General features: G+C 63.1%; 91 protein-coding genes, 1 pseudogene and 1 riboswitch (2 of these 93 cut by a window edge). Of the genes and pseudogenes, 40 read left to right on the top strand and 52 right to left on the bottom strand.

Going from position 1 to position 115,343, the window contains the following annotated elements; genetic code table 11:
• Positions 1-550, bottom strand: partial view of a hypothetical protein gene (locus tag WK25_RS20485; protein ID WP_069242590.1) — the 5' portion only. 20 nt of this gene lie to the left of the window's left edge; only the first 550 of its 570 coding nucleotides appear in the window; it begins with the start codon at positions 548-550; its stop codon lies off the left edge, out of view.
• Positions 551-809: 259 nt separating this feature from the next.
• On the opposite strand from WK25_RS20485, the gene WK25_RS20480 reads away from it, so the two are divergent.
• Positions 810-2,255: a hypothetical protein gene (locus WK25_RS20480; RefSeq protein ID WP_069242589.1), complete on the top strand. Its 1,446-nt coding sequence runs from the start codon at positions 810-812 to the stop codon at positions 2,253-2,255.
• 88 nt (positions 2,256-2,343) lie between these two features.
• On the opposite strand, the gene tnpC is transcribed toward WK25_RS20480, so the two are convergent.
• From tnpC to tnpA, 3 genes are all read right to left on the bottom strand, one after another.
• Positions 2,344-3,918 (bottom strand): IS66 family transposase, encoded by a 1,575-nt coding sequence (gene tnpC / locus WK25_RS20475; RefSeq protein WP_069240767.1) that lies wholly within the window; start codon positions 3,916-3,918, stop codon positions 2,344-2,346.
• A 63-nt stretch (positions 3,919-3,981) separates the two neighbouring features.
• Positions 3,982-4,329: an IS66 family insertion sequence element accessory protein TnpB gene (gene tnpB / locus WK25_RS20470; protein ID WP_080938779.1), complete on the bottom strand. Its 348-nt coding sequence runs from the start codon at positions 4,327-4,329 to the stop codon at positions 3,982-3,984.
• A complete protein-coding gene (gene tnpA / locus WK25_RS20465) occupies positions 4,317-4,700 on the bottom strand; it encodes an IS66-like element accessory protein TnpA (protein WP_069240768.1) in 384 nt (127 codons plus the stop codon). The genes tnpB and tnpA overlap by 13 nt, the downstream gene beginning before the upstream one ends.
• Before the next feature lie 594 nt (positions 4,701-5,294).
• Between tnpA and WK25_RS20455 the strand changes: the two genes are divergently transcribed.
• Together WK25_RS20455 and WK25_RS20450 are read left to right on the top strand one after the other, a co-directional pair.
• A protein-coding gene (locus tag WK25_RS20455) for an IS3 family transposase (protein ID WP_135801118.1) occupies positions 5,295-6,505 on the top strand; the annotation gives its coding sequence in 2 pieces (ribosomal slippage) (positions 5,295-5,610 and positions 5,610-6,505; 1,212 coding nt in all).
• Between the two features lie 96 nt (positions 6,506-6,601).
• The gene (locus WK25_RS20450) at positions 6,602-7,381 is read left to right on the top strand and encodes an H-NS family nucleoid-associated regulatory protein (protein ID WP_069242588.1); all 780 of its coding nucleotides are present in this window, start codon (positions 6,602-6,604) and stop codon (positions 7,379-7,381) included.
• Positions 7,382-7,922: 541 nt separating this feature from the next.
• Here the strand turns inward: WK25_RS20450 and WK25_RS30680 are convergent.
• Together WK25_RS30680 and WK25_RS32130 are read right to left on the bottom strand one after the other, a co-directional pair.
• Complete coding sequence (locus WK25_RS30680) at positions 7,923-8,135, bottom strand: BPSL0761 family protein (RefSeq protein ID WP_083253059.1); 213 nt, start codon at positions 8,133-8,135, stop codon at positions 7,923-7,925.
• A 623-nt stretch (positions 8,136-8,758) separates the two neighbouring features.
• Positions 8,759-9,361 (bottom strand): DUF6471 domain-containing protein, encoded by a 603-nt coding sequence (locus tag WK25_RS32130; protein WP_226209460.1) that lies wholly within the window; start codon positions 9,359-9,361, stop codon positions 8,759-8,761.
• Between the two features lie 721 nt (positions 9,362-10,082).
• Here WK25_RS32130 and WK25_RS20435 point away from each other — a divergent pair.
• Genes WK25_RS20435 through WK25_RS20425 form a run of 5 tightly spaced genes read left to right on the top strand, consistent with a single transcriptional unit; the run spans position 10,083 to position 17,811 of the window.
• The gene (locus WK25_RS20435) at positions 10,083-11,444 is read left to right on the top strand and encodes a hypothetical protein (RefSeq protein WP_156789076.1); all 1,362 of its coding nucleotides are present in this window, start codon (positions 10,083-10,085) and stop codon (positions 11,442-11,444) included.
• Positions 11,437-12,909, top strand: coding sequence for a TniQ family protein (locus WK25_RS31375; RefSeq protein ID WP_156789075.1), 1,473 nt, complete (start codon positions 11,437-11,439; stop codon positions 12,907-12,909). Before WK25_RS20435 ends, WK25_RS31375 begins: the two co-directional genes overlap by 8 nt.
• Positions 12,910-12,918: 9 nt before the next feature.
• Positions 12,919-14,541 (top strand): TniQ family protein, encoded by a 1,623-nt coding sequence (locus WK25_RS30670; protein WP_083253057.1) that lies wholly within the window; start codon positions 12,919-12,921, stop codon positions 14,539-14,541.
• Complete coding sequence (locus WK25_RS31370; RefSeq protein ID WP_156789074.1) at positions 14,517-15,518, top strand: hypothetical protein; 1,002 nt, start codon at positions 14,517-14,519, stop codon at positions 15,516-15,518. The genes WK25_RS30670 and WK25_RS31370 overlap by 25 nt, the downstream gene beginning before the upstream one ends.
• A gap of 34 nt (positions 15,519-15,552) precedes the next feature.
• Positions 15,553-17,811, top strand: coding sequence for a DDE-type integrase/transposase/recombinase (locus WK25_RS20425; protein WP_156789073.1), 2,259 nt, complete (start codon positions 15,553-15,555; stop codon positions 17,809-17,811).
• Positions 17,812-18,688: 877 nt separating this feature from the next.
• On the opposite strand, the gene WK25_RS20415 is transcribed toward WK25_RS20425, so the two are convergent.
• The gene (locus tag WK25_RS20415; protein ID WP_226209456.1) at positions 18,689-19,270 is read right to left on the bottom strand and encodes a hypothetical protein; all 582 of its coding nucleotides are present in this window, start codon (positions 19,268-19,270) and stop codon (positions 18,689-18,691) included.
• Between the two features lie 303 nt (positions 19,271-19,573).
• The gene (locus WK25_RS20410) at positions 19,574-20,464 is read right to left on the bottom strand and encodes a hypothetical protein (RefSeq protein ID WP_156789072.1); all 891 of its coding nucleotides are present in this window, start codon (positions 20,462-20,464) and stop codon (positions 19,574-19,576) included.
• A 260-nt stretch (positions 20,465-20,724) separates the two neighbouring features.
• Between WK25_RS20410 and WK25_RS20405 the strand changes: the two genes are divergently transcribed.
• A complete protein-coding gene (locus WK25_RS20405; RefSeq protein ID WP_156789071.1) occupies positions 20,725-24,237 on the top strand; it encodes a hypothetical protein in 3,513 nt (1,170 codons plus the stop codon).
• Positions 24,238-24,908: 671 nt separating this feature from the next.
• On the opposite strand, the gene WK25_RS20400 is transcribed toward WK25_RS20405, so the two are convergent.
• Positions 24,909-25,679, bottom strand: a complete 771-nt coding sequence (locus tag WK25_RS20400; protein WP_156789070.1) for a hypothetical protein — start codon at positions 25,677-25,679, stop codon at positions 24,909-24,911.
• A gap of 160 nt (positions 25,680-25,839) precedes the next feature.
• Positions 25,840-26,655, bottom strand: a complete 816-nt coding sequence (locus tag WK25_RS20395) for an AraC family transcriptional regulator (RefSeq protein ID WP_069242578.1) — start codon at positions 26,653-26,655, stop codon at positions 25,840-25,842.
• 119 nt (positions 26,656-26,774) lie between these two features.
• On the opposite strand from WK25_RS20395, the gene WK25_RS20390 reads away from it, so the two are divergent.
• Both WK25_RS20390 and WK25_RS30665 read left to right on the top strand, forming a co-directional pair.
• Positions 26,775-27,428, top strand: a complete 654-nt coding sequence (locus tag WK25_RS20390) for a glutathione S-transferase family protein (protein WP_069242577.1) — start codon at positions 26,775-26,777, stop codon at positions 27,426-27,428.
• A gap of 558 nt (positions 27,429-27,986) precedes the next feature.
• Positions 27,987-28,790 carry a fimbrial protein gene (locus WK25_RS30665; protein ID WP_167432662.1) on the top strand — a complete coding sequence of 268 codons (804 nt, stop codon included), beginning with the start codon at positions 27,987-27,989 and terminating at the stop codon, positions 28,788-28,790.
• Positions 28,791-29,262: 472 nt separating this feature from the next.
• On the opposite strand, the gene WK25_RS20380 is transcribed toward WK25_RS30665, so the two are convergent.
• The 4 genes from WK25_RS20380 to WK25_RS20365 form a co-directional block, all read right to left on the bottom strand.
• Positions 29,263-31,839, bottom strand: a complete 2,577-nt coding sequence (locus WK25_RS20380) for a fimbria/pilus outer membrane usher protein (RefSeq protein WP_069242575.1) — start codon at positions 31,837-31,839, stop codon at positions 29,263-29,265.
• A 113-nt stretch (positions 31,840-31,952) separates the two neighbouring features.
• Entirely contained in the window at positions 31,953-32,699 is a 747-nt protein-coding gene (locus WK25_RS20375) for a molecular chaperone (protein ID WP_069242574.1), read from the bottom strand.
• Between the two features lie 95 nt (positions 32,700-32,794).
• Complete coding sequence (locus tag WK25_RS20370; protein ID WP_069242573.1) at positions 32,795-33,382, bottom strand: fimbrial protein; 588 nt, start codon at positions 33,380-33,382, stop codon at positions 32,795-32,797.
• 487 nt (positions 33,383-33,869) lie between these two features.
• Positions 33,870-34,532 carry a response regulator transcription factor gene (locus tag WK25_RS20365; protein WP_269466031.1) on the bottom strand — a complete coding sequence of 221 codons (663 nt, stop codon included), beginning with the start codon at positions 34,530-34,532 and terminating at the stop codon, positions 33,870-33,872.
• On the opposite strand from WK25_RS20365, the gene WK25_RS31785 reads away from it, so the two are divergent.
• Positions 34,515-34,805: a hypothetical protein gene (locus WK25_RS31785; RefSeq protein WP_167432659.1), complete on the top strand. Its 291-nt coding sequence runs from the start codon at positions 34,515-34,517 to the stop codon at positions 34,803-34,805. The genes WK25_RS20365 and WK25_RS31785 overlap by 18 nt on opposite strands.
• Entirely contained in the window at positions 34,802-37,204 is a 2,403-nt protein-coding gene (locus WK25_RS20360; RefSeq protein WP_156789069.1) for an ATP-binding protein, read from the top strand. The genes WK25_RS31785 and WK25_RS20360 overlap by 4 nt, the downstream gene beginning before the upstream one ends.
• 49 nt (positions 37,205-37,253) lie before the next feature.
• On the opposite strand, the gene WK25_RS20355 is transcribed toward WK25_RS20360, so the two are convergent.
• Positions 37,254-39,299 (bottom strand): ATP-binding protein, encoded by a 2,046-nt coding sequence (locus tag WK25_RS20355; protein WP_269466030.1) that lies wholly within the window; start codon positions 39,297-39,299, stop codon positions 37,254-37,256.
• Positions 39,300-40,040: 741 nt separating this feature from the next.
• Positions 40,041-40,334, bottom strand: coding sequence for a hypothetical protein (locus WK25_RS32125; RefSeq protein WP_226209464.1), 294 nt, complete (start codon positions 40,332-40,334; stop codon positions 40,041-40,043).
• Positions 40,335-40,355: 21 nt separating this feature from the next.
• Between WK25_RS32125 and WK25_RS20350 the strand changes: the two genes are divergently transcribed.
• The 6 genes from WK25_RS20350 to WK25_RS20325 all read left to right on the top strand — a co-directional run bounded on the left by WK25_RS20350 (position 40,356) and on the right by WK25_RS20325 (position 49,163).
• On the top strand, positions 40,356-42,980 hold the full coding sequence (locus WK25_RS20350; protein ID WP_236857846.1) for a type VI secretion system Vgr family protein: 2,625 nt from the start codon (positions 40,356-40,358) through the stop codon (positions 42,978-42,980).
• Positions 42,981-42,998: 18 nt separating this feature from the next.
• Positions 42,999-45,311: a hypothetical protein gene (locus tag WK25_RS20345; RefSeq protein ID WP_083253055.1), complete on the top strand. Its 2,313-nt coding sequence runs from the start codon at positions 42,999-43,001 to the stop codon at positions 45,309-45,311.
• Positions 45,308-46,789, top strand: a complete 1,482-nt coding sequence (locus tag WK25_RS20340; protein ID WP_413464102.1) for a virulence factor — start codon at positions 45,308-45,310, stop codon at positions 46,787-46,789. Before WK25_RS20345 ends, WK25_RS20340 begins: the two co-directional genes overlap by 4 nt.
• Before the next feature lie 72 nt (positions 46,790-46,861).
• On the top strand, positions 46,862-47,119 hold the full coding sequence (locus tag WK25_RS20335) for a PAAR domain-containing protein (RefSeq protein ID WP_069242568.1): 258 nt from the start codon (positions 46,862-46,864) through the stop codon (positions 47,117-47,119).
• 18 nt (positions 47,120-47,137) lie between these two features.
• Complete coding sequence (locus WK25_RS20330; RefSeq protein ID WP_059546294.1) at positions 47,138-47,446, top strand: TrfB-related DNA-binding protein; 309 nt, start codon at positions 47,138-47,140, stop codon at positions 47,444-47,446.
• A 232-nt stretch (positions 47,447-47,678) separates the two neighbouring features.
• Positions 47,679-49,163 carry an aminotransferase class V-fold PLP-dependent enzyme gene (locus WK25_RS20325; RefSeq protein WP_069242567.1) on the top strand — a complete coding sequence of 495 codons (1,485 nt, stop codon included), beginning with the start codon at positions 47,679-47,681 and terminating at the stop codon, positions 49,161-49,163.
• A 368-nt stretch (positions 49,164-49,531) separates the two neighbouring features.
• Here WK25_RS20325 and glyA read toward each other — a convergent pair whose 3' ends face one another.
• Both glyA and WK25_RS20315 read right to left on the bottom strand, forming a co-directional pair.
• Positions 49,532-50,779, bottom strand: a complete 1,248-nt coding sequence (gene glyA / locus WK25_RS20320; RefSeq protein ID WP_069242566.1) for a serine hydroxymethyltransferase — start codon at positions 50,777-50,779, stop codon at positions 49,532-49,534.
• Between the two features lie 451 nt (positions 50,780-51,230).
• Entirely contained in the window at positions 51,231-52,175 is a 945-nt protein-coding gene (locus WK25_RS20315) for a LysR family transcriptional regulator (RefSeq protein ID WP_059549052.1), read from the bottom strand.
• A 139-nt stretch (positions 52,176-52,314) separates the two neighbouring features.
• Here WK25_RS20315 and WK25_RS20310 point away from each other — a divergent pair, with 139 nt between their 5' ends.
• The 3 genes from WK25_RS20310 (at position 52,315) to WK25_RS20300 (ending at position 55,485) form a co-directional block, all read left to right on the top strand.
• On the top strand, positions 52,315-53,079 hold the full coding sequence (locus WK25_RS20310; protein ID WP_040139099.1) for an SDR family oxidoreductase: 765 nt from the start codon (positions 52,315-52,317) through the stop codon (positions 53,077-53,079).
• A 75-nt stretch (positions 53,080-53,154) separates the two neighbouring features.
• On the top strand, positions 53,155-53,946 hold the full coding sequence (locus tag WK25_RS20305; RefSeq protein WP_040139098.1) for an SDR family NAD(P)-dependent oxidoreductase: 792 nt from the start codon (positions 53,155-53,157) through the stop codon (positions 53,944-53,946).
• Between the two features lie 543 nt (positions 53,947-54,489).
• Complete coding sequence (locus WK25_RS20300) at positions 54,490-55,485, top strand: hypothetical protein (protein ID WP_069242565.1); 996 nt, start codon at positions 54,490-54,492, stop codon at positions 55,483-55,485.
• 116 nt (positions 55,486-55,601) lie between these two features.
• Here the strand turns inward: WK25_RS20300 and WK25_RS20295 are convergent, their stop codons facing one another.
• The 4 genes from WK25_RS20295 to WK25_RS20280 form a co-directional block, all read right to left on the bottom strand.
• Complete coding sequence (locus WK25_RS20295; RefSeq protein WP_069242564.1) at positions 55,602-55,841, bottom strand: hypothetical protein; 240 nt, start codon at positions 55,839-55,841, stop codon at positions 55,602-55,604.
• A 17-nt stretch (positions 55,842-55,858) separates the two neighbouring features.
• Positions 55,859-56,284, bottom strand: a complete 426-nt coding sequence (locus WK25_RS20290; protein ID WP_226209188.1) for a 2-oxoglutarate dehydrogenase — start codon at positions 56,282-56,284, stop codon at positions 55,859-55,861.
• A 57-nt stretch (positions 56,285-56,341) separates the two neighbouring features.
• Positions 56,342-58,192, bottom strand: coding sequence for a S10 family serine carboxypeptidase-like protein (locus WK25_RS20285; RefSeq protein WP_069242562.1), 1,851 nt, complete (start codon positions 58,190-58,192; stop codon positions 56,342-56,344).
• A gap of 832 nt (positions 58,193-59,024) precedes the next feature.
• On the bottom strand, positions 59,025-60,836 hold the full coding sequence (locus tag WK25_RS20280; RefSeq protein ID WP_069242561.1) for an ExeM/NucH family extracellular endonuclease: 1,812 nt from the start codon (positions 60,834-60,836) through the stop codon (positions 59,025-59,027).
• A 341-nt stretch (positions 60,837-61,177) separates the two neighbouring features.
• Positions 61,178-61,314: riboswitch (yybP-ykoY riboswitch) on the top strand.
• 121 nt (positions 61,315-61,435) lie between these two features.
• Here WK25_RS20280 and WK25_RS20275 point away from each other — a divergent pair.
• Together WK25_RS20275 and WK25_RS20270 are read left to right on the top strand one after the other, a co-directional pair.
• Positions 61,436-62,446, top strand: coding sequence for a sodium:calcium antiporter (locus WK25_RS20275; protein WP_040139093.1), 1,011 nt, complete (start codon positions 61,436-61,438; stop codon positions 62,444-62,446).
• Positions 62,447-62,620: 174 nt separating this feature from the next.
• A complete protein-coding gene (locus tag WK25_RS20270; RefSeq protein ID WP_040139092.1) occupies positions 62,621-62,989 on the top strand; it encodes a hypothetical protein in 369 nt (122 codons plus the stop codon).
• A gap of 83 nt (positions 62,990-63,072) precedes the next feature.
• Here the strand turns inward: WK25_RS20270 and WK25_RS20265 are convergent, their stop codons facing one another.
• The 3 genes from WK25_RS20265 to WK25_RS20255 all read right to left on the bottom strand — a co-directional run bounded on the left by WK25_RS20265 (position 63,073) and on the right by WK25_RS20255 (position 66,103).
• A complete protein-coding gene (locus WK25_RS20265; RefSeq protein WP_040139091.1) occupies positions 63,073-63,993 on the bottom strand; it encodes a LysR family transcriptional regulator in 921 nt (306 codons plus the stop codon).
• Between the two features lie 135 nt (positions 63,994-64,128).
• Positions 64,129-65,589: an NAD(P)/FAD-dependent oxidoreductase gene (locus WK25_RS20260; RefSeq protein ID WP_069242560.1), complete on the bottom strand. Its 1,461-nt coding sequence runs from the start codon at positions 65,587-65,589 to the stop codon at positions 64,129-64,131.
• 169 nt (positions 65,590-65,758) lie between these two features.
• The gene (locus WK25_RS20255; RefSeq protein ID WP_040139089.1) at positions 65,759-66,103 is read right to left on the bottom strand and encodes a cupin domain-containing protein; all 345 of its coding nucleotides are present in this window, start codon (positions 66,101-66,103) and stop codon (positions 65,759-65,761) included.
• 198 nt (positions 66,104-66,301) lie between these two features.
• Between WK25_RS20255 and WK25_RS20250 the strand changes: the two genes are divergently transcribed.
• The 3 genes from WK25_RS20250 to WK25_RS20240 all read left to right on the top strand — a co-directional run bounded on the left by WK25_RS20250 (position 66,302) and on the right by WK25_RS20240 (position 69,807).
• A complete protein-coding gene (locus tag WK25_RS20250; protein WP_059549038.1) occupies positions 66,302-67,189 on the top strand; it encodes a helix-turn-helix transcriptional regulator in 888 nt (295 codons plus the stop codon).
• 155 nt (positions 67,190-67,344) lie between these two features.
• Entirely contained in the window at positions 67,345-68,295 is a 951-nt protein-coding gene (gene speB, locus WK25_RS20245; protein WP_069242559.1) for an agmatinase, read from the top strand.
• Positions 68,296-68,325: 30 nt separating this feature from the next.
• A complete protein-coding gene (locus WK25_RS20240; RefSeq protein ID WP_069242558.1) occupies positions 68,326-69,807 on the top strand; it encodes an aldehyde dehydrogenase family protein in 1,482 nt (493 codons plus the stop codon).
• A gap of 67 nt (positions 69,808-69,874) precedes the next feature.
• Here WK25_RS20240 and WK25_RS20235 read toward each other — a convergent pair whose 3' ends face one another.
• The 3 genes from WK25_RS20235 to WK25_RS20220 form a co-directional block, all read right to left on the bottom strand.
• The gene (locus WK25_RS20235; protein WP_069243478.1) at positions 69,875-70,687 is read right to left on the bottom strand and encodes a class I SAM-dependent methyltransferase; all 813 of its coding nucleotides are present in this window, start codon (positions 70,685-70,687) and stop codon (positions 69,875-69,877) included.
• Between the two features lie 433 nt (positions 70,688-71,120).
• Positions 71,121-71,321, bottom strand: coding sequence for a hypothetical protein (locus WK25_RS20225; RefSeq protein WP_069242556.1), 201 nt, complete (start codon positions 71,319-71,321; stop codon positions 71,121-71,123).
• A gap of 30 nt (positions 71,322-71,351) precedes the next feature.
• Complete coding sequence (locus WK25_RS20220; protein WP_040139084.1) at positions 71,352-72,680, bottom strand: DUF3422 family protein; 1,329 nt, start codon at positions 72,678-72,680, stop codon at positions 71,352-71,354.
• Positions 72,681-72,842: 162 nt separating this feature from the next.
• Between WK25_RS20220 and WK25_RS20215 the strand changes: the two genes are divergently transcribed.
• Entirely contained in the window at positions 72,843-73,718 is an 876-nt protein-coding gene (locus WK25_RS20215; protein ID WP_040139083.1) for a LysR family transcriptional regulator, read from the top strand.
• Between the two features lie 30 nt (positions 73,719-73,748).
• On the opposite strand, the gene WK25_RS20210 is transcribed toward WK25_RS20215, so the two are convergent.
• Both WK25_RS20210 and WK25_RS20205 read right to left on the bottom strand, forming a co-directional pair.
• Positions 73,749-74,315, bottom strand: a complete 567-nt coding sequence (locus WK25_RS20210; protein WP_059549033.1) for a hypothetical protein — start codon at positions 74,313-74,315, stop codon at positions 73,749-73,751.
• A gap of 113 nt (positions 74,316-74,428) precedes the next feature.
• The gene (locus WK25_RS20205; RefSeq protein ID WP_409995340.1) at positions 74,429-74,782 is read right to left on the bottom strand and encodes a hypothetical protein; all 354 of its coding nucleotides are present in this window, start codon (positions 74,780-74,782) and stop codon (positions 74,429-74,431) included.
• A 447-nt stretch (positions 74,783-75,229) separates the two neighbouring features.
• Here WK25_RS20205 and WK25_RS31780 point away from each other — a divergent pair, with 447 nt between their 5' ends.
• Positions 75,230-75,817: a class I SAM-dependent methyltransferase gene (locus WK25_RS31780; RefSeq protein ID WP_040139080.1), complete on the top strand. Its 588-nt coding sequence runs from the start codon at positions 75,230-75,232 to the stop codon at positions 75,815-75,817.
• A gap of 45 nt (positions 75,818-75,862) precedes the next feature.
• Here WK25_RS31780 and WK25_RS20195 read toward each other — a convergent pair whose 3' ends face one another.
• From WK25_RS20195 to WK25_RS20185, 3 genes are all read right to left on the bottom strand, one after another.
• Positions 75,863-76,453: a class I SAM-dependent methyltransferase gene (locus WK25_RS20195; RefSeq protein WP_069242555.1), complete on the bottom strand. Its 591-nt coding sequence runs from the start codon at positions 76,451-76,453 to the stop codon at positions 75,863-75,865.
• Positions 76,454-76,710: 257 nt separating this feature from the next.
• Entirely contained in the window at positions 76,711-78,432 is a 1,722-nt protein-coding gene (gene poxB / locus WK25_RS20190) for a ubiquinone-dependent pyruvate dehydrogenase (protein WP_069242554.1), read from the bottom strand.
• Between the two features lie 269 nt (positions 78,433-78,701).
• Positions 78,702-79,202 carry an Lrp/AsnC family transcriptional regulator gene (locus WK25_RS20185; RefSeq protein ID WP_069242553.1) on the bottom strand — a complete coding sequence of 167 codons (501 nt, stop codon included), beginning with the start codon at positions 79,200-79,202 and terminating at the stop codon, positions 78,702-78,704.
• 193 nt (positions 79,203-79,395) lie between these two features.
• Between WK25_RS20185 and WK25_RS20180 the strand changes: the two genes are divergently transcribed.
• Positions 79,396-80,412, top strand: coding sequence for a 1-aminocyclopropane-1-carboxylate deaminase (locus tag WK25_RS20180; protein ID WP_040139077.1), 1,017 nt, complete (start codon positions 79,396-79,398; stop codon positions 80,410-80,412).
• A 692-nt stretch (positions 80,413-81,104) separates the two neighbouring features.
• Here WK25_RS20180 and WK25_RS20175 read toward each other — a convergent pair.
• From WK25_RS20175 to WK25_RS20135, 9 genes are all read right to left on the bottom strand, one after another.
• Positions 81,105-83,774: a fimbria/pilus outer membrane usher protein gene (locus WK25_RS20175; RefSeq protein ID WP_052110950.1), complete on the bottom strand. Its 2,670-nt coding sequence runs from the start codon at positions 83,772-83,774 to the stop codon at positions 81,105-81,107.
• Positions 83,775-83,865: 91 nt separating this feature from the next.
• Positions 83,866-84,606: a molecular chaperone gene (locus WK25_RS20170; RefSeq protein ID WP_040139076.1), complete on the bottom strand. Its 741-nt coding sequence runs from the start codon at positions 84,604-84,606 to the stop codon at positions 83,866-83,868.
• A 116-nt stretch (positions 84,607-84,722) separates the two neighbouring features.
• Positions 84,723-85,307 carry a fimbrial protein gene (locus WK25_RS20165; RefSeq protein ID WP_040139075.1) on the bottom strand — a complete coding sequence of 195 codons (585 nt, stop codon included), beginning with the start codon at positions 85,305-85,307 and terminating at the stop codon, positions 84,723-84,725.
• 816 nt (positions 85,308-86,123) lie between these two features.
• Positions 86,124-89,144 (bottom strand): hybrid sensor histidine kinase/response regulator, encoded by a 3,021-nt coding sequence (locus WK25_RS20160; RefSeq protein WP_069242552.1) that lies wholly within the window; start codon positions 89,142-89,144, stop codon positions 86,124-86,126.
• A 79-nt stretch (positions 89,145-89,223) separates the two neighbouring features.
• A complete protein-coding gene (locus tag WK25_RS20155) occupies positions 89,224-89,883 on the bottom strand; it encodes a response regulator (protein ID WP_040139073.1) in 660 nt (219 codons plus the stop codon).
• Between the two features lie 337 nt (positions 89,884-90,220).
• Entirely contained in the window at positions 90,221-90,418 is a 198-nt protein-coding gene (locus tag WK25_RS20150; protein WP_059549020.1) for a hypothetical protein, read from the bottom strand.
• Between the two features lie 110 nt (positions 90,419-90,528).
• Complete coding sequence (locus WK25_RS20145; RefSeq protein ID WP_069242551.1) at positions 90,529-93,612, bottom strand: ATP-binding protein; 3,084 nt, start codon at positions 93,610-93,612, stop codon at positions 90,529-90,531.
• Between the two features lie 425 nt (positions 93,613-94,037).
• Positions 94,038-94,865: a hypothetical protein gene (locus tag WK25_RS20140; protein ID WP_040139070.1), complete on the bottom strand. Its 828-nt coding sequence runs from the start codon at positions 94,863-94,865 to the stop codon at positions 94,038-94,040.
• A gap of 119 nt (positions 94,866-94,984) precedes the next feature.
• Positions 94,985-95,572, bottom strand: a complete 588-nt coding sequence (locus tag WK25_RS20135; RefSeq protein WP_040139069.1) for a tetratricopeptide repeat protein — start codon at positions 95,570-95,572, stop codon at positions 94,985-94,987.
• A 356-nt stretch (positions 95,573-95,928) separates the two neighbouring features.
• On the opposite strand from WK25_RS20135, the gene WK25_RS20130 reads away from it, so the two are divergent.
• The 3 genes from WK25_RS20130 to atsR are packed head-to-tail and all read left to right on the top strand — an operon-like array spanning position 95,929 to position 99,176.
• Complete coding sequence (locus tag WK25_RS20130) at positions 95,929-96,810, top strand: response regulator (protein WP_059549016.1); 882 nt, start codon at positions 95,929-95,931, stop codon at positions 96,808-96,810.
• Positions 96,811-96,854: 44 nt separating this feature from the next.
• Positions 96,855-97,355, top strand: coding sequence for a molybdopterin-dependent oxidoreductase (locus tag WK25_RS20125; protein WP_040139067.1), 501 nt, complete (start codon positions 96,855-96,857; stop codon positions 97,353-97,355).
• 9 nt (positions 97,356-97,364) lie between these two features.
• Positions 97,365-99,176: a hybrid sensor histidine kinase/response regulator AtsR gene (gene atsR, locus WK25_RS20120; RefSeq protein WP_069243477.1), complete on the top strand. Its 1,812-nt coding sequence runs from the start codon at positions 97,365-97,367 to the stop codon at positions 99,174-99,176.
• A gap of 49 nt (positions 99,177-99,225) precedes the next feature.
• Here the strand turns inward: atsR and WK25_RS20115 are convergent, their stop codons facing one another.
• Both WK25_RS20115 and WK25_RS20110 read right to left on the bottom strand, forming a co-directional pair.
• The gene (locus tag WK25_RS20115) at positions 99,226-99,645 is read right to left on the bottom strand and encodes a secondary thiamine-phosphate synthase enzyme YjbQ (RefSeq protein WP_069242550.1); all 420 of its coding nucleotides are present in this window, start codon (positions 99,643-99,645) and stop codon (positions 99,226-99,228) included.
• Between the two features lie 10 nt (positions 99,646-99,655).
• Positions 99,656-99,982: a thioredoxin family protein gene (locus tag WK25_RS20110; protein ID WP_040139065.1), complete on the bottom strand. Its 327-nt coding sequence runs from the start codon at positions 99,980-99,982 to the stop codon at positions 99,656-99,658.
• Positions 99,983-100,223: 241 nt separating this feature from the next.
• Here WK25_RS20110 and WK25_RS20105 point away from each other — a divergent pair, with 241 nt between their 5' ends.
• Complete coding sequence (locus WK25_RS20105) at positions 100,224-100,928, top strand: flavin reductase family protein (protein ID WP_069242549.1); 705 nt, start codon at positions 100,224-100,226, stop codon at positions 100,926-100,928.
• Positions 100,929-101,128: 200 nt separating this feature from the next.
• A complete protein-coding gene (locus WK25_RS20100) occupies positions 101,129-101,461 on the top strand; it encodes a DUF2322 family protein (protein ID WP_040139063.1) in 333 nt (110 codons plus the stop codon).
• A 443-nt stretch (positions 101,462-101,904) separates the two neighbouring features.
• Here WK25_RS20100 and WK25_RS20095 read toward each other — a convergent pair whose 3' ends face one another.
• Both WK25_RS20095 and WK25_RS20090 read right to left on the bottom strand, forming a co-directional pair.
• Positions 101,905-102,474: a hypothetical protein gene (locus WK25_RS20095; protein ID WP_040139062.1), complete on the bottom strand. Its 570-nt coding sequence runs from the start codon at positions 102,472-102,474 to the stop codon at positions 101,905-101,907.
• A gap of 213 nt (positions 102,475-102,687) precedes the next feature.
• On the bottom strand, positions 102,688-103,146 hold the full coding sequence (locus WK25_RS20090; RefSeq protein ID WP_040139061.1) for an Lrp/AsnC family transcriptional regulator: 459 nt from the start codon (positions 103,144-103,146) through the stop codon (positions 102,688-102,690).
• A gap of 124 nt (positions 103,147-103,270) precedes the next feature.
• Here WK25_RS20090 and WK25_RS20085 point away from each other — a divergent pair, with 124 nt between their 5' ends.
• From WK25_RS20085 to surE, 3 genes are all read left to right on the top strand, one after another.
• Entirely contained in the window at positions 103,271-104,008 is a 738-nt protein-coding gene (locus WK25_RS20085) for an AzlC family ABC transporter permease (RefSeq protein ID WP_069242548.1), read from the top strand.
• Complete coding sequence (locus WK25_RS20080; protein WP_040139059.1) at positions 103,998-104,300, top strand: AzlD family protein; 303 nt, start codon at positions 103,998-104,000, stop codon at positions 104,298-104,300. The genes WK25_RS20085 and WK25_RS20080 overlap by 11 nt, the downstream gene beginning before the upstream one ends.
• A 229-nt stretch (positions 104,301-104,529) precedes the next feature.
• Entirely contained in the window at positions 104,530-105,309 is a 780-nt protein-coding gene (gene surE, locus WK25_RS20075) for a 5'/3'-nucleotidase SurE (RefSeq protein WP_069242547.1), read from the top strand.
• Between the two features lie 149 nt (positions 105,310-105,458).
• Here the strand turns inward: surE and WK25_RS20070 are convergent, their stop codons facing one another.
• From WK25_RS20070 to WK25_RS20055, 4 genes are all read right to left on the bottom strand, one after another.
• Positions 105,459-106,280, bottom strand: coding sequence for an SDR family NAD(P)-dependent oxidoreductase (locus tag WK25_RS20070; protein ID WP_059549010.1), 822 nt, complete (start codon positions 106,278-106,280; stop codon positions 105,459-105,461).
• Positions 106,281-106,348: 68 nt separating this feature from the next.
• Positions 106,349-106,816 (bottom strand): cupin domain-containing protein, encoded by a 468-nt coding sequence (locus WK25_RS20065; protein WP_069242546.1) that lies wholly within the window; start codon positions 106,814-106,816, stop codon positions 106,349-106,351.
• Between the two features lie 276 nt (positions 106,817-107,092).
• Positions 107,093-108,445, bottom strand: coding sequence for a pyridoxal phosphate-dependent decarboxylase family protein (locus WK25_RS20060; RefSeq protein ID WP_069242545.1), 1,353 nt, complete (start codon positions 108,443-108,445; stop codon positions 107,093-107,095).
• Positions 108,446-108,465: 20 nt separating this feature from the next.
• Positions 108,466-108,765, bottom strand: coding sequence for an ArsR/SmtB family transcription factor (locus tag WK25_RS20055; protein WP_040139054.1), 300 nt, complete (start codon positions 108,763-108,765; stop codon positions 108,466-108,468).
• Positions 108,766-108,974: 209 nt separating this feature from the next.
• Between WK25_RS20055 and WK25_RS20050 the strand changes: the two genes are divergently transcribed.
• Together WK25_RS20050 and WK25_RS20045 are read left to right on the top strand one after the other, a co-directional pair.
• Positions 108,975-109,979 carry a hypothetical protein gene (locus WK25_RS20050; protein WP_069242544.1) on the top strand — a complete coding sequence of 335 codons (1,005 nt, stop codon included), beginning with the start codon at positions 108,975-108,977 and terminating at the stop codon, positions 109,977-109,979.
• Positions 109,980-110,192: 213 nt separating this feature from the next.
• A pseudogene (locus WK25_RS20045) lies at positions 110,193-111,003 on the top strand (TlpA family protein disulfide reductase).
• A 255-nt stretch (positions 111,004-111,258) separates the two neighbouring features.
• On the opposite strand, the gene WK25_RS20040 reads toward WK25_RS20045, so the two are convergent.
• Together WK25_RS20040 and WK25_RS20035 are read right to left on the bottom strand one after the other, a co-directional pair.
• Complete coding sequence (locus tag WK25_RS20040) at positions 111,259-113,802, bottom strand: filamentous hemagglutinin N-terminal domain-containing protein (protein ID WP_083253052.1); 2,544 nt, start codon at positions 113,800-113,802, stop codon at positions 111,259-111,261.
• Positions 113,803-113,907: 105 nt separating this feature from the next.
• Positions 113,908-115,343, bottom strand: the 3' portion of a protein-coding gene (locus tag WK25_RS20035; protein ID WP_069242542.1) for a ShlB/FhaC/HecB family hemolysin secretion/activation protein. 235 nt of this gene lie beyond the right edge of the window; the window shows 1,436 of its 1,671 coding nt (coding positions 236-1,671); the start codon falls outside the window, past its right edge; it ends in the stop codon at positions 113,908-113,910.

The raw sequence follows: 115,343 nt of genomic DNA, 5'->3' as shown, positions 1-115,343 counted from the left end.
ACTTGGAATCGTATAGTGCTACTGCCGTCCCGACGACCTCGTCGATGTAAGCATCTTCGCTGAGCCCGCCAAAATCTCGCGTGGAAGTGACGTCGATACGATGAATGATGTGTCCGAAGCGCGCAGCTGCTCTGAGCGACATCTCGGTGCTAGGCGTTTGACGCATGGCACCAAGCACTACATAAATTGCCAGCTTTAGTTTGGCGCGAATGTTCTTCATAAACGCATCAACAGCAACACGGCCCTCAGAAGAGTTGAGAGAGAACCGCGGCTCCAACAATAGCCTGTGAATGAAAACGTTGCGCATCTCAAGAAGCGAGTCGAAATCCGGAGCAAAGTGCTCCGGCAGTGCTGTTCTTGTGGACAACTCCTTGAGTAATCGTCCCAATGTCTCCTTGTTCCGAAGGAGTAACTGCTCAAGTTTTTGGTCTGCCTCGCTCTCCGATACTGTGGACAGCAGGAACGCGACCAGCAACTGTTCAAATGCTTGAAGCGATACCAAAGTCTCGCCGATTAAACTACAAATATGTAAGCGCGATATCTGCTCCATGCTGCCTCCGCCCGTAGTCGGCTATGTTGATGTAGCAATTGAATATCATAAATCACAGCTTGTTGGCGGATACGCGGGATACGGTTGCAGCCGCGGGGGCACTTGAGCAGCATATACCTTCCGGCGACATCCATTGGAAAGTATGTTCGCCATGTTGGGGGGACAAGCTCACAGAATCCGCACGCTCACTCAATGGCGACGTGCAGTGAGCTTTCGCCGAGCCGGAGGATGTACAAGCGCTACAAATCAGGGAGGCAGCATGCTCGTTTCGAACATCAAACCGCCGATAATCCCCCTCGACACGCTGAGGGACCTTATCGCGCAGACGATTGCGGCCGCGAAGGCTTACGACCTTCCGGATGTTTGCGTTCGGCTTGGGATTCAACAGGCTGTCGAACCCGACGATGGCCAAGAGGCCTTCAGTAGCAAGCGGCAGTATGTGCGGCGACGTATCCTCACCTGGGACGAACCGGCCCTCCTTGACCTTGCGGCGCGAGCGCTTCGTGAGTACCCGTCCGAGGACCTCGCGGACGCCTTCAACGAAATGACACTCCACGCCGAACATCGCGTGAGCCAGCTTGTTCGCCGTGACGTGCTCAAGGCCCTTAGTCCCTTGGCGTCCTTGTTTGGTGAACTTCCGCTGATTGAGAGCCTGCAGGAGATATTTGGCATAGCTGTTTTGGAGGCTGGCGCATCCTGGTGGATTGAAAACACCAGCTTGCATGCACAGATTGTGCAGCACTGCCTGCACAACGACGACTGGTCGCACGAAGAGTTGTTGACGCAATGCGGTGTGCTGACGTGCAGTCAGGCGCGCTTTTTCGCGCTGCTCGCCAAGCTTCTGCACCCGTTGACTCGCCGCGACGCAGAGCAGGCCGAGCTGGCCACCGCCATTGGCAATGCGCTTAAACGCGACGGCTTCACGGTGCGGCAAACGTCCGTCGAGTCAGGATATGCCATCTACGGTGTGGTTCGTGCGCAGGCCGGCGTGGCCGGAGCAATGAAGAATCTGATTTTCGCGTCGACTGGCGAAAAGCCTGAGCTGGTCTTTCGTGACGCGCTCAACAATGACGTCGAAATCACTAAGCACGCAGACAAGGTGCTCGTCTTCGACCGCGCGCTGCCTAGCTCTGGCCTTCTGCTGTGGAAGGACCTCCGGGACTGGTATGCCGAACTTCAATGCATTAGCGACATGGGCAGCGCGAAGGACCAGTTGTTCCGGCGGCTACGCCAGTCCGTCGTCGGCACGCACTCTCCCGGCGAGTTTGCGCTGTTTCAGGGCTATTACGAGCGCTATGGGAAAGAGCTCGGCGACCGGCTGCCGGCGTTAATCCCGCAGGTATACCTGCATTACGACCCCTACACGCGCCGCGAGCGCGGGGACGAACAGTTTCTGGCACGGCAGCGCATGGACTTTCTCTTAATGCTGGACCAGGGCGTGCGAATCGTCATCGAAATTGATGGCCGACATCACTATGCAGTGGCAGACCGTAACGTGCCCGAGCTCTACATTGCGAACGCTCAGCGCTACGCCGAGATGGCGACCGAGGACCGCCGGCTGCGGCTGATGGGCTACGAGGTATACCGCTTCGGCGGGCACGAATTCCTTGATGTCAATCTTGAACAACGGAATGTCGGCCCGAAGGCACTGCAATGTGTCACGGAATTCTTCGACAGGCTGCTGACCAGACATGGCGTCCGATAGTCGGATAATCCGTTGGTCGGCGGGTATTCCGTCGCAGTTGACGACGCTTGTTTGTAAGCGACCAGCCAACCCGTCTTGACGAGCGAGTTTAGGCGGCAGTCGAGAGAGGTTGCCAACGATGCGGCAGTAGCGCGTCGATGTCGTTGGCCTTGTGGGTCGGCAAGCGTGTGAGGACGTCCTTCAGATAGGCGAGCGGATCGAGCCCGTTCAGTTGCGCCGATCGAATCAAGCTCATGATGGCGGCCGCGCGCTGACCCGCACGCAGTGATCCGGCGAACAACCAATTGGACCGGCCGACTGCCCACGGTCGGATCTGGTTTTCGACCCAGTTGTTGTCGATCGGCACATTGCCGTCATCGAGATAGCGCGTGAGTGCGTCCCATCGTTTCAGGCTGTAGTCCAGCGCCTTCGCAATCGCCGAGCCGTCCGCAACGAGTTTGCGCTGCGCCATCAACCATTCATAGAGGGCGTCGCACACCGGCTTGGCCCGACGCTGTCGAAGCCGCTGCCGTTCGTCGACATCCAGTGCTGCGGCCTCGCGTTCGATGTCGTAGAGCACGGTAAAGAACGGCAGGGCCTGCCCCGCAACATGGCTGCTGTGGTTGGCATGCAATTCAAAGAACTTGCGTCGAGCATGAGCCGCGCATCCGATCTCGGTGATGCCGTGCTGGAACGAGGCCTTGTACCCGCTGTAGTCGTCGCATACCAGTTTGCCGTGCCAGCCCGTCAGGAACGTGCGAGCGTGCGCACCGGCGCGGCTCTCGGCGAAGTCGTAGACCACCGCGCGCAGTTCGCTGAACTGAGTCGACGTATACGCCCACAGGTATGCCCGGTGCGTTTTGCCCTTGCCGGGGCTGAGCATTTGCACCGGCGTCTCGTCGGCGTGCAACACCGCCTGTTGCCGGATGGCCTGGCCGAGCGCGTCGACCAACGGCTGCAACTGCACGCCACACCGGCCCACCCAGGCACCCAGCGTGGATCTCGGGATGGCCAGTCCCGCACGACCAAAGATCTGTTCCTGGCGATACAGGGGCAGGTGGTCGCCGTACTTGGCGACCAGCACCTGCGCGAGCAACCCGGCGGTGGGCATGCCCTTGTCGATCACATGCGGTGGAACCGGCGCTTGGATCAGCGTCTCGCACGCTTTGCACACCCACTTGCCGCGGATGTGCCGTTCCACCGTAAACACGCCCGGCGTGTAGTCCAGCTTCTCGCTCACGTCCTCGCCGATCCGTATGCGTTCGCAACCGCACTGGCATGTTGTGCTGTCCGGTTCGTGATGGACGTCGGTGCGTGGCAGTTGCGGCGGCAGTGGTGCCCGTTTCGGCTGCTCGCGTTGCCGTTCAGCTCGCGTAGGCTCGAGTTGCTCGAGCTCCATCTCGATGGCAACCAAGTCGCCATCGATCGCCTCGTCGAGCAGGTTCATCTGCTCGCTGTTGAGCTGTTCGCTACGCCGGCCGAACTGCTGGCGCTTGAGGATCGAGATCTCATGGGTAAGCTGGTCGATGCGGGTCTGCTTGTAGCGGAGTTCCCGATCTCGTTCACTGGCTTCCCGCTCCTTCTCGTGGATCGCCTGGTCCTTCGACTGGACCTCTGCAATCAGTTGCGCAGTCAGGGCGCGCAACTGTTCCGGGGTGAGTGCGTCGAGGTCAGCGGGATTCATGCAGGCCAGTCTGCCAGAACGCTGTAGGCGGTGGAAGCTGAACTGTTTACGCCTCCGTCGTACTCAGACGACACGGATCACGCCACTCTCGCCAATGCGTTGCCACGGCAGGCCCAGCACCAGGCCGGCCAGTTGTTCGTGCGTCAGTTCATGCTGCTTCGGTTCGCTGCCGGCGTGCGGCCAGGCAAATTGCCCCTGATTCAGACGTCGTGCTGCCAACCAAATGCCGATCCCGTCGTGGATCAGGACCTTCATGCGGTTGGCGCGGCGATTGGCGAACAGATAAGCATGGTGCGGGTGCGCGGCACCGAATACCTTGACCACGCGCGCCAAGGCCGTGTCGAAACCGGCACGCATGTCCAGCGGATCGGTCGCCAGCCAGATCTCGTCGACGCGGATCACCGCATCCACTCGCGCAGCCAGGCGGCACACTGGGCGGCTTCGGACACGGGCCAACTGACCGTGATCGACTGATCGCCCCGCCGCACCTCGATGCGGATCTCTGCCGAGTGCGGACTCGGCGCTCCCAATGGCACCGACACAAAGGCTGGCAGCGACGGTGGCGTGGCCGGTGGACGACCCAGCGGTCTCTTGGGAAGTCGCCCCTCCGCCTGATCGATCCAGCGCCGCAGCAGATTCGCGTTGAGCCGGTGTTCCAGCGCGACCGCAGCAACCGATACGCCGATTCCCTGGCACGCAGCTACCACCTGCGCCTTGAACTCCTCGCTGTACCGTTGCCGGCGACGACGCTCGGGGAATGCTTCCGATTCGATAGTGTTCACGTGTCCGCTTATTCGTTAGGTGGACACGATACTCCCAAGAGCTTTACCCCAACTCAAGACGGGTTGCCCGGCCGCTTACGCTTGTTTGTCGGATTGCCTCGCTACAGACTTCGCGCGGCCGATTTGCGCGCTGGATGGGCTATGCCATACCAGACGTGCGCAGAGAGGACGGAGGGGATACTCGGCGTGGAACTCTATTGCTGCCTTTCGGGCTGCGAGCACCGAGATGACTAGCGGGAAGCCGCGACGGCTTCGTATCAGGGAAGGGGCAAGACGTCAGCTGGCTGCCTTTTCGGAAGCAGGCCTATCCCATCACGGTGCGCCGCCATCTCGTTCAGATAGGCAACCACAAAAAACAACCTGATGAGTAAGACGGCTTTAACGATGCCGTTATCTCATCGCTTACTTTGGCGTCGCCCCGGTGTACAACACCCTTAAGCTTACCTTCGGTTGGTTGATGAGGACGTCGCTGCAAAATCTTCCCTTTTTGAACGCCGCTTTGGAGCAGCCCCCTGAAACACCGGACATAGCCTCTCACTTAAACTAGCGGGTAGGCATAAGACTGTGTTTTTGACTAACACCAGGCAGGAAGTGATGGAAGTGTTGACGGGCCCGGAGCGTCGGCGGCGCTGGACGGCGGAGCAGAAGCTGGCGATGGTTCGCGAGAGTTTCGAACCGGGGAAGTCGGTTTCGATGGTTGCGCGCCAGCACGGCGTGAACCCGAACCAGCTGTTCCACTGGCGCAAGCTGTACCAGGACGGGAGTCTGTCGGCGGTCAAGGCTGGAGAGGAAGTGGTCCCTGCATCAGAGCTGGCCGATGCCCTCAAGCAGATTCGTGAGCTGCAGCGGATGCTCGGCAAGAAGACCATGGAGAACGAGATTCTCCGCGAAGCAGTCGAGTATGGCCGAGCAAAAAAATGGATAGCGCACTCGCCCTCGCTGCCGGAGGACGACCAGTGAAACTGGTTTGTGAAGTTCTCGGCGTGTCGCGCTCGAACGTATCGGCACGACTGTCGCGTCCGGTGACGTGGCGCGATGGCCGTCAATCGCGGCAGACGGACGATGCGAGCGTGGTCGAGGAAATCCGCCGAGTCGTCGGCGATTTGCCCAGCTATGGCTATCGCCGGGTGTGGGGCTCGCTGCGCAATGAACGCATTGCTGCCGGACAGGTGCCGTTCAATGCGAAGCGCATCTATCGCATCATGCGCACTCACGGTCTGCTGATGCAACGGCGTCCAGCCCCGCCTCGGCCGCAACGTCGGCACGATGGCAAGGTGGCCGTCGCGCGCAGCAATCAGCGATGGTGCTCGGACGGCTTCGAGTTCCGCTGCGACAACGGCGAGCCGCTTCGAGTGACATTCGCGCTTGACTGCTGCGACCGCGAAGCGATGAGCTGGGCGGCTACGACGGCAGGTCACAGCGGCGACATCGTGCGCGACGTCATGCTGGCAGCAGTGGAAAATCGGTTTGGCAACGAGCTGCATACACCGTCCGAAATCGAGTGGCTGAGTGACAACGGTTCGGGCTATACGGCCGACGATACACGCCGGTTTGCAGCGGCCATCGGCCTGAAGCCATTGACCACGCCGGTGTGCAGCCCGCAAAGTAACGGGATGGCCGAGAGCTTCGTGAAGACAATGAAGCGCGACTACGTTGCCTTCATGCCAAAGCCGGACGCAGCGACTGCTGCACGCAACTTGGCCATCGCGTTCGAGCATTACAACGAGAAGCATCCCCATAGCGCGCTGAAGTACCGCTCGCCTCGCGAGTTCCGGCGCTCAATGGATTCAGCAACCTTAGTGTGACGCTGTGTCCGGGATTACAGGGTCAACTCCACGCTTCTGCACTACAGCCATTCCGTATGGCATAGTGCGCCCATCATTCACGCATAAGGAAAGCCAATGGCTACGCTCGAAAACATACAAGCGAAAATCGCGAAGCTGCAAGCTCAGGCGGAAGCTCTCGCCCAAAAGGAGGCTTCCGGCGCACTCGAAAAAATCCACGGACTGATGCAAAAGCACGGCATTACGACGGCAGACATTCAGTCGTTTATCAGCGCAAAGAAGCGTGGTCGCAAATCGGCAAAAACTGCCACGCCGAAGCAAGGAGTAGCCGCTGCGAAGTATCGAGACCCCAAGACCGGTGCAACATGGACTGGCCATGGGCGCGCACCGGCGTGGATTGCGAATGTGAAGGACCGGACGAAGCTCCTCGTCGAGGCGGCGCCTGCAAAGTCGGCTCGTGCCGGTTCGGCAATGGTGAAGCCCGGGAACTATGTAAGAGGCCCGCAGCGTCCGAAATATCAAGACCCGAAGTCGGGAGCGACCTGGAGCGGCCGCGGTCGCGCGCCAGCATGGCTCGCTGGCGCGAAGGACCCCTCAAAGTTCTTGATTGACGGTGCTGACGAAGCAACCTTGACTGCGAAGCCGACGGCCGCGAGGAAAAGCGCGGCTAGCAAGAATGCAGCGGTCAAGAAGGCGGCAGCCTCGAGGAAGGTACCAATCCAAAAGCCGGCAACGAAAACTCCCGTTCAAACCTCGAAGAAGGCGCCAGCGAAAAAAGCCTCATTGAAGAAGGCGCCGGCTAAGCGGGTCGCTCGCAGGGCGACACACAGCGCGGTGACCGAGGCGGCTGAAATCGCAAATGTAGCCGTCGCGACCGAGGGCGCCGAGGCCACTTGAGTGCCTTCGAATGTGAGTTGACAGGGGTTTATCGCGACACTACCTATGCTTTGGGGAGAGCGGTTGGCTCCTCGAAGCAATCGACTACAGTGAAGTGGTCGACACTTCCCCGCGACGCATGTGACGATGGGCAATCACCTTGCCGTTAGAGCGTCGACCTCACACCCTTCGCCTTCGACACGAGCTATCCGTTTCTGCTCCTCCTGGCCACGTGACCGGGTCAGATTCGCACGAAGAATCCGTCCTCCACGAGAAACTCAACGTTTTGCCCGAGCGGCAACTGCATGCGGCGGAAACCCGGTGTTACCACCCAAGCGGCTGGATTGAGGGCCGGTGCCTGGCATGCCACGGCGAGGCCGACAGCGGCCGGGAGCCGAGGGCCGACGAAGACTTTCGCAACTACATGCGGATACTGGCATAAACTGTCGTCGGTGCACCGGGAACGCAAGTGGTCACAATGTCGCTCGGAAAATCTCCCGGCACGTCAACCACGCCCATCTCGACGGCCTTTCACTCGGTCTGGTTCCCAGTCCATATCAAATTAATCAATATATCGACCCCGGACCGGCTTGGACCAGAGTCCTGGCAGCGCTACAGCAGATGTCGCGATATCAACTTCGAGCGGATAATGCCGCAGCAGACGAAGCGCCAACGCTCGCATCTCACTAGACGCGTCGCTGTCAGCAGCAGCGAGCATCGTCAGAAACTCGCGCGTAGCAATCACCGCGCTTGTTCGCTCAACGGCGGTCGTCATCTGCCACTCTTGCGAGAAACTCGTTGGTGACGTCCGAGAATGATTCCACCTCGGCCCCATCGCACCAACATTGCCAAACATAGTCAGCGTTATCCGACCGTCCTGGTTGGCCAACGAGCTGATAGACGCGCCCCGACTGCGTCTTGCCTCGCAATGTGCAATGGTCGAACGCAACAATCGGAGAACTCACGCGGCCAGTGAAGTCACGTGTATCCGCTCCGACGAAATGCCGTGTCCCGTCATCGATTTCGAGAACTCGCCACCTGACAATGGAAACCTCGGGTTCAGCGGTTATCGGACCAATCCTCCAAAGTGCCATGGCTTGATGCCTCCCGATGCGTTCGATGTCGCTCGAACACGGTCTTGGTTGCGGCGCTCTCCGCAAGATGGTGCAGGAAGGTCCCGTCCGCGCATTTGCGAACTGCGTGTACGGAAAAACACATGCGTTCAGTCTCGGACGCCATAGTCCGCAAATCCGTGCACCACCGCCAGGCAATGCTGGCGAGACTAGGTCGTTCGGCCCGCGTGGCCGACCGCATCTCGCTTACAAAAAAGCAATAAAAATCGCTGTTTTCATTCTAGATGACCAACCGGAAATGACAAGGCGAAAAGTTGGCCGCCGCTCACGCGAGCGGCGAGGCGGATGGCACCTCAACCGCGGCAACGAGGTCTTCGTAGTCGATGAAACGCTCCATACTTGAACTGCCCAACGCCACCACGCACTGGAGAAACTCGGGAAGCGATACCGTTCCGTCCAGGAGATGGGAGGCGAGCGTCCGTTCAGTGAGGTCCGCACCGAGCCGGACCATTCTCTGCGCCAGCTCTTGGACTGTAACTGTTGGGTGCCGAGACAACTCAGCTTCGATAACCCCTCTGGCTCTATCCTCCCAAGTTCCTGGGAGAGACGCAGGCTGGAGCCACAACCGTGGCATCTTGGCACGAGTCACGGAAAGTATCTGTAGAAGGAGCCCGAGCTTAATCCTCCCTCGCGATACTCGTGACGCGAGAGACCTCTCACTTTCGTTTACGCCCACGGACGTCAACGCGCAAGCAAGTTCCGCGTAGCTCACCCCCTTGCGCGCAAGCACCGCGCGCACGACACGCGAGGCCAAACCGGTCCAGGGTGTGTCTACTTCGCTCACAAGGCTCCTTGCTTCTTTGGACACGCGAACTACACTAAAATGACAGTAAAAATCGCCGCTTCTGACTTGAACCCGACGCCCCATTCTTGAACCCGCAGCCAACCAAGAGGGGCTAGCGTCGAGGAGATTGTACTGTGAGAGGGCGCCCCAGATACCGGCGAAAACTAACAGCATTGACAACAGCAATGAACTGACTGAAAGACATGCTTGCGCACCGCAGGCAACGCGCAGCAAGCGAGCGGAACGCAGCAAAAGGAAAGCTGGGAAGAGTGAGAACAAGAAGGGAAGAAACGCCGGAACACGCCCTCTTGCCTAGGACGAAATAGTCCCGTATGATATCTGACCCGATTATATAGAAGAAATCGAATTTGTCAAGCGACTGACGGCCTCAGGCATCGGTCGACGACTCACCGACGTTCGCACGGAGGCGACGACGATTTAGATTTAACGCATAGATAGCCCTTCAAATGAAAACGGAGGCTTTGGGTTGCAGCCCAAGCCTCCGCCGGATGGTGACCCCTAGAGGCCTCCAACGCTTTCGCGCGCGTATGGTCTCACACCGGGTTCGCCATGTCAATTCCTGCCCACTCGATTATTCGTCGGCAGGAGGCGCCTTGCACTTGATTACCGAACTGTGAGACTTCGATGACCACGCATCAAATCGACGCGGCAGCCCTTCGCCCGTCCGGCCACGTACACGCGTTCCTCCCCTGCTTCCAACGCGGCACCTGCCGTTGCCAGCCGGCGCCCCACGCCCATACCCGCAGCGCGCCACCGCACGCTACTACGGCTGACGGGCGGTGACATGGAAATCGAACGAGCATCCGCATGGCGGCCAATCGTGCGCCGCGGACTAGTCGTGGCATCCGCAAGCAGTATCGAGTCCTATTACAACCAAACGTCGGAATTGCCGGAGTTTGTCCACGCACCCAGCAAAACTGCGGTAAAAGAAAGGTTGCGGAACAGGCTCGTGCGCAACGACCCGGACCTTTGGAAGGCTAGCCCTGAGGCCAAGGTACAAGCCTTGGTCGATTTCGATAAGGGATACCTGCCGACCGAAGAAGCGTTACGGTTCACGGTTAGCCTCGTAGCGTCCTACGTCGACTGCATGCGTAGCCGAGACATTCATAACCCGCGGTATCGCCGCTATTTCTACTCCTTCAAAGAGGCGTTGCAAGGACGTGGACCGATGCCGAGTCGCGAAAGCCTGGAGACCCTTACAGGTGTCAGCTATATCCTGGCCGGTAGTGTGCATCAATGCCGCACAACGTTCATACAACGACTTCGAAATCTGTTCGGCGAGCCATTTCGAGTCGAGGGCCCGTCGTTAAGTGACATCAATGCGGTCTGGTATTTTCCCATCGTTGTCTTGCGGTGGCCCACGTGCGGAACCCTGAAAGGGTTGCTCGAGCAATTTCGAGACCGGTTGGTGTCCGAACTCAAAGACCCCGCCGACTCGGGGCCGATTCTGAAACGAGTGCGTGGCAAGAATGCTTCGTCCGCGCTAATTGCAGCGTCTGTACTGCTAAACGTTGGAATGCTCGTCGTCGATGGTGCCTTGGCAGAGAGCCTCAGAGGGGAACTCCGTGACATCCTCGCTTTCCTCGGTGACCTACAGAGTTATGCCAATATCCCCGTGCTGTTCTCCTGCAGCGACGCATTTCTAAACGGCGCCGAAATACTCGGGCGCAAGGTCGAGAACGTGCTTCTCGGCCAAACACTGGCATTCGAACCACTCGCGCGCCCAGTTCCGGGCGCGAGCAAGCGTGGTCTTTGGCATCAACACAATCAATGGCTTTGGTCAGCCGGACTTCTGCCTCCAGTACTTGAGATGCCGTGCGACCTGCCGTTCTGGACATGGGAAATCTGTCTCGGCCGAGTCGACTGGCTGGTCAACGGCTTTCGCGCGCTTCACGAGCGTTTGGCTTGGGAGCCCTGTCTGCTGATAAATGGTGGCCCATCGCGCGACGTAGTCGCAGAAGCGTTCAAGCTTCGGCTTCGAATTTTGAGCGGCCCTCGCAGTTTCATCGAGGCGTACGGCAGCAAGTCCAAGTTCTTGCAGCGAAAGGACTTCCTGCAGCACGTCGACTATCTCCCATTTAACGACATTTCCGAACTATTGGACGTACGCCAACGGCCTGCACGACTGGGAGTGGAATATGCTTGAACCTCGTGATTCGCTCACGCTCGTGACGCCGTTTCCGGACGGCGAAACAGTGAATTCATTGCTAAGTCGGCTCGCCGATTTTCGCAACGACTGCTCCCTGAGAACGATGAGCCAGCAACTGCTAGCCCGCGGTGCAGGCCTCGATGATATGCCGAGCCGACTGAACAATTTCTACACCCACATCGGGCATCTCTTTGGCGACCGAAGATTGTTGGAAGAAAGGCACACGTTGCTTCAATATGGGCTCCTCGGACTGCCACCGGAAAAGCACGCGATGCAGCGCGCTCGACTATGGTCGCAATGCTCCGGACCGATTCGTCTTGCTCGCCTTCCCGTTATGTTCGCGCCGTCAGACGGACTGCTTCTGGTGTGCCCGGAATGCGCAGAAGAAGCGCTCGACCAATACGGATTTGCGTTCGTCCATCGCCGCAACGTTGCTCCTTTTGTGCACACATGCCCGCTCCACTTTTGCGAGATGCGCTCTACAGCCGGACAAGCCTCGTTGTTCGACGTACTTTGCCGGTTACACAGCTCGCGGCGCCAGTTTCGAGACACTGTCGAGTTCGCAGTCCGGTCAACATCGTGTGTCGAGGATTCGAACTCTACCTCCCGTTACAGCAAAGCGGCCGTCATTGCCACCCTGCGTCAATCTCAATGGCTAAACGAAAACGACCGCGTGCGGGTTACGGAATTTATCAGGACGTTCGTATCGTTTTTCCGTAACCGTTTCGACGACCGCCGGCTTGAGGCTTTGGTCTCGGGGCACGAATACGTAGCGGCCGCACTCCGCGCGTTGATGCGCAACGACCGCGCCTTGCATACGGTCTGGTGCATCTTGTTCGCCTGGTTCGCCGAGTATTGCGAATGCCATCGCGCGCAACGCGTGCGCGGCCCGGAGCCCGAAAGAAAACCCCTCCGGAGGGAACAGCAAAACACGATATCAGAGGCCACACCCAAACCGGCGCTACACGGGCAGAGTGTCAGCCGGGATGACACCGCGTGCGGGCCGGCATCTCGCAAAGGCTCCCTCCCACCGATGCCAGAGAGGGTCCTGAAATTTCGTCGTGATATTCCCGAACGGTCGAACTACCAAAAACCGCAGCTGAAGTCCCGCCGTATGCGGCTGAGGCAACGACGTTCAGAGGCGCTACTGACCGTACTCTGCCATGCGGTCGATAAAGCAGCGGACAACCTCGATTCTCTCGCCTGCCCGCCAACTCGGCATAGCGGCTATCGACTGCGAGAGATGTTGGGCATCAGCGAATACGCACTGAATTCTTCGCTACCAGCGTCGGTTTTAGGGGCATTCAAGCAAACCCATGATGAGTACATCTCACGGCGCATACGATGGGCTGCAGACCACGGAGCTCCGCCCAACTCTCAAGAGTGGCACATAGCGCGCGTTGCACGTCTCCGGCAGACAACACTGCAAAACCAGACAAATGGTCGACGAAAACAAGCATAGAAAAAGCAGATGAAAAAGGTAACTGTACTCGTTGCAGCTAGTATCAAAGAAGAGGAGGACTTCACGGGTTTCGTTGTGAGGCAGTGTGAGATGAGTAATGTCGACAGTCACCGAGGCTTGATGTCGCTGCTAGGGAAACACACGCACCGTGCGGCATTTTTGCATCCATCTCGCATTGAAGAAATCTCCGCTCTCTTCCCGAGTTTTCTGCCGGACTGGAAGCGCATAGTCATGCACCATACCAGATACCCACTCTATAGCGCGTTCCTCAATCAAGCTCGCAGAAAAAGACTGCTACTACACCACCGAAGCGGACGAGATACTTCGGCACATCGCCTCATAGGAATGAATCAATTACTTCTTCGCGGCCGACTCGGCATCTGCCTTAGCTGCGTCGCTTCCGACCTCGAGCTGCATGGTTTCACATTCTGGCGCCGTGCGCATCTCATGCCATCCATACTTTACTGCCCAACGCATGCCGAACCGCTGATGACTTTCTGTCAACACTGCGAGTTGGGGCATCGGCGAGCACGTCGGACCTGGTTTCCCAGGCCCAGTTGCCTGTGCGGTCAACCGCTTAGACAAATCGCCTCCTTAGCGAGCAGCGATAGCATAGCGGCCGCCATTGCTATTTCGAAGATGGCAGATGACGTACTTCGGGGTCGAATCGACACATCGATATTCGCGGAGAACGCCGCCCCGGTAGTTCGGGCGCATCTGCAACGAAACCTCAATGCCCGACTAAGCGACTACAGCCGACGAGCAAATGAGTATTTGCAATTCCGCCTCGGACCTGAGTTATGTTCGGCGCTTGGCTTCAGCGCATATACGTTTAAGCGGGCCACCGGATTGAAAACGTGCGATGGGCCGTTGACCAATCCTATCCAGAATATCGCAACAATTTGGAGCGTATTCGAAGGATGGACGACCTTCCTTCGCGAGATACAGTCTCGTCAGGAAAACAATTCGGCATACGATGCAAGTGCCAGACCAGTCCCCGTTCGTATCCACAAGAACGCTAGGAGAGGTAGACGTACAAAGTCATTGAATCAAATTTCCAACTTGAGTGCCGTCGAACTTGAATCCTATCGAAAGCATAATCGAGAAGAAATTCTTAAGGTAATTTCCACTCAGCCAAATCTCTCGCGGACAGGCCTCTGGAAATATCCTAAAGGCGAGAAACTTCATTTTTTCGCAACAAACTTCGACATCCAGTGGTTAGACAAAGTGCTGCCGAGCCGACTGCGTGGTTTTCAGTCTACGCCGGACCGTCTGCATATGCAGACATTGAGCCGAGAAGAAGCTGCACTCGTGCAGTGTCGTTACGAGCAATCCATACGACGGAATCCTGAGCGCTTCATTACCCGCTCGTTCCTGCTGAGCGGTACTGCGAATGAGAGCATATATAGGAGTTGCCGGAAGCAGCCCGAACTCGAGGCCATGCTGGCCCGATGTGTAGACACTTTCGAGACGTGGTCGCTGCGCCAGATTGCCAACGTGAGCTCGTTGGCGCGAACAATCGCCCCCGAGTCGAAATGGGCAGCGCGCGAGACCTTTGAAGGACTCAATCGAAAACGTCTGAGTCAACGCCTCTATCGAGCAAGAACATGGTTAAAAAAGCAGCAAGGTTAATTGGCGACTGCTCCCATCTCTCATTCTCCCGAGCGAAAGGGAACCTGTTGCGCGGCGAGGCCATCGCAACCGGCCTGCGAGAGACGGAGTGGCATCCATGGTCAGTTCACGTCGCCTTACCCAAGGTTATCGACAGCGACTTGCCGGGTGGTGATGACGATGCGTCGGGCGGTGATGGCCTTCGACTCCGAACCCTGAAGGGCTTTCCGGTGCTTCAATGGCCAATTGTTCTTCCAGAGCGTGACCCGCGCGGAATTCTTAGCGCGGACAACTTCGACTGCTGGAAAAAAGCAAGCGCAAGTCGGATTGGAATAGCCGGATATCACTACAGTTTCAAAGCCGGGGGGGCGGTCGCATGCCATTCGAGTCTAGAGGCTCGACTTCTAGCTTACTTTGAGATGTGTCCCTTCGTCGTGGAGATTCGAACACAGTATCCACAATGGAATCGCGAATCATTCATCGCATACTGCAACGCTGGCGAGCCGTTCCCTCGCAGAGAGCTAGCTACTATCGACTTTATGCTAACGCTTCAAATTCCAGGAATCCGGCATCGAATCTATCACGGTGTTTCCGCTAAGCCCGACGCGCAAGTTGAACTGAAGAGCGTCCGCGCTAGGCACAAGCGCGAAGCGGCTGGCCAGTGGGAATGGGGCTCCACGCATGAGGTCATGACAGAGACGACGGTGACGGATGTCGAATATCAGAGCTACCGCCGCATGTTCGAGCATATGAAGTATGCGGAGGCCGAAGAAATCACGGCTCTGGCAGCGAGCGCCCAAGAACTCTCGACTGCGCTCCTGTCGACACAAGCACGAGGTGATGCTGCGCGGGTCGTCAGCATGGTTGGAAAGCGTTTCGGATGGGACAGAAAAAAATCGTTTCGATTGCTGGCGATTGCATTGTTCCTTGGTTATCTGAGATGGGATGTTGAACACCTATACGCCAGCACCCATCCCCTTTGCTTCATCAGGCCATAGCCAGGCTTCTTGAAAAATTCGCAGGTTACTAATCATGAATAATACGCACTCCGATACATATCATGCAAAGATGTTTCCGAAATTCTGCAACTTGGCAGAGGTCGTTGGCAGAGGCAAACAACTTATTTTTCGATACCTTGGCCAAGACTACGAGTACGTGTATCTCGTCGAAATCGGGTCTACTACAAACGAAATCGTAAAACTTAACCCCAACCCTAGCAACAAGAAGTATCGGTCAAAGAGACCCGTAAGCGAGGTTCGCAGTCTGGTGAATCGCGAGCTAATCAAGCGAATCGCCGAACGAGGCCTGCCAGCAGCGATGACGATGCTCTCACCCGATGAGGCAGTCAAAAAGTCGCTGGCTGAAAAAAGGAAGGTCGTCGACTACATCACCCGCGTCTACGGCGACGAGACATTCATGCGGCCCAAAATGTATGCAGATGCAATATCAGACGCGGTCAAGATTTTCGGACTAGATGCGAAGACTGTCCGTAAATACTATGAGCGTCACCTGTTCTATGGAGAGCACGAGTTTGCCTTGGCAGACCACAATTGGGAAAAGGGGGCGCCCGGAGTTTCACGGCACGGAGCGAAGCACGCTGACGGAACACTTATCGAGTCTGGACGGAAGACCTACGCGCAGACGCTCGACCGCTCAAGCAAACTCCGGCGGAAGATGTTTCCAGAAAGACTGCGAGCGAGCCTAACGAAATTCATCCGCGCCAATGCTCACGACCCCGGCGCCACAGCTACCGCACTCGTTCGACGCTTTTATGGCGGATTACGAGGCTACAACCGTGCAGCCGATGGCAGTATACAGAGCTCTCCCGTCGACCCAAGGAACCTACCGCCGGAGGCGAACGCCGTACGTATAGCAACGCCAATCCTAAAAGAGGAACGCGCTCGCCTGGCTGTACTCAAAGACTCCGCACGTGGGAAGGGCTACTCCGCACAAATTGCGAATGGCGACTTCAACGTGGTCGATATCGATGGCACTGTCGCAGATTGCTTCTTGCGGTACGGCGATTCGAGGATTGAAATCGATGGAGTCTTGAAGCCCACTGTTCTGTTAGCAATTGACCGTTCCAGTAGGGCGATAATTGGGTGGTATGTGACGTATCGCATGGAGAATGCCGACGCGTACCTGGCCTGCGTCTTCAGTGCCTGTACGGACAAAGAGTCCGAACTGGCGAGGTGGCAAGTATCGCATCTAGATGGCATGGTGTATGGATGTCCGAGTGCGATATTCGTGGACCGAGGACCTGGAATCTCGGAGAAGGTGCGAAACGCCGTGGTCACTGGAATGAGGATGCGGCAATTGATGGCCGCGCCTGGCAGCCCGCAATCGAAGGGCGATGTCGAGCAGGCGATGGATTTTTTCCAGGAGGAAGTCGCCAGAATCTCCGGCTCGACGTACGGTGAGCCGGTAAAGGGAAAGGGGCCTGATAAGGATGCTGCGAGGAAACGGAATCGGACGAGACTGAGGCGAGCGCCGGGCACTGCTATCCTCACGTTGGCGGAGTTCATGAAGGCGCTTCTCACTGCCATAAGCAAACACAACTTGACTGCGGATGTGACAAGGCTACGGACCGACCTCATGCTGGAAGGCAATGTGCCTCCCGTTCCAAAGCAAATGTTTCTTTTTAACCAGGCAATGCGTGACGGCGACGCGGCCTGGGATATGACGGAAGAGGAAGTGATACGTCGACTTGCCAAACCATTCTATGGGCGTGAAGCGCCGGGCGGAATCGTCACCTTCGGGAACATGAGCTTTACCTCAGATGAGCTTCGTAAGAGCGCCATTGCATTCGAAGCCTATAACAATGGGCGTACCCTGACCATCAATGGCTTCGAACTGTTCACCTCCGATTTGCATGCGCTCTGGGACGACGACGGTCATTTGGTAGAACTTCAAGGGACACCGTTGACGAAGAAAAGGTACGGTCTCACCTACCCTGACATATGTGACTACATCTCAATGCGGGGCGTGTCAGACCTTGCCAAGGAACGGGACAAGCATCGTAAACATCCAACAGCAGAACAAGCGGTCAAACACGACCGAGTCTCACAATCCATGCAGAAACAAATGGAGGCAGCTGAGGGCGTGAAGCGCACCGTCAACAATCGAAACGTTCGTAAAGCTGCCGTCGAAGAATCCGGCACGGCTGACACGCGGGCTCTGTTGGGTGTCGTTCGCGGCGCGCTGGCAGCAGCTTCGACACCGAGCTCAAACGTACGCGTTGAGGGAGCGATTTTCGTAGACGACGAGCTAGAAATCGACATCGATTTCTAGCGAATTCACCGCTCGCCGGGTGCGACTGGGTCAAGCATTTTTGTCTCGCGTTGCGTAACCCGAACAATATTTGAACTTACAGTCGCGCCCGCTCCCGCGTCGCGGGCTGCAAAGTGGACCTCGTCGTACAGGCGTGGCTCTTGTTCAGAAAGAAAGAATCATTAGGGATTTGGGGTAGACCTCGTGCTCTTTGGATGCAGAACGTGCGCGACACGATGAGGGTCAAACACACGGAACCGAGTCGCCACGACTACCTATTTGCGTTGAAGCATAGTTCGTCCATACGAATGTGTAGGATGAGAACCCCGCAAGATGCTCTATCTCACCCAAACGGGAACGTGGTATCCGTTCTGCCCTTTTGATTCCACTCGTATGCACGGAGCGGTCCTGCCATCGGAGAGTGGGCAACTGCGCACGTCTAGCTGTCCGCCCTGGCTGTAAAGGTAGTTCACTTTCTGTTGGAGGTTCGTCTTCTCCTGCTCCAGTTGGTGTACGAAATATGCGGTGACCCCGTACCAGATGACCATAGCCAATGCAGTAACTAACGCCGCCGGGACAAATACGAAGAGGGTCGCTCGCTTCGTCGCGCGTCCAAGAGCATCCGCCGCCCGGTCAGCCTCTAGGTTCGCATTCCTAACTCGTTGGGTCAGTGTATCGGCTGCAGCATCTATCGCTTCCCGGAGTTCGTTGTTGACGGCAGAAGCGACAACCACAGGCAAATGACGGCATTGCTCAGAAAACTTGCTTGATGTGCGATTCATCGACGCAATTGCGTCGCTTGTAAGCTTCTGGTCTCGGACAGCCGCCTCGAGCAGTGTCCCAAGGACATCATAGGAGTATTTGAGACCTTCAGAATTAGAGCGTTGCTCCATGGTAGTTATCTTCCCCTTCCTCGCGACAGTCTCCTTTCCCTCACGGCCTGTTCTCGACTCAACTCCATTGCCTGTTGCCTCATTCGCTCGAAGTAGGCTTCTCGGACCAGACGATGGTCTAAAAGTAGGTCCCGAATATCAGCCACCAACGCATAGCGAAGACCATCCTTCTCACTATAGTTGACGATTAGTCCACCCGATGCTCCCTGCAACCCTCCGTGGGAGACAGCAACCAAATTCACGTACTGCTCGTATGCCGCTCGTGTCTCTGCATCAATCTCGTTCGCGACGGCGTCAGCGGCCATCGAATCGGTGAATCGCTCGATGCTCGTCGTCGGTGCTTGCGGGTCGGCGAAATCGAGGTACGGCACGACTCTCGAAACCAGATTCATCGCGCTCTCCGATGTCTCGATGTACCAATGAATCTCTCGTGAAATCGGCCGTAGATGTGGCTTTCCGGTCAATGCCCGCGATAGCAGCATCCGCTTTGTCTCTTCCTTTTCCGATGGATTCCTCTCACGTTTGAATTCAATCAGCCGTGTTACGCCGGCATTTGCAACCATCAGGTCGCCAAGGGCATGGTCCATCGGGGACTGCTGGAGCAAGTTGACGCACATCGGGCGCACATCCTCTACGCTCAGCTGTCCAATACAGAGCCCTAAGCTATAGAGAAAGTTACCAATAACTATGTTTTCGTACGGGTCCATCCATCTCCCTTGCCCCAAGGCGCATGCTTGCGACTTTCCGAGTCTTGCTGTCCGTAGCGCTGCACGCCGAGTCTCCGGACGTAACGGCGGCGATGGGCGCGTTCTATAGACAAATATTCTGACAATCCCACGTCAACCCGACTTTTCCAGATGGGCTGCGCGCTGCAACTGATAGCGCAAGGCTTACTCGCTTGCATCAGGACTCTCAATACGAGCCCTGGCGCAGGCCCTAGTGACGGCCGCCGCAGCCAGCGTGAGTAGAAATGTGGCGTCTGCGCGCCCATAGCACTCGGTATTCCCTCGGTTATCGACATGATGCGCGAGGTTTGCATAATGCCGGACCGTTTCAAGAATCACGTGCTCACGTTGAAGCGAAGACATGCCCTCTCGACTCGACTTGTCTCTCCGGTACAGCGTCATTGCTTCCTTTGTAGGCTCGCTGTCGTCAAAGGCCGCTTGAACACTCTCTACAGCTTGCCGGCAGCGCGCAACAACAATGTCATATTCCCCGTTCACGAGGTAACGATTGGCTGTGTGCAGCAACTCAATCGCCGAACGCAGACGAGCACCATTCGGCCCGTTCGGAAGCTGCACGCCCAGCACAATGATGTCGCCGTGACCGAGTTCGCGCAGTAGGCGAGCCCACTCGCTTAGCGGAACTCTGTAAGAAATGTTGTCGTTGATAACCTGATGGCCGTACTCACCATGCCCGCCGGCAATGAGGTTCAGCACCAGTTCGACACTCCCCCCTTTTCGTGCCTCTTCGACAGCGAACATCTGTGCGTCGTTCAAACTAATCGAGAACGTCTGATGCACCGTGGTCCCGCGCGGACCTGACTTCAAAATCAGGGGACTGTCAGGGCAAGCACGTCCCAGCTCGCCACCACCGGAATCTGTTCGCAAACTCAACACGGCGGAATGTATTGCAGCTGAGGCCTGACCGGTTCCTGCTTCCCAAGCTGGTTGCTGAAACTCAACGTTCATTCGAAGCAGACTCGAGCCCAAGGCTTTTGCACCGCTCACGTATGTGATTCGAGCATCCGCAATAATGCGCGCACTGTAACTGAGACTCATGTCGGTCCTTACTTTCAATAACGAGGCCATAGCCGACCTCGTGCCTATTGCTCATCGCGTGACGTGAAAGTGACGCCTCAACAAGTCAGCAGGTTACAAGTGCTGATTGCAGTTAAGCCGACGACCGAGTCACACCGGTAGCGACTAGAATACCATTGCATCACCCGGCCGCTTCAGGGCATAGACAGCGCAGAAAACCTACAGCTACGGGGTGTCGTGGGAGACCGAACACGAGCTGCAAAAAAACGAAGGAGCGTGCAGTGAGCGAGACATTCGACAAAGCACTTGCGATAGCGCGGACGGTCAAGACGGACGTCAAAGCGCGAATAACGGAGACTTGCCGATTCGTGGTCGACTCCGCCTCGTTCCACTTTTCCATCGTCCGAAAGCTTTGCGTGGTGCCATGGTCGATTCGACGCATCGTTCGTCGCGACGTTGCAGACTGGCGGTTGACCAACCAGTATCTCAGGAATCTCGCTCAATCCCGGTGGACTCGACTATTGATGCACGCCGGGGAGCATCCCGCATGGTTCTGCCTATCTTTACCTATCGCTTTCTGTGCAGGCCTACTGGTCGCTCATGAGCTCCCTGAGGATTGGATTCCGGGCGGCTGGGCAAAATGGGCTGCGTCGGAGCAACTGAGCTACTTCTCAACCCTATGGTCCGTTCAAGCCACGATTGCCGCGCTCGCATACCCGATTGTCATCGCCTTCGTGGCCGTGTTTTTGCAACGCAGACCTGCGTCGGACAGCGTGATGCACCTATACATGCTGAATTCGGGCGCTCTTGCCGCCGGCCTTTCCTCGCTCGTCCTGGTCGTTGTCATGGGGGTTCAATACGCCGCCATGCCTTACTTCGGTGCGTCGGTATTACTTCAGTGGGGGGCCTTGGACGCACTATGGTTCGTGGTCAACGCAGCACTCACCGCGAACTTCTTATACAGGACGGTGGAGTTCCTCCGGCCAGACGTACAGCTGGACGTCGTCAGAAGATACGTAGCTAGCGTCGCGCTGCCTCACGATGTTAATCGGCTCTATCCGTTTCAAGTATTCGCGCAGTCACACTCCAAAGGATGGATTCCAGCCCCAGACTATCTGGACGATAAAAACATGGATGGGCCGAAGGTTCTCCTGACTCGGTATGGTTTTGGTCGGGGGGCACCACAAGGCACGTTAAACCTCAGAGTGCCGTCGCGCCTTGTCAACGTCCGCCTATGGCCACTGGCGCTGGTTATCGCGGCGTGGGCAAATTCTGCTTCCAAATGGCCGCGCCCCCCCGAGCAACATGGGCACCGTCGACCAGTATGGCCAATGTTGTCGATACCCATTACGCCGGGGACGGAGTATCACGAGGCCGTCCATCTAGCGCAGATAGAAGCTGGTCCAAACCTTACCACCCTGCAACGGTGGCTGTTACGTTGTGCGTTTTCCTTCGCTCCGTTAAGACGCGAAAGGTACAGGGTCAGAGTTAAGTCGATTATCGACGAGTTCGAATTGGATGCGCGTACCGCTGCTCAAAAACCTGATGCCAAGGACTTTGAGCGCGCCTATAACGCCCTTGTCGGCCTGCATGAGCTTCTGCTGGGCGTATCCCAGGTAGTGAACGAAGACGGGTCAGCGGGAAGCTGGGCATTACTGCCCGACTTCGACGAATTCTTTGACACGCGTATGCACGTATTGTGGAACGACGCGTACCGCTCCGTATTTACGGCTGCAATAGAGTCGATGACCATCGACAGCAGCCCGATTCGCCGCCTTTGCCATGTCGCTCAGCACCTCGGTGGCAAGGAGCTGCAAGATTCTCCCGTGGAAATCCGAGAAGCTATTCTGGACCTTCCGATGCTCTTGATGTACCAACTCGGCGGTTGGTGGGCACGCCGCATTGAGGAGCAAGGAGTGCAGGAGCATGGTGCTAATCGCAGCTCAACGCTTGCCCCGCCATTGTTTCGCCTCTACGAAGACGTCGTGGGTACTTTCATCAGCGGCTGGGAGAATGCAAGAACGCACATTGCGGAAATTCCTGACGCATCCGACGCATTCGAATGGCGAGCAGCAGCCTCGATAGCACGTATGCAAGCAACGCATGTTCAGGGCACAGCGAAGTTGCTGATTGCGGCCGTTGCCCGCGGCGATAAAACTGCTGCGGAATGGTTTGCAGACTCACTGAGCAAATGGTGGGGGGACCGGCTTTATGACCATCAAGCGATGTCTCTGTATGACAAAACGGACTTCGTCACAGTGGACCTTCTTACAGACGACTGGACTCTTGTGGAAGCCGCTCTTGGCCTCACGGAGGATGATGAACAATTTATGGGGGAGCGTCGCACAGATGTACAGCGTGGGGTACTTCTCGCTTCGCTACTCAACCTTTGGACGGACATCCGGCTCGTGACCCTCGAGCTGCTCCTATCTTTCGCGTGTCGACAAACTGCTAGCGGTCTTGACGATTCGTTAGCCATGGAAATCGCCACCGGAATGCTCACCGGGAAACAATGGCGGGCTGGCGCAATAGCCTCGGAGTCGTTGCACGACATGGCGGCTCCTGACTACTTTGCGGCAATGGTTCGTCAGTTTGCGTCAGATGGTCGTTATCGAGGGAGATACGTCGGGCGTCTCAGCCTGTTCGTGGAAAGAGTGAAAGATGCTCAACAGGAGAATATGATTAGCTCCCGCTCCTACTCGTCAACTGGCGTCGATGGCCTTGAGTCACTGCAGGAGCAAGTGCTAATTTTAATGGCGGGTCGTTCGACAAGGCAGTGGACGCCAGGGCCTGCGTTGCACCGGCAATTGGACGTGTGGATGATTGGGCAATACGCAAGCATCGAGCTCGTTCGTAGTTGCCTGAAAGCATGGCTCGACAGGCTAAATGACCCTGCCGAGTTATATCCGCAGGTACTTGAGCGCCTCCTTACGCTGACTGGGAATACCGTTGACGCGCCCACTGCGCGCACGAACCTAAAGGTCAGCCTTGAGTCGATAGCGGCCTCCCTGGAGGAGAAGAGAAGCGAGGCACTTCGTAACGAGCCTGTAGACGAACAAAGGCTCGCAGAAATTTCGCGTTTCGCCTCACGTACTGCGTTCGATTCGTCCTTAGGGGCTTTTCCTCTTCAGCTATTTGCAAATGTTCTCCCTACAAACGACACACTGCAAGATTTCACCCTCAATATGCTCAAGGTAAAAAAGGGAGAATTAACCCGAAACGAAATGGACCAAAGGGCGATAAACGAAGCCGAGTATTGGGACGAAACAATGCGAGACCGTGTAGGGGCTCTTGTGCTGTCTGACACACTACGTGGCTGCGAAACGAGGGACCACGCAGTCCCTGACGCGGACTCTTACTGGTCAACGCTGCGGTCAGAGTCGGAGCGAATGATGGCTCAAGGCCTGCACCCTATTCTTCTTCTGGAGAATCCGACGAAGCCGAACTGGGCTTGGCAATGGCAGCACGCTGACGTTCGACTCGGCTACCACAAACCAGACGACCTACGCGTATGGCAAGCAAGCGATAAGGGGCGGAGATACGTCTGCAACTTCAATGAAGTGGAAGTCTACAGCGCCAACCTCCCCCCGGGACAGTCGATACTTCTTGCGAAAGAGGCGTTCAGTGCTCTTCATTTTCAGACGTTTGCTGACGATTCAAATGTCGAGACAACTTATACGGCGCGAGACGATGACAACAGGCTTGTCGACCTGCATCTGAAATTTTCGCGGCGAGTCGATGTTGGACACAATGAAGCAGTTCGACTGCTCTACGCCGTAGATGCGAACGCTTAGCCTGGACGAGGCGGTCAGTATGATACACACGTGATACGTCAAAAAATTCAACGCTTGGAACAACGCGGCGAGATGCAACAAGGCTGCGCAACGCGAATTCCGCAGCCGCTCGCTCTCGTGCCGTCGAAGAATCCTGCACGGCTGACACGCTGGCTCTAGTGGGCGTTGTCCGCGGCGCGCCGGCCGTGGCTCCGACACCGAGCCAAAACGTACGCATTGAGCAGGCGATTTTCGCAAACGACGAGCAAGAACTCGACATCAATTTCTAGCGAAATTGAGGCTCGTGCGGGGCAATCAGGCTGAACATTTTTCCCTCACGTAGCGCACATCCCCGTCCGGCAAGGGTTCCGCTGTAGAAGAAGCGTCCCGAGGGACGCTTTCATTTTTTTGGAGCACCGCGGTACGAATTTTTGCAGCGTTAGGGGTCAACCCGGACCAAATTTCGCGGTTGCTTCAGGCGCGAAGCCACGCCTGCCAAGGACTTGACCTCGGCGAGAATCGTCCTCCGGGACGCTTTCATTTTTCGCGAACACTTTGCCAACTTCGAACAGCCCCCCTTCAAGCAATGCGCAACGTTTCGCCTGACGCCCGATGACGCTGCGGGAGGCGGCCGCCTCGCGAGAACCGGTCCGGCGCACCGCCGGACGGAGCACTTTGAGCGCGGCCCGCCCCTACTTCGACAACCGCACCTTTCTCGACAACACGACACCGCTCGACGGACTCACGAGCGAAATGGCGTCGATATCCATATGCAGCGTGGAGACCCGAGTCGTAATGTCCGTCGGCTCGTCGATGCTCGGTTCGACATGCTCCGTTTCTTCAGTGAGGTAAGGCCGCACCAGCCGCCCGGAAAAAACGAGCGCGAAGTCGCCATGCGTTTGCGCATACACAGCCGGCGCAACCCGCACGTTGCTCCGAACGGTCGTCTTTTTCCCGTGGCCCGACTCGAGCTCGATGATATCGACCTGCTGGATATATCCCTTCGCCTTCGCTTCCGGCGCAATCACGAGCCCTCGTCCTCGACGCCCCGTCGTCACCTTTCTGAGCAGGATGCCCGTCCGGTCGTCACGCTCCGCATCGAACAGATCGACATCGATCGTCAACAGCCGCCGCTTCGCCTGGTACCGCACGCCGTAACGCAACGGCACCACGAACGTCACGTCGCGATCCAGATCGACGGCTGCAAGTTCGGGGTTCGGACCATGCCGGACGGCAGCGCCGGGAACCAGACCACGAATACGGGCACTCAATGAAGGCGTGCCGGTGCTGGTGTGTTGCTTCGTGAGCGCATCGCGAATCGCAACCGGATCGTCGCCGACGATCGGCTGCGCGGGCGACGTGTCGCGGCTGACGGCGGACGCGACGCGCATCGTGCCGCCGACAGCGCCCTGCCCCTGCGCGGCGAATGGCGCCAGCATCACGGCGACGGCAACGGCACGCATGAACGTCGAGCGGGGCAGCCTGGATTTCCGGTGCAACACAATAAGCTCCTGATTCTCTTGCAGATCGGTCAACGACGAGCACTATAGGGTGGAATCATCGGCAACGCATCCGCTGTGCAAAATTCGTCTACGGCGCCCCGTCGCCCGACAGGACTTCCCGTCACACCTGCCGATCGTCCCGGCGATACTCGGCCGGCGCCTTTCCCACCAGCTTCCGAAAATCCCGCGTGAAATGTGCCTGATCGAAGTAGCCCAACGATTGAGCCAGCCCGGCGAGATCGACCGGCTCGCCGCCTGCGAGCTTGTCCGCGGCTTCATGCAGCCGGTATCGACAGATCACCCACTTCGGCGTCACACCCACATGGTTCGAAAAAAGCTGCTGCAGCGTGCGCTCGCTCATTCCAGCGCGCTCGGCCAGATCACGCACCTGCGTAAGCCGAAGATCCTGCTGCAACACCTGCAGGATCGCGTGAATGCGCTCGACCTGCGGATCGGGCGGCGGCAACACGCGCATCAGCAGCGTCTCCGCGGCGGCCACCATCCCGGCGTCATCGTCCGCACCGAGCACCGCGTCTTCGGCTTCGGCCTCGCTACAGTCGAACAGCGTCGACACCGGCAACACCTTGTCCGTCATCAGGTGCACGGGCTTGCCGAAGAACGCCCGAAACGCGCCCGGCCGAAACCGCAACCCGATCACCCGTCCAGCGCCCGTCAGCGTCGTCTCGAATGCGCCGGACACCACACCGAAAATGCCGGTCTGCCGGCGATCGAACACCAGGTTCACGCACGGATACGGCAGCGTGCGCTGCACGTACGGCGGCTGGTCGCGCAGGTCCCATTCGACGATCCAGTGGTGATCGAGCACGCAGGCCAGCTCGGCGCGCGGGTAGTAACGATTCAGGCGGAAGCGCTGATTGAAGGCTTTCGGGCCGACGACGCCTTTCGGCGTGTCGGTCACGTTACGCAAGGCGGCCATGGTGACGAACCGATGAGGCGACGGGGAGATGATGCACCGCCGCAGCGGGTTTTTCCAAGACGACGGCACGTGTGTCTCCTATAGTGGAAACCCTGTCCCGAACGTCCCCGGAGCCCGCGATGCCGCAAGACCGTCACCTGACCCTGTACCACTCCCCGCGAAGCCGCTCGGCCGGCGCACGGATGCTGCTCGAGGAACTGCACGCCGACTACGCGGTGCATGCGTTCGATCTGTCCACCGGCAAACACCACGAAACCGACTACCTCGCGATCAATCCGATGGGCAAGGTGCCGGCGCTGCGCCACGGCGACGTGATCGTCACCGAACAGGCGGCTGTCTACATGTACGCGGCGGAGCTGTATCCGGAAGCGGGCCTGTCGCCGGCGGCGGGCGATTCGCTGCGCGGACCGTACCTGAGCTGGATGACGTTTTACGGTTCCTGCCTCGAGCCGGCCGTCATCGACCGTTCGATGAATCGCCCACCTGCCGCGTACTCGACGTCTCCGTACGGCGACTTCGACGCCGTCATCCGCACGATCGACGCGCAACTCGCAAAGGGTCCGTATCTGCTCGGGGAGCGCTTTACGGCGGCCGATGTGCTGTGGGGCTCGGCGCTGAACTGGACCACGATGTTCAAACTCATTCCCGAAACGCCGGTCATTCGCGCATATATCGATCGCGTGCTCGCGCGCCCGGCGATTCAGCGCGCGCAGGCGGCAGACGCGGCCCTCGCCGCCGAGCAGGACAAAGCCAAAGCGGCAGCAGCGAAGTAGGTCGGTGGCGGGCGCCTGCCCGCCGCCGCGCCGTCGGCTTGAATCGGTAGCCGACCGGCAAACTCATCGTAATCACATAACGTCGGGCACGGTGCACAGCACCGGTTTCGGTCAGAAGGCGAATCGCACCACCGACGCGGCTTCGCTCGAATCCGTTTCACCAACGACGCATGCAGGTGCCAACGTTCCGGTTATCTCGCTGTCCGAATTGGCGAGACCACCTCCGCGAATCGACTGACGCGAAAGAACATGTGCGCCACATCAATTGAAAAATAGGCCTATTCCTATCTTCAAGAATGGCCGAATGTGTTTCCATATACTGTTCGACAATGATGAAAGGAGTACGATATGCGCATCAGGTGTGCTCATGTGGCCGCATCCCTAATATTTATTTCGTCAAAGGGCGCCTTGGCCTTCACGTGCAAAACCGTCACGAATAATACGACTCTCCCGGCGAAAACCTTCGCCCTTCAACGCGACCTGCCTGTCGGCTCGCTCATTGGTCAAATAGAATCGGATATCGTTAAAACGTATAATTGTTCAAACGAATCACCGTCCTTGACATACCAAGAATACGGGATAAAAGCATTTGGCTCTTACAAAGCCACCATTGACAATAAACGCGTTTACGCGACCAACATCGAAGGAATCGGATACGCAGTCGGCATTAAGACCGTGGCGTCCTCTCCATGCGGCGCGGATGTAGAACGATGGGTCAATGGAACCAACGTGGACAACGTGAACCATTATATATATTGCGCCATCAATGGCATGTTCTCGATTCAACCCCTTCAGGCCAAGGCGCTAATCAACCTCTACAAGACGGCGACGACCACCGGTGCTGGAGTAATCTCTGTCAGCAACATTGGCAGTTTCATTTTGAGAAACAATAAAAACGCCTGGATGGGGCCAGAATCATTCTTCAGCTTCGGCAAGGTCGAAGTTACAACCTTGTCATGCACGCTCGGCAGCGCGTCGATCGATGTTCGGATGGGGGAGGTGCCTGTTGGCGCATTCAAGGGGGCGGGTACATCGCCATCCGATGTCCGAACAAAATCATTCAGCATTCCGCTTACCTGCGCCAAAGGCACAAGTATCAACTTGAAACTGGACGGCACCGCTCACGACGCCACTCAGGGGATGCTGAAAGTTAGCGGGGATGCAGGCAGCGCAACGGGTGTTGCCATTCAGGTGCTTTACGATGACCAACCTGTCAAATTGGGCACCACGTTCAAGTGGAAAACCGCCGAATCCGAGGGCACATATTCTATTCCGCTCAAAGCGCGCTACGTCCAGACAGGCAACAGTATCGTGCCCGGGGTAGCGAACGGCGCCGCGACATTTACGCTCACCTATCAGTAACGCGTCACGTTTTTTCAGAAACTTTCCCGGTGATTTCTGAATCGCCGAGCTCGCCGCAATGATCGAGCACAACGTGCGTACGCTCCACGCTATTCCTGCTCGTTCATTCCACACCGGCGCAATGCATGGTGTCGAACGATCGCGCCCGGATAAGCACGTCTATCCACCCGCCTTCACGTGCCGAAGCCGAGCGCTTCGGAGCACTTTCCCGTATAACGGATAACGGTCCAACGTGAACATTACGAAGTGTCGACGTCTGGCGGGCAGGTGCATCCTGCATGCTTCGTCTGCCTTGCGAATCCGAACCAATCTGGGCGCGATTTTTTTGCCACACTTGGCCCTGAGCTAGGTGCTCGATTGCCATCGAACGGAAGCGCGTCTCGTTGATCGCATTCGATCACCGCCGGTTCAACGGCGGGTCGCTGTCGTCGACGTGATATGTACGTCGCTACCCCCGCACACCCGTATTCCGTCATCGGCAACGGACCACCTCTCTCACATAATTCCGCCCCGCCGCAACCTTGCGCAATGCGTAAGGCGCCTGGCACCGACCATTCTTCCACTTCACAGTCAGGACGCCTTGATCCTGACTGAGCAGCACAAACGCATTCCCGTTCGGGTCCGCAATGGCGAGGTGCCGGCCGGTCCGGGCGTCCTCCACGCTGGCGCCGAACGGCACCGGCGTGCCCTCGGCTTGCTGGAGCGCAAACTGCGCGCGCTGCCCGCGGTAACCCGCGAACGTCGCTTGCACGATGGCTCCGCGACGCGGTACCACCTGCTTGACCGTGTCTTCCAGTTCCACGTCGGCTCCGACGTCGCGCGTGTCGAGACTCAAATTGTTCAGCCGGTACGGCTGCGCGTACGTGGCGACCGCATATCCATTGCGGCCGAACGGTGTGCCGCCGTCCGTCTTCAAGCTCGTCCCTTTGAGCCCGTCTGCCTTCAGCAACGCAAACGTGTCGCCCACGGAGCGGCTCAGATTGACGCCACCACGATGCAGTACCAGTGCTCCGGTCGCGCCGATGCTTGCAGATTGATAATCTCTCGCAACGTTCACGCTTGCATTGAGTTGCCCCACATCCGTATCGCGCGTGATGCTTGCGCCACCCGTCGCATTGCCCGTGGCGCTCGCATAGCCGGTCTGTATCGCGTACGACAACTTTTCGCTGACGAAGCCGTTCAGGCCGCTTTGAACGTTGATGCGCCCGCCGCCGTCATGGCTGACGTTGGTATAAGCGCGAGGCGATCGTAGCTTGCTGCCGAGCGGTATCGACAACGTCAACATGACCTGACTGTTGTTCGCTTCGCTAAACCGGGTGTCCCGAGTCTGGCTCAGGTTCATGCTGTAGCTCAACTGCTTCCAGGCGCCACCATAGCCAATGCTGACGCTGCGGCTTGCGCCGGGCCGCCCCCAGAACGTCTGGTGAGTGACGTTCAGATAAACGCTGCCGTATTGCCGCGCTGCGCCGCCGAAGTCCTGACTGGTCGTCAAATCGATACGTGATCGACTGCGACCGGCTCCGCCTCCCGTGGCTGCGAGCAGGCTCCCGCCTTCCCTGTTGGCCAACTCGTTCACGTGATCGCCGAAGGTGCGGTAGCCGGACGTGGAATAGCGATAGGCGGCGAGCGTGAAGTTCGTGTTCGTGCGCGTGAAGGTCTTCGCATACAACACGCGCATACTCTGGCCGGTGCTGCGCTTTCCTCGAACTCGGCTGCTCGATTGAGTCACGTCCACCGACAACGCGCCGATTGGGGTATTGGTACCTACGCCGACGTTCAGCGCCTGAAAATCGCGTGCGAGCTGGACCCCGCCCGCCACGGTGCTGTTGTCGGTGAGGCCGTACACGATCGAACCGCTCGTGAGCACGGGAGACGGCCCATCCCCGCCCTGGTACGTTCCCGCGGCGAAGCTGTACTTGAAGCGCCCGCGGCGCAACATCAACGGCAAGCTGGAAAATGCCTGATGGGTGACGTGCCGGCTACCGTCGGCTTCAATGACAGTGATCTCCAGATCGCCGTTCGAGCCCGACGGAAAAATGTCGGTTAACTGAAAAGGCCCGGGCGGCACGTTGGCGCGATAGAGCACGTAACCGCTCTGACGCACTTCGACCACGGCATTCGTGGCCGCCTGGCCCCGCACCACGGGCGCATAGCCGCGCTCGCTGTCGGGCAGCATCGCGTCGTCGGACGCGACTTGCACGCCACGAAATCTCACGCTGTCGAACAGGGTTGAGTCGGAGTACTGCTCGCCCAGCGTCAACTGGCCCTTGATCGAATCGACGTCTCGTTGGACCAGCGTGCGATTGCTCGTGAAGCGGGTCGGCATCCCGTTGCCGCCGACGACTGTCGACTCGTTGCGCAAGCGCCACCGGCCGATATTGACGCCGTTTTGCAGACCGACGAAGTATGTGTTGCTGTCCCGACCGCCGCGGCTGTGGCCGTAGTCGCCGCTGAACTGGTAATTCACGTAACCGGCGTTGACGCCTTGATCCCACAGCGCCGGGTCGACATAACCCCGCGCGGAGCGCGACAGATACGCCTGCGGAATACTCAGGTTCAATCGAAGACGGCCGGAATCGAAATCGGCGGCCGCGTGGTCGAGCAGACGCGGCAGATCCACGCATGCGTGGCTGGCGGTATCCGCGCGCGGTGCGACGGCGTCCAGATCGACACCGAATTCTTTTAACATCTGCGGCGTCAGGCACGGACTCAGTTTGCCGTTCTCGCGATCCTGCTGGAAATCGATCTCGCGGCGGCCGACGAGGTCGCCGTTGACGTTCACTTCGACGCGATACGTGCCGGGCGGCACGCTGCTGCCGGATTCGAGCACGGCGCTGAGATCGGCCGGCCGTCCCTGACCATGCAGAAAGCTGGTGTTGAACGCTTGCGGCGCGTCGGTGTGCGCAACCGGCATCTCGCCATGCGCGGCATGCGCGCTGTTGCAAATCGCGACGCACGCAGCCAGGTAGATCGGGGTCGCGGGGCGCGCGGCGGGGCCGATGTTATCGGCCGATCTGTCCGCGAGTCGTGTATTTATACGTTTGGACATCGCAATGCTCGCTTGTAGCCCTTTCCAACAGCGGTGTCACACAGACAAGCTCGGCTACGAGGCCGGCGCGGCCGGTCGGCCGCTACGAACCGGCGGTCGTACCGAGTCGGCGCTCAATGGTCGACGGCGATCGGTTTGCCGCTATCGGCACCGCGCAAGGTCACGCGGTAGGATTGCCGGCCGCCGTAATCGTTGATCACGTCGTATCGAAGCTCCGGCGCGAGCGTGCGCGCCGGCGGCATGCGTACCGGCCACTCCAGCGTCGAACGCGGCGCTATCATCCTCGCGTCCGCGACGGGCGCGTCGCCCGTGCCCGCACGTACCTTGGCGTCGACAACGGTCACGTGGTACAGGCTTGGATTGGTCACATGCAGCGTCGCTTTTCCGCCGTCTTCGGTGAGCTTCCATTGCAGTTCGTCGGGTGCACGCTGCGGATCGCCGCTCAAACCGGCCGGGCGATAGAACACCTTGATTCGCTGGCGCACTGCCAGTTGCAACACGTTTTCGCCATGAGCCTGCTGCGGGATTTCCTGGACGTTCAACCAGAACGCGGACTCGCGATCGACCGGACGGCCGACGCCTTCGTACAGCACGCGCAGGAGTTGCTGCTGTTTCGCGCCGAGCTTCGCAAGCGGCGGCGTGATCGCAAATGGCAACGGTTCGGTGGAAGCGTCGTCCAGGGGATCCAGCCACGACTGAATCAGCGCGTCTGCGCCGTCGTTGCTGACGGCGACGGACGCTTCCTTGTCCTTGCCGTCGAAGATCACCCGCGTGGCGCCAAGTGAAATGCTCGCGTGACTGGCCGGCGCGGCGAGCGCGCACGCCAACGCTACGCCCGCGGCGCATCGTTTTGCTTTCATATCGGGAATGACTCGTGAAAACGCCGTATGGCAGCGGCAGAACTGCCGCTGCGTGATGGAGCGGGATGGAGCCGGCGTCCACGCCGGCGATGGACTTACTCGTACGACAACGTGAACGGCAGGCTTGCGTTCGCGATGCCCGGCTTGATTTTCGTCGGATCCGCAGCGACGTATGCAGCGGAAAAGCGCACGTTTACCGTGCCGCCGGTCGACGGCACTTCGGTCTGCGCCAGCAGCGCGCCGTTGCTCAAATCGAATGCGTTCGCGCTCGCGCCCGTGCCTTCGTACACGGCGATTCCGACGCCCTGCGCGAAGCCGGCCGACGTGTTGCCGTTGTTCACGCGAAGCGTCTTGCGATCCGCGCTCAGTTCGGCCGTTTTCCCGGCGAACTTCATGCTGACCTTTGCGCCCGACTTGCACGCAACGTTGAAGTTCGCCGAGCCGGCACCGCTGGTGAGCATCTTCGGCGCGGCAACGGTGCCGACGTCGTCGGCAGCGATGGTGCCCATGTCGACGTTGATCGCACCGGCATCGCCGGCGACCGACGCAACCTTGCAGGTATCGCTGACGATCGTCCCCTGGAAGTTGATCGAGCCGTCCACCGACACCGGGGTGGTTTGAGCCATAGCGGATGCGGACAGAGCAGACAGGGCGAAGCCCGTCGCGAGCAGTTTGGTTTTCATTGATGTACCGTTTGATTAAGCCACCGGCATGGTCGTGCCGGGTCTGTCAGGAACCAAGCCTTCGAACGAAGGCAGGCGTTAGTATTCCGACCGATCGCGGAACTGCCTATGAGATTGGTCTGAAAAAGACGCGGATCGCCTCCGCGTAACAGCCACGTTCCATCGCGGCAATGCTGACGATCGCGGTTGTACGTTCGCATGTCGGCGACACCGAAGCCGCTAAATGCTTATGGTGAAAGTTGCGGACGAGAGGACAGCTTGCGTGTCCAGCATCAAATGCGGCTGTCGCCGATTGGCAGAGGGGATGGCCAACCGCGGACGTCGCGTTGTAAACGGCCGCCCGTGCATGCGCATATCGCTACGGGAATAAACGAAAGTGTCGTTTTATCGGGCTGTCGGCAAGCGCACATCGCCGCGCGCTTGCGGGCGCCCGTTCGCTTGAAACGGGACGGCTCCGGCCCGTTTTCGCGGCAGCCGTCGGCGACCGTCAAACGTCTTCGAGCAGCTTTCTGGATGCGATAAGATCGGCATCGCTGCGGATACCGAGCTTGCGGAACGCGGATTGTTTTTGGGCGCTGATCGTTTTCGGGCTTCTGGAAAATTTCAATGCGATGTCGGACACCGACATGCCCGACAGGAAGCAGCGCAATACCTCGTGCTCGCGTACACTGAGGCCCGTTTGCGATAACGGCGTGTGTTTTGCCGACCCGGCGGCGTGCGGATCCGAAAAGCGCGGCTCGTGCACATCGCTCGACTGCATTGCATCGACCACGTCCGCACTGATATATGAACGACCGCTTGCAACGGACCGGATCGCGCGTGCGAGCTCGCCAAGGTCGGCCCTTTTACCGAAGAAGCCAAGTGCGCCCGCGCGCATGGTCATGTGGACAGTAGCCGGCGTATCGCTGCTCGACGTCATCAGGATGCGGCATGCGGGAAAACGCGTGCTGAGAAGCTTGACGAGATTGAGACCGTCGATCTCCCCCGGCCCGAGCGTGTAATCGAGCAACACGACGTCCGCGCGATTTCCTTCCAGCCATCGGATAAGATCGCGCGACTGCGAGAAGCTCGCTGCGACCTGGATGTTGGTCTTCTCGGTCAGGTAACTCGTAATCCCGAGCTGGACGACTGCATGGTCATCCAGGATCACGACCCGAATCGGCTGGCGTTCTGGTCTCATTGCTACCCCTATTTGCTGTTGAACAGCGCGTCGGCGCTTTGCAGCTTTCTCGACGTGCTGCCTTTGGCGATGAAAAATCAGCTTACCGCCTTTTGGCGTATTTTTAACATCTTTGGCGCGACGGATGACATCGCCGACGAACCGCGGCCATACCGCTCGACCGCCATGCCCCGCATACGTACTGCCATTCACCGGGTCCGCGGCTGCGAATGGCGATCTGATGACATAACCGGAGCAACATGAAAGCCATGCATCGCATCATCGCCATCGGCCTGATCGTCGGTGCGGTGTCCACGGCCGGCTCGGCGAACACGCAGCCGCCATTCACGGCGGAAGAACTGGCGTGGATCGCGCAACACCCGATCGTGAAGACCCGGATCGACGCCGACTGGCGGCCATTCGAATTCCGGGAGCGCGGCAAGGCTTCGGGCCTCGTGCCATCGTATCTCGACGCCGTAGCGCGGGTGAGCGGACTGCGGTTCGAATATGTCGACGACGTGAGTTGGTCGAATTCCGCCGAAGCATTGAAGTCCGGAAGGATCGACATGGTACCCGACGTGACTTCCGACACGTTGCGTTTCACTGACCTCACTTTCACTCAGTCGTACTTCGTAGGTACGATTGTCGTCGTTGCGCCCGAACATGTCGACGTGGTCGCCGATTTCCGGAGCCTTGCGGGCCGGCGTGTGGCGATCAAAGGGAGCGGAGGCCTCGACTTCGTCATTCGCGAAAGCGGATTGCCGATTACGTTGATGCCGTATCAAACCGAACGCGACGCGCTTGCGGCGGTGGCCGACGGCGACGCCGACGTTGCAGTCGGCCCCGACATGTCGCTTCTGCCGCTCGTCAGGCACCAGTTCAAAGACAAGCTGTACCTGTCAGGCAGCCTGCCCGAGCGCCCGTACTCGCTCGCGTTCGCCACCCGGAGCGATTCCCGGATGTTGGCATCGATCCTTGAAAAATCACTTGCCGCAATTTCAGCGTCCGCGCGCGAGGAAATCGCACGTCGCTGGATCGAATCCGCCGATTACGGCAAACCCACGCTCCATGCGGTTCTCTACTATCACCGCTGGCAGGTAACAGCGGCCAGCGCGCTGGTGCTCGCACTGGCGGCAGTCGCCTTCGTGTCGGTTCGCGCCCGCGCGGCAGCAATTCGCAGCGACCGGGACAAAGCGATGTTCCTGGCATTCATCAGCCACGAGATCCGTACGCCGATGCACACGATCCTCTCGTCGCTGGAGCTTCTGCAACGCTCGAAGCTGTCGCCGAAGCAGGCAAGCCGCGCCGATGCGGCGGTTGCCGCATCCGAATCGCTGCTCACGCTGCTAGACGACATACTCGACTACTCGCGGCTCGAATCGCGCAACGTCACGCTCGCGCCGGAACCGACACCCGTGGTGCAGTGGGCGCGGTCCAGTGCCGACATGGTGCGCTGGCGAGTCGACGAGAAAGGCCTGCGACTCGCGCTCGACTTCGCATGTCCGGCGCAGCTCTGCGTGCTGATCGACCCGATGCGCACGCGACAGATCCTGCTCAACCTGCTGGTCAACGCAATCAAGTACACATCGGCGGGATCGGTCACGCTCGGGGTCGGCTATGTCGAGCGCCGGCCGAACCATTCCGGCGATCTGGTCCTCGAAGTGCGCGACACCGGCATCGGCATTCCCGCCGATCTACAGCTGCGAATCTTCGAGCCATACCAGCGCGTCGAGGAGTCCGGCGGGCGTCACGCGAGCGGCAGCGGGCTCGGATTGTCGATCTGTCGTGAACTCGTCGACCTGATGGGCGGCAAGATCGACGTCGCGAGCAGTCCGGATACCGGCACGGTATTTGCCGTGACCCTTCCCGTTCGACTGGCGGCGGCCGCGCGCGACGACAATCCAGTCGCGTGCGCGCTGCCGCACGCGCCTGCTGCATACGCAGCGGCGGATGCAGGACCGACGCACGACCATCCTGTAATCCTCGTCGTCGACGACCACGAGGCTGTCCGGCATGCGATCCGCCAACAACTCGATGCGCTCGGCTGCCGCTGTATCGCCGCAGCCGATGGCGCGCACGCGCTCGAACAATTCGAGCGCTCCGCATACGACATGGTGCTCCTCGACTGCGATCTTCCCGATCTGGACGGGTACACGGTAGCGACGCGCATGCGCACGATCGAGCACGCCAGCAACCACGTGCGTACGCCGATCATCGCCATCTCGGCATCGACGGACGATGCGCACCGTGCGCGCTGCTTCGACAGCAGCATGGACGGCGTTTTGGCGAAGCCGTTACGGCTGGACACGTTGCGGCAATTGATCGAACTGTGGTGTTCACCCGGCACCATGGCGATGAACGGTGAACCCGGCTGCGCGTCCGCCGCCGCGCAGGACGACTTCCACGCGGTTTATCGGCAGACCGTCGACGCCGATCTGGCGGAGCTCGACGATGCATTGTCGGCCGGCGACGCCGCACGAGCGCGCCGCGCTGCCCATCGAATCAAGGGCGCGGCGGCGATCGCCGGCCACGTTCGCACCAGCGAAATCGCGAACGCGCTCGAGCACCGGTTGACCGCGCATTCGCTGACGCTCGCGCCCGACGTGAGCGGGCTTCGTGACGCACTGCGGCGCCAGCATCGTGCGGATTGCGGCGCGCACTGATTCCGGACGGTGCGCGCGTCTGCGCGACAGCGAAGCGCGGGTCGTCCAGTCAACGACCGTCCGGGGCAGAGGCGTCCGAACGCTCGCAAGCCGGACACCACATCGAGATCGCCTGTCGTAGCGTATCGAGCCGTAGGGGCTTGCTCAGTACGCCGTCGATTCCGCTATCGAAGCAGCGCACCTTGTGCGCGTCGCCGGTGACAGCCGAGATTGCGATGATCGGAACACGACGCATCCCGCACATCGACTCACGCTGACGGATCTTCCGTGCGAGCGTGTAGCCGGAAATTCCGGGCAAATTGCAATCGAGAAGCACGAGATCGACGTTCACGTCGCCGAGCAGCTGCATTGCGGCGTCGGCCGTTCCCGCCGTGAGCGCGGCGCATCCGAGTTCCTCGCATTGGTCCTTCATAGCGCGCCGTACCAACTCGTTGTCGTCGACGATCAGCACGTGCGGCACATCGCCACCGGCCGATGCGGCCGTCGCACCCGGCAATTGCTCCGAGGCCTGCGCGTCGACGTCGATCGGCAAGCGTACCGTCACGGTGGTCTCGATGTGAGGAATACTGTCGATCGTGATCGACCCGCGCATCAGATGCACGAGTTCGCGGCAGATCGCGAGGCCGAGACCGGTGCCCTTGATGTCGGCCTCTGCGCGCCAGTATGCGTCGAAGATGCTCGCCATCCTGTCGGGTTCGATTCCGACACCCGTGTCCGTCACTTCGACGACGAGCGTTCCGTTTCGGCCGTGACGAAGCGGCACGTAGTCGACGCGCAATGCAACGGACCCGGAAGGCGTGTAGTTGATCGCATTGATGAGCAGGTTCAACGCGATCTGCCTGACGCGTACCGGATCGATTACGCCCCGCACGCCCGCCACACCGCCGACGTCAAGCACGAGCGAAAGCGACTTTTCCTCGGCTCGCGATCGCACCATTTCGGTGATCTGGTTCGCCCACGCGGCGAGATCGACTGGCTGCGTGACGAGCGTGACCTTACGCGACTCCAGCCGCGAATATTCGAGAATGTCGTCGAGCAAGATCATCAGCGTTTCGGCCGCGGATGCGGCGGCATCGGCGCGGCTCGCCTGCCGCCCCGACAACGGCGATCGCTGCAACAGCTCGACCGCAGACAGAATCGTATGCAACGGCGCGCGCAGTTCGTGGCACACGAATGCGAGAAACATCGCTTTGTCGCGCTTGCTGCGGATCGCCGCGGCACGCGACTTCCACAACAGAAATGACAGGATCGCCAATATGATCAGGACCGCGCCGATCGCGACGACTTGCGGCAGACGGTAATGAACGATCGAACGGAACGTAGGCTTGCCGTAGTCGGCGAGTTCGACCCAGTCGCGCGTGAGCATCGCGGTCTCGCTCACCGGAATCGCCGCCAGCGACTTGTCGATGATCGACGCAAGGATCGGCAAATCGGCGCGCGTGAGCATCGCCAACGACACCGGGCGATCGGCCAGCATGCCCGACATGTACAGCTGTCCGGTGAAGCGGCGGCGCACGATCGGAAGAATCGTGACGTCCACGCCCAGCGCGGCATCGGCGTCGCCATTGGCTACCGCGGCGAGCGCAAGTTCTTCCGTATCGAACGTCAGCAGATCGAACTTCACGCCGCTGTGGCGCGCAAAATACTCGACGGCGCCGCGGCCCTTGATTGCAACGCGCCTGCCTTCCAGGCGCTTTAACGCAAAGATCATGGCGGAGTTGTTGCGCGTGACCGCAGTCAAACGACCGACCAAATACGGGGAGCTGACCAACGCATTGGAGCCAGCCCGCTCCGGGGCCAGCTCTCGCCACACGCCTGGAAGCAGATCGACCTTCCGGGATGCCAATGCTTCATATGCGTTGCCCCATTCGGTGCCCGGGACCGTGACGAACGTGAGGCCGGTCATCTTCGCGATGGCGTTCAGATACCCTTCCACCAAGCCTGCATGCCGGCCGGCGCGCATATATTCGATGGGGCGCCAGTTTGCTTCGACAGCGATATGAACGACCGGGTGCGTATCGATCCACGCGAGCTCCTCATCGGTGAAGATCGGCTTCCCGCAGACCGTCGACGCATTGACACGGAGGCACGTCATCGCAAGCACCAACAATAAGATGTAGCGCAGCGGACTGCAGAGGAGCTTTTTCGAAGAGGGCCTTGCTTTCATAATCGGTTCGGTATCGCACGCGGTGCGTAGCAGCTGCGCGGCGGCGGCTCGAGCATCGGCAACATGACGCAGCCGTGTGGGCTCGCTCGTGAGTTCGTAGCGGCATCGCCCATGCGCCGGACGACCTTCGATATCGGTATCGCGAGCAGCGGCGCTGTTGTCGATCGGCGCGCCGGAATCGCGACGCGGCCGGCGGCGCGGATACGTTGATCCGGCTGACGATTTTCGGGATAGCGTCCGGCGTCGTTACGCCGTGTGCTCAAGAACTCGAATTCTGAAGACCGCGATCGCGATCGAACATGAGATTGTTCTTAAAAATCGCAGAATCGGGGGCCGGCCCGGCGCGGTGCTTGCGGAATGCGCGGCCGCTCCGACCGGCATCCGTCGCGAGTGCTTGCACCTCGACAGGCAGCGAACGATGAACACGGCGAAGAATCGATATGCGCTTGCCGGGAGTGCGAGCGCCGCAAATTCATACATTAAGCGACGACGCAATATTCACACATTCGCAACGATCTCGGATAAATCTTATCTCTGGCGATCCCAACCCGTTTCTTTTTAAATAGGAACGCGCCATAAGATGTGTATTCCAAGCCACGACACCCGCTCTGAACGCGCCTCCGCTTGTTGGCATAAGATCTTTCAAAAACAACAAGATAGACAATATCGTCAAATACTGTCTCCAGCGAACCAGAACGCGAAGTAAAAATAACAATTCACTTGCCAGCCACGGCGATCCTGATATTCTCCAGACGACTTTTTCAACGAATCTTCCGGATTCCACTTAAATCCAATTTCAAACCAATCCCATTCTATAAAAACGATATTTTGATTATGTCGACGTCGATAGCGAAAACATTCCGGGATTTTGCGACGGGTCTGATCGACGGCAACACGCGCCCGGTTAGTCTCCATTTCGGCCGCGCGCAACGCACGATCGGCCGGCTGCTTGCGTTGCACCACGCCGATATCCGCGAGGCGCTGATGTCCGGCATCGACGGGCGCCTGACCTGCGTGTCAACCCATGACCATCTGTCGCCGACGCTGTTTCTCGGCCTGCCCGTATCGGTCCGGCTGACGACCGATCGCGGCGGCACGAGCACGATCAATGCGATCGTGCGCGAAGTGCGGACCGGTCAATCCGACGGCGAACTGACCGTCTATCAACTGCACGTGTGCGACGCGCTGTCGCTGATGGACCGCCGCACCAACGCCCGCGTATTCCGCTCCCGCTGCGTGCCCGAGATTCTCGCGACGCTGATGCAGGAGTGGAAATTGCGCAGCCCCGCACTCGCGCGCGCGTTCGATTTCGATCTGAGCGGATTGCAGGCCGATCGCTATCCGGTGCGAGAACTCACGCGGCAGGTCAACGAGTCGGACGCGTGCTTCATCCGGCGTCTGCTGCGCCGGGAAGGCATCACCGTCTTCTCGAAAGCCGAGCCGGTCGACACCGCGCGCGGCACGACGGACGCGTGGCCGGTTCATACACTCGTGTTTTGCGACGATCCGCATCGCCTGTTGGAAGCGCCGGCCGGCACGCTGCGTCTTCATCCGCGTGATGCAGGAACCGAGCCACGCGACGCGATCACGCTCTTTGCACACGCCCAACGCTTGTCGCCCGGCAAGGTCCGCCGCCCGTCGTGGGACTACAAGGCGGCCCGTGCGGACGACTCGAGCGCCATCGGCGACGTCGAGCAGGGCGAATCCGGCGACGATCTTGCGCGCCTGCTCACCGACGTCGCGATCGACGTCCCGCACGTCGGCGACTCGCGGGTCGATCACCATCGCATTACGCATGACCGGATACTCGCGCATCAGTTCGAAGCCGAGCGCTACGACGGGATCGGCAGCGTGCGCGACCTGCCGGTCGGCTGCTGGTTCACGCTGACGGGCGACCCCGAGCTCGACATGAAGCCGATCGACCGTCGCCGGTTTGTCGTCACGTCGGTTCGGCACGACGTCTGGAACAACCTCCCGAAGTCCCTCGCGGGTCGCGTCGACGAGCTGTTCGCGGCAAGCGGCAACCTGGCGCAAACCGTTGCGCCAACATCGGTCGAGCGATCGCGGCAGACCGACACGCGCTACGAGAATCGCTTCACGTGCGTGCGTCGCGGCGTGCCGCTCAAGCCCGCGTACGATCCGAAGCGCGATCTGCCGCCGGCCCACCTGCTGACCGGCACGATCGTCGGCGCGCAGGGCGACGAAGTGTTTTGCGACGAAGCCGGCCGCGTGCGCGTGCAGATCCACGGCTACGATCCGGACGATCATGCGCACGCTCAAGGCGCCGGAACGAACGGCGTGGCTGGCGACAGTGCGCCGATTCGCGTGGGCACGAGCCTCGCGGGCGGCAACTTCGGCGCGATCTTTCTGCCGCGCGTCGGGATGGAAGTGCTGCTCGGATGTCTGTCGGGCGATCCGGACAGATTGGTCATCATCGGCGTATTGGGCAACGGCGCAAACCCGCCGGTGGCGTTCAGCCATACCGGCGCGCTTCCCGGCAATCGTTTCCTGTCGGGCATCAAGACCCGCGAGATCAAGGGCCGGCGCTACAACCAGCTTCGCTTCGACGACACGCCGTCGCAAATCTCGGCACAACTGGCGAGCGAACACGCGCATACGCAGCTGAATCTCGGGTATCTGACGCAGCCGCGTGAAAACGGCCATGGCGACGATCGCGGCGAGGGGGCGGAGTTGCGCACCGACGCCGCGATGGCGTTACGCGCCGCGCAGGGCATCTTGTTGTCGACCTATGCGCGTACGCGGGCCACCGGCGCCCAGCTCGATCGCGACGAACTGGTTCGGCTGCTCGATTGCTGCACCGAACTCTTCAAATCGCTTGGCGATTACGCCGGTCAGCATGGCGGACGCCCTGCCGATTCCGGCGGCCAGGACAGCGTCGCGCAAGCCTTGCGTCACTGGACGCCTGACGGCGTCCGGCCCGGTTCGGCCGACGCCGCGCCGGCATTGATCGCATTCGGCGCGCAGTCGGGATCGCTCAACGTCACGCCGAAAACGCACGTGTCGTATGCGGGCGAGAACATCGATCAGATCGCGCAGCAACACGTGCAGGTGACTAGCGGTGAGCGGATCAATCTGCATGCCGGGCGTGGCGTCGCGATGTTCGCGCACAGCGACGGCGTATCGGCGATCGCGAATCAGGGGAAGGTCGCGATTCAGTCGCAGAACGACGATACGCGAATCGATTCGGCGAAGAACATTCAATTGACCGCAGGCAGCGGAAAACTCGTGGGCGCGGCGAGCGACGAAGTCGTGCTCGTCACGTCCGGCGGTGCGTATCTGAAGCTGCGCGGCGGCGATATCGAATTGGGATGTCCGGGCACCTTCACGGTGAAGTCGGCGGGTCATGTGTGGGGCGGCCCGTCGAGCATGAACGCGGACATGCCGAAGTTCGATCGCGACACGCTGGGACGCATACCGACGCTGATCCGCCCCACCGACGGCAACGCGGCCGCGGGATTCGATGGTGAGGTCAGGAAGCCGTCCGGGCCGCTATCGGACTTGTCTACCAATACGGCCGGCGAACTCCCGGCTATCGATGCCGACCGGTTCGAGAGACTGGACGTGCAGTTCATCAAGAAAAAAATATAGGAGCACGCAAGCATCCGCATGAACGAATCATTTCTCGACCCGCCGCCGATGGCGGCTGCTCGGCGCGACGAGCCCGTGCCAAAAACCGATGCTGCCGACGTAGCGGTGTCGCGGCCTGCACCGCCGCCGATCGTCGTCGGCCGCGGCGAAGGCGTGACGATGTTCGCGAAGAACACGCCGCTCGTCTGCATCAAGCAATTGCCGTTGCCCGGCATCGTGATCTTCGTGCATGGCGTGAATTCCGAAGGCGAGTGGTTCGACGCGTCGGAAGAAGGGCTGTGCCGCGGGCTGAATCGGCGGCTCGGGCGGCTGGACGATCAGATGATGTATCACGGGGTCGATGCCGGACAGCTGACGCCCGCGAAGTACACGGAGAGCGTGACGCCAGACGGGTTTCTCGATCCCAAGCTTTGGTACGGCAACTACGTCAGGCCAGATCCGTCGTTCTCCCCCGTCATTCACTTCCGATGGGGATATCGCGCGACCGCCGCGGAGCTGAAGGAATACGGCGACAAGATCTTCCTGAACGAAAAGGACTATTGGGGCGGCGGTCCGTTCACGAATGGCTGTTCAAGCCTGCCTGATCTCTGGCACGGCGGCCTGGATGACCGGACGATGGGCTGGCTGACCGTGCAAGGGATCAACCCGACCAACCGTCCGCTGTATCGTGCGCCGCCGCGCGCGTACGGTGTGCTCGCCGCATTGCGTCTCGCAAGACTGATCGAGTCGATTCGCAGCATGCAGGCCGACGTACCAATTACCGTCGTGTGCCACAGCCAGGGCAACATCGTCGGCCTTACGGCGGCGTTCTTTGGCGACGCCTTTCCCGATGTCGAGGATCCGTGGGGACGCAAAGGCCATTGCGTGGCGGACGCCTACGTGCTCGCAAACGCGCCTTATAGCCTCGCCAACGCGGACGGTCCGTATAAATCCGACACGTTCATGGACACATGGTCGCAACGCGCGACGAAAGACGGATCGGGTCAGCGGGGACGGCAAACCTACGCATCGCGCACGAAGACGTTCGGAAAATTCCTGTCGATCGTCGGCGCGCGAAAGGAACACGAACAGCCCGCCGACAAAGTCGACGAAGACATGGCCAACGAACGCGTATCGCCGACGAGCAACCGCTCTTACGCCGCGCAAGCAGATCGCATGCGGCACGGCCTGAACGGGTCGACGTATGGCCGCGTCACCGCGTATTGCTGTCCGCACGATCAGGTGATTTCTGCGGTAACGGTTCAAGGCATCGGCTGGCGCGGGTTCAGCAAGCATGAACTCGACGATATCGGTGCGGCGGGCATCCTGACGCAGCGCGTGTTTGCGTCCGGCTTCCCGGTTGGCGTACGGAAACCCTACCGCTATTGGGAAGACGACTGGCGGCACGGCAAGCAACGAACGACATCCGGCTTCTGGTATCCGCAGTCGCCGCCGGCGAAGTTCAATCTGATCGGTGCGATCAAGGGAAACGAGTCGGTTCTGGGCGTCGCGGCGACGCTCGTGACCGCGCCGCTCATGTTCGTCGTGACGGGCATCAGTTCGGCGTTGAACATGCTGCGTGTGAACGCCGATCCGCCGAAAGGCTGGACGGTGATGGCCGATGCGCCGGCACTCGACGAACCGTTCACGCCGAAGGCGTTGCGATTCGGCAAGCCGATCGAAACCACCGACGGCGACGCCGTGAGCGACTTCAACGAAGGCAACGATCCGCCAGCCGCGTGGCGCGACGCGAACAAGGCCGACTCCGACAAGCGCGCCGACGATCCATACGACCAGTACCAGCCGAAGAACGAGGACGGCGTCGCTCGAGGCACGGCTGCAACCGAGGCCGGGCAGCGTTACGAGGATCGTGCATTGATGCGCATGGAAGCGCGCCGCACGCTCAATACCGAATGGCTCGACAGCGAGGGGCACGTGATCGGCGAGGACGGCAAAAGCGCGATGCCCGACGGCTACAAGGAATGGCGCGACAAGCAGATCGTCGACTGGCTCGATCGCAGTGCGACCAACAGTCCGACGAATCATTCGACGACGATGACCAATCCCGAGCACGCGGAGAAGGCGCTTGCGTATGACGTTGCCGTAGGGCGGTGCTATTTGACTGAAAAGCAACTCAAATTGCTGCGCATCGAGGCGGACTGGCGAATGGGGAACGGCATTCCGGATACCAACCCGAACAAGAAGTACTTCCGGTACTTCGAATTCGGAATTCTCCAGCAGATGCCAATGCATGAATGGGTCCATGCCGATGGCAGCGAAGGCGCCATTCCCGACTCGATCACCGACGAACGTGAAGGCGAGTTCTATCTGAAGGTCGGGGGAATCGTATGAAAACACTGATCGCTACACGATCACACCGTATCGCCATTGCCGTTTCGGCATGGCTGATCACAACCGTGCTGATGGCCTCATTGATGGCACACGTCGAACAACCCGACCCGGCACATTTGGAAATAGGAGATTGGATGAAACGATTTTTTGTCGTACCCGGCCTGGCCGCGCTGATGGTGTTTGCATTCGCCACGGCGATCGCGCGTCCGGCACACGCCGCACCGACCCGGGACGCTGCGGCCACCGCGGCATCGGCGGTCGCGGAGCCGGCGAAGCCGTTCTTCGCGCAAGTTGTCGGCCTTATCTGGATGAATCCGTTGCAACGCAAGGACTATCCGACCGAATGGCAACTGCTGTGGACGCAAGGGCTTGCCGCGCCGAACAAGAATGACGATATGGTGCGTACAGATCCGGAGTCGTTCACTACGCTGCAGTCGGTAGCGGGGATTGCATACGGCAACGACGGAGAGGAAACATTCAAGGGCTTCTATCACAAGTACGTGAACGAGTTTATCGTGTTGCCGCGCTCTCGCTATTTTTCGAATCCGAAATACTTTTACACCGTCGCGTCGAAGCAATCGAAGGATTGGCGCGAGCTTGCCGGGGTGCGTATCGAGTTCGCGTTACCGCCGAGGCTCGATCCGGTCGAAGCAAAGACATATTTGGTCAACGAGTTTATCCAGTGCTTCGAAATCGGGCCGCCGTCCCCGAAGTCACTGTGGAGCCGCGACACGCCCCCCGACGTCCACATCACTCAAGGCGGCGCCAATGCCGGTTTCACGTCGCTGAACAACGCACTGGACTACTTGCAGCAGAACCCTGACAAGTCCGTCTGGGCGATGAACTGGGACGCACCGAATTTCCCGCCGACCGACGCGCAGATCAACGAGAACCTCGTCGTGCTGTTTCTCGCCGGTCCGAACTTCAACACCGAGCGCGAACCCCTTGCGTGGATCGGCAAGGCAGCCGTCGGCAATACACAGGCGTTTTCGCGGAAAGTGGGCACGACGCGCGCGGTGCAGGCATGGAAAGCCACGATCGACGAAGCGGCACGCAACGGAGGAGTCGCAGTCACGGACCTCGATTACATCGTTCACGACGCGGGTGCACCCAGCGACGCATCGTCGTCACGGCTCGCCTCGCTCGCGCAGACCCTGACGGAAACGCTCCCCGAATACGACCACCGCAAACAGACGTTCAACACGGCTGCGCTGCTCGGCGACATGGGCACCGGCAGCGCATTGACCAACGTCGCTCTCGCGATCGGCCGGATCAATCACTTCGGCGGCAACGCGCTGGTTGCCGGCACCACCGACCCTGATCACCCCGTCGCGGTTGTCGTCAGGCCACCGTCGAAGCTGACGGCGATCGACCCGGACAAGGACTGGTTCCGCGCGCGCGGCGGCAACAACGCGTACTTGCCGTGGTGGGGCCGCCGATACGACGTCGATTACGGAATGCAGGGCTATTCGTGGTGAAGCAAATCCGCGCGGCGGCACGTGGCAAACACACACCCGCCGCCGCGCCGACCATTCGAGAGGACACGTCATATGCGAGGAATCATCCGGGTAGGCGACCGGCACACCCACGGCGGCCGCGTCGAGTCCGGCGCCGAACTCAGCAAGGTCATGGGGCGTGCGGTCGCCCGCGTCGGCGACATGTGTTCGTGCCCGATCCACGGTACATGCACGATCGTCGCAGGCGATGCGGCCTTCAACGTCGAAGGCCAGGCCGCCGCATTCGACGGCCACGAGACGTCATGCGGAGCGACGCTGATTTCATCCTTTCCGACGTCGGTGCGAGGCTGAATGCTGAAGACGCGACGCATGACCGCCGAGCAATTCCGACTGCTGCGGCTGCACGACACGCGGATCAAGCCGCTGAACCAGTGGGCGCTGCACGAGATTTTCGTGAAGGGGCGCCCACAGCGCGAGCTGGCCGCAAAACTGGGCATCAACCGCTCCGCAATGTCGCAGCTCGTTCGCAAGGCGTGGCAGCGGTATCTCGAACTGCCGGGCAACGTCACGCGCCTGACGACGGTGACGATCACGATCCCTGCCCAGTATGAACAAGCGCTGCACGCATGGGTCGAGGACGCACATCGCTTGTCGAATCGGCGCGATCGCAACCCGTAGCCGCGACCGGCTCGCCGGAGGGCGCCCACCGAACCCTCCCGCCCACCCCGCTTTCCGTATGACCAAAGCCCGTTACGCGGGCGAGATCATGAGGAAGCAGATTCCCCCATATGCGGATTCGATAAAACGTTATTCCACATCGAGCTAATTTCACAGCCAACTTTGGATCCTTTTTCCCCGCCTCTGCACGTATCATTTCCCCCGTCACGAACAGAAGAGCCAACGAAAGGACATGAGCGATACCACCCCGCTGCACTACCTCGACTACGCAGCGACGACCCCGGCGGACCCGGGCGTGATCGAGGCGATGACGGCCTGCCTCGGCGCCGATGGCATTTTCGGCAATCCCGCCTCCAGTTCTCACGCCGCGGGCCGGATCGCAAAGCAGAAGGTCGAGCACGCGCGTGCGCAGGTCGCCGCGCTGATCGGCGCGGATGCCGACGAGATCGTCTGGACGTCGGGCGCCACCGAATCGAACAACCTCGCGCTCAAGGGCTACGCGGAAACGGCGACCGACAAGCGTCACCTGATCACGAGCCGCATCGAACACAAGGCCATCCTCGACACGATGGCGCATCTCGCGAAGCGCGGGATGACCACGACGTTCGTATCGCCCACCGCCGACGGCGAAATCACCGTCGACGCGGTAGCCGCGGCGATCCGCCCCGATACGGGGCTCGTATCGCTGATGCTCGTCAACAACGAACTCGGTACGCTGACCGACATCGGCGCGATCTCGCGCGTCGTGCACGCGGCCGGCGCGCTGCTGCACGTCGACGCCGCCCAGGCGCTCGGCAAGACGCCGATCGACGTGCGCGCGCTCGGCATCGACCTGCTGTCGATGTCCGCGCACAAGGTCTATGGTCCCAAGGGCATCGGCGCGCTGTTCGTCCGCCGGGAAATTGCCGATCGGATCGCGCCGCAGATTCACGGCGGCGGCCACGAGCGCGGCCTGCGCTCGGGCACGCTTGCGACGCATCAGATCGTCGGGATGGGCGCCGCGTGCGAACTCGCTGCCGAAAAGCTCGAGCGCGAAACCGTGCGGATCGCGGCGCTCAGCAAGCGGCTGACGGACGCGCTGCTCGCGCTCGGCAGCATCACCCACAACGCGGCAACCGCACGCCGCATTCCGCACACGCTGAGCGTCACGGTCGACGCGCCGGGCTTTTTCCCGTTCATGCTCGGCGATTCGCTCGCCGTATCGTCGACGTCCGCCTGCAATTCGACGAGCGGTGCGCCGTCGCACGTTTTGACCGCGATCGGTCTCGATCCGGAAGCCGCCGGCCGCACCGTGCGCGTGAGCTTCGGCCGCTTCACGACGGAGCAGGACGTCGATTTTGCGATTGCATGCTTCGAACGCGCGCTCGAGCAATGCCGCGCGTCGGCTGCCACCGGATTCACCGCGTCGCGGCAGATTACGCCGGCCGAGCTGAAAGCGATTCGCAATGCAGGCTTTCGCGCGGTGATCTGCAATCGGCCGGACGGAGAAAGCGCCGATCAGCCGTCATTCGACGAGATCGCGGCGGCCGCGCGCGAACTCGGCCTCGACGCACGCTATCTGCCGGTCGAACGCGACGGGATCGGCGACGAGCAAGTCGACGCGTTCGGCGCACTGGTCGACGCGTTGCCGAAGCCGGTGCTCGCATATTGTCGAAGCGGCAGCCGCTCTGGAATGCTGTGGAACCGGCTGACGGCGCGACGCGCCGAGACGGTGTGAACCTGACACTCGCGTAACGCAACACCGCCCGCGTTCGCTGCACGCATCGATCGATCCGGCATTATGCGTCGCGATACGACCGATGCCGCGCAGCAGCGCGCTTGCCCTGCGGCGCGGGGCATGTCGACATGCGTCGCGCCCTCCCGGCTCCTCGGCGTTCGTTGCACACCCCAAGCCGCCAAAGCGCGCCGCCGAACGGTGCACGCATCCGCCGTTTTACCGCACCGCCGAAATCCGATATCGCCGCGAGACGACACAAACAGTCCGGCTCGCCGAACCTTGCGAGCCGGATTTGTTTGCATCGCTTCGGATTTCAAAAGGTTCAACCGCGCAGGAGGCTGAATCCGACCGAATTCGCTTGCCGCGCCTTAACCGTAGACCGGGAAACGCTTGGTCAGCTCGGCCACCTGCGCGCGCACGCGCTCGATCGTCGCCGCGTCTTCCGGGTTCTCGAGCACGTCGGCAATCAGGTTGCCGACCTGCTCCGCTTCCGCCGGCCCGAAGCCGCGCGTCGTCATCGCCGGCGAACCCAGGCGGATGCCGCTCGTCACGAACGGCTTTTCCGGATCGTTCGGGATCGCGTTCTTGTTCACCGTGATGTGCGCGGCGCCGAGCGCCGCTTCCGCTGCCTTGCCCGTGATGTTCTTCGCGCGCAGGTCGACCAGCATCACGTGGCTTTCCGTGCGGCCCGACACGATCCGCAGCCCGCGCTTGACCAGCGTTTCTGCCAGCACGCGTGCGTTCTCGACCACCTTCTGCTGATACGCCTTGAACTCCGGCGACAGCGCTTCCTTGAACGCAACGGCCTTCGCCGCGATCACGTGCATCAGCGGGCCGCCCTGGATACCCGGGAAGATCGCCGAATTGATCGGCTTCTCGTACTCCGCCTTCATCAGGATCACGCCGCCGCGCGGGCCGCGCAGGCTCTTGTGCGTCGTCGTCGTCACGAAGTCGGCGTGCGGCACCGGGTTCGGATACACGCCCGCCGCGATCAGCCCCGCGTAGTGCGCCATGTCGACCATCAGGTACGCGCCCACCGACTTCGCAATCTTCGCCAGACGCTCGAAATCGATCTTCAGCGCGAACGCCGATGCGCCCGCGACAATCAGCTTCGGCTTGTGCTCGTTCGCCAGCTTCTCGGCCGCGTCGTAGTCGATGTCTTCGTTTTCGTTCAGCCCGTAGCTGACGACGTTGAACCACTTGCCCGACATGTTCACCGGCGAGCCGTGCGTCAGGTGGCCGCCGTGCGCGAGGCTCATGCCCATGATCGTGTCGCCCGGCTTGAGCATCGCGAAGAACACGCCCTGGTTCGCCTGCGAACCCGAGTTCGGCTGCACGTTCGCCGCTTCCGCGCCGAACAGCTGCTTCACACGGTCGATCGCCAGCTGCTCGACCACGTCGACGTATTCGCAGCCCCCGTAGTAGCGCTTGCCCGGGTAACCTTCCGCGTACTTGTTCGTGAGCTGCGAGCCCTGTGCGGCCATCACGGCCGGGCTCGTGTAGTTCTCCGACGCGATCAGCTCGATGTGATCTTCCTGGCGGCGGTTTTCCTGCTCGATCGCTGCAAAGAGTTCGGGATCGACGTTCGCGATGGTGCTGGTAGAGCGATTGAACATGATGATTGATCGAAAGAGAGTGATGGATGACATCGACAACCATGCCGCCCCGCGATGCCGGCCGAACGGTTATTCGCCGTTGCCATTCCAGCAGACGCGGGTTCGTTCAGATAGAAGGATTACGACATTCCGCTAGGACGCATCGCGCCGCGGATGGGCAAACAAAATGGTTCTTCGTGGACGTACGGGGCGGGGGAGGAACGTCGGCGGTCGGCCAATTGCGGAAGTCGGCCGGTTCCCTCGCATAGGGATCCAAGCTTCGCCTGCGCCGAGAAGGCAGACTTTCGCGCGAACTCCGCATCCGGATACTGTGGGCATTTCGAAATCGGTCCCAGGCAGAGTCAACGGCTTGCCCCAGTCACCAGAATGTTTGTGCGCCACGGTGCGGAAGGATCGCGCTCTCACCGAACCTGAATGCGCGAACAGGGCGGACGCATGTTCTTGATGAACGTCAATTCGTCACCGATGCGGCGCCTGGCCAGTTTCCGTCACCTCGGTCCCAAGGAGGCACGCCACCGAACGCATCGACCAGGTAATCGATCATGACGCGCACTCTGGCACTCAGATGCCGACGGCTCGGATACAGTGCGAGTATGTCGATATCCGGCAAGCGGTACTCGGGCATAACATGAACGAGCCGGCCAGCGCGGAGATCGTTGCCGATCAGGAAAGTGGGCTGCCAGATCAAGCCGTGCCCGGCGAGGGCGGCTGTGCGTGCCGTATCGCCGTTGTTGGTATGCATGTGACAGTCGACCTTCACCGAGTGAAGCTTGCCGCGCGCGTCGATCAGTTGCCAGTCGTCGCCCGTAGCAGCATACGTGTAGCCGATACAGCGGTGCCCGGCCAGCTCCGCCGGGGATGCCGGAACGCCGAAGCGAGCCAGATAGGCCGGCGATGCACACAGAATGTTTTGCGACGTCGCCAGCTTGCGGGCCGCATGACTGGTCGAACCGGCGCGTGAGATGCGAATGGCGAGATCGTAGCCTTCGTCCACGATATCGACGACGCGGTCAATCAGTCCGACGTCGAGTTCGACTCCCGGGTATTTCCGCATGAACTCGGGCCACAACGGTGCCAGATACAAAATACCGAAGCTCACGGGGGCGTTGATGCGCAGCCGCCCGCGCGGCTCGACCGACGCCGACGAGACCAGCCCCTCTGTCTCGGCGACATCGTCGAGGATCGACTTGCAACGGGCGTAAAGCGTCTCGCCGCCCTCGGTAAGAGAAAGCGTACGCGACGAGCGATTCAGCAAGCGCGTGCCCAGATACGCCTCCAGTTCATTTACGTAACGTGTGACATTGGCGGGAGACGTGCCGAGCGCATCCGCGGCGCGCGCGAAGCCCCCACGGCTCACCACCGTCACGAAAACCTCGAAGGCGCGCAGGCGATCCATCAGTACCTCGATTCATTCACAAAAGCTGAATGATATAAGCACATTTTAGCGCTTTCTACAATCAAAACTGAGGCCTATATTGCTTTCAACGCGCCAATGCATGGGGCACTGGCCGACGAAGTGCATCAGGAGATTGAAAATGCAACGCTTGAAAGGAAAAGTCGCCATCGTCACGGGCGCCAGCGCAGGGATTGGGCGTGCTACGGCAACGCTCTTCGCGAAGGAAGGCGCCAAGGTGGTCATCGCAGCGCGGCGCGCGACAGAACTCGAAACACTCGCCGCTGAGATCGTCAGCGAAGGCGGCGAAGCCGCGTATCTGGCGGGTGACGTGCAATCGGAGGACTTCGCGAAGGCGCTGGTCGCGCTCGCGGTGAGCCGCTTCGGCCGCCTGGACATTGCCTACAACAACGCCGGTACGCTCGGCGAGATGGGACCGAGCACCGGTATTTCCGAAGCAGGCTGGAATGCTGCGCTGTCGACCAATCTGACGAGCGCCTTCCTTGGCGCGAAACATCAGATTCCGGAAATGGTGAAGCAAGGTGGGGGATCGATCATCTTCACGTCGACGTTCGTCGGTTACTCGTTCGCGTTTCCGGGCACCGCGGCCTACGCGGCCAGCAAGGCCGGCCTGATCGGCTTGACGCAGGCACTGGCTGCCGAATACGGCGCGCAAGGCGTGCGCGTGAACGCGGTATTGCCGGGCGCGGTCGACACGGACATGTATCGCGGCATGAACGACACCCACGAATCCCAGGCGTTCGTCACGGGGCTGCATGCGCTCAAGCGCGTTGCAAAGCCGGAAGAGCTTGCCCGGTCGGTGCTGTATCTCGCTTCCGACGATTCGTCATTCGTGACCGGTACGGCATCACTTGTTGACGGTGGCGCGTCCATTACCCGGACCTGATCGCTCTTTGTCGGCATCCGGCTTCTACCTGCCGATGCCGCCAGTTCTACCTCACTCATGCAAAGGAAATGACTCATGGACCTGAATCTGCAAGGCAAGCTCGCATTGGTCAGCGGCAGCACCGCCGGCATTGGCTACGCTATCGCCAGGACGTTGGCGCAGGAAGGCGCGCGCGTGATCGTGAATGGCCGCTCCCAGTCATCAGTGGATGACGTGGTCGCGCAACTGAAAGCCGAGACGGGCAGCGACGTAACGGGTTTTGCGGGCGATCTCGCCACCGCGGCGGCGGCCGATGAACTCGCAACGCGTTATCCGGACGTGGAAATCCTGGTCAACAACCTGGGTATCTTCGAGCCCAAGCCATTTGAGGAGATCGCCGATGCCGACTGGTCGCGTTTCTTCGACGTCAACGTGTTGAGCGGCGTACGCCTCGCTCGCCTGTTTCTGCCTGCGATGAAGCGTGCCAACTGGGGGCGCATCATCTTCATTTCGAGCGAAAGCGGCGTGCAGATTCCAGCGGAAATGATCCACTATGGGATGACGAAAGCCGCGCAGATTGCCGTATCGCGCGGGCTCGCGGAAGCCGTTGCCGGCACTGGCATTACGGTCAATAGCGTGCTGCCGGGGCCGACGAAATCGCGTGGCGTGGGCGAGTTCGTGGAGGCGCTTGCAAGCGCCGACGGCAAATCGTTTGAAGCGTTCGAACGGGAGTTCTTCGAGAAGGTCCGCCCCACATCGCTCATCAAGCGATTTGGCTCACCGCAGGAGGTTGCGTCGCTCGTGGCCTATATCGCCAGTCCGCTTTCGTCGGCCACGACGGGAGCCGCGTTGCGAGCCGATGGAGGCGTTATAAAGAGCGCCTTTTAAAACACCGGCCGACAGCTCCGCGGTCACATCGGGACATTAACGGGGACAACTTTGACAACCGAAGCCCAATGCACTCGCGGGCCGCCATACTCCGCGAAGCGGCCATGCGATTGCGGATGGCCGCTTCAGGATCGTTCAGAGTCTTCCACTGACGAGCCGGTCGGTGCGCGAGTTGACGACTTTTCCCGAAGTCGTGACCGTTTTTTTCCTCTACGGCATCAGCCTCCACGGTTCCGTGCAATGTATGGGTCTGCGGGGCCAGATCAGCCTCACTCGGCACTGACATCTAACAGTCTTTGACCACGCAGCCTGGTCGGTCGCTGTAATCTTGGAGATCGATTCGCAAAGGTCGTTGGACGCCGTAACCGCGATCGGCGTGGCGCACTACCCGGTCTCGGTCGCTTCAATGCCCTGGATTATGCGAGCAACGAAAGTTGCAGCCCCACGACCCTTGTGAAGCCGTCTCTTTCGCATGCGCTGCGAGTGCAAGCATCGCTGTGCCGCACGCACCGGTGCCGCCCTGTTCATAAAAAGGTGATCCCCGTGAGAACCATTGCATTGATCGTGTTGAGCTGTCTGGCACTGACCGCTTGCGGGGGCGACGATAGTTCCTCTTCCCCGGCGCAGCCCGGGAACGTAGCAGAGTCCACCAACACCGGGCGCATCGGAGGTAGCGACGGCTCCGGCAACAGTACGCTGACGCTGCGCTACGATGCCCTGCCCAGTGCGGCGGATCAGGCGAGCTTCCTGACGCTGATCAACAACGAAGGCGCAAAGGGCTATCGCTACCTCGGCGACTCCTTCTACGACGCCGGCAATGGCGGCTCGCAATCGATCTTCGTAAACGACGGCGCCGCGCAGATATACACCTACCAGTTGCAGCCGACGCCGACCACCATGACGGGCTTTGTCAGCCAGGCCAACGCACAAGGCACGAGCGGCTACCGGTTCGAAGGGCCGCTCACGTACGGTTATCTCTATCGCAAGGACAGCGGCTCGTCGGCCACCTACTCATACACGACAGCGGACCTGTCGACGAACCCGGACGCGTTCGTCGCGCAGGCGAACGCCGAGGGGCAGTCGGGCTACTGGTTCCTGGGCCCGATGGTCGCGGGATCGGAACAGGCGAACGTGTACATGAAGAACAACGCGTCGAACGCGACCTACACATACGATGCAGTGATACCGACGTCGACCGTCGGGGACTTCATCACGCAGGCCAACAGCGAGGGGGCGAAGGGCTATCGATCGAAGGGCAAGATGCAGTTCGGCCCTTTGCAACCGACTGGCGCGATTAATCTCTCGTGGATCTACATGAAGGACCAAACTCAGTCGGCGACTTTCACGTACCAGTCGGCCGCGGTCCAGGCGACCGGCGCGAGCTTCGTCCAGCAGTTGAATACGTTCGGTGCGCAGGGCAATGCGTATTTAGGCGATCTCGCTCTCGGCATGCCGTCGCCGACGGCATCTTTCTACTTCGAGGCCAGCAACTGCACGGGTTTCCTGTGCACAACGCTGAATCCGCTCACGCAAAACTAAGCAATCGCGGCGGCTGAGCTTGCCGTGCACCCTCAAGCAGCGCCGCGAACAGCTATCCGAGAAACGGGCTTCGCCTATGTCGAAGCGCGCCAACGCCCACGGACAAGCGGCTTGGATCACGCCGTTGGAACGGTTCGGCCGTCGATGGCGTACTCGGCGCCGATGATGGCGCTGGCCCCGTGCGGAGACAAGGAGACCGGTGGGTTATGCCACTTCCCCGGAAAGCACGGCCGGCCAAGAGGAATGCCGCCGGGCGAATCCATGATGACTTTCCGGGCGCCGTCCGTGTCGATGCCGTTCTGCTCGGCAATTCTGGCGGACGGCGCCACGTTCGGCGCCGTCCCGGCGGCCAGCATGCGACCGCACTACACCCTCACTCCTGCTGGTCCTGCTGTTCCTGTTGCGCCTGCACCTGCCGCTGCTGGATGAACTGCCGCACGTCGCTCATCGTTACGCGACCGGTGTGTTTCGCATCGATCTCGTCGAAGTGCTTCGCGACGAACCCGAGCCCGCTGCTCTGCGCCTGCGCCTTCGTCACCGCCGCGCCGTTGCTCAGCACCGTGTTGCCGCCGAGCCGCGCATCGATCCGCTTTTGCGCCTGCTGCTGCAGCGTCGCGCCGGTCGACGGCAGCACCGGCGCCGCGCGGGTCGAAGGAAAGAACGGACCGTCGACGCCGTGCGCGCCGTGCGGCAGCTTCACCGGCGCGACCGCCTGCGGCGGCAGCGCGTAGGCGCTGCTCGTCACTGCACCGACGACGATCGACAAAGACATATGCCGCATCAAGTTGAGTAGAGACATGATCGCTCGCATTCAATGGATGAATAGAGGGTTCCCTTGGCGCAACGCGTGCGTTGCTCAAGGTGCGACCGCCAGCGTCGTCGCGGCCGTGCCGCCCGGCGTGCTGCCGGTCGGCGTGCCGGCCGGGTTCTCGTCCGGCCACGGCGGCGGCAGCGTGCGCAGCGTCAGCGCGGTCGGAATCCGCCCGCCCTGATAGAACAGCGTCAGGTCGCGCTTCATCTGCGGACGGGCGACGTCATCCAGATACGTCATGTGCCCGCCCTGGAAGAAGTTCACCTGCAGCTTCGGGTTCAGCCCCTTCACCGTCTGCAGACGCGCGAGCTGCTTCTCGGTATTGAAGAACGGCGTCGCGAGGTCGTGCAGCCCGTTCTCCGCGAGCACGTGGAGCTTCGGATTCAGCTGCAGCGCACCGAGCAGATCGGGGATCGTGTCGGGCATCGGCTGGCCGTCATGCGAGAAGTCCCACACCTCGATGATGTTGTCGTTCAATGGCAGGTAGGTCGCGTTCGGCGCGGTGTAACCGAGGTAGTCGGGCATCTGCGTCGCAAGCGCGTTCGTGAACGGCTGCGAGATCAGGATGTCCGACGGGTCGCCGTCCGTCTGCAGCCGCGGGTCCGAATTCGGCAACGACACGCGTCCGTCGTAACGGCCGATCGTGGTGCCCGGCAGCAGGCTCGTGCCGAACGGATTCGCGTTGAAGTAGCCGCGCAGCGCCTGCAGCGTCAGGCTCGACGGCACCGACCACAGCCTCAGCGTCGCATCGCTCGGGAACACCGGCGTGCCGAGCGCATCCGGAATGCCGAGCTGGCTCAGCACCCACGATTGCGAGTATCGCTGCAGCTGGTTGTAGATCAGCGTCGTGAACAGTTCCGTCTGCAGCGCGTACAGATACGGGTTGACCGGCGCCGGCGACACCTGGTTGAAGTACTCGGCGACGGCCGCGTAGCCCGGCAGATAGCCGGCCACGGTATCGGTGTCGAGCAGCAACCCTTCGGTCGACTGCGTGATCGCGACCGCTTCCACCGCATCCGCGAAGTAGTTAAGGATCGCGGACTGCAGCACGATCCCCGTCAGGTGCACACCGGCCGATTCGAGCGCGAGCGCGAGCATGTCGGTACGCGGCGTGCCGTACGATTCGCCGTACAGGTAGATCGGCGACGACCCACGGCCGTTCACGTTCAGGTAGCGCTGAATGAAGTCGCGCATGATGTTCACGTCCGCGTCCGAACTCCAGTACTTCTGGTTCGTGTTCGGCAACACGGCTTCCGACAGCCCGGTGCCGGGCGGGTCGATGAACACGAGATCGGTCGTATCGATCAGGCTTTCCGCGTTGTCGACGAGCGGATAGTTCGGCCAGTTGCTGCCGAACAGCGGATCGGGCGTCGCGACGCGCGTCGGCGCGAACGAGCCGAGCCGCAACCAGATCGACGACGAACCGGGGCCGCCGTTATAGACGAACGTGACGGGCCGCGGCTTGCCGTTCGTGCTCGGCGCGGTGTACGCGACGTAGGACATCGATGCTTCCGCGTTGCCGTTCGCGTCCTGCGCGGTCAGGTGGCCGGTGGTCGTCGTGTAGTTGACCGTCGTGCCGCCGGACTTCCACTGGTAATGCATCACCGCCGCCTTCTCGGATACCTGCGCGGGCGCGAGGCCGTCAGTCGCGTTCATCGAATACGCGACCGGGTCGACGTAAGGCTGGTTGGACGCCGGCGTCTGATTGGCGGCCGCCTGTTGCGCGCTGGCCTGCTGGCTCGCGGTGGCCTGCGCGACGCTCGATGCGCCCACCGACGACGAATCGTCGCCGCCACAGCCCGCGAGCGCGAGTGTCATCGCGGTCAATGCGCCTAGCCCGGTCAGCCGGCCGCGACGCCCGCGGCGGATGCCGGCACTGCTCCTGTCTGGTTTCATCTCTGTCCTTCGTGTTGGGTCGGATACCGCTTCACACTGGCCGCCACCACCGCCGAAAAACGCGCAGGCGTACCCGCCACTCGCGTTGCACGGTCGGCAGACGGCGATCGGGAATTGGACTACTTCGAGAGACTGAACTTGATACAGAACACAGCAAACTGCTGGCGGAGAATGATGCGAGAACGCCGCCCCCTTGCAGTTCCAACGACTTTTGTATTACGGAAATTTACGACATGACAAAAATAGGCGGTGCTGCGCCGCGTTGTCAAAGATCATTCCGGTATTAAAAAATCTTCGATAATGCAAATGGGGCGCAGTGTCTGGATTCTGAAAGACAATCAGATTGAGCGCATCGCCGGCGCGGCACAGGCCGTTTCGTATCCGAGACTGGCGCTTGAGACCGTATGGCGTGGCGATTTACGGAGTCGGGTAGTTCGCGCGCAGAATCCCTTCAAAACGACAGGATTTTTCTTTCATTTTAATTATCCTGAATCGATTAGCGCGAATCGTCGAATAAAGCCGGCACGATCCATAAAATACCGATTCAAACGGGCCGCTCAATACTCGGCGGAATTATTTACACAACGCCGGAATGGGTACGCTATCTGCGCCAAATGCGCACTGACGACGACTACACCGTTATTCGCAATGAATACGCGCCGATTCGTACCCCGCAGTGCGGACTGCATTGCGACAATCGCGAATCGGCGCGCTATCGCTATTCGCGCAGAGAACGGAAAACGCCGCGTGAGCGAGCGGCGAAGCCGCTGCTCACGCGCCGACATGCGGCTGACGCCGCACGCCGCACTTCAACGGCTCCAGCTTGCGGCGCTCAGCGCCCGCCGCCCGGCAGCGCGATATCGATCAGCACCGGATCGTGATCCGACGACCGATACGCATCCGGCGCGTAGTACGTCTTCTGCTGCTCGGCCGACTTGTACGCGAGCGTGTACTGCAGCGCGAGCGGTTCGTCCGCGTTGATGTGCCATTCGTGCACGGCCTTCACGTGCGACGCGAGCGGCAGCGATGCGAGCGCGTGATCGAGATAGCCGGCTTCGCCGTTGTACACGTAGCTGTACGCGTTCGCGCCGATCCAGCGCGCGACGAGATTGCGGTAGCCGCGCGATTCGAGCAGGCGGATCGGGTCTTCAAACGTGTAGCTGTTGAAATCGCCGATCAGCAGCGTGCCCTGCCCCGCGACGCCTGTCGGCGCAACCGCGAGCCAGTCCGCCAGCTTCGCGGCCGCACGCGTGCGCGTCGGGTTCCAGCAGCCCTGGCCGTCGCCCTGGTCGAGATCGTCGTTTGCCGCGTCCGGGCAGTTCTTCGACTTGAGGTGGTTGACCGCGATCGTCAGCGCCTGCTTGCCGCCGATGCGGCGGAACGATTGCGCGAGCGGCTGGCGGTTCTTGTCGTCGATCGCGAGCGTTGCCGCGCGGCCGACCGGCTCGACCGTCCGGCTGTCGTAGATCATCGCGACCGCGATCGCATCGCCGCCCAGCCGCGACGTGCCCGGATCGACGACGCGCCAATGACTGCCCAGCTTTGCCGCGAGCTGACGCACCGCGCCGAGTTCGCCGTAGCCGTTGTTCTGGATTTCCATCAGGCCGATCACGTCCGCGTTCAACCCCTTCAGCGCGCTGACGATCTTTGCTTCCTGACGCTGGAATTCCTGGTAATTCTTCGCACCGCGGTTGTTCGGATCGTCGAAGCCGCCGCCGAGCCCGTTGCCGTTGAAGTAGTTGAGCACGTTGAACGATGCGACGCGCAGATTCGCTTTCGGATCGCGCGCCGGCGCATTGGTGCGCGGGTTCGAACGCGTGTCGAACGCCGGCGCGGCCGCGCCCGGCAGCGGCTGCACGCGCCAGGCGCCGTACCGCACTTCGAGCACGCCTTCGACGTCGCGCACCGTATAACCCGAGCGCAGCGTGTTCGCAGCCGACAGTCCCGGCGCCGGATACGGGACGCTCGCCGGGTTCTGCTTGTTGGATCCGTCGTCGAGGATCAGCCGGTTGCGTGCGTTCGCTTCGATCTGCGCTTGCGCCTGCGACGGCGGCGCCACGCTCGTCGGTGTGCGCAGGCGGCCGTTGCTCAGCATCACGCTGCCGTAGCGGCCGAGCTCGTAGTTCTCGGTGACGGTCAGCGTCTGCGGCAGGCGCACTCGCATCCCCTCATACGCGGCGAACGTGGCGGGGCTGTCGACCGGCAGCGTGAGCGTCGCCGGCGTGACCGTCTGCCCGTTCGCGCACACCGCGATCGCGCCGGCCAGCGTGAGCTGCGTCTGCCCGTATTTCTCCTCGACCTTGCCCGTCACGTGCACGAGATCGCCGGCCTGCGCGCGCGTTTTCGGCGCATAGACGAACAGCCCTTCGGACACGCCCGGCTGATTGCGGCGCTGCGCATCGGCCTGCTGGACGAAGAAGCCGCCGAAGCCGTCGGTGCCGCCGAAGTCGGCGGTGACGACCGCTTCGATCGATACGTTCTGCCCGGCGAGCGGCGACGTCGCGCCCGGCCCCTGAATGTCGGCGATCGGCGTCGTGCTGCCGCCGCAGTTCGGGCTGACGGGGGCGGCCGTGGCGGCGAAGGCCGGATCGGTCAGCATGGGCAGCAGCAATAGCGGGGCAAACAGGCGGATTGTCGAGCGCATGACGGGGAATCCCGGTTGTGAGGATGGCGAAAGCTTAACGGCGTTCGGTGACAGTTGTTAGTAACCAAAAGATAGGGGTATGTAATTTGCTCTGCCGTTTTTGCGATCCGCCGTTCGCGCTCGCCGGTGCGCTGTCCGGTGCGTTCTTCGGTGCGTATTTCGGTGCGCTCCCGGTGCGCTCCCGATGCGCTCCCCGGTGCGCGCGTTCGGGCGCGCGCTTCGGCAGCCGCGCTGCCGGCCCGCCGCCGCATCGCATCGTGAAGCGCCGACGCGCCGGTTGCTCCGCCGCACCGGCCGCCGCGCCCGCAGGCTTGCCGAAAGCAGCCGCCTCCGCTAGACTGCCGTTCGTCTTTGGGGAGTAGCCTGCTTTCCTTCCCCGGAAAGCGAACGCGTCAACACACTCGGCCTGCGGCCGTGGCGCGTTCGGCCGAATCGGTCTGGCGAGACCATCGACGCATCGCGTCGTTCCTGGTCGGACGTCGGCAGATGCGTCATGGTTCGTCAACGTCCGACCACGGAGTCCCCATGTATCCCGTTGCCTTCCCTTCCCGTTTCGCGACTTCCACGATCGCCCGCGCACGCGCCTGCGGAGGTGCCGCATGACGTTGATGCTCGTCGAACTGGCGTTCATGCTGCTCGTCATCCTGGTCGCCGCCGAACTCTTCACCAATGCGCTCGAACATCTCGGTGAACGGCTGAAGATCTCCGAAGGCGTGACCGGTTCGCTGTTCGCGGCGGTCGGCACCGCGCTGCCCGAAACGATGGTGCCGCTGCTCGCGCTCGCGGGCGGCACGTCGAACGCGGCCGTGAACGAGGAAATCGGTGTCGGCGCGATTCTCGGCGCGCCGCTGATGCTCGCGACGTTGACCACCTTCCTGATGACGCTCGCGGTGATCGGCTCGCGCGGGCTCGGCGGTACGATTGCGCCCGAGCGCACCGGCTTCGTGCGCGACCTGAACTACTTCATCGCCGCGTTCGCACTCGCGACGATCGCGATGTTCGTCCCGCATCACGTGTGGGCCGTCCGCGCGCTGCTCGCCGCGATGCTCGTCGGCATCTACGCGCTGTACGTCGTGATGACGTTCCGCGCGTCGACGCAACTCGTCGATGCCGGGCACGGCACCGAAGCGCCGCACGCGATGTTCCTGTCACGCGTCGGGCTGCCGACGAACCTTGCGACCATTGCGCTGCAGCTCGCAATCGGCGTCGCGCTGCTCGTCGGCGGTGCGAAGGGCTTCATTCACGGCGTCGAGGGCGTGTCGCATCTGCTCGGCATCTCGGCGCTGCTGCTGTCGCTGATCATCGTGCCGATCGCGACGGAGTTGCCGGAGAAGGTCAACAGCGTGCTGTGGATCCGCCGTCGGAAGGACACGCTCGCGTTCGGCAACATCACCGGCGCGATGGTATTCCAGGGCACGCTGCTGCCGGCGATCGGCATCATGCTGACGCCGTGGGAGCCGCGCCCGGAAGTGTTGACCGGCGTGGTCATCACGCTCGCCGCGGCGGTCTGGCTGCGCGTCAATGCGCGTGCGCGCGGGCTGGCGATCTGGGCGCTGCTCGCGAACGGCGCCGGGTATGCCGGTTATCTGTTCGTGACGCTGACGCGCTGAGAATCGCGAGCTGCGCGTCGGGCACGCGACGAACGCGCACGGCGCGCGACAACCGGCTGCGGCGGGCCGTCCGCGTCGCGCGCGCGTTTCGGCCGGGTCCGCAGCGCGCGACGCGCATCGTCATGTCGAAGCGGGGCCCGCGCCGCCCCGATAACCCACATCGAGAGAAACATCATGGAACTACACGCGACCGTCGGTGCTGCAACGTTCGACGTCGACGACGACGAAAGTTGCGCGAACATCTATTGCCACGATCCAAAGCAAGACTATTGCTTCTCGCTGCTGCGCTTTCCGGACGACTCGACGATCGAGGTGATGGTGCGCGACCAGCTCACCGCGCACGTGCAGGATCTGTCGGTGCGGCTGACGGGCAACACGCTCGAAGTCGAACTCGATGAACGCACCGCCGCGCGGCTCGACGGCAACACGCGTTACGTGATCCATCTCGCACCCGGCGACCACGATCCGGTGGTACTGCGCGCCGCACTGAAGGAGATCTTCGACGGCAAGAACGGATATCGCGACGAACGCACAGCCGTGTAAGCCGCGCGGCCGATAGACCGACAGCGCCGCGCATGGCTCACCGCTCACCGCCCGCGCGTCGCAACGCAGTGCGCCGCGCCGCGCTACGCGGCGAGCGCCGCCGTCTTGACGTTGAACGCGCGCAGCAGGTCCTCGCGGAACGCGTCGACGATCGGCTTGCCGTTCGTACTGCGCTTCATCGCGAGATGCAGCGGTACGTCGAAACTGAACGTGTCGCGCCCGACGGCCTTCACGAGGCCGCGCTGTTCGAACGGCTCCGCGTAGTGTGCGGGCAGGTAGCCGAGATGCCCGCCCGACAGGATCAGGATCGTCGCGGCTTCGATGCTGTCCGCGCTCGCGGTCACGCGCCGCTCCGGCAGCGGATACTGCTCCTCCGGCACCGGATACGTGCGCCAAACCCAGTCGTGCGCCTGGAGGTCGTCCGCCGACACCGGGCGCGCCGCATGAAAAAGCGGATGCCCGCGGCCGCAGTAGATCACCTGCTCCTCGGTAAACAGCGGCGTGTAGTCGAGGCCCGGCACGCGATGCCAGAAGTAGCCGATCGCGAGATCGAGCTGATTGTTGACGAGGCTTTCCTCCAGCTCCTGCGGCGACGCAACCTTCATCGCGAACGTGACGGCCTGGTCGCGCTTGCGGAACGCGCCGATCGCGTCGGCCACGCGGGCGTTCTCGACCAGCGGCGCCTGGCCGATCAGGCCGATCGACAGCGTGCCGACCAGCTTGCGGTCGATGTCGCGCACGCGTGCAACGAACTCGGACGTCGCGGCGACCAGCGTGCGCGCGGTGGCCGCGAACCGTTCGCCCTTCGACGTCAACCGAAAGCCGCCGCGGCCGCGATCGCACAGTTTGAAGCCGACGCGGGCTTCGAGTGCGGACAGCTGCGTGCTGATCGTCGATTGCCGCACGCCGAGCGACGCTTCGGCGGCGGTGATGCCGCGCGCGTCGACGACGGCCAGAAAGACCCGGATGAGCCGGAGGTCGAGATCGGTGGTATTCGAGAACATGCTTCAAACCGCTGCGCATGCGCGCGTTGTCGGGCCGGCGCGATACCCGGCCGCGCTCGCCGATGGACCGGACCGGACGCGCGCCGCCATCGGCAACGGCACACGCCATACTCGTCGTTCACCGACGACCGTCGCTTACATCGGGAAGCCCATCGCCTTGATCCCGTTGATCCACGCGCGCTTCCAGCCGCCTTCGGCATCCGCGCCGTCGAACGCGTGGAACGTGATCTTCGCGGCGACCCAGCGCACCGGCTCGGGCGGGATGTAGCTCGGGCTCTGGTTCGCGATGTCGAGCTTGCGCTCCGGACTGTCGCGATCGAACAGGATGTTCAGCCCCATGAACGCGCCGAACCGGCTCGCCGCGACGCCGAAGCCCGTATAGCCGGCGACGAACACGGCCTTGCCGCCGAGATAGCGCTTCGCGAACACCGAGCCGCGCGAGCAATAGTCGATCGGGCCGCCCCACGCATGCGAGAAGCGCACGTCGCCCAACTGCGGGAACGTGCGGTAGAACGCTTCCGCGAGCCGGTAGTAGGTTTCGCGCCGGCCGTCCTGATGCGGCTCCGGATCGCCGTCGAAGTGATAGCTGACGAGCCCGCCGAAGATGATGTTGTTGTGCTTCGTCAGCCGGAAATAGTTGAGCTGCGTGCGCGTGTCGTACACGCCCTGGCGGTTCTGCCAGCCGATCCGCGCGAGCTGCTCGTCGGTGAGCGGCTCGGTCGCGAGCACGTGGTCGCGCACCTGCATCACGCGACGATTGATGTCGGCAATGCCGACCTTCGCGGTGCCGCTGCCGAACACGACGCGCGGCGCGCGCACGCTGCCCTTCGGCGTCGTCACGTAGACGGTGCTGCCTTCATCGGCCACGGTCGTCAACGGCGTGTTCTCGTACAGCTTCACGCCGAGTTGCAGCGCAGCCCGCTTGAGCCCCCAGGCGAGCTTCGCCGGATGCACGATGCCGCTGCGGTTGCGCGACCACAGCGCGCCCGCGAACAGCGGCGAATTCAGTTGCTCGAGCGTTTCTTCGCGGTTCAGCAGCACGACGTCGTGCCCGTATTCGCGATGCAGGTCGTAGTCGCCCTTCAGGTGCGCGACGTGCTCGGGATCCACCGCAACCGTCATCTCGCCGTTCCACTCGATGTCGGCGTCGATGTCGTAGCGCTTCAGCGTGTCCTCGAAACCGTCGAGGTTGCGATGGCCGAATTCCTCGAGTTGCGCGATGTCGTTCGGAAACACGCGCACCGCGTTCGGCAGCCCATGCATCACCGACGTCGAGATGATCCCGCCCGCGCGGCCCGATGCGCCGTGCGCCACCTTGCCGGCCTCGATCAGCACCACGTTCAGGTGCGGCATCTGTTCCTTCGCCTGCACGGCCGCCCACAGTCCGGTGAAGCCGCCGCCGACGATCAGCAGGTCGGCCGTCACGTCGCCGACGAGTTCCGGTTCCGCCGCCGGCGCGGCCGGGTTGTCGAGCCAGTACGGGAACAGCTTCGTGTTCGCGAGCGCGTCGGCCGCACTCAGCGTAACCGGCGCCCGGCGCGTGGCCGGCGCGTGAGCCGGTGCGGCCCGTGTTGCTTCGTTGACTTCCATTTCCATGTTCCCCGCCCTTTCCGATGATCGACGCGCGTGCACCGCACACCGCGATGCGTGGCGTCCCCCGAAACGCGGCCGACGCCGCTTGCGCTCGATCGACGCTGCAACTGCGGCCGCCGCCGCGCACTGGCCGCGTCGAACCGACGACGGCGCACACGCGGCAGCTCCTCGCTCACGACTTCTCGAGCAGCACGTAGAACTTCTTCGCGTCCTCGATCGTCTCCCAGCGGCCCGCGAAACCGGCCGGCAGCAGATAGCCGTGGCCCGGCGTGAATTCCTTGCGATTGCCCTCGACGTCGGTCAGCGCGATACGTCCCTCTACGAGCCACACCGCCTCGTCCGCGGCAGTTTCCGGGAACTCCACCGAGCCCGCCTTGCCTTCCCACCAGCCGATGACGTAATTGCCGCTCTTGCCTTCGGCCGCGCGCCAGTCGCTCTCGTCCATCCCGAAGTCGAGCTTCGTGAATTCGCCGATGCCTGCGCCGAGCGGCAGGATGTCCTTGATCAGTTTGGTCATCTGGATCGTTGTCTCTCGATTGAAGAAAGCAGAGACAAAGTTACTGATTTACACTGCGCCGGTATGCCCCCCTTCGGGGGGGACAAACCGCGTTTTTCGGGCGCGATCGAGCTGGAGCCGGACGTGCCGGTATTTCCCCCTACTGACGTTCGAAGCCGCACCCGCTAGAATCGCGCCCGATTTTCACCGGGGAACCGCATGCTGCTCGACGTGAACCCCTTCCACCGCGACGCCGACCGTTTCAACGTGTCGTTCAAGGCGCTCGGCGAACTGATCGAGACGGTCGGCACGCCGCACTTCGTGCCGCGCCTCACGCAATTGCTGAACGAAGTCGTGCCGCTCGACGTCGCGCACGTCGAACGTTCGCGCGTCGACGGCTCGATGCCGACCGGCTATCGCTGCGAATGGATCGGCAGCAGCGGCATCGGCACCGCGACCGCCGAAATCTCCGACGTGATGACGCTCTATTACGAGCGCTTCCTCGACAGCGATCCGCTGTTCGCGGGCTTGCGCGGCAAGACCGGCACGATGCTCGTCGTGCGCGACATCGCCGCGATCCCGCCCGGCGAATTCCGGCAGCGGATATTCGACGACGTGCGCATCGGCCACGAATGCGTGCTCGCGCGCGGCACCCGCTACGCGCAGCACTCGATCGCGCTGGAACGCGGCCGCGACCGGCCGCCGTTCACGCTCGCCGAAATGAACCGCTTTCGCAGCATCAGCGACGTGCTGTTCCCGCTGCTCGAACTGCATGCGTCGACCACCGCCGCGCGGCGCGTCGCGCATCCCACGCCCGAAGCGCACCCGCTTGCGCAATTCGATGCGCGGATCGCGGCCGACAACATCAAGCTGTCCAGGCGCGAATATGAAACCTGCAAGCATCTGATCTCCGGCAAGACCGTGCCGGAAACCGCCGCCATCCTCGGCGTGCGCGTGGCGACGGCCGAGTCATACGTGAAGCGCGCATTCGCGAAGCTCGGCGTGCGCACGAAGCGCGAGCTCGCCGCATGGGGCTCGACGGCGCCGGCATTTCAGGCCAACGCGGCGCACGATGCCGCGGGCGCGCCGCCCGCCATCGCCGGATGATCGCGTTTGTTGCCCGCTGACGCGCGCACCGCGCCGATGCGGCAACGCCGCTCGCATCGAGCCTCGTCGATGTAAACGTTGCGACTTCGAAATCTTCCCGCTCACCTTCTCCACTACCATCGGCAATCGCTTTTCAGCCAACGAGGAGACGGCTCATGCACCGGGAATTGAACCAGCCGACGGGCGGCAACGAGATGCCGCGCTTCGGCGGCATTGCCACGATGATGCGGCTGCCGCAAGCCGCGACGGCCGACGGCCTCGACGTATGCTTCGTCGGCGTGCCGCTCGACCTCGGCACGTCGAACCGCTCCGGGGCCCGCTTCGGCCCGCGCCAGATCCGCACCGAATCCGTGCTGCTGCGCCCTTACAACATGGCGACGCGCGCCGCACCGTTCGATTCGCTGCAAGTCGCCGATATCGGCGACGTCGCGACCAACCCGTACGATCTGAAGGATTCGGTACGCCGCATCGAGCAAGCGTACGACGAGATCGTCGCGAACGGCTGCCGGCCGATCACGCTCGGCGGCGACCACACGATCGCGTGGCCGATCCTGCGCGCGCTGCACCGCAAGTACGGCAGGGTCGCGGTCGTGCACGTCGACGCACATGCGGACGTCAACGACACGATGTTCGGAGAGAAGATCGCGCACGGCACGCCGTTCCGCCGCGCGGTCGAGGACGGGCTGCTGCAATGTGACAAGGTCACGCAGATCGGCCTGCGCGGCACCGGCTACCACGCGGACGACTTCGACTGGTGCCGCGCGCAGGGCTTCACGGTCGTACAGGCCGAACAATGCTGGAACACGTCGCTCGCGCCGCTGATGGCGCAAGTGCGCGAACGCGTCGGCGACACGCCCGTCTATCTCAGCTTCGACATCGACGGCCTCGATCCGTCGTTCGCGCCCGGCACCGGCACGCCGGAAATCGGTGGGCTGTCGGTGCAGCAGGGTCTCGAGATCATTCGCGGCATGAAAGGGCTGAACATCGTCGGCGCGGATCTCGTCGAAGTATCGCCGCCGTACGATCCGACCGGCACCACCGCGCTCGTCGGTGCGAACCTCGCTTTCGAAATGCTCTGCGTGATGCCCGGCGTCGCGTACCGCTGAACCCTCCATTCGTCCGACAGGAACATCGTCATGTCTGCTTCCGAGCTTTCACCTTCCGCAGCGACGCGCGTGCTGCCCGCCGCACACATTGCCGGCAAACCCGTGCGCACGCATTCGGACGAGGCCCGCGCGCCCATCTTCAACGCGTCGACCGGCGAGACGATCGGCTGGCAGGAGTTCGCGACGGCCGCGCACGTCGACGCCGCGGTCCGCGCCGCGCGCGACGCATGTGCCGGCTGGCGCGACACGCCGCCTGCCGAGCGCGGCCGGCTGCTCGCGAAGATCGCCGAACGCGTCGAAGCCAATCGCACGCACCTCGCGGCGCTGCAGATGCAGGTCAGCGGCAAGCCGCCGTTCGAAGCCGATGCGGACGTCGGCGACGTTGCCGCGACGTTCGCTTACTACGCGACGCTGTGCGAAGACGCCGCGCTGTTCGCGGCCGAACCGGTCGCGCTGCCGAACGACGCGTTCGCTGCCGAACGCTTCCACGACGCGGTCGGCGTTGCCGCGCTGATCGTGCCGTGGAACTTCCCGATGGTCACGACCGCGTGGAAGCTCGCGCCCGCGCTTGCCGCCGGCTGCACGGTCGTGCTGAAGCCGTCCGAACTGACGTCGCCTGCCGAGCGCGCGCTGCTCGACCTGATCGCCGAAGCCGGCGTGCCCGCCGGTGTTGTCAACGTCGTCAATGGCGGCGCCGAGGTCGGCGCGGCGCTGACCGCGCATCCGCTGATCGACAAGATTTCGTTTACCGGCAGCACGGCCGCAGGTCGCAAGGTGATGCGGGCAGCGGCCGACGACATGAAGCGTGTGACGCTCGAGCTCGGCGGCAAGTCGTCGCTGATCGTGCGCGACGACGCCGATCTCGACGTCGCGGTGTCGCTCGCCGTCGCCGGCGCGTTCACGAACGCGGGCCAGATGTGTTCGGCGACCGCGCGCATCCTCGTCCACGACAGCCTGTACCGCAGTTTCATGGCCGCATTCGAAACGGCCGTGCGCGCGCTCGTCGTCGCGCCGCCCGCCACCGAGCAGGTTGCGATGGGGCCGATGATTTCGGCCGCGCAGCGCACGCGCGTCGAGTCGATGGTCGCGCAAGGGATCGCGGCGGGCGCGCGCGTCGCGTTCAGCGGCCGCGTTGCCGACGCCGGCGGCGACGGCTTCTTCATGGCGCCCGTCGTGATCGCGGAACCGGCAGCCGACAACCTGCTGTGGACGGACGAAGTGTTCGGGCCGGTCGCGTGCGTGAAGTCGTTCCGCACCGATGACGAAGCGATCTCGCTCGCGAACGACACGCGCTATGGGCTCGTCGCAACCGTCGTCACGCGCGATGCGGCGGCGGCGAAACGGTTCCAGGTGCGCGTGCGTGCCGGACTCGTGTGGATCAATGCGCCGCAACTCATCTATCCGCATGTGTGCTGGGGCGGCTTCGGGCTCAGCGGAATCGGCCGCGAACTCGGTGTGACGGGCCTGCGCAGCTATCAGGAGCTGCGTCACGCAATGCGCTCGGTCGATTGACCGGGCGGTTGGCTAGATCCGCGACCGATGCGGTCGCGCGGATTTGGCATCCGCAACCGGCGCACCGTCATCCGGCCGCGACGATCACGTGCGCCTGGATGTTGCCGGCCACCGGCCCGTCGCCGTGGCGCGCCGCAATCGCTTCCGTCGCGCGATCCATCGCGAGCTGAACCAGCGCGGGATCGCGCGACACGATTTCGTCGTATAGCGGCGTGCCTCGACAATAAGCGGTTGCGGCATCGCGCGCGGATGGCGCCCGGCTCGTTTTCTCGCGCGTCGTGATATCGACGTCGATGAAACCTGCGCGATGCAACTCGTCGCGGATCAGCACGACATCGTGATAGCCGTGCGGCGTGCGGGCGAGGAATCGCGGCGGGTCGTGCGGAAACAGCGCGGCGATCGCCGCGGTGATTTCGTCGGCGAACGCGTTTTCGTCGATGCGGTCCCAGACGCTGAAGACGAAGTGCCCGTGCGGCGCCAGCACGCGCCGCGCCTCGGTGTAGCCCGCCACCCGGTCGGGAAAGAACATCGCGCCGAACTGACAGCAGACGACGTCGAACGACGCATCGTCGAACGGCAGCGCGAGCGCGTCCGCCTGCAGCCATTCGATACGGCCGTCGGGCGCTTGCCTGGTGACTGCGTAGTCGAGCATCGACTGGTTGAGGTCGGTCACCACGTAGTGTGCATCGGGGCCGAGCCGCGGCGCGAGCAACCGCGTGACCGCGCCGCTGCCGGCCGCCGTTTCGAGCACCGTGCGCGGCGCAAATCCGGCGACGAGCGCGGCCACGTCGGCCGCATACCCGTCAAAGATCAGCGGGACCATCAGCGTGTCATAGAACGCCGGAATCGAGCCCGCGAATACGTTGTCGCGATCGATCATGACTGCCCCCTTCGTTCGCGCATGCGTTTCGCCACGCGCGCGACCATCCCGGCGCGCGGCGGGCTTCATACATGATAGGCGCTGGAACGACGGCACGTGGCCGGCGACGAACGAATGCCGGGCATTCGTTGTGACCGCAGGCCGGCTCGGTACTCGATGCGTGCGAGGATTGACGCCGATATCCCGCACAATCGGCCGCCGAACGTCGCCGCACCGGGGAAGCATCGTGCAAGCGCAGCAACGCAGGCACGAACGGGCGCGCTGCGCGCCGCCGCCGCGCAGCGCGGCAATCGCGCCGCAACCAGAACACCATCCGATAGCGAAAGAACGCAGGCCGGCCACACCGCCGACACGATGCGTGCTGCGCCGGCGCCCGGCACGCGACTCGCGCGGCGCACCGCACGATGTTGAATCGCCGTGCAGCCGACGCGCGTCAGTTGTACCCGAGAATCGCCACCGCCGCGACTTCCGGCCGATCCATCGTCCCGCCGACGAGCGACGTCATCGGCTCCTGCAGCACCGCCTGATACGACGTCACGTACGCTTCTTCCGGCACGCCGGATTCATCCCGAACCGTTTGATCGAATGCATCGAGGCCGGTGAAAAACTCGGCTTGTGCTGGCGAAAAAGTCATCTCCACTCCTTTCGATATGTCGTTGATGTTCTAACTTGCCTGCTTCATCGCCGCCGCGTGCACGGCCGGCGCGCAAGCGCGCTCATGCGCCGCTTCCGCGTGCGCGAGTTGCGCGCGCGTGCGCCGCGTGATGTGAATCACCGCGAACACCACCGGCGCAATCAGCAGGCCTTCGGCCAGTTCGGGATCGACCGGCAGGTTCATCACGTGCAGCGCCTTGAATGCCGCGGTCGCGAGCGACAGCACGTAGTACGAAATGGCCGCCACCGACAGCCCTTCGACCGCGTGCTGAAGATGGAGCTGATTGCGCGCGGTGCGCTCCATGCCGGCCAGCAGCCGCGTCACGTCCTTTTCCTGCGCGAGATTCACGCGTGTGCGCAGCAGGTCGACCGCGCGGGCGATTCGCGCGGCGATCTGCTCGTGCCGCGCCCACACGCTGCGGCACGTTTCCATGGCCGGCGCGAAACGCCGCTCCATGAATTCCGCAATCGTCGGCATCCCTTCGATGCGCTCCTCGCGCAACTCATGGATGCGTGCCAGCACCAGCTTCTCGTATGCGCGCGACGCGCTGAAGCGGCCGCCGGCGCCCGACAACGCCTCGACCCGCACCGCGAGATGCGTGAGCTTCACGAGCAACGCCGCGTCGTCGCCGTCGGCGCCGCTCGCGTCCATCCTCTGCATCAGCGCGTGCAGCGCCGCATGGATCTCGTCGAGTTCGCGGCTCATCTGCCGCGCGACCGGCAGCGCGAGCAGCGCCATCATCCGGTACGTCTCGATCTCATGGAGACGCTGCAGCAGACGGCCGCCCTGTTCCTCGCGAAAATCGTCGTCGACCACGAGAAAGCGCATGAACCCGTCGTCGCGCACGTGCCAATCGCAGAACACCTTGCCGCCGCCGAGCACGTTGCTGCCGACGAGTGCGGGCCCGTCGATCCAGCGGCGCAGGTCTGCGCACACGAGCCGTGCAGCGTCGCCGGACAACAGTTCCATCCGCACCGCGACGAAACGAATGCCCGCGAGCCGCGCGAACCACGCGGCCGGAATCCCTTCGATCGCCAGATCGTCGAAATAGCCGGTGTCGCGGCGCGGCGCAACGAACGTGAAGGTCGAGAATTCGGTGTGGCGCTCCCACTTCAGGTGCCAGCCGCACGGCGACTGCGCTGCGTAGTGAGTCGCCCCTTCGTGCGGCGCGGCCATGCCGGTGTCGCGGCACAGCGCTTGCAGCAGCGTTTCATGGATGTCAGGTTGGCCGTCCGTGTAGATCGCGTAATGCGTGAGCGACACGGCTTCGGCGATCCGCAGGAATGGCCTGGCATGCAATTCCGCGGCCAGCGCGGCGCGCAACGGATGATCGATCATCGGTACACCACTCTTCTCTGTTCAACGCTGCCCGCCTGGCAGGCCGGCGCGATTGCCGCGCCGCATCGAGCGATACGGGCCGGCTTGATTCCACTATGGCAGACACACAGCGACAATAAAAACGCATAATGCTGATCGTTACATTCAGTTTTCCTGATACCGATGAAGATGCTCGATCACGACGTGCTGGCCACCGTCGTCGCCGTCGCGGAAACCGGCAACATGACCCGCGCCGCCGAGGCGGTGAACCGCTCGCAGTCCGCCGTGAGCATGCAGATCAAGAGCCTCGAGGACGCGATCGGCCGCCCGCTGTTCGTGCGCAAGCCGCGCAGCATCGTGCTGACGCGCGAAGGCGAGGTGCTGTTGGGATTCGCCAGACGAATGCTGGCACTGCGCGACGAAGCATGGGCGGCCGTCGTGCGGCCGGAAGTGACCGGCAAGGTGGTCATCGGCGTGCCGGACGACTACGCGTCGTCGCTGCTGCCGTCGGTGCTGAAGAAGTTTTCGGCGACCTATCCGAAGGTCGAGATCCAGGTGATCGGGCTGCCGAGCAGCGCGCTCGCGCCGCTGTTGAAGGACGGCACCGTCGATCTCGTGTGCGGCACGCGCATCAAGGGGTTGTCCGGCGACTTCATCCGCCACGAGCCGATGGCGTGGGCCGCGATGACGAACGGCCCGCGCGTGTGGGAAGAACGGCCGTTGCCGATCGCGGTGTTCATGCCGGGCAGCGTCGCGCGCGAGAATGCGATCCGCAGCCTCGAACGCGCGAAGCTGCCGTTCCGGACTTCGTATGAAAGCCCGAGCCTGCTCGGGCTGCTCAGCATGGTCGAGGCCGGCCTGGCCGTCGCGCCGCTTGCACGCTGCGCGATTCCCGCGCAGTTGTCGATGCTCGGCCGCTCGCACGGGCTCCCCGATCTGCCGCCACTCGAACTGATCCTCGCGCGCAGCACGAAATCGAAGCGCCCGCCGTGCGACTTTCTCGCGGAACAACTGATGGAAGACCTGCAACGGCAAACCGGCCAGGCCAGCGACGCGTGAACCGCGCTCGGGCACGCGCCGCGTGCGTCGTCACGAACCACCGGGTTGCGAACGGCCGGCCGTCAGCAACGCGGCGTTGACGATACCCGCCACCGTGTCGACGAGCGCTTCCAGCGTGTCGCCGTGCACGTGCCGCCCGGCGGCCGGAATGCATTCGTTGCGGCGGCCGCCCCAACCGGAGCCTGCCGTCACCGACAGCGTCGCGCCGAACCGGTTGCCGTGCCGCCGGCCGAAGATGCCGACGCGCTGCTCGCCCATATACGCCTGCTCGGGCAGGAACAGCCGGATCTCGACTCCGACCTGATCGGTGTCGCCGGCGCGCGCATTCTCGTCGACCGTCGGCGCGAACACCTTCGCGACGCGGAACGTCACGTGCGAATCCCACGCGGCCAGCGGGCCGCCGGCCGCCTCGACACGTTCGATGTCGACCGACCATTGATGACGATCCGGCAACCGGATCGCCTGGCGCAGCAGCACGTCCGCCGCGCGAACCGTCACCAGCAACTGCCGGGCAAGCTGTCTGCTCGACGGCAGCGTCACCACGCGCACGCGACGGCTGGCGGGGCGCGCGGTGTGTACTTCTTCTGTGAGGTACATGGATCCTCCTTGTCGAAGGCCAGCGCCGCGTACGACGCGGCGCACAAACGTCCGCCGCCCCGGCCGACGGACAGCGCGGCAGCCGGTGAAGCGACGGCGGATCGTATGAGCAATCAGCGTGCCTCGTCCGAGATGCGTTGGGGGCCGGACGCCGACGCGCACGCGACCCGCCCGATCAACGCACCGGCCTGTTGCGCGATCAGCGTATGCAGCGTGAAGCCGAGATCCTGCGGCGCGATGTCGAATTGCACGTGGACCGAATCGCGCACGACGTGCGCACAGGCGACGTACACACCGAGCGGCGAATGCAGCAGCGCCGCCAGCCGGGCGGGCGCGCGCAGGCCGGCATCAGCGGTCAGCGTGACGGACATCTGCAGGCGCGACGGGCGCGGCAGCGGGACGACGAGGCGGCCGGCGCCGACCGGCACATGGCGGCCGGCGACGTCGGATGCGGGTCCGGGATCCATTGCGGTCATGGTGCTGGAGGGAAGGCTTCCCCGGCTGTTGGACACACCGGCAGCTTAGAAAGCACGCCCTAAATACCGTGCAAAAAAACGGCGTTGCGGTGCAAAAAACGGCATGCGATGCAAGGGCCGTCGTTCGGCGGCGCGCGAACGGGCGATTCGGCTGCTTGCAAGCGTGCACGATGGCGGGCGACGCGCAGGTGGCGGATCGTACGTCGCGCGCATGCGCGAAGCCGCCGTCGCCACTGCCTCGCCGACCGTCGCCGCGCCGAGCGATACAAGATCGGCCGCCAACCGGACGCGGATGCCGCGTCGCTCCGCGGGCGCGCGCGGTCACGTCGCCGCCTGCACGACGGTGCGCGCGATGCGCGCCCATTCGGCGATCCGCTCCAGGCGCTTGCCGAAAGCGGCACGTCGCTTGCTCCCCATTCGCGGCAAAGGGGGACGACCATGACGACTCACCTCGGGCAATCCGGACTGCCGCGCGGCCTGGCCGGGCGTATCGCCGGCGGGATCATGCGTCGGCACAATCGGCTGGACAACGTGTGGACGTTATCGCTGTTGTCCCTCGGCGACAGCGATCGGGTCCTTGAAGTCGGCTTCGGGCCCGGCGACGCAATCAAGCTCGCCGCCGACATGGCCCCGTCATGCCGGATCGCCGGCGTCGACCACTCGCTGACCATGCTTGCCGCGGCAAAGCGTCTGAATCAGGCGACCATCGAGCAGGGGCGCGTGCGCCTCGCACTCGGCTCCGTCGACGCGCTGCCGTTCGCGGACGGTACTTTCGACAAGGCGTTTTCGATCAACTGCATCTATTTCTGGCGCGCTCCGATGCGCGGCCTGACCGAATTGCGCCGCGTCGTCCGGCGCGACGGGATCGTCGCGATCACCGTCCGCGACATCGATCGGGCGCCTTACGATGCCCATCGGCCGGAAAAGCTCGCGCGGCTGATGACCGAAGCCGGTTTCGTGTCGGTGGCCGTGCAGCGCAACGGAACGCCGTCGCATCCTCTTGCATGCGTGCTCGCGACGAAATAGCGGTCGGCCCCGCCCAGTCGAGCGACAAAAGCGCGGCGCGGCCGCTCACACCGGTTCTTCAATCGCGACCGCGTGCATCGTGACGATGCGTGCAGGCGGAATATTTGCCCATACGATGCGGCTGGCGGCGGCGGCAAATGCCGGATTACCGAGCGGACGACGTCCGGGCGGACGCAAATCGTACGTGAACTGAATCATGACGCCGTCGGCCGACAACACGCGACGACATTGATCGACGATCGCCGTCACGTCGTCGCGCGGCAGCGTGCGCAACGGCAGGCACGACACGATCGCATCGACCCGCGCATCCGGCGGCAGCAATCGCGCGAGTTGTCGGGCGTCCCCGGCCAAGACCGTGATGGCGGGAAAACGTCGGCGCAGATGCCGGACGAACGCGGGCGAGCGTTCCACCACGACCAGGCGCCGCGGCGCGACGCCGCGTTCGAGCAACGCGGCGGTGATCGCACCCGTGCCGCCTCCCAGTTCGACGACGAGGCCGTCGCCGTCAGGCACCGCTTCGGCCATTGCGCGCGCCAGATGCCGCGAACTCGGGCACAACGCCCCGACCGCTGCCGGGCGGCCGACCCACTCGCGTACGAACAATGCCGACACGCGCACCGCATTCGGCCAGGTCATCGGCCCCCCTTGCGCGTTTTCGCGTCCGGCTCCGGCGTGCCAACGACTGACGGGAACGGCGTTTCGACGACACGGGGTGTTCTCACGTGCATCCTCCTGGACGAACCATTGCGCCGCAGCAGGCGGCGATCAATCGATTCTAGGAAATGCAAACTTAACGCGACGTGAAGATTGTCACGGATTGCGTTGCGTGCAGGATGTCCGGGCGGCGGGCGAAACTGCGGCCATGAGCCCAGCGGCCGCGCTGCCCGGCAACGTCACCGCAAGTTGGTCCGAGCGAGTTCGACGATCTCGTCGCCGCGCCCGCTCAGGATCGCGCGCAGCATGAACAGGCTGAAGCCCTTCGCATGCGCGAGCTCGATCTTCGGCGGCATCGCGAGTTCGTACTTCGACGTGACGACGTCGACGACTGCCGGCCCGTCGTGCGCGAACGCGGTGCGCAGCGCATGCTCGACGTTCTCCGAATGTTCGACGCGCACGCTGAAGATCCCCGCGCCTTTCGCGATCGCCGCGAAGTCGGTCGGGCTCAAATCGACGTTCGTGTCGAGATAGCCGGCCGCCTTCAGCTCCATCGACACGAAGCCGAGCAGGCTGTTGTTGTACACGACGATCTTGATCGGCAACTTCAGCTGGCGTGCGGTGAGCAGGTCGCCGAGCAACATCGACAGTCCGCCGTCGCCCGACAGCGATACGACCTGCCGCCCCGGATGCGCGCCCTGCGCGCCGAGCGCCTGCGGCATCGCGTTCGCCATCGAGCCGTGATTGAACGAGCCGTGCAGCTGGCGTTTGCCGTTCATCGTCAGATAGCGCGCAGCCCACAGCGTCGGCGTGCCGACGTCGGCCGTGAAGATCGCGTCGTCGGCCGCGACTTCGTCGACGATCTTCGTCAGGTACTGCGGATGGATCGCGCGGCCCGGCGGCTCGGCCACCGCGAGATCGTCGAGGCCCTTGCGCGCGGCCGCGTAGTGCTTCAGCGCGTTCTCGAGGAAGCGCCGCTGCGTCTTGCGCGTGAGGCGCGGCAGCAGCGCCGCGATCGTTTCCTTCACGGTGCCGACGAGGCCCAACGCAAGCGGCGCGCGGTGCCCGAGCTGCGAGCCCTTCCAGTCGATTTGCGCGACCTTCGCGTGAGTCGGATAAAACGGCCGGTACGGGAAGTCCGTGCCGAGCATCAACAGCGTGTCGCACGATTCCATCGCGTGATAGCCGGAGCTGAAACCGATCAGCCCCGTCATCCCGACGTCGAACGGGTTGTCCCATTCGACGAACTGCTTGCCGCGCAGCGCATGCACGACCGGCGCGCCGAGCGTATCCGCCAGCGCGACGACTTCGTCGTGCGCGCCCTGCGTGCCGCTGCCGCACAGCAGCGTGACCGCGTCCGAGCCGTTGAGCAGCGCCGCGAGCCGGTCGAGATCGGCATCCGCCGGCACGATCGACGGCGGCGCCGATTCGCTCCACGCAGGCGCTTCTTCCGGCCCGTCGCCGAGCGCGACGTCGCCCGGCAGCACGATCACCGCGACACCGCGTTCGTCGATCGCGGTACGCATCGCACGCGCGAGCACGCGCGGGAATTGCGACGCGTTGGTTACGAGCTCCGCGAAGTGACTGCACTCGCGGAAGAGTTCCTGCGGATGGGTTTCCTGGAAGTAGCCGAGGCCGATCTCGGTCGACGGAATGTGAGCGGCGATCGCGAGCACCGGCTGGTGATTGCGGTGGCAGTCGTACAGCCCGTTGATCAGGTGGAGGTTCCCGGGGCCGCAGCTGCCCGCGCACACGGCGAGCCGCCCGGTCGACGCGGCATCCGCGCCGGCCGCGAACGCGGCGCTTTCCTCGTGCCGCGTATGCATCCAGCGGATCGTGCCGAGCTGGCTCAGGCTGAACGACAACCCGTTCAGGCTGTCGCCCGTCACGCCCCAGATGCGCTCGACGCCCGCTGCCGCAAGCGTCTTCGCCAGGTATTCCGCCATCGTCTGTCTTGCCATGATGCCCTCGCTCGTTGATCCGTCGTCACACGATTGAATCGGCAACGGCAGCCGCCGTCGCCGCTGACGGAACGAGCATACGCGATCGCGTCGCACGACGTCGTGACGATGAAGAACGCGATGTGCGGCCGGCTGCGCCACGGTCCGGCCCTTTCAGGAGCGCCGTGCAAGCGTCGGCGCGATCCCATCGCTTCGACCGCGCTCGCACCACGGCGTGGCGTCGTGCCCGCTGCTCGCGCTGCATGCACAGCCACTTCGTCACGGACGCGCTACACCGGCAGCGCATGCGTGGACAGAATTTCCTTGAGCACCATGAACGAACGTACCTGCCGCACACCGGGCAGGTACAGCAGCTGTTCGGCGTGCAGGCGGTTGAAGCTCTCGTTGTCGCGCGTGCGGACCAGCATGAAGTAATCGAATTCGCCGGTCACCACGTGACATTCGACGCACCCCGACACGCGCTGCGCGGCCTTCTCGAATTCGGCGAACGCCTCCGGCGTCGAACGATCGAGCACGAAGCCGATCACGACGAGCATCCCGGCACCGAGCGGCTTCGGGTCGAGCAACGCGACGATGCCGCGGATCAATCCCATTTCCTTCAGCCGCTCGACGCGCCGCAGGCACGCCGGCGCGCTCAGCTTCACTTTCGCCGCGAGGCTGACGTTCGAGATCGACGCGTCCTGCTGCAGCTGCCGCAAGATCGCGCGGTCGATACGATCGAGCGCCGGTGCGGCGTCGGCCTGGGATGCATTGGTGTCACCTAATTTCATTGCGTCTAACTCCAATTGGGCAAATCAAAATTGTTCAAAGTTCGTTGCTGTCGTCGGTAACGTATGTCAATCGAATTCATTTCGCAAGCTCATTTCCCGCGCTTCTGCCTATCATTTTGCTCATCGGCGCACGGCTTGGCGGTCGAGCGCGCACGATCCCCTTACCCGTTTGGACCCTTCCGGAGCCCTGCCGATGAACCTGCAACGCTTCCCCCGTTATCCGCTGACCTTCGGCCCGACGCCCATTCAGCCGCTCAAACGCCTCACCGCGCATCTCGGCGGCAAGGTCGAGTTGTATGCAAAGCGTGAGGACTGCAACAGCGGTCTCGCTTTCGGCGGCAACAAGACGCGCAAGCTCGAATACCTGATCCCCGACGCACTGGAGAAAGGCGCCGACACGCTCGTGTCGATCGGCGGCGTGCAGTCGAACCAGACCCGCCAGGTGGCCGCCGTCGCCGCGCATCTCGGGATGAAATGCGTGCTCGTGCAGGAGCACTGGGTCAACTACGAGGATCCCGTGTACGACCGAGTCGGCAACATCCAGTTGTCGCGGATGATGGGCGCCGACGTTCGGCTCGTGTCCGACGGCTTCGACATCGGCATTCGCCGCAGTTGGGAAGAGGCGATGGAAAGCGTGCGGCAGGCGGGCGGGAAGCCGTATCCGATTCCGGCCGGCTGTTCCGAGCATCCGCTCGGCGGACTGGGCTTCGTCGGCTTCGCGGAGGAAGTGCGTGAACAGGAAGCGCAACTTGGCTTCAAGTTCGATTACGTCGTGGTCTGCTCGGTGACGGGCAGCACTCAGGCGGGGATGGTCGTCGGCTTCGCCGCCGACGGGCGCGCGGATCGCGTGATCGGCGTCGATGCGTCGGCGAAGCCGGAGCAGACGCGCGAACAGATCACGCGCATCGCACGGCGTACGGCCGAGCTGGTTGGGCTTGGCCGCGATATCGTCGATCGGGACGTCGTGCTCGACACGCGTTACGGCGGCCCCGAATACGGTCTGCCCAGCGATGGCACGCTGGAGGCGATCCGGCTGTGCGCACGGCTGGAAGGCGTGCTCACCGATCCCGTCTACGAAGGCAAATCGATGCACGCGATGATCGACAAGGTTCGACTCGGAGAATTCGAACCGGGCTCGAAAGTGCTGTACGCACATCTCGGTGGCGTGCCGGCGCTGAGCGCGTATGCGGAAATCTTCCGCAACGGGTAAATGCAGGCGGCAAGCGCCTGCGATGCACGGGCGCCGCTCGCGCTCGCCCACCGGCGAACCGATGCGGGCGCGCTGTGCGCTACTCCGTGCGCAAGCCAACAAGCGATTGTGGCGCGCCCGATTACGCTCGCCGGGGCCAACGCACCGGCGGCAGGAACGTATCGCATCGACGTTGGAATACCGGGCAGTGGTCGCACTGGCGTTCCGACAAAAAACCTATTTTGGGTGCACTGCAGGAACGCATCGGCTCCTGAAGCGATCGGCGTGCCGCGATACAGCACTTGATAATCGATGACCGTCGCCGTCAACGTGCTCTCGTACGCCGACCGATCGCACGGCAGCCTGAAGCTACAGCTCTTGCATAGTGGATCGTCTTCGTACCGGTCAGTGCGTCGCAGACGTAAGCGGAGTCGCTGAACGCCAGCGTATCGCCTTCGTGCTCGACGTCGATTGACTGATCTGGCAACGCGCCGATGCCGACGCGCTCCATTCCCCCATGCGGCACAACGATGATCCATCGCCCGCTCGCGCGTATCGTCGATCCGCTTATGTTTCCCGCCGCGCATTACTCGGCATCCTGTAGGCTCGCGAGGCTACTGCCTGGACGCAGACGCTGCACTCGACTGCACCGGCGTTGTGTATCGTCGAGACCCGCCGGCGTTTGCGCCGCTGCCCGCGAGTTCGTCGACGCATTACCCGGCCGCCGGCGCGTGCTGCCGCGATACGGCGGGCACGGGCGCCGCAACGCCGCCCGCGACACAAGGCAATTCGAAGCTCTGCAACGGCTGATACCCGCTAGCACGCTTGCGCACCGGAAGCGAATACGACAGATTGCAGACCGCCGTGCCGTCGTCCTTTTCCCACTGCACCTTCAGCTCGCCCCGATCCTCGAGGCCACGCGCCAGCAGCTTGCCGCCCTGACCGATCACGCCGACGTCCTTGCCGGCCGCATCCGTAACGACCGCTCCGAACGGCACCGGCGCACCATCCGCCTGCCGCGCACGAATCACCGCCGAACGGCCGTACTCGGTCTTGAACACCAGCAGCGGCACAGCGCCCGCCAGCGGCGCGACACGCTGGCTCGTTTCCTTCAGTTCGACGTCGGTCGACAATCCCTTCGGATCGAGCGACACGTCGTTCATCGCGAACGGCGTCATGTACGGGACGATTGCGTAACCTCGGCCGTCAACCCGCACACCCGACGCGTTGGTGACGCGCGCGCCTTCCGCATGCTTCGCCTCCACGATTGCGAAGGTTTCCGAAAGAGGCTGCGACAGCGTGATGCCGCCGCGATGAGCGACCAGTGCACCACGCGCGCCGAACGAGAACTGCTGATAGTCGGCGCTCGCGCCGACGCTGCCGTTAACTTCTGCAAGCGCGCCGCGGTACATGATGTTCGCACCGCCGCTCGTCTGCGCGTTGCCCGACGCGGCATTGTGGTTGACGTTGACGCCATACGACACGTTGTTGTCGGCGCCGAGCGAACCGCTGAGGCTCGTCTGCACCTGCGTCGAGCCGCGCGAATCGTGGTTGAAGTTGGTCGACAGCGTCGCCGGCCGCGTACGCCCGAGCGGAATCGACAACCCGGCATAGAAGAGCGTGCTCGCGCTGCCCCACGCATCGCGCTGACGCGTCGCCGACACGTTGTACGACACGTTGCGAAATGAATTGCTGTAGCCGATCGTGAAATCGGTATCCGATCCCTTGCGGTTCCAGTACGTCGCCGTCGACGCGGTGACGTTGAGGCTGCCGCCCTTTTCTCCGAGCTGCTGGCTCATCGTCAGCGACGCACGGTTGCGCTGGCGGTAGATCGCGGCCGACGACACGTTGACCTTCGCTTGATCGCGCGCCGCCATTGCATCGTTCAAACCAAAGAAGCCGTTCGTCGAATAGCGGTACGCGGCGATCGCGACGTTCGTGCCGGTCGCGGCGACCGTCTTCGCGTAGCTGACGCGAAAACTCTGCCCCGAATAGGTCCGCTCGTTCGGAATCTTCGTCGTCGCATGGGTCACGTCGACGCCGAACGCGCCCCATGACGTGTTCAGCACCGCGCCGGCCATCGCCGACAGATAGCCTTGCGCGATCGTCGCGCCGCCATAGCCGGTCAACGTGTTCGTCAGCCCGTGCTGCCAGGTCGCCTGCGTAAACACCGGCGTCGTATTGGGCAGGTTGCGCACGGCGCCTGCGGTGAAGCTGTAGCGATGCTGCCCCGGTCGCAACGACATCGGCACGGCCGCGTACGGCACCGAAAAAGAATGCTCGGACCCGTCCGCTTCCGTGACGACCACACGCAGATCGCCGCCGTACCCGGTCGGGTAAAGGTCGTCGATCACGAAGCCGCCGGGCGCGACCGTCGTTTCGTATAGCTTCACGCCGTTCTGCGAGACCGTGACCTTCGCGTTGGTGTTCGCGACGCCGCGCACGACCGGCGCATACCCACGCTGCGATTCCGGCAGCATGCGGTCGTCCGAATACACGCGCACGCCGCGGAACGACGTCGAATCGAACAGATCGCCGGTGGTGTATGTATCGCCAACCACGAGCTGTGACGACCACGCCGACAGATCGCGCTGCACGTAGGTCGCCGCGTTTTCGTATTTGCGACGGCCGCGGTCGTCCCAGTTGAGCGAGCCGTTGTGGCGGAAGTGCCAGCGCCCGTAATTGAACCCGCCGTCGACGCCGACATAGCCTTGCGTGCTGCCCTGCGCGCCGCTGGCGCGCGAGTGGTATACGTTCGCGTTGTAGCCGAGCATCGCCACCGGCACGCCTTCGGTCCACTGGTCCGGACTCACGTAGCCACGGGCCTTGCGCAGCAGCGACACCTGCGGAATGCTCAGGTCGAGCCGAAGGTCGTTGAAGTCGAAGCTGACGGACGCTTCCGGGATCACCTGACCGATACGCAAACTCGCGCCTTCCCGGTCGAGCATCTCGCGCACGTCCGCCGGCAGACGTTTCAGATCGACACCGATCCGGTTGAGCAGTGCCTTGTCGAAATGCGGCTGCGCGTCAGGCGTGTTCGGCGCCGACTTGAACTGCACCTCCGTGCGCCCGATCCAGTTGCCATCTACGTAGATGTCCGGGTTGTACATGCCGGCACGCACCACGTTGCCGCGTTGATACCGTGTGACGTCGATCGCGCCGCCGCCGTGGTTCAGGAAGCCGCCTTCGAACTCGACCTGCGCAAAGTCCGTTTGCGCGATCTGCATCGTCCCTGCGTCTGCCGTCTGCATCGCTGCGATGTCGGTGGTTTGCGTCGCCCGCGCCGCCTCCTGCCATCCGGCTATGATCGTGAAAAGCAACGCGCAAATGGGCTTCAGCTTGGGCGTGCTCTCCACCAGCCCACCTGTGTTTCGCTTTTCCATCGTTGATAGGTTCCCGTAGTTTTGCGGAATTCACAGCGTGAAATCCATTGCTCGCTGCCTGGGTGAAGCCCGTGCGTGTGCTGAAGCAGTCTTATTGGCCGACCGTCGCCTCGTGACCATGGTTGGCGCCCCAATCGTCGACACTGCTGTACAACACCTTCGCGCCGGAGAAGTTCGCCCCGAGCGGGCTCTTGATCGGAAATGAAGCGGTTTCGCCCGGAAGCACATGGCCAAGCGCCACTTCGAAAGACTTGCCGGCGACCCTCAATTCGATACCGGCCAGATTCACGACGTACGCACTCGGATTGGTGACCTTCAGCACCGGCCGATGCGCGTCGTCGGTGCCGACGCTCCACTTCAGCTGGGCGGGCGCGTCGGCCGCATTGCCCGGCAACTTGGCGGGCCGGTACATCAACTTGACTCGCGTGCGAAACGCGAACTGCAGGCGGTTCACGTCGTCGCCCGCCGAAGCCTTGGGCGGTACGTCGAGCACGTTCAGCCAGAACAGCGATTCCTTGTCTGTCGGCAGCGCCTCGCCGGAATGGATGATCCGCAGCGTCTGGCCCCTGCCCGGCTCGATGCGAAAGACCGCCGGCGTGATCACGAACGGCACGTCGATCGTGTCCGGTGCCGCCCGTTCGTCGCCTTTGTCGAGCCATGCCTGTACGAGCGCCGGCAACTTCCCATCGTTCGTGAGCTGGAGCGTGACTTCCCTTTCGCCGCCGTCGAAAATGACGCGCGTACCGGACAGCGTTACGCTCGCTTGCGCGCTCGTGCAGAACAGCATGGACATCAGAACCAGCAGGATTGCGTAGGGACGATTCGCGATCATCTTCGATACAGCTCCTTGATTAGTAGTTCGAACTGGCCGACCAACATCGATGCGCCGGCCTTTCCACTCACCGGCCGCCTGACGGCAGCCGGTGCCTTCCTCACGCGATCGACTGCTTACGGATAGACCAGCGAGTACGTGACGAACGAGTTCGCGGAACCGCCCGACACCTTATCGCTCGTCGCGACGTACTGAGCCGCAAACTGAAGCGTCGCCGTGCCGCTGCCGCCTTCGGCGGTGTCGATGTCGACGGTCTGCGCGCCCTGGGCCGAGCTTTCCGCACCGATCTTGATCGGCTCGTACTTGTCGTTCAGGATCGCGATTTCGACGTTCTGTGCTGCATCGGCGCCGGTCAGCTTCAGGCGGCCCGTCCCGAGGTTTACGTTCGGCCCCGGTTCGAACGCCACCGATACCTTCTTCACCGGGGCCTCGATGGTCTTGCCGTCTTCCGTCTTGTCGGTCGTACAGCCCGACAGCGACAGCTTGAACGGCGTACGGCCTGCGGTCGCACCCGCGGACGCGAGCTGGTTGGTTGCCGTCTTCGGCAGCGGGACCGTCAGATCGTTCGTGCCGCCGTTGATCTTGCAGGTCGATGCGACCACGGAGCCGGTGAACGTGATCGTGCCGTCCGAAGCATGCGCCGCGTTCATGGCCACGAGGGCGAGACCTGCGGCCGACATCATCATCGCGAGTTTTTTCATTTTCAGGTTAATCCAAAAATTAACGATTAATTAAAAGCGGCATCACTCAATCATGACATTCCACCGCATTACCACATAAACATATTGAATAAAGTCAGCTCCACTCCCGGCAGAAGAAAAATCACACAACCAGAAGAATCCCCGGTGATCTGAAACTGCAAATGCCGAGAATCAAATGGAATCACGCTGAAATATCCGGCGAATCGGAACGGATACCGGCCATGCACTCACCTTTGGTCTCATGCCGGACACCTGATCAAGTATCCGAATGTTCCCCATGGATCGTAACGCACCGAGGCAACCACCCAAATTCGCTTGCCGCCTGTTTTTTGCAAAGCACAACAACCGCAGGCGACCACTGAATTCTACTTACCCGCCCGAATATCAGCATTAGAACGAGTTCTAAACGGACTTACCGAATATTAGTACGAGTACTAAAACGAGAAAATCTCACACTTCCCGCGACAGCGCACCATCCGCGGGGATCGCACCGATGAAATCCGGCGGCCGCATTTCACGACGCGCGGCGCGATTACGCGTCGACTTTTAACGATTCGATATTAATTAGCCCAATTGCGAGGGCACGACGGAATGCCGCGCCGGCAGTCGGCGATTCGAAAATACAGATCGAAGCTCAACGCGACAAGGCAGCGGCTGTTCGCAGCGCAAGCTCCAGATCACGTCGGCAGTGCACGTTGGGGCACGCAATAAAAACACGTTCGATCGGGCGAAATCCGGCGTGATGACGGAACGAGAAAAAGCCGCCTCGCCGAAGTCGCTTGCGGGAAGACATTCGGAGGCGTTGCCACACGATCCTTATGACGTGCGGTCGGTGTCCGGGTTAATGGTGTCGCACAATCGCGCGAGCGCGCGCTGAATCTCAACCTGAAAGGCAGGCCAGCGAATGCGCAATTCGGCGATATCGGTTTCTTTTTCTATTTTTTCCATTTGCGCACATGCGGCTGATGCCACCGCGTCGCCAACGAGCGCGAAGCCGCCCCGCATCGAGTGCAATTCCTCGCGAATCGTCTGAAGGTCGCCGCCCGCCAGCGCTGCATCGATGATGGCCAGCGACCGCAACGTCGCACTGTGCAGCTTCTGACGCATCTCGTCGGTCACCGCGATCGATTGGCGGCGATCCGGCTGCACAGCCGCACCACGCCCCGCATGCCGCCGCAACACGGCGTCGAGCGCATCGATCGACAGCGGCTTGAGTACGACTTCCGCCGCGCCGACCTGCGCGCAGCGCCGTCGGTCGTCTTCGGTCGCATGCGCGGTCATCGCGATCACCGGCACCGTCGCGCCCTGCTCGCGAAGGAAATTCGCGAGCGCGAAACCGTCGAGTTCGGGCATGCCGAGATCGGTCAGCACCACGTCGAATGGATGCGCAAAATACGCACGCATCGCTTCGACACCGTTCGCGACGAGCGTCGCGTCGCAATGCAGCGCGTCGAGCTGGTCGCGCAGCAGAGCACGGCTTGCCGGATGGTCCTCGGCAACGAGCACGCGCAGCGGCGCGTCGCGGTGCGCGGGTGCCGTCGACGGCATGACGCCGGCTTGCATTTCGTCGAACGCGGCACACGCCTCGGGCGAGGCGGCCGGCAGCGGCAGCGACACAGTGAATGCTGCGCCGCGGCCAGGCGCGGTTTCGACCGTCACGTCGCCCTGCATCAGCCGCGCCAGGCGCCGGCACAGCGGCAGTCCGAGCCCGGTGCCGCCGAAGCGGCGGTAGATCGACGCATCGGTCTGCACATAAACGTCGAACAACGTCGGCAGCCCATCCGGCGCAATGCCGATGCCGGTGTCGCGCACCACGATCTCGACGCCATGCACGTGACCGGCAGTGCCAGTCGGCCTCGCGTCGATCGTCACGCTGCCGCGCTGGGTGAACTTGATTGCATTGCTGACGAGGTTCGACACGATCTGGCGCAGGCGGGTCGGGTCGCCAACGTAACCGTTCGCCACCCGCGCATCGATCGTGCATTCGAGCGTGAGATCCTTGGCCGCGGCGAGCGGATGAAAGACCGCCGCGACGTCGCGCACAACCGCGCGCAAGTCGAACGGCACGACCTCGAGCACCATCTGGTTCGATTCGACCTTCGACAGGTCGAGCACGTCGTTGATCACGCGCAGCAATGCATCCGACGACGACATCACCGTGTGAAGGCGCCGCCGTTCGTCCGGCGGCAACGGCGCACGCTCCATCAATTCGAGATTGCCGACGATCGCGTTCAGCGGCGTGCGAATCTCGTGACTCATCGTCGCGAGGAACGTCGACTTCGCCTTGTTCGCGTCCTCGGCGGCTTCGCGGGCCTCGCGCAGCTTGTCCTCCATCTGCTTGCGTGCGGTGATGTCGGTCAGCGTGCAGAGCAGCACGTCGACGCCGCGATAGCGGCTGCGGGCGACTTGCACGGCGACATAGCTCGCGCTGCCGTCGGCAAGCCCGATCGGCAACTCGTGCGTGACGACGCGCGGCGCGCGGCTGCCAGAGATACGGCCGTGACAGGCCTGCCAGATCCGCTTGCCGAGCGCAGCAACCGTACTGGCGTCGCCCAGTCTGCGCGCAGCGTCATTGCGCATCAGCGTCTCGCCGTTGGCGAGCGACAGCAGCATGAGCCCGGCCGGCGCCGTGCGAATCAACGCCCGGTTCAACGCCTCGCTTTCGATCAACCGGATCGCACGACGGTTGGCCGGACGCAGTGCGCGCCGATCGAACATGACGATCGCAAGCCACACCGTCCCGATCGCGAGCAGTGCAAGACCGACCGCAGTGCCCAGCGGGGCGGCCACATCGTCGAGCAGGCTGCGCCACGACATCGTCGCGGTCAGCACCTCGCGGTACCCGGGCATCGGGTCTCCGATCACGATATTCATGCCGACGCGATGGGCCGCCGCTCGCTCGCCGCGGGCGACACGCGCAAAGTCGAGTGCGCGCGCGGTCAGCGCGGAATCGGCTTCGCGGCCCGTCAAGACCTTCGTGGCCGAGCTGACCAGCGCGTAATCCTTCCCGGCGGAAGATGAACGAAGAGATTCGTCGATCGCTGCGCGCGGGACGGTGATGAACCACGCGATCGGTTTGCCCTGTGCATCGCGCACGGCCTGCACGAACCGTAACACCGAGCGCCCGAGCAGCGGGTCGTCGCGCCGCTCGAGCAGGATCTTCCGGTAATCCGGCGCGGCGGCCGCCGACACGTATTCGCGCGCCGGTTGCAATTGCCGAGCCAACGCCTTGATGTCGAAGCCGGGCGGCAACGCCTGCGCCTGCGTGACCAGCGGATAGCCGGTAACGATGACGAAATTGCCGTCCGGGTCGACCAGATAGCTACCCATTCCCGGCTCGCCGGGCTGTTGTGGCGGCACGATGCCGGTCACCTCACTTTGGGACAGGAGCTTGCCGAGCAAGGGCGCGTAACGAGGCGTCGGTTGCAGCGATGAAGGAACCGCGAATGCAGCGAACACCACACGCCCGGCCCGCCCGAAGCGTACCAGCCTGCCGCGATCGTCGATGAAACGCGAACGGGCGTCTGGCGACGCGACCGGGCCATGCCTCACTATCACCTCGATGTTTTCGAGGTAGCGGTTCTGGAGTGCCCTGACCACTTCCATTTCCGCCAGCAGGTCGGCCTTGCGAACCAGGAACTCCGATCGGAACTGCACGACCGAATCCTGAAGATCGAGCCGCGCGACGAGTGCCGTGCAGACCAGCACGAACATCGTGATCGCGACACCGCTTCCATACAGCAGCCATTGCTGCTGACGGCGGACGCGCCCGGGCTCGAACGGCTTGCGGCGCCCGGCCGCGGCATGCGCGATCAGCGTTTTCAGTTTAGTGGGCATGCGCGTCGTCGAGGTCGTATCGGCGCCCGGTATGCATCATCCGCTGCACCGGCAGCCGGCACTGTCGGTACTTGGTCGTCTATGCATCGCCCAAGGGCAAATCGGGCAACCGGCCCTCGCCTGCGTAGCGAATCAGATCGGCATCGCGGACGATGCCGAGCTTCTTCATCGCACTGGACTTCTGCGAACTGATCGTCTGCTTGCTGCGATGTAGCTGGACAGCGATCTGACCGACCGTCAGGCCGGCCCCGTACAGCCGCACGACTTCGATTTCGCGCGCGGTCAGCGTGCGGACACCCGCGGACGGCTGGCACTCCTCCAGCAGCTTCTTGACGAACGGAGACAGATAGTTCGCGCCGACGAACGCCGCATGAACCGCGCCGACCAGGTGCGAAATGGCATCCGACTTGCTCAGAATGCATCCGACACCCTGCCTCTGGATCGCGAGCAACACGCTCGGGTTGTCGATCATCGTGATCGTCACGAGGCGCAGCGCCGGGTAGCGACGCTGGAGAAAGGACAGCAAAGACAGGCCGTCGCCATACTTGCCGCCGGGCATCACGTAATCGACGACGAGTACGTCGCTCTGCTGCTCGTCGAGCATCGCCACCAGATCGGTCGAATTCGAGACGGTACCGAGTAGCTTGATCGTGCTACTGCCCGCGAGCGCCTGCGACATCCCGAGCGCGGACGAAGGATGATCGTCCGCCACCATCACTCGCACAAAAAATTCATCCATCTCTGTTCTTCTCCCGATACACGCGGCCTGACGTGCGCTGTTGTGCGACGTGCCGTGATTCGAACCGATCCCGCAGCACGATTGCGCTGCCACGTTCGGCGAACCGGGCGGTGCGCAGCGCAATTTTAAGATAATAGACGGGTTCTGTGCTGCGCCGGCCCGATGGGGCACGGCCGCCTGCGCCCACACTGCTCCGACGCACCACCACGCGCAGGACAATGCGCCCGGCACGACATGGCCGCATGAATCTGCGATGACCGACGCTCACGAGCAGCGGATCGGCAGTGCCTGAGCGCGGACAATCCATCGCGTCCCGCACGGCGGACCGAGCCGCCGGCTAAGTTTTGACCTCGGTTTTGTCGGGGTCGCCCGATCCTTCATCCGCAGCGTGCTGCCACTCGGTAATGACCCGCCGCTTCTGCGATGGCGACATCATCATGAATTCGTTCAGCTTCGTGAGGAAATCCCGTCTGGACTTCTCCGGCAGCGTCGCAAACCCCAGCAGCAGCCCGAACACCTTTCCCGTATAGCGCACGGCCTTACCCTTCCTTCTCAGTCGAAACCACGCGGCACCGAAGCGATGCTGCGTGTCTGCCTTCCCCGTTTTGACGCAGGTGATCTATGTCACCCTGACGCCGCTTTTTCTTATCGTCCCGGCCAATGTGTCGCTGCGGCCGTCATGACGCCCGTCGCCGACCGCTCCTCCGCAGCGCCCGCGGGAAACGCGATTCCACGCCGTCGCGCGATGCGGGCCATGCCGCGACGCAGATCGGCGAGCGTCACCGGTTTCGTCAACACGCATGCGACGTTCGATGCGGCGTAATGCCGCACGTCGTCGGGCGCAAGATGCGATGCGACGACGATCATCTCGCACGGCAGCGCACGTGCGTGGACGGCTTCCGCCAGTTCGCGCGCCGACATGTCGTGCAGGTCGGCGCCGAGCAGCAGCACGTCCCATGCGCCGCCGGCGAGCGTGTCGAGCGCTGCGCTTCCGGACGACACACACCGCACCACACAGCCGAGCACGTCCAGCTGCTCGCGGAAGATGGACCCGTTGACGGACGCGTCGTCCGCGACCAGCACGCGCGGCGTCCGCGTGCCGGAAACCGGCACTACCGGTGGAGCCGCATCGGCCGCGCGGCCGGGCCCGCGCGACGATTCCGCCGTAGCGACGCGCGCCTGCTCGATCGCCGTGCGCAGCCCGTTCAGCGAATAGCTCGACACGCGAATCGTGCGGCCCGCAACGTTCGGCTGCAGCGGGCCGTCCGGCGTCGCCAGCACGATCGGCGCGCCACAGCCGAGGCTGTCGAGCTCGTCGCGCCGCCAATGGTCGGAATCGCCGAATAGCACGATTGCGTGTGCACGCGCGAGGCACCCGGCGGCAATCCCGATCGGACTCGGATGCATCGCGACGTCGAAACCCCACGCACGCAGGTGCGGAAACGCGAACGCGCGCCACGCATCCTCGGCCGACACGACGATCAGCGTCCGGCCGGCGCAAGCAACTGCATCGGCGGAGGCTTTCGGCACGATCGCGATGCGCAGCGGCAGCCGCACGGTAAACAGGCTGCCGATGGCCGGCGCACTGTCGACCGTGATCGTTCCACCCATTGCCGCAACCAGCCGATCGCAGAGCGCAAGCCCCAGCCCCGTGCCGCCGTAGCGCCGCGTGATCGATGCGTCGACCTGCGAAAACGGCTTGAACAACCTCTCCCGTTGCGCGCGATCGATGCCGATGCCGGTATCCTGAACGCCGATCGCGAGCTCTGCTGCACCGTGCGCATCGCGCCCGACCGACACGCGCACGACGATGCGCCCTGCGCTCGTGAACTTGATCGCATTGCTCAGCAGGTTGCCGACCACCTGCGCGAGGCGCGTCGGATCGCCACGCATTCGCTGTGCGCCGCTCGCATCGAAATCGGCGAACAGCGGCAGTCCTTTCGCCTTCGCGACCGGCGCGAATGCCGCGAGTTCGCGCTCGATCACGGTGATCACGTCGAACTCGATCGACTCGACCGACATCGCACCGGCCTCGATCTTCGAGAAATCGAGGATGTCGCTCACGATCGCGAGCAACCCTTCGGCCGACGCGCGCAGCGTTTGCACGCGGCTTTGCTGCGATGCATCGAGCGCCGTGCGCTCGAGCAGCTCGAGATTGCCGAGGATCACGTTCAGCGGCGTGCGAATCTCATGGCTCGTGGCCGCGAGAAACGACGACTTGGCCGCATTCGCCGAATCGGCGGCGCGCACCGCCTCCTCGAGCTGATGCACGAGCCGACGCTGTGCGGTCGTATCGGCAAGGATCGCGATCAGCACGTCCTCGCCCTGGTAACGCGCAGCATGCGCGATGATCTCGAGATGCAGCGGCGACGCCCCGTGCTCGTCGAGCGTCAGCTCGGACATCATCGTGCGGCCGGCGCCGCCGTTAGCGACGAACGCTTCGTACCGGTCGAGCACCTGCGCGGTCAATGCATCGTGGTCGCCGCCATGCGGCTGCAGCATCTGCGTGAGCACGTCGCTCGCAAGCATCACGCGACGGTCGGACAGCGACACGAGCTCGATACCGACCGGCGCCATCGCGATCACGCTTCGGCACAGTTCCTCGCTGTCGAACACGCGCGCGGAACGCGCGTAGACCGGCGCCAGCACGCGCCGGTGGAATCGCGCGAGCAGCAGCCACATCACGGCGATCGCAACAAGCGTCGAGCCCGCGAGCGCACCAACCTGCACGCCGATGCCTGCCGCGACGTCGGGCCACGACAGCACGTAGGCAATTGTCCAGCCGGTGTCCGCGAGCTTGCTGTCGAATACGATCGCGCCGTCGCGAAACCGCGGCTCGCCGGACGCGTGGCTGGCTGGCGCGACATCGAGTTTCAGCAGGCGCCCGGTCAGCGCATTGGTGTGCTCGACCCCGGGATCGATCGCGATTACGCGGTTGTCGGCCGACGCGATGAAGAACAGGCCGGCCATCCCGCGCCCGGGCAGCCATGACAGCAGGTATTCCGGCGCGTATTCGGTGACCAGCACCGCAAACGGCTGCCCGTCGGCGCGCGCCTGGGCGGCAATCCGGATGCGAGCCTCTCCGGTCACGGGATTGATATACGGGGGCAGCCAGCGGACGTGCGGCCGGCCATCGTCCGCGGCCGGAGTCGAGTCGTCGAAATCGACGCGCAGCGCCGCGAGCACCTGCGCGCGTGTGTCGGCCGACGCGAGCGCCGGGTTGTCGCGCGCCGGATGCGGCACCAGACCGAACATTCCCGTGCGCGTGCTGTAGTGATAGCCCTCGAGCGTGCGGCCGCGGTTGATCGAACTCGCTGCGCAGATACGCGACAGCCGGAACGAAAGTGCAATATAGCGCGCGACCTCGTCGCGCTGCGCGGTTTGCCCCGGCACGCCGACCACGAGCGACGGATACGGCGTGATCGCAAGCTGCTGGCCGTTTGCAAAGAACTCGTTCACGACCTGCCCGGACGCGCCGTCCGTCTCTCGCCAGATCAGTTGCGTGTTCGTGACGCCGTTGCGGAACGACGTTTCGGCGATCTGCAGTTGGTCGACGGCTTCCTCGACACCGTTCAGGAAGTTGCGCCGCTCGCCGTCCAGATAGCCGTAAACGATCGACGTGATCCCGAGCCCGCAGGCGATCAGGATCAGGATCGTGACGACGACGCCGCCACCGAACATCGAAATGCTCTGGTAGCGGCGGATGGACTGAAGCGTGCTGTATGGCATGGCTCGGCGTGACGGCGCCCTGACTGCCGATACGCGGCAATTTCACTGCGGGGCCGGACGTCACGATGGAATCATTCGGGATGGGTGGTATCCCGATCATGCCAAACGACACGCTAAAAATCAGTCGTGCATTATCCTTTTAGTACACGTCCCATTTGTTCGGACGACTGTTTTGAACTAGAACGAATCCTCTCGGCAACATCGCGTGCAGCGCGCGGTCCGGTCGGTGCAGTCGCTTCATGAAATCGCGTGGGGCCGCACAAGAGAAGAAGCGCCGCCAGCACGCCGGCGGCAAAAGATGCGTCGACGGAGGACGCGACGCACCTGAGGCACGCGATTCGATACGCGCGGCGTCCGGAGCGGCAGGATCCGCGCGATGCCGTTCGTGGCAAGCGTCCGGCGGCATGCGCCGCCGGAGGGCGGGGTCAGTTCACCTGCAACTGCCCGCCGCGGCCCAGGCCGCCCTTGACGTCCTGTGCCTTGTAGCTGCGCAGCGCAACGACCATCTTGTTCCATGCGTCGATGAATGCGACGACCGTCGCCTTGCCTTCCGGCGTCGTCGAGAAGCCGGCAAGGCCGCCGCCCACGCCGCCGCCGAGCCCGCCCAGCGCCGCGCCGTAATTCGTCGCCGTCGAGCTGCCTTCGGCCGCCGCGATCTGCACGGCCGAGCGCACGTCGAACAGCGTGAGCGTCACCACGGAAGCCTTCGTCTGCAGGTGCCCGGCCACTGCGGCCACCGCGCTGTTGCCGATCAGGCCGCCGATCATGCTGCCGATGCCGCCGATCGGCGAATCGTTGATCACGATCTGCGGTTCCATGTAGTAGTCCGCCGCCACGCGCTGCCCCTTCTGCTGCTTGGACCCCGCGCGATATTCGCCCGAATTGCGCTGCATCTGCGTGATGCGCGTCAGGCGCGAATCCGTCTTCTGATTGCCGATCGACGTGATCACGAAGCAGTTCGACTGCTGGACGGCGAGGCGCAGCAGCGGATCGATGCTCGTCACCTTGGTTGCGCTGCCGAACGGGCCCCACCAGTCGGCGTTGCGGCCGTCGTCGACGGCGATCGTGCCCAGCGGCGACGCGCAGCGCTGCAGCTGCGCGTCCGCGCCGGCGCTCGCGCCGCCCGCTGCGGCGCCGGTCACGCCGGCGTTCTGGCCGCCGGGCGACACCATGCCGCCGCAGCCGGCCAGCGACGCGCAAAGCGCCGCAGCCAGCGCACCTCGAGTGAGACGTTGGGAAAGAATGGTCTTCATGTCGTTGTCGATCGATAGAGTCGTTGTTCGGCTTATGTGTTCGTGCGAACTTCGATAAGCCCCCCGGCGTGGCGCGCGATGGTGGTCTCCCCGCGGCTGCCCCGTTGCTTCATGTTCGGTCAGTAGTACCAGTACGTCTGATTCCAGACGCCGTAGTACGGATAGCCCGAATACCAGTAGCCGTAATAGACGTCACGCCATTGCGTGCGCCATTTCCAGTCTTCTTCGTCTTCTTTCTTCGCGTTGCGCGCGAGCGCGAGCAGCTTTTTCGATTCCTTGTCGCCGCGCGCGGCCGCTATCGACAGCCACTTGTCCGCTTCGCGCGGATCGGAGCCCATCTCCTCGAGACCGAACAGGTAGAAACTGCCGAGGGCCTTCTGCGCGTTCAGGTCGCCGCGCTCGGCGGCATCGCGCATCCACTTGAGCGCCTGGTAGCTGTCCTGACGCACGCCGTCGCCGCGGAAATAGCGCAGGCCGAGATCGTATGCGGCCTTCGGCTGGGTTTTCGCGGCCTGCTTCAACGCGACGATGCGCGGATCGTCACGGTCGTCCGAATCGTCCTTCTTTTGGTAGGAGACCTGATCTTTCGGGCGATCAGAACAGCCCGTGTCGTCGCAAATCCGCACTGTCTTGCTCGTAATTGACGGATCCTGCGCACACGCGGCCAGCAGCAGCAGCAACCCGGGTGCGAGTAAACGGCGAACCATTTGTGCTTTCCCCACTTTTTTATTTGCGCCGTACTGCGTCGCGCTATCCCGCCCCGCGAGCGCGCACCCGGTTTGCGCGCGGCGAGGCGAATACAATTCACCCACGCCGACACGCAATCCAAGGCTCTCTCAGGCTCTCTCTTTGAATCGTTCGGTCACTTCGCCGGCGTCGTTTCGTACGGGTCAACTGCGGCCAACCTTGTCCTCAAAACATGACGCGCCAAACAATAGTGACGTGGTGAGCAATAATAATCGAGAAATATGGCATGTCAAGGTCAATCGCGATTTCAAAGTTTGCGCAACGCGTCACTTTTGAATATGCTCTTCGTCGCCCAAGCCCAGGAGACCCCTTCGAGATGCCCAATAGCGAGCAGGCCAACGCCGACCTCATCACCGCCACCAAGGTGCGCGATCTGCTGACGCGCAACGGCATTCCGCCGCGCAGTCACAACACGACGATTGCCAACGTGCTGGGGCTCAGTTTCTCGGTCGTCACGCGCAAGATGAAAGGGCTGATCCCGTGGAACCTGTCGCAATTGCAGGACATCGCGACGCACTTCGGCGTGCCGCCCGCGGTCCTGCTCGACGACAAGGGCGCGCAACCGGCGGCCGCCGAGATGATCGATGCGACGCTCGTGATCGAGTCACGCCGCTTTCGCTGCCGCGCCGCGATATCGGCGAAGGCCAGCAGCCAGATCGACACGGATTTCGTCGCGCTGCAGTGGCAGGGCGAATGGATCGTGACCGAACGCCAGCACGCGCGCGAAGGCCGCACCTACGCAGTCGACGTCATCGAGCTGCGGTCGAGCCAGCCGAACGTGTATGCGGCGCGGATCGCGGTCGTCGACGATTCGCGGGATGTCGCCGAAACCGTATGCGAATACTTCCTCGAGAAAGGCGTGAACGCAATTCCATACTACGACGGCGCGTCGTTCCGCAAGGCACTCGAGGTCGAGGACTTCGACGGCTACATCCTCGACTGGATGCTGGGCGACCAGACCGCGGCCGAACTCGTGCGTGGCATCCGGTCGAGCGAAAACAGCGGTGCGCCGATTTTCCTGCTCACCGGCAAAATCTCCACCGGCGAAGCGAGCGAGGACGAGATCGCGCACATCGTGTCCCACTACAACGCGCGCTGCGAGGAGAAGCCGGTTCGCCTGCCGATCCTGTTCGCCGAAGTCGCGCGCGAACTGAAGCTCGCGCAGCCGGCAGCGGCCGCGACCGCTGCCGCGACTTGAGGCCGCCACGGCAGCCCGTCATCACACACGAACGAAGGGACCACATGCGAATTTCGACCATCTGGATCAAGAGTCTGCTGACTGCGGGCCTGCTGGGCATCGCCGCCGCGAGCTGGGCGGCGTCGTTCACGTTTACCGTCGACGGCAAGATCGGCCGCAGCAATCAGCCTGGCAAGACCGCGTTCGTCTTTTCCGAGCAGGCGCTGATGGCGCTGCCGCAGCACACGATCGTCACGTCGACGAGCTGGACGCCGAAGGCGACCTTCACCGGCCCGCGCCTGTCGGACGTCCTGAAGACCGTCGACGCGCACGGCACGCAGATCGAATTCCGCTGCATCGACGAATACACGTTCACGATCCCGGTGTCGGACGCGGACAAGTATGGCGTGATCCTCGCGCGCACGATGAACGGCAAGGTGCTCGGCAACGACAATTACGGCCCGCTGTGGATCATGTATCCGCGCGACCAGTATCCGGACGAGCTGAAGACGCCGCTCGGCGAAGCGAAATTCGCGTGGCAGATCATCGGCCTGACCGTGAAGTAAGTGCGCGGCATCATGCGCGGGCGATGGAAGAACAGAAAAATCATCGTGGTCCTGGGGTCGCTGTGGATCCTGGGATTCGCCGCGTGGGCGTTTCTGCTGTGGGACCTGCTTGCGACGTCGGTCAACGAGGGCGTGCTCGAAGGCCCGCGTGAGGGCGTATTCTGGACCGCATCGCAATACCGGAACGTCTACACGCGCTTCGATCGCCAGTTGATCCTCTACGCGACGCACGTGGACGGCGACTTCAATCACGTGCAGATGCAGCTCGACAGCCTGTCGGTGTCGTTCGGGTTCCTGCAGCGGCCATCCGAGGTTTCCGAATACTGGCTGCGCATCCCGCGCGCCCGCGCCGAAATCGCGGCGCTCGGCGAATTCATGACACGGCTGAAGCATGAGGTGCCGTTGCTGCGCAACGCACCGGATGGCGCGCAGCGTGTGATCGACGAAGTCAATGCGTACTGGCCTAAGGTCAACGGCCTCGCGAACTACTTCCGCGCAATCGAGATGGCGCAGCGCGACTTCACGTTCCATCAGCTGAAGGAACGGCAGCGGGCGATCGTGGTGCTCGGCATCATCCTCGGCGTGATCCTGTGCGCGCTGTTCCTGCTGCTGTTTTATACGATGCGCACGCGCGACGACCTGCTCGAACGGCAGAATGCGGCGCTGGATGCGGAACGCAAGGCATCGGATCGTGCGTTCGAAATGATCGAGGCGAAAAATGCGTTCCTCGGGATGGTCAGCCATGAACTGCGCACGCCGCTGCAGGCGATCTGCGGGTCGATCGAGATCCTCCTCGCGCGGCCGCAATCCGACGCGAACCTGAAGACGATCCGGCGGCTGCAGAATTCCGCATCGTCGCTCGAAGCGCTGGTCAAGGATCTTACCGACTACATCAAGTTGCGCTCGACCAAGCGCCTCGCCGTTGCCGAAACGGTCGGGATGGCGTCGCTGCTCGCCGAAGTGCTCGATCCGCTGCGCGACAGGATCGCGGCGAAGCGAATCGACGTCGCGCAGCGGATCGAACCGCACGACCTCGCGATCCGCTCGGACCGCAAGCTGCTGCGACAGGTGTTGTCGAACCTGATCGAGAATTCGGTGAAGTACACGGTGGACGGATCGATCGACGTATCGATCGCGCTCGTCGACGCACCGGCCGGCCGGCAACTGAAACTCGTCGTGCGCGACACCGGCACCGGCATCGGGAAGCAGCATCTGACGAAGATCTTCGAGCCGTTCTATCGCGCGAACGACGCGGTCGGCCTGCACGTCGACGGTATCGGCATGGGGCTCGCCGTCGTACGTGAGATCGTGACGACGCTGCGCGGCCATGTGGACGTGCGCAGTACGGTCGGCGAAGGCAGCGAGTTCGTCGTCACGCTGCCGGCCGAAGCGCCGGATGCCAGAGCCCCGGCCGCCGACGCGCCCGCGTGGCCCGCGTCGGCCGTTCATCACAACCGCCGCGCGCTCGTGGTCGACGATAACGACAATGCGCGAGAAACGCTCGGCGCGATGCTGTCGGCGCTCGGTCTGGACACCGATCTGTGCAGCACGGGGCACGACGGCGTCACGCGCTTCAACGACGCGCATTACGACCTCGTCGTGCTCGATCTCGAACTGCCGGACTTGAGCGGCTTCGAAGTCGCGCGCCGCATTCGCGCGGTCGCGCAGCCGAACGGCGACGGAAAGTTTCCGTCGATTCTCGGCGTCAGCGCGTACGAATCGGCCGCGCTGCGCGAGAACCCGCGCGTGTTCGACGAATTCCTGCCGAAGCCCGTTCACCTGCGCGAACTCGGCGCGCTCGTCGAGAAGCTGCTCGCTTGAACGCGGCAGCGATGCGCCGCGCGGCTGTGCGCGCTAGCGCCCGCGCCGCCTACTCGCCGATCAGATGCAGGACGATGTCGCGCCGATGCGCCGCGCGACGATGCTCGAACAGGTAGATGCCCTGCCACGTGCCGAGCACCATGCGCGCATGCTCGACCGGAATCGACAGCTGCACCTGTGTCAGCGCAGTGCGCAGATGCGCGGGCATGTCGTCGGGCCCTTCGGTGTCGTGCTCGTAGCGTGCGTCGTCCTCGGGCGCGAGCGTCGCGAAGTAGCGTTCGAGATCGCGCTGCACCGACGGATCGGCATTCTCCTGGATCAGCAGCGACGCCGACGTGTGGCGGCAGAACACGGTCAGCAGCCCGGTGCGGATCGCTTGCTGGTCGACGAACGCGCGCACCTGCGGCGTGAACTCGACCAGGCCGTTCCCGCGCGTTTCGACGGCGATGTGCGTGATGGCCTGTTGCATGGTCGGCGCCTCACGCAAGGGCGGCGAAGCCGTCGGTTTCGATCTGCTTCGCATCGGTTGGGCGCACCACGCGTGCGACCTCGATCCCGTCGCGCAGGAACACCAGGGTCGGCCACAGCTTCACGCCGAACGAACGGCCGAGCGGCCGGCCCGGGCCATCCTCGATCTTCAGGTGTCGCACGGCCGGATGCTTGGAGAACGACGCGACGATTGCCGGCTGCGCGCCCGCGCAGATCCCGCACCAGTTCGCGCCGAATTCGATGACGGTGGCACCGGCCAGTGCGTCGACTTCCGCGCGCGTCGGCGCGTTGGCGGTGTAACGTTGCTCAGTGTCCATCGGAGCCCTCGTGTGCAATTTCGGAACGTGGCCGCCGCGTGCCGGCGTACGCGATACGGGCGACCGGTGATTTCCTACTGTAGCGGAAAAGCAGGCGGGACGCCGGCCGCCGCCGCGGTGTGCGGGCAGCGCTGAACCGGCGCTCGATTCCGCCCGATTCGAATGACACGACAAGATTCGGAGTGCCGCGCAGCCGCGACGCGATCAGCATGGGAACCGATCCCTTCAACGAAGGACGACCATGAACGCTCCGCATCGCATCACCGAACCGAACATCCTCTATTTCGGCACACCCGTTGTGCTGATCAGCACGCTGAATCCGGACGGCACAGCCAATCTCGCGCCGATGTCGTCGGCATTCTGGCTCGGCTGGCGGTGCGTACTCGGGCTCGCGGCCAGCTCCCGGACTACGCACAATCTGATACGCACCGGCGAATGCGTGCTGAACCTGCCGTCGTCGACGCAGGCGCACGCGGTCGACCGGATCGCGCGCACCACCGGTTCGGATCCGGTGCCCGAGACGAAGCGGGCGCGCGGCTATGTTCACGAGCCGGACAAGTTCGGCACCGCCGGACTCACCGAAACGGCATCGCAGACGGTCGCCCCGCCACGGGCGCTCGAGTGCCCGGTGCATATGGAAGCGGTCGTCGCCGCCACTCATGGCCTTGGCGAAGACTCGGCAGAATTGCGCGGGTGCATCCGCGTGTTCGAAGTGCGCATTCAGCGTGTGCACGTGCATCCGGATTTGCTGATGGACGGCCATCCGGACCGCGTCGATCCCGACAAGTGGTCGCCATTGATCATGAGCTTCCAGAAGTTCTACGGCCTCGCGCCGCGGCAGGTGCATCCGTCGCGGCTCGCCGAGATTCCCGAACGCGCCTATCGCAGCCCCGACATCGACCGCGCGCGCGAAGCGGGCATATCGATGGAACATCCGCGCCGATAGCGTGGCGCCGAGCGGCCCGCGTGGCTCGATGATCCGCGCGATGTCACGCGCCGCCATCTCGGTCGCACCGAACGACGTGTGGATCGTCCGGGTCGCCGGTGCACGTGTCTTGCGGCGCAGCTCTGCTCGGCTCGGCGAGGATAGCGATCGGATAAGATACGGGCCGATTCGCCCTATGACCGAACCGACGGAGTGTTTCAGTGATTCAACCGACTCAAGTATTCAAGGACAACCTTGCGCAACTGCCGGCCATCGACGGCATCGCACGAATCGATCTCGCCGGCGCGAACGGCGACGTGGTCGCCAGCATCGAGAACCAGCCGGGCAAGCAAGGCTCGCTTGCCGTGTACAACTACCTGAAGCAAGTGTTCGGCATGCTCGATGCGAAAGCTGCCGAGCACGGCCTTGCCGTGTTCGCCGAGCACACCGCCGACGCACGCAATCGTCCGGGCGCGCACCCTAACGTCGATCGGCTGCTCGCGATCGTCGAAGGCGGCGAAGCGCTGCGCATCGACGTAATCGTGAAGGACTGAGCGACGCGCCGGTAAACCGCCGGAGCGCCGCACACGCCTGCAGGCGCCGATCGGCGAGACCGGCGTGCCGGTGAGGCATCGCGAAGGAAAACACCGGGAGCTATCGGCCGGGCTTCGTGACGTTCGGCGCGCTCGCGGGCTGCGCGCGCAGTGGCTGCGCCGGGCGGCGCCCGCCGACACGCGGACATGCGGCCCGCGCAAGCGCGACGCCAGCGCCCGCATGACGCGTGTCGCGGCGGGAACGCGATAACGGGCCGCCACATCGGCCTGTCCTGAAGAAGCCGCGTCACGCGCGACCGTGCGCGGGCAATGGCTCGATGACGCAGGCCGCGGCGAGAATCGTGCGGCGGTCGGTGTGCCCACGCGCGGCCGGAGCGGCGGAGGCATCTGCCCAACATGGAGTTAGACGACTTGGCGGCGGCAGGGCGAACCCGGCTGCACCTTCAGCGGTTCGCGCCGAGCGCGACGCGCAGCCGCTCCATCAGCCGCGTGTAGTGTCGCAGTACGTCGGCTTTGTCCGCGACGTTCGCGGTCGCAAAGCGGTCGCCCCACGCCGCCTTCCATTCATACGTGCCGTGCACGCTCCGGTCGCCGTCAGGCGACTGGATCAGCGAACGGATCCGTGCATCGCGCCCGGGCCCCGTATGCACCTCGAACAGCGCGTGGATGAACGCGTGATATGCGTCGTACACGTCGTCGTCGAACAGATAGCGGTAGATGTGGAACGTGCGGTCGAGGTCGCGCTTCGCGCGGATCACGTCGTCCGGCGAGATGTCCTTCCAGTAGCCGATCCATGTGTAGAAGCACAGCAGCGCATTGAGCTGCGGCGCGACCGTGTCGTACAGCATGAGCCGCTTCTCGATCAGCCGCTGGTTGGTCCACTGCACGAGTTCGAGCCGCTTCAGCCGACGCGCGACGAGCCAGCCGAGACCCGCGACCGACAACGGCGTGAGCACGCCGAGCACCAGCTTGACGATTTCCAGCGAATTCCACGGATTGTTGTATGGCTGCATGAGTCGCTCGACAAGAAAGACGCCCCGCCAACAGATCGCGGCAAACATCGCACGTGCTCGCCGACGGTGTTGTGGATGACCGTTAGTTGCTAGCACGTCGCTATCGCACGCGATGCAACGGTATGCGGCGCAACAGGTAGCCCCGACAGTGTATCGGTGCAGCGTCACCGGCCGATGACGACGCGCCGGATCGTCGCCTCGCGTCGCCCCGCGTTACGTCGGCAACGCGGACGTGAGTTTGACCTTCTGCATCGGAATGTCGGTCTTCACGCTCAGCACGCCGGGGATGCGCGTCAGGTACTCCATCTGGAAGCGCCGGTAGTCGTCGATGTCGGCGGCCACCACGCGCAACAGGAAATCGCAATCGCCGGCCATCAGGTGGCACTCGACCACTTCCGGCATTTGCTGGACGGCCTCGGCAAAGCGGTTCACCGACTCCGCGTCCTGCCCCTTCAGCCACACGCGCGTGAAGATCGTCAGCCCTTTGCCGACCTTCGCCGGGTTCAGCACCGCCACGTATTTTTCGATCACGCCGGCTTCCTCAAGCAGCCGCACACGGCGCAGGCACGGCGACGGCGACAGCCCGACCTCGTGCGCGAGTTCCACGTTCTGCATGCGGCCGTCGCGCTGCAGTGCGTTGAGGATCCGCCGGTCGATTGCATCAAGCTTCATTGGCATCAAATTCCAAAAAATTTCCAAATCACTCGTTGGATGCCAAATTCTGCGGAATCTTGGTCCGTAACGCAATCCGATTCGAGTCAAAAAAGCAGACAATCCTACCCCCGAAGGAGGAGTAATGAGCAGTAGCGTTTCAACGTCGTCCGGGCTTCGCGACAAGCCCGTTTATGTCGCCGAGATGGGCCGCGGATTGCGCGCGGCGCTGCCCGTCATGCTGGGGTTCGTGCCGTTCGCGCTGGTGCTCGGCGCGCAGGCCGCGCAAAAGGGGCTGAGCCTGTTCGAAGTGCCGATGATGACGGGGCTGAACTTCGGCGGCGGCTCCGAGTTCGCGGCGATTCATCTGTGGACGTCGCCGCCGCACATCGCGCTGATCGTCGCGATGTCGTTCCTAGTGAATTCGCGCCACATCCTGATGGGCGCGGCCTTCGCGCCCTACCTGCGGCGCCTGCCGCGCCGCCGCGCATTCGCCGCGCTGTTCTTCATGTGCGACGAAAGCTGGGCAATGTCGCTCGGCGATGCGCGCGCGCGCTCCGCCTCGCACATCAGCGTCCCGTATTACGCAGGCGTCTGTGCCGGGCTTTACCTCACGTGGATCTCGATGACGACGCTCGGCGCGGCAATCGGCCCAACGATCGGCAACGTCGAGCAGTACGGCTTCGACATGGCGTTTACGGCCGTGTTTCTGGTGCTGCTGCGCGGAATGTGGAAGGGCATGCGCGCGAGCCGGCCGTGGTTCGTGAGCCTCGTCGTCGCGGCGGCCACGCACCTGGCCGTGCCCGGCGCGTGGTACGTCGCGGCCGGCGCGTGCGCGGGATTGGCCGCCGCGCTGCTGTGGGAGCCGCGCGATGCTGCCTGATTTCGCGACGGTCGCGACCATCGTGCTGATGGCTTCGACGACCTACCTGTCGCGCGTGCTCGGCTACGTGCTGCTGCGCAACCGCACGCTCAGCCCGCGGATGGCGTCGGTCATGGAGAACGTGCCGGGCTGCGTACTGATCTCGGTGATCGCGCCGGCGTTCGTGTCGACGCGTCCGGCCGACCTGGTCGCGCTCGCCGTCACGCTGGTTGCGGCGACGCGGCTGTCGATCCTGCCGACCGTCATCGTCGGCGTCGTGTCGGCCGGCTTGCTGCGGCATCTGCTCGGCTGACGCCAGGGATACTGACTGTGCGGCGATGCGGCTCGCATGCGCCGCATGGTCGCTTTCCCGATGGCGGGAACGGGCGCGCGATGCGCCCGTTTTCGCATCTGCGCTTTGCTTTGCTTTGCTTTGCTTTCCTCGGCTCGGCATGACGACACGCATCGCGACGGAATGCTAGCCTTGCGGGTGTACGCGCGATGCCTTCCCGTGTCATCGCCCATCTGCGAGGATCGTTCCGATGCAAGAAACCCGCCCGCTATTCGACCGTGTCCTGCTCACCAACGACGACGGATTCGACGCCCCCGGTCTTGAAGTGCTCGAGCAGGTCGCGACAAAACTGGCACGCGAAGTCTGGATCGTCGCGCCGGCGGAAGACCAGAGCGGCACGTCGCATTCGCTGAGCCTGCACGAACCGTTGCGCGTGCATCGCAAGGGCGAGCAGCGCTACGCGGTGCGCGGCACGCCCGGAGACTGCGTCGCGATCGCGGTCAGCCACCTGATGAAGGGCGCTCGGCCCGACATCGTGCTGTCCGGCGTGAATCGTGGCGCGAACCTCGGCACCGAGACGGTATTCTCGGGCACGGTCGGCGCCGCGATGACGAGCATGCTGGTCGGCGTGCCGGCGATCGCGCTAAGCCAGGCGTTCAGCGACCGCAACGCGGTGCCGTGGAATACGGCGCTCACGCACGCGCCGGATGTGATTCGCCGGCTCACGGAGGCCGGCTGGGACGGCGACGCGTGTCTGAACGTGAATTTCCCGGCGCGGCCTGCTGATGACGTGCGCGGGCTGAAGGTGACGAACCAGGGCGCCGGCACGCTGCAAGGCGTCGACATCGTGTCGGGGCGGGATCCGCGCGACATTGAATACCACTGGCTGAAGCTGGCGCGCGCACCGCGTGACGACGATGCGGATTCGGAAACGATGGCGCTCGGCGAAGGCCATATCGCGGTCACGCCGCTGAAGTTCGAACGCACGCACGATCACGCGCTTGCGCGGTTGCGGGCGCGCCTCGGCTGACGTCGAGACGCGGCGATCGAATGGACTCGCCAGGCGATTCTGGCGGCGGGACATGGCACCGTTGCAGCGCGGCTCAGTGGGCCGTCCCGCCCCACCGCATCTTTGGGCCTTAATGCCCCGAAGCTCCGGAAGCCCCCAATGGTCCTCGATCAGGTGAGATTCATCCCACCGTCGAGCATCACAACCTCGCCGGTCACATAATCCGACGCGACGAGCATCGCGACCGTCTGCGCGACGTCGTCCGGAGTCGCCGCGCGGCGCATCGGCGCGCGCTCGCGCCACAGTTGCTGCGCTTCGGTCCAGTCGGCGGTCAGCGGCGTATCGACGAGCCCGGGCGCGACCGCATTGACGCGAATCGCGGGCGCGAGCGTGCGTGCGAGAAGGCGCGTCGTGTGATTGAGCGCAGCCTTGGCCGCTGCATACGGGATCGACGCGCCTTTGGGCCGCACGCCCGCATGCGAGCTGACGTTGATCACGCAGCCTGCGCGCCCGCCCGACGCCGCTTCGAGCAGCGCCGGCTGTGCTTCGGCGACGAGCCGAAACGGCGCGATCACGTTGATCTCATGCATCTCGCGCCATACGTCGGGCGTCGCGGCGGCAAGATCGTCGTGCGGAATCACGCGGCTCACGCCTGCGTTGTTGACCAGCACGTCGAGCCGCCCGTGAACCGCGAGCGCATCGCGAATCAGACGCACGCGCTGCGCGTCGTCGGCGAGATCGGCTTGAACGTACGCCGCACCAAGTTCGCGCGCCATCGCACGACCGGCCGCGGCGGACTGGCGCGAATGCAGGATCACCGCATAGCCGTCCGCCGCCAGGCGCCGCGCGATCGCCGCGCCGATGCCCGACGTCGAGCCGGTGACGAGCGCGACGGGCCGCTGCACGCGCGCCGCGCGCGGCTCTACGGCGGTTTCGGTTTCCGGCTCCGTGTCGGAAACGGGGGCATTCATCGGCGGGTGCGGTGCGTCCATGGCAGGGATCCTGTCGGTGGCATTCCCGCATCATAAGGGCGACGACGATCGATGCGGATACGCGCGCGCTACGGTTGTTTGGGCAGGTCGACGAAATCTTCGAGCTGTCCGGCGATATGAAGCCGCTTGCCGATGCGCGGGTATTCGCACACGTCGTGTTCGAGGCGCTGCCCCATGATCAGCAATTCGAGCGGTGCATCGCCCGTATTCTCGAGCACATGCGCTTCGCCGCCGCGTGCGAAGCCGAGAAAATCTCCGGCTCCGACGTCGTGACGACGTTCGCCGATCGTGACCGTACCGGTGCCGGACAGCACGTACACACATTCTTCTTCGTACAGGTGCCGGTGATATTCGGACGATTCGTGACCGGGCATCAGCGTGAGCAGGTGCACGCCGATTTGTGTGAGACCGGTCGGCTCGCCGAGCTGTCGTTTGAGGCGAACGGCATTGGGATTCAGCGAATGCACCGCGCGCGCCGGTGTCATTTTCGCGATGTCGGCAGCTTTCAGCAGTTCCCGGGGAGGTGTCGTGGACATGGGGACCTCGTCAGCGTGAATGCAGCGGTTGGACGCGCCGCCCCGACTCGCGCGGCGCGCATGCGGCGCCATTGTCCGACATTTTCATGCGGACGCGGAAGCCGGCGAGGCGCGGCGGCGTGCGTCGACGCGCGCCGTTGCCGCACGCAACCGCGCCGGCAGGCTATCCAGCGCCGGCGCGTGCGCTGCGCGAGGTAATCCCGATGGGCGTGCTCGACGGCCGCAATGACCAAGACCGGCGCTGCACCGGACGGCAGCAAGCAATGCCGATGCCAGTCAGCCCACGTGCACGCCGCGCAGCGTCGTCAGCAACGCGACGAGGCGATCGATGTGTGCGTCTTCGGTGCGCCACGACGACACGCTGATCCTGAACGCAGGCCGCCCCTGCCACACGGTCTGCCCGAACCACACGTCGCCAGAATCCTGCGCGGACTGAAGGATCGCGATCGTCTCTTCGTCGGTCCCGGCACGCACGAGCACCTGGTTCAGCACGACACGATTCAGCACCTCGTAGCCGGCTGCGCGCAGGCCGTCCGCGACCCGCTGCGCTTGGGCGCAATGCCGCTCGACCATCGTCGCCACGCCCGCGCGACCGAGCGCACGCAGCGCGGCCCACACCGGAATGCCGCGCGCGCGCCGCGAGAATTCGAGGTTCAGGTTCTTTTGCGCATCGTGCGCACCGCTCAAGTACACCGCATCGCTGTTCATCGCGGTCGCGAGCGCGGCCGCGTCGCGGCAGATCACCATCGCGCCGTCGTACGGCGTGTTGAGCCACTTGTGGCCGTCGGTGGTCCAGCTGTCCGCGCCGTCGACACCGTCGGTCAGCGCGCGCTTCGACGATGCGCGCGCCCACAATCCGAACGCGCCGTCCACGTGCACCCATGCACCGGCGGCTTGTGCAACCGGAATCAGCGCCGCGAACGGATCGAATTCGCCGGTGTTCACTTCGCCGGCCTGCACGCACAGGATCGTCATGTCGTCGAGCGGCGGCAGTTGCGCGGGATCGATGCGGCCATGCGCGTCGACCGGTGCGACGATCAGGCGCTTCATCCCGAAGCCGAGCACGCGCAGCGCCTTCTTCACGGTGACGTGCGCGAGTTCGGACAGCACGACCTTGACCTCGGGTGCACCGGTCAGCCCGTCCTCGTCGACGTCCCAGCCCTTGCGCCCGAGCAGCGCACGCCGCGCGGCGACCAGCGCGACGAGCGTGCAGGCCGTCGCGCTCGTGCCGAAGCCGACTGCGCTGCCTTCGCGCAATCCGAGCACGTCGACGACCCAGCGCGCGGCCTGCCGCTCGATCGTCGCGGCCACCGGCGAATTCGCGAACGACGACGCGCACTGGTCCCACGCGAGCATCAGCCGCTCGGCCGCGGCAGCAGCCGGCAGCGTCGCGCCGATCACGAAGCCGAAGTAGTTCGGGCCGTTCGATGCGACGGTTGCGGGCGTGCCTTTGTCATCGAGCAGGCGCAGCACGTCGTCGGCCGGGCGGCCCGTATCGGGCAGCGGCTCGTCGAACGCTGTCAGACCGGCGAGCGCGGCCGCATCCGGATATGCGCGTCGTTCGTTCGTCGCGGCGAGATACGCGTGCGCGCGCCGGTCGGCGTCGGCCAGCAGGGCGAGTTCATCCATGTCGATTGCCTCGGTGAAGGTCAGAGTTGCAGGAGATCGCGGCCCAACCGATGCAGCGCGTCGTCGATCCGCTTGTAGTACGTGAACTTGCCGACACGCGTCGCCCGCACGAGCCCCGCATCCGCAAGGATGCGCATGTGGCGCGTGGTCGTCGCCGGCGCGATGCCGAGCTTCTCGGTGATATATGTGCAGCACACGCCGAGTTCGTCGAAGTCGCCGTGCGGCTGCGGCGGGAAATGCTTGCGCGGCTGCTTGAGCCAGCGCATCACGGCCAGCCGGCTTTCGTTCGCGAGTGCGCTGATGCGGGTGACGTCGTCCATGGAATCGGCCTCGTTTTACGTTTTGAATATTAGCTAAATGACGAAATGTAGACAACGGGTTCGCCGAGGGATGCTTGCATTCGATCGCGAATCAAGATTTCGCGACGTCCGGGTCTGCGCAACTCGCGATATCGGTTGCAACATCCTAAAGTGACGAGAAACGGCCTGCGTCGCCGTTCGTGATACGCACCCGATTCCGAGGTACCTTCATGCCGAGTATTGTCGCGGATTCCGCCCAGTTTCCCCCGAGCCCCGTCGCCGCCGAAACGCGGACGGTGCACGATGTTGCCACGTTCCGGCCGTCCGACTATCGCTCGGCGGACGGTGCGTCGTGGGTCATCGCGACCATCAAGCCGGCCGCAGACAGCGGCGCGAACGTGATCGGCCCCACCTACTTCGATACCGCGCAACAGCGGACCGTCGCGATACCGGACGCGCGCCGCCGCTACGCGAACCGCGGCACGTGGCAGGTCGTCGCGAGTTCGAACCCGTCGGTGCCGCCCACCGGCCGCTACGACTGGCTGACGCTCGCATGGCTGCCGATCAACCGGCGGCCGCTGCCGCAGACGCCCGAGCATCTGTATTCGCCGTTCATCCATGGCGGTACGATCATCTACCGATGGAATCCGGACGCCCGGGGCGGCGAGCAGTTCGGCAACGTGCGAATGATTTATTCCGAATGGACACAGCACGTCGCGGACGTGCTGCGGTCCCCGGCCGGCGACGAGTCGGAGGCAGCACCCGCTTCGCCCGCGTCGGCGCTCGATCGCGTGAAGGCGGAACGCAATCCGATGGCCGCCGTGCTCGACTTCGGCGCCGCGCTGCAACAGGAACCGGCCGACCGGATCGCCGCGCGCCTGCCGGCGTTGCTGCGCGCGGAGGACTTGCACGAGGTATCGGCGATCGTGTTCCAGTGCTTCGCCGCATCGCGAGAAGCGGATCGGCCGCGCTTCGTCGAAGCGATCAACGGATCGATCCTGTCGATCGACGATGCTGCACGTCTGCTCGCGATCGCGTACGGCGCGTTCGCGGCCGGCAAAGCGAAGCCGCGTCCGTTCAGCGATGCCGCGCAGGCAGCGCGCATCCGCGACGTGTTCGCTGCGTTGAAGCAACGCACGTCGGCGCTGGGCGTACCGGTTGAGGAAGGTACGCCGTGGTACGAGTTCTTCACCGCATACCGGCTCGGCGGTACGGAATCCGACAACGGACGTTAATCGCCCATCGATCGCCGGTGCCGGCGCAGCAACGCGCTGCGGTACGGGCCATGCACTCGGCGGGCCGGAAGCACAATCGCAGTCGGTCGACGCTGCTGAGCGACATTACCGCCGACGCGGGAACCCCGCCCATGCCGTCGGGTCGAAACGCGACACCGTACGTCGGCGGTTCCGTTTTCGCCGCTCTTCCTTCCCTCTTCGCACTCTCGCTTCATGTTGAGCCTCGGCCCGTTCTCGATCCGCGTCATCGCGGTAGCTGTCGCCGCGTTGCTGGCGTGGCTCGTCGCGCGTTTCATCCAGCGCAAACCGCCCAACGACCAGCCCAAGACCGCATCGAGCCTGATCCTCGACGTGCTGCTGCTCGGGTTGATCGCAGCGCGCGCAAGTTACGTCGTGCAATGGTGGCGCGACTATGCGTCCGCGCCGCGCTCGATCATTGCGTTCGGCGACGGCGGCTTCGACTGGCGTATCGGCATCGTGGCCGCGCTCATGTTCGCGGCGTGGCGGCTGCGTCGCTTGCCGGCGCTACGCAAGCCCGTGGCAGCAGGCATCGTCGCGGGGCTCGCGGCGTGGGGGCATCGCGCAAGGCACGCTCGCCACGCTGCAACGTAACGCACTGCCGTTCACCGCAATGCAGCTCGAGACGCTCGATGCGACGCCCGTGCTGCCGCAGCGCTTCGCCGGCAAGCCGGTCGTCGTGAACCTGTGGGCGACGTGGTGCGCGCCGTGCCGGCGCGAGATGCCGATTCTCGAACAGGCGCAGCGTGATCGTCCGGATCTTGCGGTGCTGATGCTCAACCAGGGTGAAAACGCGCAAACCGTGCGTGCGTTCCTCGAACGACAGGGACTGCAATTCGACAACGTTCTGCTCGATCCGTCACTGCGCGCGATGCACGCATACGGATCTCGCGGGCTGCCCACGACGCTGTTCTCCAATGCGAAGGGCGAACTCGTCGAGTCGCACATGGGCGAGCTGAGTGCCGCCCGGCTCCGGGACACGCTAGGCGAACTCGTCCGCCGTTAAGCTCCCCTGACGAGCATTGCCTTCCCGCGGCCGCAGGGAGCGCCATCGAACCCGGCGTCGATGGCGCTCGTGAACTCAGCCGTAGCCGCCCCGGCGTGCGGGGAACATCGTCGTGTACAGCGCCCGCCTGCTCACGAACAATCACCCACACGCTGGAGCGAAATGTCAGCGATATCGATTGCCTATTGATCGACGGTGTCCGGCCCGCCTGACATCAGCAGGCCCGACACGATCAGACAATACCCGTGCGCTGAGTTATACGCGCCCCCACCCGAATACAGACGCAAAGAACATCATCGGGTTGTACATCCACGGCATCGATGCGTAAACCGATGCCATGATCTGATGCACCGGCACGAAATAGAACGGCGGCGGCGCGACTTGCTGGACCGGCTGAATCGGCCGGAACGGCTTGTTGGCGGCCTGCTGCGTCGTTGCCTGCTCGACCGGCTTGTTGGCAACCTGTTGCGTCGCTGCCTGCTCAACCGGTTTGTTGGCAACCTGCTGCTGCGTCGCTTCCTGCTCAACCGGCTTGCCGGCAACCTGCTGCGTCGTTGCCTGCTCAACCGGCTTGTTCGCAACCTGCTGCGTCGCTGCCTGCTCAACCGGCTTGTCCGCAACCTGCTGCGTCGTTGCCTGCTCAACCGGCTTATCGGCCACCTGCTGCGTAGCTGCCTGCTCGACCGGCTTGTTCGCAACCTGCTGCGTCGTTGCCTGCTCGACCGGCTTATCGGCCACCTGCTGCGTCGCTGCCTGCTCGACTGGCTTGTTGGCAACCTGCTGCGTCGTTGCCTGCTCGACCGGCTTATCGGCCACCTGCTGCGTCGCTGCCTGCTCGACTGGCTTGTTGGCAACCTGCTGCTGCGTCGCTGCCTGCTCAACCGGCTTGTCCGCAACCTGCTGCGTCGTTGCCTGCTCGACCGGCTTGTCGACAACCGGTGCAACGACCGAGCTCTCGGGCTTCGATTGAGCGAGTTCCGCGATCGCCACCGGTTCCGCCGGCTTTACCGCCGGAGCTGCAGGCTGGGTCGGCGCGATGACGACCGGCGGCGCAGCTACCGGAGTCGAGTCGACCAATGTATCGACTTTCGCGTACCTCTCGATCTGACCGTGGTTCGACAGCCCGCCGTACACGGCAAGCGCACCGCCCGCACTGACGCGGCCGGACGCCGAGTTGCTCAGTCCGCGATACACGGTGATCGATTTTTCGGTGCGAATCTTGCCGCTATTGGTGACGTTCCCGTATGCCGTCACCGCATCCGCGTGAAACGTACCGTCGTTGTTGACAGTGCCGTATGTCGTAGCGCTTCCCGAGATTGCGACGCTGCCGCCTTTGGCAACATCGAGCCCGTCATAGATCGCGGCCGAGCCGGCCCGGATCTTCCCTTCACTCTTCACATCGCCATAGGTCGACAGCGCATCGGACGCGATCAGTTGCCCGTCCGAGCCGATCTGTGCACCACCGTGAACCGAGACCGATTGCCCACGTACCACGCCGTCATTCTTGGACAATCCGCCGTACACCGACAGATCGCGCCGCGCCGCGAGCGACGCACCCGACGCGACGGTTGCGCCCCCATGAACCGAGACCGTATCGGCGGTCAGCTCTCCTCCGTTCGACAGCCCGCCGACAATCGTCATCTCGCCATTCTTCGCGGTGCCGACAGTATTGTCGAAGGTCATCGTCGGGCCATGCGACCCGCCGGAGCCGCCGATTTCTGCGTTGGCACCGGATTGTTGCTGCACCACGGTAACGTCGTGGCTGCCGGGGGCGACATTTGCGCCGGATTGATGCTGAACGATGGTGACGCCATCACCGCCCGAGTTTGCGTTCGGACCGGACTGAATCTGCGTAACCGAGACGCCGGACACGTTCGACCCGATATTCGCACCGGACTGAGTTTGCGTGAACACCTTCCCGCTCGCATCGAGAGCGGGCACGCCCGCCACGACGTCGATCTTCCCGTCGACGTTCACGCCGACGCCCTTCGCCGCGCCAACCAATGTGATCGCGTTCGCGTGCATGCTGCCGAGCCGCGCGACGTCGATCGCAATCTCCGGCGTGTCGGTGCCGGAGGCATTCCGGCGATAGGCAATGGTGTCGCCGTCGACCTTCACGTTGCCGTCCAGCGCGACCCCAACGAGCTTCTTCGCCCTCGCGTCGGCATTGATACGCAGCGAGCGCGCGACCAGATCGACGTCGGTATCCGCCGCATCGAGCCCCTTGCCTTCGACCACGAGGCGACCGCGCGTTTCGAAGCTCGCGATGCCGCCATCCTGATCGAACACCGGCTTGCCGGCCACGAGCGTCGCGCGAGTTGCATTGATGAACCCGGCGCCGTCTGCCACGAGGCCGTTCGGATTGGCGACGATGAGCCGGGCCGCCTGCCCGGCGATTTCCGTCGCGCCGTTGAGTCGCGACACCTGGCCGCCGGTCACCTCGTTCAGAATGATCCGGGCGGGTGCGCCGCCGAGTTGCGCGTTGCCGGCGATCGTACCCGCGAGTTGCGTATGAACCGACGTGGCACTGTTGTTCAGAATCAGCCCATTCGCGCCGACGTTGTAATCGGTGAAACGGTTATGCGACAAACCGGCTGCATTCGGCGCGGTGATGTTGACGACCGGCGTCCCGCCGACCGCCGTGATGCCCGGCTGTGCGGCGGCACCGGCATCCGGGCGCAGGACAGCCTGTCCGTGTGCAGCCAGCGCAGGCATCATCAGCGCAAGCGCGCCCGCCAGTGCCGTACGTCGGGGCAACGCGCGCCGATACGTGAATTGATGGGTGACAGTGTGTTTCATGGTGCTTCTCCATAGCGTTTGTGGTGTGGCGCGACTGCGCGCCGGCCGAGGGATGACGCGAGCTACATGGGGGCCTCCGTGAGTAAGTCGCCGTTCGCGACGGCGTCAGAAACGACTGGTGAGTTGCACGTCCAGCGTCGGCGACGCGGTGTGCAACCGCGCCGGCTTGCGCAGCGGCACACCGAGCGCGACGTCGAATCCGAAGCTGCGATAGCTGCCACGCACGCCGAGCGCGGCACCCGCAAGCACGCAGCGCTCCCCGTACGCATCGCACGACACGCCGCCCGCATCGAGCGCCGCATACACTTCCTGGCCGCGAAGCCCGGTCGCCAGTTCGTTCCGAACCAGCCATCCGCTTTTGCCGCTCGGCGCGGAGTTGCCATCGAATCCGCGGACCGTGTAGCGGCCGCCGATCTGCATGAATTCCGTAGACGGCGTAGCGCTCGGCGCGTGCTGAATGCGCAGCGTTCCGCGATAGCCGTAGCGGCGCGTGCCGACCGAAAAAACCGTGTCGAGGCCGCCGTCGACCGTGAAGACCCGATAGCGCCCGTCCCATTGCGCGCGGTCCTTCACATAGCCGGGAAAGCGGCTGAAGGCCGGCAGACTGCCGCGCACGCCGATCGCGGCGTCGAGCGTCGCGTTCGCGAACTTCTCGCGATGCGCAGCCGAAAAGTCGTAGGTCACGAGGTCATGCTTCAGGACCAGAAGCTCCGAGCCGTCGAACCACGCGCGATCGTCCCGGCGCGCGAGCCTGAGGCGCAGCGTCGACTTGCCATGGCTCGACCGGTACGGGACGTAGCCGATCGCGGCCTCGATGCGCCTGGTCCGATTCGCGTAGACGAGACCGCCCAGGTCGTCGAGCGGCTGGCGGCTGGTCCATTCGCTCGCGCCGACCGCGAACGACGCATAGCCGATCGGGACGTTCCACGCGACGCTTTTGGATTGCGCGCCGCGTGTCTTGTCGCGGAACGCGGCGTCGGTGTTGTAGGTGACGAGCAGTTGGTCGTACAGATGCAACGGCGAGTCGAGCGACAGGATCACACCGAGCTGGTTGCGGCCGGTTGCATCGAGTCCCGCGTTGTCGGCGGTCGCGACGACGCGCACGCGTCGCGCGTCGGCCGGATGCCGGACGACGATATCGGTGTCGCCGAGCGTTGCGCCCGGCACCAGATCGAACGCCGTGGCCGCCTGGCCGGGCAGGCGCCGTACGTTCTCGAGCGCCTGGTCGAGGTCGCGCACGTTCAGCCGCGCACGCGGTCCATGTGGAAAGAGCAATGGAGTCCAGCCGATGCGTGCGGCATCGTCCCGGATCTCGCCGATGCGGCCCGGCAGGATGTCGACGACAAGCTGACCGCGCGACAGATCCTGTGCCGGCAGACTGGCGAGCGACGTAACGTAACCGTGCGCGGCGAGTTGCTGGTTGGCCCATTCACGCAGCATGCGCAGGCCTTGTTGGCCAATGCACTGGCCTTCGACGCCGGCACCCGACGCCAACCACGGGAACGCGTCCGCGCCGCGCCATTCGACGGTGCGGATCGTGA

Source organism: Burkholderia latens (assembly GCF_001718795.1).
In the GTDB taxonomy this organism is placed as follows: Bacteria; Pseudomonadota; Gammaproteobacteria; order Burkholderiales; family Burkholderiaceae; genus Burkholderia; species Burkholderia latens_A.
The sequence above is the reverse complement of the archived record's forward strand: the minus strand, read 5'-3'. Positions and strand labels throughout refer to the sequence as shown.

What these genes read in the sequence shown, in the direction of transcription:
- WK25_RS20480 (WP_069242589.1), top strand. Translation starts at nt 810, where the DNA reads ATGCTCGTTTCGAACATCAAACCGCCGATAATCCCCCTCGACACGCTG.
- tnpC (WP_069240767.1), bottom strand. Translation starts at nt 3,918, where the DNA reads ATGAATCCCGCTGACCTCGACGCACTCACCCCGGAACAGTTGCGCGCC.
- WK25_RS20450 (WP_069242588.1), top strand. Translation starts at nt 6,602, where the DNA reads ATGGCTACGCTCGAAAACATACAAGCGAAAATCGCGAAGCTGCAAGCT.
- WK25_RS30680 (WP_083253059.1), bottom strand. Translation starts at nt 8,135, where the DNA reads ATGACGACCGCCGTTGAGCGAACAAGCGCGGTGATTGCTACGCGCGAG.
- WK25_RS32130 (WP_226209460.1), bottom strand. Translation starts at nt 9,361, where the DNA reads ATGGGGCGTCGGGTTCAAGTCAGAAGCGGCGATTTTTACTGTCATTTT.
- WK25_RS20435 (WP_156789076.1), top strand. Translation starts at nt 10,083, where the DNA reads ATGGAAATCGAACGAGCATCCGCATGGCGGCCAATCGTGCGCCGCGGA.
- WK25_RS31375 (WP_156789075.1), top strand. Translation starts at nt 11,437, where the DNA reads ATGCTTGAACCTCGTGATTCGCTCACGCTCGTGACGCCGTTTCCGGAC.
- WK25_RS30670 (WP_083253057.1), top strand. Translation starts at nt 12,919, where the DNA reads ATGAAAAAGGTAACTGTACTCGTTGCAGCTAGTATCAAAGAAGAGGAG.
- WK25_RS31370 (WP_156789074.1), top strand. Translation starts at nt 14,517, where the DNA reads ATGGTTAAAAAAGCAGCAAGGTTAATTGGCGACTGCTCCCATCTCTCA.
- WK25_RS20425 (WP_156789073.1), top strand. Translation starts at nt 15,553, where the DNA reads ATGAATAATACGCACTCCGATACATATCATGCAAAGATGTTTCCGAAA.
- WK25_RS20415 (WP_226209456.1), bottom strand. Translation starts at nt 19,270, where the DNA reads ATGGACCATGCCCTTGGCGACCTGATGGTTGCAAATGCCGGCGTAACA.
- WK25_RS20410 (WP_156789072.1), bottom strand. Translation starts at nt 20,464, where the DNA reads ATGAGTCTCAGTTACAGTGCGCGCATTATTGCGGATGCTCGAATCACA.
- WK25_RS20400 (WP_156789070.1), bottom strand. Translation starts at nt 25,679, where the DNA reads ATGCGTGCCGTTGCCGTCGCCGTGATGCTGGCGCCATTCGCCGCGCAG.
- WK25_RS20395 (WP_069242578.1), bottom strand. Translation starts at nt 26,655, where the DNA reads ATGGCCGCCTTGCGTAACGTGACCGACACGCCGAAAGGCGTCGTCGGC.
- WK25_RS20390 (WP_069242577.1), top strand. Translation starts at nt 26,775, where the DNA reads ATGCCGCAAGACCGTCACCTGACCCTGTACCACTCCCCGCGAAGCCGC.
- WK25_RS20380 (WP_069242575.1), bottom strand. Translation starts at nt 31,839, where the DNA reads ATGTCCAAACGTATAAATACACGACTCGCGGACAGATCGGCCGATAAC.
- WK25_RS20375 (WP_069242574.1), bottom strand. Translation starts at nt 32,699, where the DNA reads ATGAAAGCAAAACGATGCGCCGCGGGCGTAGCGTTGGCGTGCGCGCTC.
- WK25_RS20370 (WP_069242573.1), bottom strand. Translation starts at nt 33,382, where the DNA reads ATGAAAACCAAACTGCTCGCGACGGGCTTCGCCCTGTCTGCTCTGTCC.
- WK25_RS31785 (WP_167432659.1), top strand. Translation starts at nt 34,515, where the DNA reads ATGGTCATCCAGGATCACGACCCGAATCGGCTGGCGTTCTGGTCTCAT.
- WK25_RS20360 (WP_156789069.1), top strand. Translation starts at nt 34,802, where the DNA reads ATGAAAGCCATGCATCGCATCATCGCCATCGGCCTGATCGTCGGTGCG.
- WK25_RS20355 (WP_269466030.1), bottom strand. Translation starts at nt 39,299, where the DNA reads ATGACGTGCCTCCGTGTCAATGCGTCGACGGTCTGCGGGAAGCCGATC.
- WK25_RS20350 (WP_236857846.1), top strand. Translation starts at nt 40,356, where the DNA reads ATGTCCGGCATCGACGGGCGCCTGACCTGCGTGTCAACCCATGACCAT.
- WK25_RS20345 (WP_083253055.1), top strand. Translation starts at nt 42,999, where the DNA reads ATGAACGAATCATTTCTCGACCCGCCGCCGATGGCGGCTGCTCGGCGC.
- WK25_RS20340 (WP_413464102.1), top strand. Translation starts at nt 45,308, where the DNA reads ATGAAAACACTGATCGCTACACGATCACACCGTATCGCCATTGCCGTT.
- WK25_RS20335 (WP_069242568.1), top strand. Translation starts at nt 46,862, where the DNA reads ATGCGAGGAATCATCCGGGTAGGCGACCGGCACACCCACGGCGGCCGC.
- WK25_RS20330 (WP_059546294.1), top strand. Translation starts at nt 47,138, where the DNA reads ATGACCGCCGAGCAATTCCGACTGCTGCGGCTGCACGACACGCGGATC.
- WK25_RS20325 (WP_069242567.1), top strand. Translation starts at nt 47,679, where the DNA reads ATGAGCGATACCACCCCGCTGCACTACCTCGACTACGCAGCGACGACC.
- glyA (WP_069242566.1), bottom strand. Translation starts at nt 50,779, where the DNA reads ATGTTCAATCGCTCTACCAGCACCATCGCGAACGTCGATCCCGAACTC.
- WK25_RS20315 (WP_059549052.1), bottom strand. Translation starts at nt 52,175, where the DNA reads ATGGATCGCCTGCGCGCCTTCGAGGTTTTCGTGACGGTGGTGAGCCGT.
- WK25_RS20310 (WP_040139099.1), top strand. Translation starts at nt 52,315, where the DNA reads ATGCAACGCTTGAAAGGAAAAGTCGCCATCGTCACGGGCGCCAGCGCA.
- WK25_RS20305 (WP_040139098.1), top strand. Translation starts at nt 53,155, where the DNA reads ATGGACCTGAATCTGCAAGGCAAGCTCGCATTGGTCAGCGGCAGCACC.
- WK25_RS20295 (WP_069242564.1), bottom strand. Translation starts at nt 55,841, where the DNA reads ATGCTGGCCGCCGGGACGGCGCCGAACGTGGCGCCGTCCGCCAGAATT.
- WK25_RS20290 (WP_226209188.1), bottom strand. Translation starts at nt 56,284, where the DNA reads ATGTCTCTACTCAACTTGATGCGGCATATGTCTTTGTCGATCGTCGTC.
- WK25_RS20285 (WP_069242562.1), bottom strand. Translation starts at nt 58,192, where the DNA reads ATGAAACCAGACAGGAGCAGTGCCGGCATCCGCCGCGGGCGTCGCGGC.
- WK25_RS20280 (WP_069242561.1), bottom strand. Translation starts at nt 60,836, where the DNA reads ATGCGCTCGACAATCCGCCTGTTTGCCCCGCTATTGCTGCTGCCCATG.
- WK25_RS20275 (WP_040139093.1), top strand. Translation starts at nt 61,436, where the DNA reads ATGACGTTGATGCTCGTCGAACTGGCGTTCATGCTGCTCGTCATCCTG.
- WK25_RS20270 (WP_040139092.1), top strand. Translation starts at nt 62,621, where the DNA reads ATGGAACTACACGCGACCGTCGGTGCTGCAACGTTCGACGTCGACGAC.
- WK25_RS20265 (WP_040139091.1), bottom strand. Translation starts at nt 63,993, where the DNA reads ATGTTCTCGAATACCACCGATCTCGACCTCCGGCTCATCCGGGTCTTT.
- WK25_RS20260 (WP_069242560.1), bottom strand. Translation starts at nt 65,589, where the DNA reads ATGGAAATGGAAGTCAACGAAGCAACACGGGCCGCACCGGCTCACGCG.
- WK25_RS20255 (WP_040139089.1), bottom strand. Translation starts at nt 66,103, where the DNA reads ATGACCAAACTGATCAAGGACATCCTGCCGCTCGGCGCAGGCATCGGC.
- WK25_RS20250 (WP_059549038.1), top strand. Translation starts at nt 66,302, where the DNA reads ATGCTGCTCGACGTGAACCCCTTCCACCGCGACGCCGACCGTTTCAAC.
- speB (WP_069242559.1), top strand. Translation starts at nt 67,345, where the DNA reads ATGCACCGGGAATTGAACCAGCCGACGGGCGGCAACGAGATGCCGCGC.
- WK25_RS20240 (WP_069242558.1), top strand. Translation starts at nt 68,326, where the DNA reads ATGTCTGCTTCCGAGCTTTCACCTTCCGCAGCGACGCGCGTGCTGCCC.
- WK25_RS20235 (WP_069243478.1), bottom strand. Translation starts at nt 70,687, where the DNA reads ATGATCGATCGCGACAACGTATTCGCGGGCTCGATTCCGGCGTTCTAT.
- WK25_RS20225 (WP_069242556.1), bottom strand. Translation starts at nt 71,321, where the DNA reads ATGACTTTTTCGCCAGCACAAGCCGAGTTTTTCACCGGCCTCGATGCA.
- WK25_RS20220 (WP_040139084.1), bottom strand. Translation starts at nt 72,680, where the DNA reads ATGATCGATCATCCGTTGCGCGCCGCGCTGGCCGCGGAATTGCATGCC.
- WK25_RS20215 (WP_040139083.1), top strand. Translation starts at nt 72,843, where the DNA reads ATGAAGATGCTCGATCACGACGTGCTGGCCACCGTCGTCGCCGTCGCG.
- WK25_RS20210 (WP_059549033.1), bottom strand. Translation starts at nt 74,315, where the DNA reads ATGTACCTCACAGAAGAAGTACACACCGCGCGCCCCGCCAGCCGTCGC.
- WK25_RS20205 (WP_409995340.1), bottom strand. Translation starts at nt 74,782, where the DNA reads ATGGATCCCGGACCCGCATCCGACGTCGCCGGCCGCCATGTGCCGGTC.
- WK25_RS31780 (WP_040139080.1), top strand. Translation starts at nt 75,230, where the DNA reads ATGACGACTCACCTCGGGCAATCCGGACTGCCGCGCGGCCTGGCCGGG.
- WK25_RS20195 (WP_069242555.1), bottom strand. Translation starts at nt 76,453, where the DNA reads ATGACCTGGCCGAATGCGGTGCGCGTGTCGGCATTGTTCGTACGCGAG.
- poxB (WP_069242554.1), bottom strand. Translation starts at nt 78,432, where the DNA reads ATGGCAAGACAGACGATGGCGGAATACCTGGCGAAGACGCTTGCGGCA.
- WK25_RS20185 (WP_069242553.1), bottom strand. Translation starts at nt 79,202, where the DNA reads ATGAAATTAGGTGACACCAATGCATCCCAGGCCGACGCCGCACCGGCG.
- WK25_RS20180 (WP_040139077.1), top strand. Translation starts at nt 79,396, where the DNA reads ATGAACCTGCAACGCTTCCCCCGTTATCCGCTGACCTTCGGCCCGACG.
- WK25_RS20175 (WP_052110950.1), bottom strand. Translation starts at nt 83,774, where the DNA reads ATGGAAAAGCGAAACACAGGTGGGCTGGTGGAGAGCACGCCCAAGCTG.
- WK25_RS20170 (WP_040139076.1), bottom strand. Translation starts at nt 84,606, where the DNA reads ATGATCGCGAATCGTCCCTACGCAATCCTGCTGGTTCTGATGTCCATG.
- WK25_RS20165 (WP_040139075.1), bottom strand. Translation starts at nt 85,307, where the DNA reads ATGAAAAAACTCGCGATGATGATGTCGGCCGCAGGTCTCGCCCTCGTG.
- WK25_RS20160 (WP_069242552.1), bottom strand. Translation starts at nt 89,144, where the DNA reads ATGCCCACTAAACTGAAAACGCTGATCGCGCATGCCGCGGCCGGGCGC.
- WK25_RS20155 (WP_040139073.1), bottom strand. Translation starts at nt 89,883, where the DNA reads ATGGATGAATTTTTTGTGCGAGTGATGGTGGCGGACGATCATCCTTCG.
- WK25_RS20145 (WP_069242551.1), bottom strand. Translation starts at nt 93,612, where the DNA reads ATGCCATACAGCACGCTTCAGTCCATCCGCCGCTACCAGAGCATTTCG.
- WK25_RS20140 (WP_040139070.1), bottom strand. Translation starts at nt 94,865, where the DNA reads ATGAAGACCATTCTTTCCCAACGTCTCACTCGAGGTGCGCTGGCTGCG.
- WK25_RS20135 (WP_040139069.1), bottom strand. Translation starts at nt 95,572, where the DNA reads ATGGTTCGCCGTTTACTCGCACCCGGGTTGCTGCTGCTGCTGGCCGCG.
- WK25_RS20130 (WP_059549016.1), top strand. Translation starts at nt 95,929, where the DNA reads ATGCCCAATAGCGAGCAGGCCAACGCCGACCTCATCACCGCCACCAAG.
- WK25_RS20125 (WP_040139067.1), top strand. Translation starts at nt 96,855, where the DNA reads ATGCGAATTTCGACCATCTGGATCAAGAGTCTGCTGACTGCGGGCCTG.
- WK25_RS20115 (WP_069242550.1), bottom strand. Translation starts at nt 99,645, where the DNA reads ATGCAACAGGCCATCACGCACATCGCCGTCGAAACGCGCGGGAACGGC.
- WK25_RS20110 (WP_040139065.1), bottom strand. Translation starts at nt 99,982, where the DNA reads ATGGACACTGAGCAACGTTACACCGCCAACGCGCCGACGCGCGCGGAA.
- WK25_RS20105 (WP_069242549.1), top strand. Translation starts at nt 100,224, where the DNA reads ATGAACGCTCCGCATCGCATCACCGAACCGAACATCCTCTATTTCGGC.
- WK25_RS20095 (WP_040139062.1), bottom strand. Translation starts at nt 102,474, where the DNA reads ATGCAGCCATACAACAATCCGTGGAATTCGCTGGAAATCGTCAAGCTG.
- WK25_RS20090 (WP_040139061.1), bottom strand. Translation starts at nt 103,146, where the DNA reads ATGAAGCTTGATGCAATCGACCGGCGGATCCTCAACGCACTGCAGCGC.
- WK25_RS20085 (WP_069242548.1), top strand. Translation starts at nt 103,271, where the DNA reads ATGAGCAGTAGCGTTTCAACGTCGTCCGGGCTTCGCGACAAGCCCGTT.
- WK25_RS20080 (WP_040139059.1), top strand. Translation starts at nt 103,998, where the DNA reads ATGCTGCCTGATTTCGCGACGGTCGCGACCATCGTGCTGATGGCTTCG.
- surE (WP_069242547.1), top strand. Translation starts at nt 104,530, where the DNA reads ATGCAAGAAACCCGCCCGCTATTCGACCGTGTCCTGCTCACCAACGAC.
- WK25_RS20070 (WP_059549010.1), bottom strand. Translation starts at nt 106,280, where the DNA reads ATGGACGCACCGCACCCGCCGATGAATGCCCCCGTTTCCGACACGGAG.
- WK25_RS20065 (WP_069242546.1), bottom strand. Translation starts at nt 106,816, where the DNA reads ATGTCCACGACACCTCCCCGGGAACTGCTGAAAGCTGCCGACATCGCG.
- WK25_RS20060 (WP_069242545.1), bottom strand. Translation starts at nt 108,445, where the DNA reads ATGGATGAACTCGCCCTGCTGGCCGACGCCGACCGGCGCGCGCACGCG.
- WK25_RS20055 (WP_040139054.1), bottom strand. Translation starts at nt 108,765, where the DNA reads ATGGACGACGTCACCCGCATCAGCGCACTCGCGAACGAAAGCCGGCTG.
- WK25_RS20050 (WP_069242544.1), top strand. Translation starts at nt 108,975, where the DNA reads ATGCCGAGTATTGTCGCGGATTCCGCCCAGTTTCCCCCGAGCCCCGTC.
- WK25_RS20040 (WP_083253052.1), bottom strand. Translation starts at nt 113,802, where the DNA reads ATGAAACACACTGTCACCCATCAATTCACGTATCGGCGCGCGTTGCCC.